The organism is Geodermatophilus sp. SYSU D00758 (genome assembly GCF_054049955.1).
The window spans coordinates 112211-223648 of record NZ_JBJGYK010000001.1; the positions used below are offsets into that span (position 1 = coordinate 112211).

The 111438-nt window shown below is 73.6% G+C and carries 118 protein-coding genes and 4 tRNA genes (2 of these 122 only partly in view); 92 read left to right on the top strand and 30 right to left on the bottom strand.

Going from position 1 to position 111438, the window contains the following annotated elements; translation table 11 throughout:
- On the top strand, positions 1-31 hold the final stretch of the coding sequence (locus ACI8AC_RS00585) for a polyprenyl synthetase family protein (protein ID WP_456894227.1). 1028 nt of this gene lie to the left of the window's left edge; only the last 31 of its 1059 coding nucleotides appear in the window; its start codon lies off the left edge, out of view; its stop codon occupies positions 29-31.
- Positions 32-136: 105 nt separating this feature from the next.
- Complete coding sequence (locus tag ACI8AC_RS00590; protein ID WP_456894229.1) at positions 137-1348, top strand: PQQ-dependent sugar dehydrogenase; 1212 nt, start codon at positions 137-139, stop codon at positions 1346-1348.
- Here ACI8AC_RS00590 and ACI8AC_RS00595 read toward each other — a convergent pair.
- Complete coding sequence (locus ACI8AC_RS00595; RefSeq protein WP_456894231.1) at positions 1332-2030, bottom strand: pyridoxamine 5'-phosphate oxidase family protein; 699 nt, start codon at positions 2028-2030, stop codon at positions 1332-1334. The genes ACI8AC_RS00590 and ACI8AC_RS00595 overlap by 17 nt on opposite strands.
- An 80-nt stretch (positions 2031-2110) precedes the next feature.
- Here ACI8AC_RS00595 and pdxR point away from each other — a divergent pair, with 80 nt between their 5' ends.
- The gene (gene pdxR, locus ACI8AC_RS00600; RefSeq protein ID WP_456894233.1) at positions 2111-3499 is read left to right on the top strand and encodes a MocR-like pyridoxine biosynthesis transcription factor PdxR; all 1389 of its coding nucleotides are present in this window, start codon (positions 2111-2113) and stop codon (positions 3497-3499) included.
- Between the two features lie 63 nt (positions 3500-3562).
- Here the strand turns inward: pdxR and ACI8AC_RS00605 are convergent, their stop codons facing one another.
- Together ACI8AC_RS00605 and ACI8AC_RS00610 are read right to left on the bottom strand one after the other, a co-directional pair.
- The gene (locus ACI8AC_RS00605; protein ID WP_456894235.1) at positions 3563-4669 is read right to left on the bottom strand and encodes a 2-oxoacid:ferredoxin oxidoreductase subunit beta; all 1107 of its coding nucleotides are present in this window, start codon (positions 4667-4669) and stop codon (positions 3563-3565) included.
- Positions 4666-6585, bottom strand: coding sequence for a 2-oxoacid:acceptor oxidoreductase subunit alpha (locus ACI8AC_RS00610; RefSeq protein ID WP_456894237.1), 1920 nt, complete (start codon positions 6583-6585; stop codon positions 4666-4668). Before ACI8AC_RS00610 ends, ACI8AC_RS00605 begins: the two co-directional genes overlap by 4 nt.
- A 206-nt stretch (positions 6586-6791) precedes the next feature.
- Here ACI8AC_RS00610 and htpX point away from each other — a divergent pair, with 206 nt between their 5' ends.
- The 3 genes from htpX to ACI8AC_RS00625 all read left to right on the top strand — a co-directional run bounded on the left by htpX (position 6792) and on the right by ACI8AC_RS00625 (position 8792).
- Positions 6792-7667: a zinc metalloprotease HtpX gene (htpX, locus tag ACI8AC_RS00615; protein WP_456894239.1), complete on the top strand. Its 876-nt coding sequence runs from the start codon at positions 6792-6794 to the stop codon at positions 7665-7667.
- Positions 7668-7773: 106 nt separating this feature from the next.
- A complete protein-coding gene (locus ACI8AC_RS00620; protein ID WP_456894241.1) occupies positions 7774-8565 on the top strand; it encodes an MBL fold metallo-hydrolase in 792 nt (263 codons plus the stop codon).
- Complete coding sequence (locus ACI8AC_RS00625) at positions 8562-8792, top strand: hypothetical protein (RefSeq protein WP_456894243.1); 231 nt, start codon at positions 8562-8564, stop codon at positions 8790-8792. Before ACI8AC_RS00620 ends, ACI8AC_RS00625 begins: the two co-directional genes overlap by 4 nt.
- 180 nt (positions 8793-8972) lie before the next feature.
- Here ACI8AC_RS00625 and ACI8AC_RS00630 read toward each other — a convergent pair whose 3' ends face one another.
- Entirely contained in the window at positions 8973-9464 is a 492-nt protein-coding gene (locus tag ACI8AC_RS00630) for a YajQ family cyclic di-GMP-binding protein (RefSeq protein ID WP_456894245.1), read from the bottom strand.
- 103 nt (positions 9465-9567) lie between these two features.
- Here ACI8AC_RS00630 and ACI8AC_RS00635 point away from each other — a divergent pair.
- Positions 9568-9649, top strand: a tRNA-Tyr gene (locus ACI8AC_RS00635).
- 63 nt (positions 9650-9712) lie between these two features.
- On the opposite strand, the gene ACI8AC_RS00640 is transcribed toward ACI8AC_RS00635, so the two are convergent.
- Positions 9713-10135, bottom strand: a complete 423-nt coding sequence (locus tag ACI8AC_RS00640; RefSeq protein ID WP_456894247.1) for a pilus assembly protein TadG-related protein — start codon at positions 10133-10135, stop codon at positions 9713-9715.
- A 712-nt stretch (positions 10136-10847) separates the two neighbouring features.
- Between ACI8AC_RS00640 and ACI8AC_RS00645 the strand changes: the two genes are divergently transcribed.
- The 6 genes from ACI8AC_RS00645 (at position 10848) to ACI8AC_RS00670 (ending at position 14704) form a co-directional block, all read left to right on the top strand.
- A complete protein-coding gene (locus ACI8AC_RS00645; protein WP_456894249.1) occupies positions 10848-13259 on the top strand; it encodes a putative bifunctional diguanylate cyclase/phosphodiesterase in 2412 nt (803 codons plus the stop codon).
- A 70-nt stretch (positions 13260-13329) separates the two neighbouring features.
- Positions 13330-13402 (top strand) — tRNA-Thr (locus ACI8AC_RS00650).
- 59 nt (positions 13403-13461) lie between these two features.
- Positions 13462-13535, top strand: a tRNA-Met gene (locus ACI8AC_RS00655).
- 98 nt (positions 13536-13633) lie between these two features.
- Positions 13634-13798 carry a 50S ribosomal protein L33 gene (gene rpmG / locus ACI8AC_RS00660; protein ID WP_117375603.1) on the top strand — a complete coding sequence of 55 codons (165 nt, stop codon included), beginning with the start codon at positions 13634-13636 and terminating at the stop codon, positions 13796-13798.
- A gap of 34 nt (positions 13799-13832) precedes the next feature.
- Positions 13833-14279, top strand: coding sequence for an FAS1-like dehydratase domain-containing protein (locus ACI8AC_RS00665; RefSeq protein ID WP_456894252.1), 447 nt, complete (start codon positions 13833-13835; stop codon positions 14277-14279).
- On the top strand, positions 14276-14704 hold the full coding sequence (locus ACI8AC_RS00670; protein WP_456894254.1) for a MaoC/PaaZ C-terminal domain-containing protein: 429 nt from the start codon (positions 14276-14278) through the stop codon (positions 14702-14704). The genes ACI8AC_RS00665 and ACI8AC_RS00670 overlap by 4 nt, the downstream gene beginning before the upstream one ends.
- Positions 14705-14762: 58 nt before the next feature.
- Here the strand turns inward: ACI8AC_RS00670 and ACI8AC_RS00675 are convergent, their stop codons facing one another.
- Positions 14763-16016, bottom strand: coding sequence for a pyridoxal phosphate-dependent aminotransferase (locus ACI8AC_RS00675; RefSeq protein ID WP_456894256.1), 1254 nt, complete (start codon positions 16014-16016; stop codon positions 14763-14765).
- Positions 16017-16227: 211 nt separating this feature from the next.
- Between ACI8AC_RS00675 and ACI8AC_RS00680 the strand changes: the two genes are divergently transcribed.
- The 9 genes from ACI8AC_RS00680 to ACI8AC_RS00720 all read left to right on the top strand — a co-directional run bounded on the left by ACI8AC_RS00680 (position 16228) and on the right by ACI8AC_RS00720 (position 28530).
- Positions 16228-16300: transfer RNA gene (locus ACI8AC_RS00680), tRNA-Trp, on the top strand.
- A 112-nt stretch (positions 16301-16412) separates the two neighbouring features.
- Positions 16413-16952, top strand: coding sequence for a preprotein translocase subunit SecE (gene secE / locus ACI8AC_RS00685; protein ID WP_456894258.1), 540 nt, complete (start codon positions 16413-16415; stop codon positions 16950-16952).
- Positions 16953-16992: 40 nt separating this feature from the next.
- Positions 16993-17877: a transcription termination/antitermination protein NusG gene (nusG, locus tag ACI8AC_RS00690; RefSeq protein ID WP_456894260.1), complete on the top strand. Its 885-nt coding sequence runs from the start codon at positions 16993-16995 to the stop codon at positions 17875-17877.
- 87 nt (positions 17878-17964) lie between these two features.
- Positions 17965-18396, top strand: a complete 432-nt coding sequence (rplK, locus tag ACI8AC_RS00695; RefSeq protein WP_456894262.1) for a 50S ribosomal protein L11 — start codon at positions 17965-17967, stop codon at positions 18394-18396.
- Between the two features lie 114 nt (positions 18397-18510).
- Positions 18511-19230 carry a 50S ribosomal protein L1 gene (rplA, locus tag ACI8AC_RS00700; RefSeq protein WP_456894264.1) on the top strand — a complete coding sequence of 240 codons (720 nt, stop codon included), beginning with the start codon at positions 18511-18513 and terminating at the stop codon, positions 19228-19230.
- A 331-nt stretch (positions 19231-19561) separates the two neighbouring features.
- Positions 19562-20140 carry a 50S ribosomal protein L10 gene (rplJ, locus tag ACI8AC_RS00705; RefSeq protein ID WP_456894266.1) on the top strand — a complete coding sequence of 193 codons (579 nt, stop codon included), beginning with the start codon at positions 19562-19564 and terminating at the stop codon, positions 20138-20140.
- Positions 20141-20157: 17 nt separating this feature from the next.
- Positions 20158-20556, top strand: coding sequence for a 50S ribosomal protein L7/L12 (gene rplL, locus ACI8AC_RS00710; protein ID WP_117375612.1), 399 nt, complete (start codon positions 20158-20160; stop codon positions 20554-20556).
- A gap of 465 nt (positions 20557-21021) precedes the next feature.
- Positions 21022-24531, top strand: coding sequence for a DNA-directed RNA polymerase subunit beta (gene rpoB, locus ACI8AC_RS00715; RefSeq protein WP_456894268.1), 3510 nt, complete (start codon positions 21022-21024; stop codon positions 24529-24531).
- Positions 24532-24624: 93 nt separating this feature from the next.
- On the top strand, positions 24625-28530 hold the full coding sequence (locus ACI8AC_RS00720) for a DNA-directed RNA polymerase subunit beta' (RefSeq protein WP_456894270.1): 3906 nt from the start codon (positions 24625-24627) through the stop codon (positions 28528-28530).
- A gap of 165 nt (positions 28531-28695) precedes the next feature.
- On the opposite strand, the gene ACI8AC_RS00725 is transcribed toward ACI8AC_RS00720, so the two are convergent.
- The 3 genes from ACI8AC_RS00725 to ACI8AC_RS00735 form a co-directional block, all read right to left on the bottom strand.
- Positions 28696-29739: an LLM class F420-dependent oxidoreductase gene (locus ACI8AC_RS00725; RefSeq protein WP_456894272.1), complete on the bottom strand. Its 1044-nt coding sequence runs from the start codon at positions 29737-29739 to the stop codon at positions 28696-28698.
- A gap of 78 nt (positions 29740-29817) precedes the next feature.
- Complete coding sequence (locus tag ACI8AC_RS00730; RefSeq protein ID WP_456894274.1) at positions 29818-30048, bottom strand: hypothetical protein; 231 nt, start codon at positions 30046-30048, stop codon at positions 29818-29820.
- 241 nt (positions 30049-30289) lie between these two features.
- Complete coding sequence (locus ACI8AC_RS00735) at positions 30290-31276, bottom strand: hypothetical protein (protein WP_456894276.1); 987 nt, start codon at positions 31274-31276, stop codon at positions 30290-30292.
- Positions 31277-31820: 544 nt separating this feature from the next.
- Between ACI8AC_RS00735 and rpsL the strand changes: the two genes are divergently transcribed.
- From rpsL to truA, 37 genes are all read left to right on the top strand, one after another.
- Positions 31821-32195 (top strand): 30S ribosomal protein S12, encoded by a 375-nt coding sequence (rpsL, locus tag ACI8AC_RS00740; protein ID WP_012950487.1) that lies wholly within the window; start codon positions 31821-31823, stop codon positions 32193-32195.
- Between the two features lies 1 nt (position 32196).
- A complete protein-coding gene (rpsG, locus tag ACI8AC_RS00745; RefSeq protein ID WP_117375616.1) occupies positions 32197-32667 on the top strand; it encodes a 30S ribosomal protein S7 in 471 nt (156 codons plus the stop codon).
- Between the two features lie 100 nt (positions 32668-32767).
- The gene (gene fusA / locus ACI8AC_RS00750) at positions 32768-34867 is read left to right on the top strand and encodes an elongation factor G (protein WP_456894279.1); all 2100 of its coding nucleotides are present in this window, start codon (positions 32768-32770) and stop codon (positions 34865-34867) included.
- A 173-nt stretch (positions 34868-35040) separates the two neighbouring features.
- On the top strand, positions 35041-36234 hold the full coding sequence (gene tuf, locus ACI8AC_RS00755) for an elongation factor Tu (protein ID WP_117375618.1): 1194 nt from the start codon (positions 35041-35043) through the stop codon (positions 36232-36234).
- Positions 36235-36404: 170 nt separating this feature from the next.
- Positions 36405-36710: a 30S ribosomal protein S10 gene (rpsJ, locus tag ACI8AC_RS00760; RefSeq protein WP_014742859.1), complete on the top strand. Its 306-nt coding sequence runs from the start codon at positions 36405-36407 to the stop codon at positions 36708-36710.
- Positions 36711-36719: 9 nt separating this feature from the next.
- Positions 36720-37385: a 50S ribosomal protein L3 gene (rplC, locus tag ACI8AC_RS00765; RefSeq protein WP_456894282.1), complete on the top strand. Its 666-nt coding sequence runs from the start codon at positions 36720-36722 to the stop codon at positions 37383-37385.
- A complete protein-coding gene (gene rplD / locus ACI8AC_RS00770) occupies positions 37382-38284 on the top strand; it encodes a 50S ribosomal protein L4 (protein ID WP_456894284.1) in 903 nt (300 codons plus the stop codon). The genes rplC and rplD overlap by 4 nt, the downstream gene beginning before the upstream one ends.
- The gene (gene rplW, locus ACI8AC_RS00775) at positions 38281-38583 is read left to right on the top strand and encodes a 50S ribosomal protein L23 (RefSeq protein ID WP_117375621.1); all 303 of its coding nucleotides are present in this window, start codon (positions 38281-38283) and stop codon (positions 38581-38583) included. Before rplD ends, rplW begins: the two co-directional genes overlap by 4 nt.
- A 54-nt stretch (positions 38584-38637) precedes the next feature.
- Positions 38638-39471, top strand: a complete 834-nt coding sequence (rplB, locus tag ACI8AC_RS00780; RefSeq protein WP_117375622.1) for a 50S ribosomal protein L2 — start codon at positions 38638-38640, stop codon at positions 39469-39471.
- A 26-nt stretch (positions 39472-39497) separates the two neighbouring features.
- Complete coding sequence (gene rpsS / locus ACI8AC_RS00785; protein ID WP_089402109.1) at positions 39498-39779, top strand: 30S ribosomal protein S19; 282 nt, start codon at positions 39498-39500, stop codon at positions 39777-39779.
- Between the two features lie 34 nt (positions 39780-39813).
- The gene (gene rplV, locus ACI8AC_RS00790) at positions 39814-40269 is read left to right on the top strand and encodes a 50S ribosomal protein L22 (RefSeq protein ID WP_456894287.1); all 456 of its coding nucleotides are present in this window, start codon (positions 39814-39816) and stop codon (positions 40267-40269) included.
- Entirely contained in the window at positions 40269-41174 is a 906-nt protein-coding gene (gene rpsC, locus ACI8AC_RS00795; protein ID WP_456894289.1) for a 30S ribosomal protein S3, read from the top strand. Before rplV ends, rpsC begins: the two co-directional genes overlap by 1 nt.
- A 3-nt stretch (positions 41175-41177) precedes the next feature.
- The gene (gene rplP, locus ACI8AC_RS00800; RefSeq protein WP_117375625.1) at positions 41178-41594 is read left to right on the top strand and encodes a 50S ribosomal protein L16; all 417 of its coding nucleotides are present in this window, start codon (positions 41178-41180) and stop codon (positions 41592-41594) included.
- Positions 41594-41827 (top strand): 50S ribosomal protein L29, encoded by a 234-nt coding sequence (gene rpmC, locus ACI8AC_RS00805; RefSeq protein WP_091213403.1) that lies wholly within the window; start codon positions 41594-41596, stop codon positions 41825-41827. Before rplP ends, rpmC begins: the two co-directional genes overlap by 1 nt.
- Positions 41824-42123 (top strand): 30S ribosomal protein S17, encoded by a 300-nt coding sequence (rpsQ, locus tag ACI8AC_RS00810; RefSeq protein ID WP_456894291.1) that lies wholly within the window; start codon positions 41824-41826, stop codon positions 42121-42123. The genes rpmC and rpsQ overlap by 4 nt, the downstream gene beginning before the upstream one ends.
- Positions 42124-42346: 223 nt before the next feature.
- Positions 42347-42715 carry a 50S ribosomal protein L14 gene (gene rplN / locus ACI8AC_RS00815; protein ID WP_117375628.1) on the top strand — a complete coding sequence of 123 codons (369 nt, stop codon included), beginning with the start codon at positions 42347-42349 and terminating at the stop codon, positions 42713-42715.
- Between the two features lie 2 nt (positions 42716-42717).
- Positions 42718-43065, top strand: coding sequence for a 50S ribosomal protein L24 (rplX, locus tag ACI8AC_RS00820; protein ID WP_456894293.1), 348 nt, complete (start codon positions 42718-42720; stop codon positions 43063-43065).
- Between the two features lie 3 nt (positions 43066-43068).
- Positions 43069-43653 carry a 50S ribosomal protein L5 gene (gene rplE, locus ACI8AC_RS00825; RefSeq protein WP_456894295.1) on the top strand — a complete coding sequence of 195 codons (585 nt, stop codon included), beginning with the start codon at positions 43069-43071 and terminating at the stop codon, positions 43651-43653.
- Between the two features lie 37 nt (positions 43654-43690).
- Complete coding sequence (locus tag ACI8AC_RS00830; protein ID WP_012950469.1) at positions 43691-43876, top strand: type Z 30S ribosomal protein S14; 186 nt, start codon at positions 43691-43693, stop codon at positions 43874-43876.
- A gap of 208 nt (positions 43877-44084) precedes the next feature.
- The gene (gene rpsH / locus ACI8AC_RS00835) at positions 44085-44489 is read left to right on the top strand and encodes a 30S ribosomal protein S8 (RefSeq protein WP_456894297.1); all 405 of its coding nucleotides are present in this window, start codon (positions 44085-44087) and stop codon (positions 44487-44489) included.
- Positions 44490-44501: 12 nt separating this feature from the next.
- Positions 44502-45041, top strand: coding sequence for a 50S ribosomal protein L6 (rplF, locus tag ACI8AC_RS00840; RefSeq protein WP_456894299.1), 540 nt, complete (start codon positions 44502-44504; stop codon positions 45039-45041).
- Positions 45041-45451, top strand: a complete 411-nt coding sequence (gene rplR, locus ACI8AC_RS00845; protein ID WP_456894301.1) for a 50S ribosomal protein L18 — start codon at positions 45041-45043, stop codon at positions 45449-45451. Before rplF ends, rplR begins: the two co-directional genes overlap by 1 nt.
- Positions 45452-45500: 49 nt before the next feature.
- Positions 45501-46115, top strand: a complete 615-nt coding sequence (gene rpsE, locus ACI8AC_RS00850) for a 30S ribosomal protein S5 (RefSeq protein WP_117375633.1) — start codon at positions 45501-45503, stop codon at positions 46113-46115.
- 1 nt (position 46116) lies between these two features.
- A complete protein-coding gene (gene rpmD, locus ACI8AC_RS00855) occupies positions 46117-46299 on the top strand; it encodes a 50S ribosomal protein L30 (RefSeq protein ID WP_091380987.1) in 183 nt (60 codons plus the stop codon).
- A 13-nt stretch (positions 46300-46312) separates the two neighbouring features.
- The gene (rplO, locus tag ACI8AC_RS00860; RefSeq protein ID WP_456894304.1) at positions 46313-46756 is read left to right on the top strand and encodes a 50S ribosomal protein L15; all 444 of its coding nucleotides are present in this window, start codon (positions 46313-46315) and stop codon (positions 46754-46756) included.
- A 333-nt stretch (positions 46757-47089) separates the two neighbouring features.
- On the top strand, positions 47090-48400 hold the full coding sequence (gene secY / locus ACI8AC_RS00865) for a preprotein translocase subunit SecY (RefSeq protein ID WP_456894306.1): 1311 nt from the start codon (positions 47090-47092) through the stop codon (positions 48398-48400).
- A complete protein-coding gene (locus ACI8AC_RS00870) occupies positions 48400-49008 on the top strand; it encodes an adenylate kinase (RefSeq protein ID WP_456894308.1) in 609 nt (202 codons plus the stop codon). The genes secY and ACI8AC_RS00870 overlap by 1 nt, the downstream gene beginning before the upstream one ends.
- A gap of 71 nt (positions 49009-49079) precedes the next feature.
- Entirely contained in the window at positions 49080-49883 is an 804-nt protein-coding gene (map, locus tag ACI8AC_RS00875) for a type I methionyl aminopeptidase (protein ID WP_456894310.1), read from the top strand.
- 368 nt (positions 49884-50251) lie between these two features.
- Positions 50252-50473, top strand: a complete 222-nt coding sequence (gene infA / locus ACI8AC_RS00880; protein WP_012950459.1) for a translation initiation factor IF-1 — start codon at positions 50252-50254, stop codon at positions 50471-50473.
- A gap of 67 nt (positions 50474-50540) precedes the next feature.
- On the top strand, positions 50541-50654 hold the full coding sequence (rpmJ, locus tag ACI8AC_RS00885; RefSeq protein ID WP_012950458.1) for a 50S ribosomal protein L36: 114 nt from the start codon (positions 50541-50543) through the stop codon (positions 50652-50654).
- Positions 50655-50669: 15 nt separating this feature from the next.
- A complete protein-coding gene (gene rpsM, locus ACI8AC_RS00890) occupies positions 50670-51050 on the top strand; it encodes a 30S ribosomal protein S13 (RefSeq protein ID WP_089303741.1) in 381 nt (126 codons plus the stop codon).
- Between the two features lie 100 nt (positions 51051-51150).
- The gene (rpsK, locus tag ACI8AC_RS00895) at positions 51151-51558 is read left to right on the top strand and encodes a 30S ribosomal protein S11 (protein ID WP_014377968.1); all 408 of its coding nucleotides are present in this window, start codon (positions 51151-51153) and stop codon (positions 51556-51558) included.
- A 35-nt stretch (positions 51559-51593) separates the two neighbouring features.
- Positions 51594-52220, top strand: a complete 627-nt coding sequence (rpsD, locus tag ACI8AC_RS00900; RefSeq protein ID WP_456894313.1) for a 30S ribosomal protein S4 — start codon at positions 51594-51596, stop codon at positions 52218-52220.
- Positions 52221-52331: 111 nt separating this feature from the next.
- Positions 52332-53408 carry a DNA-directed RNA polymerase subunit alpha gene (locus ACI8AC_RS00905; RefSeq protein WP_456894315.1) on the top strand — a complete coding sequence of 359 codons (1077 nt, stop codon included), beginning with the start codon at positions 52332-52334 and terminating at the stop codon, positions 53406-53408.
- Positions 53409-53590: 182 nt separating this feature from the next.
- Positions 53591-54238: a 50S ribosomal protein L17 gene (gene rplQ, locus ACI8AC_RS00910; protein WP_456894317.1), complete on the top strand. Its 648-nt coding sequence runs from the start codon at positions 53591-53593 to the stop codon at positions 54236-54238.
- Entirely contained in the window at positions 54235-54618 is a 384-nt protein-coding gene (locus ACI8AC_RS00915) for a hypothetical protein (RefSeq protein WP_456894319.1), read from the top strand. Before rplQ ends, ACI8AC_RS00915 begins: the two co-directional genes overlap by 4 nt.
- A gap of 79 nt (positions 54619-54697) precedes the next feature.
- Positions 54698-55474 (top strand): tRNA pseudouridine(38-40) synthase TruA, encoded by a 777-nt coding sequence (truA, locus tag ACI8AC_RS00920; protein WP_456894663.1) that lies wholly within the window; start codon positions 54698-54700, stop codon positions 55472-55474.
- Positions 55475-55576: 102 nt separating this feature from the next.
- Here truA and ACI8AC_RS00925 read toward each other — a convergent pair whose 3' ends face one another.
- Positions 55577-56242 (bottom strand): NAD(P)-binding oxidoreductase, encoded by a 666-nt coding sequence (locus ACI8AC_RS00925; RefSeq protein WP_456894321.1) that lies wholly within the window; start codon positions 56240-56242, stop codon positions 55577-55579.
- A 10-nt stretch (positions 56243-56252) separates the two neighbouring features.
- Positions 56253-56858, bottom strand: coding sequence for a molybdenum cofactor guanylyltransferase (mobA, locus tag ACI8AC_RS00930; RefSeq protein WP_456894323.1), 606 nt, complete (start codon positions 56856-56858; stop codon positions 56253-56255).
- A 41-nt stretch (positions 56859-56899) separates the two neighbouring features.
- On the opposite strand from mobA, the gene fdhD reads away from it, so the two are divergent.
- Positions 56900-57736 (top strand): formate dehydrogenase accessory sulfurtransferase FdhD, encoded by an 837-nt coding sequence (fdhD, locus tag ACI8AC_RS00935; RefSeq protein ID WP_456894325.1) that lies wholly within the window; start codon positions 56900-56902, stop codon positions 57734-57736.
- A 141-nt stretch (positions 57737-57877) separates the two neighbouring features.
- On the opposite strand, the gene ACI8AC_RS00940 is transcribed toward fdhD, so the two are convergent.
- Genes ACI8AC_RS00940 through moeA form a run of 3 tightly spaced genes read right to left on the bottom strand, consistent with a single transcriptional unit; the run spans position 57878 to position 60029 of the window.
- Positions 57878-58369 (bottom strand): MogA/MoaB family molybdenum cofactor biosynthesis protein, encoded by a 492-nt coding sequence (locus tag ACI8AC_RS00940; RefSeq protein WP_456894327.1) that lies wholly within the window; start codon positions 58367-58369, stop codon positions 57878-57880.
- The gene (gene moaC / locus ACI8AC_RS00945; RefSeq protein ID WP_456894329.1) at positions 58366-58839 is read right to left on the bottom strand and encodes a cyclic pyranopterin monophosphate synthase MoaC; all 474 of its coding nucleotides are present in this window, start codon (positions 58837-58839) and stop codon (positions 58366-58368) included. Before moaC ends, ACI8AC_RS00940 begins: the two co-directional genes overlap by 4 nt.
- Positions 58836-60029 (bottom strand): molybdopterin molybdotransferase MoeA, encoded by a 1194-nt coding sequence (gene moeA / locus ACI8AC_RS00950; protein ID WP_456894331.1) that lies wholly within the window; start codon positions 60027-60029, stop codon positions 58836-58838. The genes moaC and moeA overlap by 4 nt, the downstream gene beginning before the upstream one ends.
- 53 nt (positions 60030-60082) lie before the next feature.
- On the opposite strand from moeA, the gene ACI8AC_RS00955 reads away from it, so the two are divergent.
- The 12 genes from ACI8AC_RS00955 (at position 60083) to tsaE (ending at position 71384) form a co-directional block, all read left to right on the top strand.
- Entirely contained in the window at positions 60083-61060 is a 978-nt protein-coding gene (locus tag ACI8AC_RS00955; protein ID WP_456894332.1) for a PfkB family carbohydrate kinase, read from the top strand.
- A 41-nt stretch (positions 61061-61101) separates the two neighbouring features.
- Positions 61102-61596, top strand: coding sequence for a beta-class carbonic anhydrase (locus ACI8AC_RS00960; RefSeq protein WP_456894334.1), 495 nt, complete (start codon positions 61102-61104; stop codon positions 61594-61596).
- 181 nt (positions 61597-61777) lie between these two features.
- Complete coding sequence (gene rplM, locus ACI8AC_RS00965) at positions 61778-62221, top strand: 50S ribosomal protein L13 (protein ID WP_456894336.1); 444 nt, start codon at positions 61778-61780, stop codon at positions 62219-62221.
- A complete protein-coding gene (rpsI, locus tag ACI8AC_RS00970; protein ID WP_117375652.1) occupies positions 62218-62637 on the top strand; it encodes a 30S ribosomal protein S9 in 420 nt (139 codons plus the stop codon). Before rplM ends, rpsI begins: the two co-directional genes overlap by 4 nt.
- An 11-nt stretch (positions 62638-62648) precedes the next feature.
- Positions 62649-63992 carry a phosphoglucosamine mutase gene (gene glmM / locus ACI8AC_RS00975; RefSeq protein ID WP_456894339.1) on the top strand — a complete coding sequence of 448 codons (1344 nt, stop codon included), beginning with the start codon at positions 62649-62651 and terminating at the stop codon, positions 63990-63992.
- 132 nt (positions 63993-64124) lie between these two features.
- Positions 64125-65981 (top strand): glutamine--fructose-6-phosphate transaminase (isomerizing), encoded by a 1857-nt coding sequence (glmS, locus tag ACI8AC_RS00980; protein ID WP_456894341.1) that lies wholly within the window; start codon positions 64125-64127, stop codon positions 65979-65981.
- A 114-nt stretch (positions 65982-66095) separates the two neighbouring features.
- A complete protein-coding gene (locus ACI8AC_RS00985) occupies positions 66096-66482 on the top strand; it encodes a holo-ACP synthase (protein WP_456894343.1) in 387 nt (128 codons plus the stop codon).
- The gene (locus ACI8AC_RS00990; RefSeq protein WP_456894345.1) at positions 66479-67903 is read left to right on the top strand and encodes an NAD(P)H-hydrate dehydratase; all 1425 of its coding nucleotides are present in this window, start codon (positions 66479-66481) and stop codon (positions 67901-67903) included. The genes ACI8AC_RS00985 and ACI8AC_RS00990 overlap by 4 nt, the downstream gene beginning before the upstream one ends.
- A 28-nt stretch (positions 67904-67931) precedes the next feature.
- The gene (gene alr / locus ACI8AC_RS00995) at positions 67932-69068 is read left to right on the top strand and encodes an alanine racemase (protein WP_456894347.1); all 1137 of its coding nucleotides are present in this window, start codon (positions 67932-67934) and stop codon (positions 69066-69068) included.
- Positions 69068-70261, top strand: coding sequence for an alpha/beta fold hydrolase (locus ACI8AC_RS01000; protein WP_456894349.1), 1194 nt, complete (start codon positions 69068-69070; stop codon positions 70259-70261). Before alr ends, ACI8AC_RS01000 begins: the two co-directional genes overlap by 1 nt.
- Positions 70262-70305: 44 nt before the next feature.
- Complete coding sequence (locus ACI8AC_RS01005) at positions 70306-70935, top strand: uracil-DNA glycosylase (protein ID WP_456894351.1); 630 nt, start codon at positions 70306-70308, stop codon at positions 70933-70935.
- A complete protein-coding gene (gene tsaE / locus ACI8AC_RS01010; RefSeq protein WP_456894353.1) occupies positions 70932-71384 on the top strand; it encodes a tRNA (adenosine(37)-N6)-threonylcarbamoyltransferase complex ATPase subunit type 1 TsaE in 453 nt (150 codons plus the stop codon). Before ACI8AC_RS01005 ends, tsaE begins: the two co-directional genes overlap by 4 nt.
- A gap of 10 nt (positions 71385-71394) precedes the next feature.
- Here the strand turns inward: tsaE and ACI8AC_RS01015 are convergent, their stop codons facing one another.
- The gene (locus ACI8AC_RS01015) at positions 71395-71523 is read right to left on the bottom strand and encodes a hypothetical protein (protein WP_456894355.1); all 129 of its coding nucleotides are present in this window, start codon (positions 71521-71523) and stop codon (positions 71395-71397) included.
- A gap of 452 nt (positions 71524-71975) precedes the next feature.
- Between ACI8AC_RS01015 and tsaB the strand changes: the two genes are divergently transcribed.
- The 3 genes from tsaB (at position 71976) to tsaD (ending at position 74244) form a co-directional block, all read left to right on the top strand.
- Positions 71976-72611 carry a tRNA (adenosine(37)-N6)-threonylcarbamoyltransferase complex dimerization subunit type 1 TsaB gene (gene tsaB, locus ACI8AC_RS01020; RefSeq protein ID WP_456894357.1) on the top strand — a complete coding sequence of 212 codons (636 nt, stop codon included), beginning with the start codon at positions 71976-71978 and terminating at the stop codon, positions 72609-72611.
- Positions 72608-73060: a ribosomal protein S18-alanine N-acetyltransferase gene (rimI, locus tag ACI8AC_RS01025; RefSeq protein WP_456894359.1), complete on the top strand. Its 453-nt coding sequence runs from the start codon at positions 72608-72610 to the stop codon at positions 73058-73060. The genes tsaB and rimI overlap by 4 nt, the downstream gene beginning before the upstream one ends.
- A 146-nt stretch (positions 73061-73206) precedes the next feature.
- Positions 73207-74244 (top strand): tRNA (adenosine(37)-N6)-threonylcarbamoyltransferase complex transferase subunit TsaD, encoded by a 1038-nt coding sequence (tsaD, locus tag ACI8AC_RS01030; protein ID WP_456894361.1) that lies wholly within the window; start codon positions 73207-73209, stop codon positions 74242-74244.
- Between the two features lie 21 nt (positions 74245-74265).
- Here tsaD and ACI8AC_RS01035 read toward each other — a convergent pair whose 3' ends face one another.
- Positions 74266-75501: a THUMP-like domain-containing protein gene (locus ACI8AC_RS01035; RefSeq protein WP_456894363.1), complete on the bottom strand. Its 1236-nt coding sequence runs from the start codon at positions 75499-75501 to the stop codon at positions 74266-74268.
- Positions 75502-75672: 171 nt separating this feature from the next.
- On the opposite strand from ACI8AC_RS01035, the gene groES reads away from it, so the two are divergent.
- Positions 75673-75981, top strand: a complete 309-nt coding sequence (gene groES, locus ACI8AC_RS01040) for a co-chaperone GroES (RefSeq protein WP_097205740.1) — start codon at positions 75673-75675, stop codon at positions 75979-75981.
- 179 nt (positions 75982-76160) lie between these two features.
- Positions 76161-77798: a chaperonin GroEL gene (gene groL, locus ACI8AC_RS01045; RefSeq protein WP_456894366.1), complete on the top strand. Its 1638-nt coding sequence runs from the start codon at positions 76161-76163 to the stop codon at positions 77796-77798.
- A 150-nt stretch (positions 77799-77948) separates the two neighbouring features.
- Here groL and ACI8AC_RS01050 read toward each other — a convergent pair whose 3' ends face one another.
- Complete coding sequence (locus tag ACI8AC_RS01050; RefSeq protein WP_456894368.1) at positions 77949-78407, bottom strand: MarR family winged helix-turn-helix transcriptional regulator; 459 nt, start codon at positions 78405-78407, stop codon at positions 77949-77951.
- Positions 78408-78456: 49 nt separating this feature from the next.
- On the opposite strand from ACI8AC_RS01050, the gene ACI8AC_RS01055 reads away from it, so the two are divergent.
- A complete protein-coding gene (locus ACI8AC_RS01055; protein ID WP_456894370.1) occupies positions 78457-78966 on the top strand; it encodes a hypothetical protein in 510 nt (169 codons plus the stop codon).
- Between the two features lie 60 nt (positions 78967-79026).
- Here the strand turns inward: ACI8AC_RS01055 and ACI8AC_RS01060 are convergent, their stop codons facing one another.
- On the bottom strand, positions 79027-79326 hold the full coding sequence (locus ACI8AC_RS01060) for a WhiB family transcriptional regulator (RefSeq protein ID WP_117375669.1): 300 nt from the start codon (positions 79324-79326) through the stop codon (positions 79027-79029).
- Between the two features lie 260 nt (positions 79327-79586).
- On the opposite strand from ACI8AC_RS01060, the gene ACI8AC_RS01065 reads away from it, so the two are divergent.
- Entirely contained in the window at positions 79587-80336 is a 750-nt protein-coding gene (locus ACI8AC_RS01065; RefSeq protein WP_456894372.1) for a response regulator transcription factor, read from the top strand.
- A 93-nt stretch (positions 80337-80429) separates the two neighbouring features.
- Here ACI8AC_RS01065 and ACI8AC_RS01070 read toward each other — a convergent pair whose 3' ends face one another.
- Positions 80430-80822 carry a DUF5319 family protein gene (locus ACI8AC_RS01070; RefSeq protein WP_456894374.1) on the bottom strand — a complete coding sequence of 131 codons (393 nt, stop codon included), beginning with the start codon at positions 80820-80822 and terminating at the stop codon, positions 80430-80432.
- Between the two features lie 121 nt (positions 80823-80943).
- On the opposite strand from ACI8AC_RS01070, the gene guaB reads away from it, so the two are divergent.
- From guaB to guaA, 3 genes are read left to right on the top strand one after another with little or no spacing between them, the layout of a single operon-like run.
- Positions 80944-82461, top strand: coding sequence for an IMP dehydrogenase (guaB, locus tag ACI8AC_RS01075; protein ID WP_117375677.1), 1518 nt, complete (start codon positions 80944-80946; stop codon positions 82459-82461).
- A gap of 7 nt (positions 82462-82468) precedes the next feature.
- Complete coding sequence (locus ACI8AC_RS01080; protein WP_456894377.1) at positions 82469-83599, top strand: GuaB3 family IMP dehydrogenase-related protein; 1131 nt, start codon at positions 82469-82471, stop codon at positions 83597-83599.
- A complete protein-coding gene (guaA, locus tag ACI8AC_RS01085; protein ID WP_456894379.1) occupies positions 83599-85161 on the top strand; it encodes a glutamine-hydrolyzing GMP synthase in 1563 nt (520 codons plus the stop codon). The genes ACI8AC_RS01080 and guaA overlap by 1 nt, the downstream gene beginning before the upstream one ends.
- Before the next feature lie 165 nt (positions 85162-85326).
- On the opposite strand, the gene ACI8AC_RS01090 is transcribed toward guaA, so the two are convergent.
- Positions 85327-86013, bottom strand: a complete 687-nt coding sequence (locus ACI8AC_RS01090) for a helix-turn-helix transcriptional regulator (protein ID WP_456894381.1) — start codon at positions 86011-86013, stop codon at positions 85327-85329.
- Between the two features lie 63 nt (positions 86014-86076).
- On the opposite strand from ACI8AC_RS01090, the gene ACI8AC_RS01095 reads away from it, so the two are divergent.
- Together ACI8AC_RS01095 and ACI8AC_RS01100 are read left to right on the top strand one after the other, a co-directional pair.
- A complete protein-coding gene (locus ACI8AC_RS01095) occupies positions 86077-86661 on the top strand; it encodes a dienelactone hydrolase family protein (protein ID WP_456894383.1) in 585 nt (194 codons plus the stop codon).
- A gap of 80 nt (positions 86662-86741) precedes the next feature.
- Positions 86742-87761 (top strand): sodium:calcium antiporter, encoded by a 1020-nt coding sequence (locus ACI8AC_RS01100; protein WP_456894384.1) that lies wholly within the window; start codon positions 86742-86744, stop codon positions 87759-87761.
- Positions 87762-87833: 72 nt separating this feature from the next.
- Here ACI8AC_RS01100 and ACI8AC_RS01105 read toward each other — a convergent pair whose 3' ends face one another.
- Positions 87834-88127: a hypothetical protein gene (locus ACI8AC_RS01105; RefSeq protein WP_456894386.1), complete on the bottom strand. Its 294-nt coding sequence runs from the start codon at positions 88125-88127 to the stop codon at positions 87834-87836.
- Positions 88120-89025, bottom strand: coding sequence for a PspC domain-containing protein (locus tag ACI8AC_RS01110; RefSeq protein ID WP_456894387.1), 906 nt, complete (start codon positions 89023-89025; stop codon positions 88120-88122). Before ACI8AC_RS01110 ends, ACI8AC_RS01105 begins: the two co-directional genes overlap by 8 nt.
- A gap of 189 nt (positions 89026-89214) precedes the next feature.
- On the opposite strand from ACI8AC_RS01110, the gene ACI8AC_RS01115 reads away from it, so the two are divergent.
- The 7 genes from ACI8AC_RS01115 to ACI8AC_RS01145 all read left to right on the top strand — a co-directional run bounded on the left by ACI8AC_RS01115 (position 89215) and on the right by ACI8AC_RS01145 (position 98500).
- Complete coding sequence (locus ACI8AC_RS01115; protein ID WP_456894388.1) at positions 89215-90375, top strand: ATP-binding protein; 1161 nt, start codon at positions 89215-89217, stop codon at positions 90373-90375.
- Positions 90372-91043: a response regulator gene (locus tag ACI8AC_RS01120; protein ID WP_456894389.1), complete on the top strand. Its 672-nt coding sequence runs from the start codon at positions 90372-90374 to the stop codon at positions 91041-91043. Before ACI8AC_RS01115 ends, ACI8AC_RS01120 begins: the two co-directional genes overlap by 4 nt.
- A 153-nt stretch (positions 91044-91196) precedes the next feature.
- Positions 91197-92345 carry a glycosyltransferase family 2 protein gene (locus ACI8AC_RS01125; RefSeq protein ID WP_456894390.1) on the top strand — a complete coding sequence of 383 codons (1149 nt, stop codon included), beginning with the start codon at positions 91197-91199 and terminating at the stop codon, positions 92343-92345.
- Entirely contained in the window at positions 92342-93193 is an 852-nt protein-coding gene (locus tag ACI8AC_RS01130) for an ABC transporter permease (RefSeq protein WP_456894391.1), read from the top strand. The genes ACI8AC_RS01125 and ACI8AC_RS01130 overlap by 4 nt, the downstream gene beginning before the upstream one ends.
- Positions 93194-93196: 3 nt before the next feature.
- Positions 93197-93943 carry an ABC transporter ATP-binding protein gene (locus ACI8AC_RS01135; protein WP_456894393.1) on the top strand — a complete coding sequence of 249 codons (747 nt, stop codon included), beginning with the start codon at positions 93197-93199 and terminating at the stop codon, positions 93941-93943.
- 8 nt (positions 93944-93951) lie between these two features.
- On the top strand, positions 93952-95670 hold the full coding sequence (locus ACI8AC_RS01140; protein WP_456894394.1) for a stealth family protein: 1719 nt from the start codon (positions 93952-93954) through the stop codon (positions 95668-95670).
- A 49-nt stretch (positions 95671-95719) separates the two neighbouring features.
- Positions 95720-98500, top strand: a complete 2781-nt coding sequence (locus tag ACI8AC_RS01145) for a CDP-glycerol glycerophosphotransferase family protein (protein ID WP_456894395.1) — start codon at positions 95720-95722, stop codon at positions 98498-98500.
- A 1512-nt stretch (positions 98501-100012) separates the two neighbouring features.
- Here ACI8AC_RS01145 and ACI8AC_RS01150 read toward each other — a convergent pair.
- The 7 genes from ACI8AC_RS01150 to ACI8AC_RS01180 form a co-directional block, all read right to left on the bottom strand.
- Complete coding sequence (locus tag ACI8AC_RS01150) at positions 100013-102037, bottom strand: acyltransferase family protein (RefSeq protein ID WP_456894396.1); 2025 nt, start codon at positions 102035-102037, stop codon at positions 100013-100015.
- 268 nt (positions 102038-102305) lie between these two features.
- On the bottom strand, positions 102306-103151 hold the full coding sequence (locus tag ACI8AC_RS01155; protein WP_456894398.1) for a CDP-alcohol phosphatidyltransferase family protein: 846 nt from the start codon (positions 103149-103151) through the stop codon (positions 102306-102308).
- Complete coding sequence (locus ACI8AC_RS01160; RefSeq protein ID WP_456894400.1) at positions 103148-104407, bottom strand: CDP-glycerol glycerophosphotransferase family protein; 1260 nt, start codon at positions 104405-104407, stop codon at positions 103148-103150. Before ACI8AC_RS01160 ends, ACI8AC_RS01155 begins: the two co-directional genes overlap by 4 nt.
- Positions 104408-104440: 33 nt before the next feature.
- A complete protein-coding gene (locus ACI8AC_RS01165) occupies positions 104441-105313 on the bottom strand; it encodes a glycosyltransferase family 2 protein (RefSeq protein WP_456894401.1) in 873 nt (290 codons plus the stop codon).
- Positions 105306-106835: an SDR family NAD(P)-dependent oxidoreductase gene (locus ACI8AC_RS01170; RefSeq protein ID WP_456894402.1), complete on the bottom strand. Its 1530-nt coding sequence runs from the start codon at positions 106833-106835 to the stop codon at positions 105306-105308. The genes ACI8AC_RS01165 and ACI8AC_RS01170 overlap by 8 nt, the downstream gene beginning before the upstream one ends.
- A gap of 98 nt (positions 106836-106933) precedes the next feature.
- Positions 106934-107674, bottom strand: a complete 741-nt coding sequence (locus ACI8AC_RS01175) for a PIG-L deacetylase family protein (RefSeq protein ID WP_456894403.1) — start codon at positions 107672-107674, stop codon at positions 106934-106936.
- Positions 107675-107727: 53 nt separating this feature from the next.
- On the bottom strand, positions 107728-108060 hold the full coding sequence (locus ACI8AC_RS01180; protein WP_456894404.1) for a chorismate mutase: 333 nt from the start codon (positions 108058-108060) through the stop codon (positions 107728-107730).
- A gap of 268 nt (positions 108061-108328) precedes the next feature.
- On the opposite strand from ACI8AC_RS01180, the gene pcrA reads away from it, so the two are divergent.
- Positions 108329-110626 (top strand): DNA helicase PcrA, encoded by a 2298-nt coding sequence (gene pcrA / locus ACI8AC_RS01185; protein WP_456894405.1) that lies wholly within the window; start codon positions 108329-108331, stop codon positions 110624-110626.
- 82 nt (positions 110627-110708) lie between these two features.
- Here the strand turns inward: pcrA and ACI8AC_RS01190 are convergent, their stop codons facing one another.
- Positions 110709-111438: the 3' portion of a M23 family metallopeptidase gene (locus tag ACI8AC_RS01190; protein WP_456894406.1), read on the bottom strand. Its footprint extends 65 nt past the window's final position; only the last 730 of its 795 coding nucleotides appear in the window; its start codon lies off the right edge, out of view — the gene reads right to left on this strand; its stop codon occupies positions 110709-110711.

The following is a 111438-nucleotide window of genomic DNA, read 5'->3' on the forward strand; positions in this document are numbered from 1 at the left end:
CTGCGACTACGTGGTGACCCGCACCAGCTGAGCAAGGACCCCCATGCCCCCCGTGAAGGACCCCCTCCTTCCCACCCCCTCGCGAGCTCCGGGCGGGGCCCGGAAGGGGGCCTCGAGGCTCGCGGCGGGCCCCTGCATGGGGGCCGTCCTGCTCGTCGCGGCCTGCTCGGCCTCGACCGAGCGGGGCGCCCCGCCGGCGGGGACGTCGGCGCCGGCAGGGACCGCCCCGTCGACGTCCGGCAGCGCGCCCGCCACCGCGCCTCCGACGACGCCCGCCCTGGACGTCACCGTCGTCGCCGAGGGGCTCGACCACCCGTGGGACGTCGTCCGTGCCCCCGACGGCACGCTGCTGCTCGACGAGCGCGCCGGCGGGCTCACCGCGGTCCGGCCCGACGGCACGGTCCAGCAGGTGCAGGCCGACTTCGGCGACCTCTTCGTCGACGGGGAGACCGGGCTCATGGGGCTCGCCCTCGACCCGTCCTTCGCGGAGAACCGGCGCTTCTACACCTGCCAGGGGGTCACCGACGGCGGCCCGGACGGCGGGCCGTCGATCGAGGTCATCGCCTGGACGGCGGCAAGGGACTGGAGCTCGGCGACCCGGGTGGACGATCCGCTCATCGGCGGCATCCCGGTCAACGAGCGCACCGGCCGGCACGGCGGCTGCCGGGTGGAGTTCGGCCCGGACGGCGCGCTGCTCGTCGGGACCGGGGACAACGCGGTGGGCACCTACCCGCAGGACCTCGGCACGCTGGCGGGGAAGGTGCTGCGCGCGGACCCCGCCACCGGGGACGCGCTCCCGGACAACCCCTTCGCCGGCCCGGGTGACGGGGCCGACGACCTGATCTGGACCTACGGGCACCGCAACGTGCAGGGGCTGGCGGTCCGGCCGGGCACCGGGCAGGTGTACTCGGTGGAGCACGGCCCCGACCGGGACGACGAGGTCAACCTGCTGCGGCCCGGCGGCAACCACGGCTGGGACCCCGACGGGCCGGGCGGGGCCTACGACGAGAGCGTGCCGATGACCGATCCGGCGATCGAGGGCGCCGTCCCGGCCGTGTGGGCCTCGGGCGCCCCACCCATCGCTCCCAGCGGCGGCACCTTCCTCGAGGGGGAGGAGTGGGGGACCTACGACGGCCTGCTGCTCATCGGTGCCCTGCGGGGGGAGCACGTGCACGCCCTGCGGCTCGACGACGCCGGCCGGCTGGTCGAGGGCTTCCGGCTGCCCGAGCTCGACGGCAGCTACGGCCGCATCCGCGCGCTGGAGACGGGTGCGGACGGGGCGCTGTACGTCACCACCGACAACGGCGGCGGGGACGACGTCGTCCTGCGGGTCACGCCCCGGGGCTGACCACCCCGACCGGGGCCCGGTCCCGCACCCGGTCGGGCACCGGCGTCCCGGGCGGCAGCAGGGGGCAGGGCTCGGGGGTGCCCAGCACGGTGCGCACCGGCAGCACGCCCGCCCACACCGGATCGGGCTCGCCGGCGGCGGGCAGGTCGCGCTCGTCGTCCCCCGGCGGGCCGGTGCGCACCTTGACGCTGGCCTCGGCGAGGTCGAGCGCCAGGACCGCGGTGGCGGCCAGCTCCTTGCGGTCGGGCCGGCGCGTGGCCGACCAGGACCCGGGGGCCAGGTGCTCGGTGAGCACCGCCAGCCCGTGGCGCCGCTCGTCGGGGTCGGTCAGCAGCCGGGCCGTGCCGTGCACCACGGCGCAGCGGTAGTTGACCGAGTGGTGGAACGCCGAGCGGGCGTAGACGACGCCGTCCAGGTGGGTGACGGTGAAGCACACCGGCGCACCGGCGGCGGCCGCCCGCAGCGTCGCGGCCCCGGTCGAGCCGTGCAGGTAGAGGGTGTCCCCGTCGCGGCCGTAGCCGGTGGGCAGCACCACGGGAGCGCCGTCCAGCACCACCGCCAGGTGGCCGATCAGCCCCGCGTCCAGCACCGCGTGCAGGTCCCGCCGGTCGGTGCGGGCGCGCGAGGCGCCCCGGCGGACGGTGCTGCGGGCGGTGGGGGAGAGGGGCGGTGCGGCATCCACGGGCCCAGCCTCTCCCCGCCCGTGGCATCCTCCAACGGCCAATCCGGGAGATTCCCGGGAGGCCACACCGGGAGGTCGCCGTGGTCGAGGTGCCGCCGGTCCTGCTCGACCGGGCCTCCCGCACACCGCTGGCGGTGCAGCTCGCCGACGCGCTGCGCGAGGCGGCCGCGGGCGCGGTGCTGCGCCCCGGTGACCGGCTGCCGTCCACCCGGGCCCTCGCGGCCGCGCTGCGGGTCAGCCGGACCGTCACCGCCGCCGCCTACGACCAGCTGCTCGCCGAGGGGTGGGCCGCCGGGCGGCGCGGCGTCGGGACCTTCGTGGTCGGCTCGGTGGCGACCGCCCCGGCCGCCGTCCGGGCCGGGGCGCCGGTGCCCGTCCACCGGCCGGCGCCGGCCGACCTGCGCGCGGGGTCGCCGTGCCGGGAGGTGCTCGACCGGGCGGCCTGGCGGCGGGCCTGGCGGGCCGCCGGCGACCTCCCCCCGGACGCGGCGCCCGAGCCCGCCGGGGACCCCGCCTTCCGCGCCGCGGTCGCCGAGCACCTGCTGCGCCACCGCGGGCTGGCCGCCGGTCCGGACGACGTGCTGGCGACGGCCGGCACGTCGGCGGCCGTCGCCGAGGTCGCGCGCACCCTGCCCCCGGGCAGCCGGGTGGCCGTGGAGGACCCCGGCTACGGCCGGGTGGTCGCCGCGCTCGCCGACGCAGGCCTGCAGCCGGTGGCCGTCCCGGTGGACGACGACGGGCTGGTCGTCGACGCGGTGCCCCGCGGGGTGGCCGCCGTCTACTGCACGCCCGCGCACCAGTACCCGCTGGGACGCCGCATGGCCGCGGCCCGCCGGGCGGCGCTGGTCGCCCGCGCCCGGGTGGAGGGGTGGTGGGTGCTCGAGGACGACTACGACGGCGAGCTCCGCTACGACGTGGCGCCCCTGCCGCTGCTCGGTGCGCTCGCCCCCGACGTCGTCGTCCACCTGGGCACCACGAGCAAGATCCTCAGCCCCACCCTCGGTGTCGGCTGGCTGGTCGCCCCCGCCCCGCTGCGCCGCCGGCTGGTGGCCCGGCGCACGGCGACCGGGACCCGACCGGCCCGGGCCGGGCAGCGGGTGTTCGCCGCGTTCGCCGCCTCCGGCGACCTCGCCCGGCACCTGCGGCGGCTGCGCCGGGAGCTGGCCGGCCGGCGGGCGGAGGTGGTCGCCGCGGTCGCCGCGGCCGGCTGCCGCGCGGAGGGGGACCCCGCCGGGGCGCACGTGCTGGTGCCCCTGCCCGACCCCGCCGCCGAGGAGGCCGTGCTGGCGGCGGCCGCGGGCCGCGGGGTGGCCCTCGACGGGCTCGGCCGGCACCGGCCGGCCGGGCCGGGGGCCGGCGCCGGTCCCGGGGCCGGCCTGGTGCTCGGCTTCGCGGCACCGGACCGGGCGGCGCTCGGAGGCGCCCTCGGCGTCCTCACCGCCGTGCTCCGCGACCTCCCCCGGCCCTGAACCGGCCCCTCTGCAGGGCCCCGCGCCGAGCCTGTCAGGCGTGGGGGGCAGAGGGGGCCTCTTTCAGGCCTCGACGGTCCAGGTGTCGTTGCCGCTCAGCAGCGCGTCGAGGTCGCCCGAGCCCTGGGTGCGGGCCTCCTCCACCTGGTCGGCCATCATGCGGTCGTAGGTCGGCTTCCGCACCGAGCGGAACACGCCCATCGGGGTGTAGCGGAGGTCCTGGCTGGACAGCCGCGACAGCGCGAAGGCGTAGGAGGGGTCCTCGCGGGTGGCGTCGTGCACCACGACGTCCTCGGCCGCGACCTGGTTGGTCTCGGCGATGCGCAGCCCGCCGGCGTCGTCCCGGACGACGCAGGAGGCACCCTCGGGACCGAACACCAGCGGCTTGCCGTGCTCGAGGGGGATCGACCACTGGACGCCGGTGGTCGGGTCCTTGAGCAGGTCGAAGGCGCCGTCGTTGAAGATGTTGCAGTTCTGGTAGATCTCCACCAGCGCCGTGCCCTGGTGCTCGGCGGCCTGCCGGAGCACGTCGGTGAGGCCCTTGCGGTCGGAGTCCATCGCCCGGCCGACGAAGGTCGCGTCGGCGCCGAGGGCCAGCGAGACCGGGTTGAACGGGTGGTCCAGCGAGCCCATCGGCGTGGACTTGGTGACCTTCCCGACCTCGGAGGTGGGGGAGTACTGGCCCTTGGTGAGCCCGTAGATCCGGTTGTTGAACAGCAGGATCTTCAGGTTCACGTTGCGGCGCAGCGTGTGGATGAGGTGGTTGCCGCCGATGGAGAGGGCGTCGCCGTCCCCGGTGACGACCCACACCGACAGGTCGGGCCGCGAGGCGGCCAGCCCGGTGGCGATCGCCGGCGCGCGGCCGTGGATCGAGTGCATCCCGTAGGTGTTCATGTAGTACGGGAAGCGGGACGAGCAGCCGATGCCCGAGACGATGACCATGTCCTCGCGGGCGATGCCGAGCGAGGGCAGGAAGCTCTGGACGGCGTTGAGGATGACGTAGTCACCGCAGCCGGGGCACCAGCGGACCTCCTGGTCGGTCTTGAGGTCCTTGGCCTTGAGCTGGGTCTGCTTCTCGCCCTGGCTCTCGACGGAGCGGGCGATGGCGTCGGCGACGGGGCCGTGCGGGGGGACCGACGCAGCCGGCATGCCGAGGTCGAAGGTGGTCACTGGGTGCCTCCGGTGGTGGCGTCGATGACGTCCTGGACGACCGCGGCGAGCTCGGCCGCCCGGAAGGGCAGGCCGCGCACCTGGGTGTGGCTCTGGACGTCGACGAGGTACTTGGCGCGGAGCAGCAGTGCGAGCTGCCCCATGTTCATCTCGGGGCAGACGACCCGGTCGTAGCGCCGCAGCACCTCGCCGAGGTCCGCGGGGAACGGGTTGAGGTGCCGCAGGTGGATCTGGGCGACCTTGCGGCCCGAGCGCCGGATCCGCCGGCAGGCGGCGCCGATCGGCCCGTAGGTCGAGCCCCAGCCGATCACGGCGACCTCGGCGTCGCCGTCGGGGTCGTCGACCTCGGTGGGCGGGATGGTCGCGGCGATCCCGTCGACCTTGGCCTGCCGCAGCCGGGTCATCAGGTCGTGGTTGGCCGGGTCGTAGGAGATGTTGCCGGTCCGGTCCGCCTTCTCCAGGCCGCCGATGCGGTGCTGCATGCCGGCGGTACCCGGGACGGCCCAGGGGCGGGCCAGGGTCTCCGGGTCGCGCAGGTAGGGCAGGAACTCGCCGTCCGCACCGTTGGGCTCGGTGGCGAACTCGACGGTCAGGTCGGGCAGCTGCGCGGCCTCGGGGATCTGCCACGGCTCGGCGCCGTTGGCCAGGTAGCCGTCGGAGAGCAGGACCACCGGCGTCCGGTAGGTCAGCGCGATCCGCGCCGCCTCCAGCGCCGCGTCGAAGCAGTCGCCGGGGGAGCGGGGGGCGACGACCGGCAGCGGCGCCTCGCCGTTGCGGCCGAACATCGCCTGCAGCAGGTCCGACTGCTCGGTCTTGGTCGGCAGGCCGGTCGAGGGCCCGCCGCGCTGCACGTCGACGATCACCAGCGGCAGCTCGGTCATGACGGCCAGGCCCATGGCCTCGGACTTCAGCGAGACCCCGGGCCCCGAGGTGGTGGTCACCCCGAGCGCCCCGCCGAACGAGGCGCCGATCGCGGCGGAGATCCCGGCGATCTCGTCCTCGGCCTGGAAGGTGCGCACGCCGAAGGCCTTGTGCCGGGACAGCTCGTGCAGGATGTCCGACGCCGGGGTGATCGGGTACGCGCCCAGGAAGAGCGGCAGGCCCGAGCGCTGCCCGGCCGCCACGAGGCCGAGGGCCAGCGCCTGGTTGCCGGAGATGTTGCGGTACCGGCCCGGCGCCATCGGCGCGGGCTTGATCTCGTACGAGACGGCGAAGGCCTCGGTGGTCTCGCCGTAGTTGTAGCCGGCGCGGAAGGCGGCGATGTTCGCCGCCGCGATCTCCGGCTTGCGGCGGAACTGGCGCTCGAGGAACCGCACGGTGCCCTCGGTGGGCCGGTGGTACATCCAGCTGAGCAGGCCGAGGGTGAACATGTTCTTGCTCCGCTCGGCCTCCTTCTTGCCGAGGCCGGAGTCGGCGAGCGCCTCGAGCGTCATCGAGGTCAGCGGGACGGCGACGGTCTGCCAGCCGTCCAGCGAGCCGTCCTCGAGCGGGCTGGTCGCGTAGCCGACCTTCGCCAGGTTGCGCGGCGTGAACTCGTCGGAGTCGACGATCAGCAACCCGCCGCCGGGCAGGTCGGAGAGGTTGGCCTTGAGCGCGGCCGGGTTCATCGCCACCAGGACGTCCGGGGCGTCGCCGGGGGTCATGATGTCGTGGTCGGCGAAGTGCAGCTGGAACGAGCTGACACCGGGCAGGGTCCCCGTCGGGGCGCGGATCTCGGCGGGGAAGTTCGGCAGCGTCGAGAGGTCGTTGCCGAAGGACGCCGTCTCGCTGGTGAACCGGTTCCCGGTCAGCTGCATGCCGTCACCGGAGTCGCCGGCCAGCCGGATGACCACCCGGTCCAGCTCCACCACGCTCTTGACGAAGGGCGCCGAGCCGCCCGCCGCGCCGTCGGTGCGGGGCGCGTTGGTCGCAGTCATCAGTCCTCTACCTCCACCGGCCGAGATTACGTGGCGGGACCGGTCCCGAAAGCCGTGAGCCGCACCACTTCCAGCCCGGCAGTCGATCCGGGCGCTGACCCGGTGCAACCCCGGCTGCGGGCGGCGGCATTCCGTGAGGGACGTCGCAGCCCGGCCCGCGGCCCGGGACGGGGAACGGCACCGTCCGGAGGGCCGTTGGACGGGTCGTGCAGCGCTGGAACAACGGACTGAAGACCGCCGTGCTCCTCGGTCTCATGGGCGGGCTCATCCTCGCTGCCGGCGCGCTGATCGGCGGGCGGAGCGGCCTGCTGATCGCCCTGGTGATCGCCCTCGCGGTCAACGGCTACGCCTACTTCAACAGCGACAAGCTGGCCCTGCGGGCGATGCGGGCCTTCCCGGTGACCGAGACGCAGGCCCCGGCGCTCTACGCGATGGTGCGGGAGCTGGCCACCGAGGCCCGCCAGCCGATGCCGCGGCTCTACGTCAGTCCCACCGACCAGCCCAACGCGTTCGCCACGGGCCGCAACCCGCGCAACGCCGCGGTGTGCGTCACCCAGGGCATCCTCGAGCTGCTCGACCGGCGGGAGCTGCGCGGCGTGCTCGCCCACGAGCTGTCGCACGTCTACAACCGCGACATCCTCATCAGCTCGGTCGCCGGCGCCATGGCCACGGTGATCACCTACCTGGCGCACATGGCGATGTTCGCCTCGCTGTTCGGTGGCCGCTCCGACGACCGCGGCGGCGGCAACGCGCTCGGCAGCCTGCTGCTGGTGTTCCTCGGCCCGCTCGCGGCGGGGCTGGTGCAGATGGCCGTCAGCCGCAGCCGGGAATACCAGGCCGATGCCTCGGGCGCCCAGCTGTCGCAGGACCCGCTGGCCCTGGCGAGCGCGCTGCGCAAGATCTCCGCCGGGGCGTCGGCCCGCCCGCTGCCGCAGGAGGACCGGCTGATCACCCAGAGCCACCTGATGATCGCCAACCCGTTCCGCGGGCAGGGGCTGGCCTCACTCTTCTCCACCCACCCGCCGATGCCCGAGCGGGTCGCCCGGCTGGAGGGGATGGCGCGGGAGCTCGGCCAGCGCTAGGAGGGCCTACGACGTGCCGGCCCGGGGGACGCGGGACGTGCCGGGCCGCCGTCCTCCCGCGCTCGGGGGCGAACGGGAGAGGGCCGGACGGCGCTACCGTCCCGGCATGTGCGCAGATCTCGGCGCCGGCGCCGGCGCCGGCGCCGTCGCGTCGGCGGTGCCGCGCCCGGCCGAGGGGCCGGCGGTCGACCCGGTCCGCCTCGAACCGGTCGACGAGGTGTCGGTCACCACCCTCGTCGACAACAGCTTCGACGCGCTCCTGCCCGGCGGTGAGGGCGTCGCCCGCGCCCCGCTCGAGGCCGGGCGGGTCGCCGCGCCGCAGTTCCAGGGTGGCGTCACCTCGACCGGGATGCGGGCGGAGCACGGTTTCGCCGCGCTGGTCACGGTCCGCCGAGGGGGGACGACGACCACCCTGCTCTTCGACACCGGCCTCTCGCCCGACGGGATGACCGAGAACGCCGGTCGGCTCGGCGTCGACCTCGGCGCCGTGCAGGGGGTCGTCCTCAGCCACGGGCACCTCGACCACGCCGGCGGGCTGGCCGGGTTGAGCGAGCGGCGGCGTGGTCAGCTCCCGATGACGGTCCACCCGCTGGTGTGGACCCGTCGCCGGGTGGCTGCGCCGGGGGCCGAGGCGGTGGAGCTGCCGACCCTGAGCCGACGGGCCCTGGAGGCCGAGGGCTTCGCGGTGGTCGAGCGGCGGCAGCCGTCCCTCCTCGTCGACGGGTGCGTCCTGGTGACCGGGGAGATCGACCGCACCACCGAGTACGAGCGGGGCATGCCGCCGGCGCACCAGACGACCAGGCCCTCGTCGTCTCGGTGCGCGGCCGCGGGCTGCTGGTGCTCACCGGGTGCGGCCACGGCGGGGCGGTCAACATCGTGCGGCACGCCCTGCGGTTGACCGGTGCGGACCGGCTCTGCGCGCTCATCGGTGGCCTCCACCTCGGCGGCCCGTGGTTCGAGCCGGTCAACCCCCCGACGGTGGCCGCGCTGGCCGAGCTGGCCCCCGAGATGCTGGTCCCGGGCCACTGCTCGGGGTGGCGGGCCCAACAGGCGTTGGCGGTCGCCCTGCCCGGGGCGCTGGTACCGAGCAGTTCGGGAACCCGTTGCACGCTGACCGCCGCCTGACGGGCCCGTGGGATCGACCGCCCGCCACCCCGCCGCCCCGCGAGGTGGCGCTGGCGGTGACGGTCCACGCGGTCGCCTGGATCGACCGCGACGACACCGGGGTGAGCACCCCGCTGCGGGCCTGGGACGACCAGAGCCCGCTCTGGCAGGAGGGGTGAGCCGCCCCGGTGCCGTGCCGGTTCAGCGGTAGTTGTCGAACTGCAGGGCGACGTCGAGGTCCTTGCCCCGCAGCAGCTGCTGGACGGCCTGCAGGTCGTCCCGCTTCTTGCCGCTGACGCGGAGCTGGTCGCCCTGGATCTGCGCCTGCACGCCCTTGGGTCCCTCGTCCCTGATGATCTTGGCGATCTTCTTGGCGGTGTCGGACTCGATGCCCTGCTTGATCCGCGCGGAGATCTTGTAGGTCTTGCCGGAGGACTGCGGGTCCCCGGCGTCGAGCGCCTTCAGCGAGATCTTCCGCTTGACGAGCTTGTCCTTGAAGACGTCGAGGGCGGCGTTGACCCGCTCCTCGGTGTCGGCCTGCAGGGTGACGCCGTCCTCGCCGGCCCACGCGATGCCGGCGTTGGTGCCCCGGAAGTCGAAGCGCTGCGACAGCTCCTTGGCGGCCTGGTTGAGGGCGTTGTCGATCTCCTGGCGGTCGACCTTGCTCACCACGTCGAAGGACGAATCGGCCATCGGTCGCATCTCCTCTGCTCGTCGTCCGGAGCGGCGCGGGCGCTGGGTCCCTCGCGCGGACCGGGGTCCGGTGTCTTGTAGGCTCTCTCCCGGTACCAACCGAGGCGGGTTGCCCGAGTGGCCAATGGGAGCGGACTGTAAATCCGTCGGCTTAGCCTACGAAGGTTCGAATCCTTCACCCGCCACACCCGGTACCCGACGGCCCCCGACCCCAGGTCGGGGGCCGTCGGCGTTCCCGGGGCCCTCGGTCAGGCCGCCGGGGCGCGGGCGCCGGCGACGGCGGTGCGCTCGAGCGGGCGGTTGCCGAGGAACAGCCAGCCGAAGGCGATCTCCACCGACCGCGTGCAGCGCACGGTGACCTCTGCCCCGTCGGTCTCGGTCGACCAGGAGTCCAGGACGACGCCGGCGTCGGCGAGCTGGTCGGCCACGGCCGTCCGTGTGCTCGCAGGGGTCAGCGGCAGCGTCGTCCCCACGCCCGCGGCGTAGACCACCGCCTCGTCGGTCGCGTTGGCCGCGGCCAGCGCCGCGCCGTCGCAGTCGGACTGCAGCGCCAGTTGCTCGAGGAAGGCGTCGGAGGCGGCGACCGCCCCGAACGCCATCAGCGCGGCGACCAGCCAGCACACGAGCACGAGCGGCAGTGCCGACCCGCGTTCGGCCTCGTCGTTGCGCACGGCGGGGAGGCTAGGGCGCGTCCACGTCCCGTGGCCGCCGCCGGAGGTCGCTGTGGACCCGATCAGGCGACAGCGGTTCGGTCGCGGGGTGACCCTGTGGTCGTGATCGAGGGGTTCGTGGTGCACGGCGGCCCCCGATCACCCACCCAGGTGACGCAGCGCCTATCTACTGTGACTCTTGGTCACAGAATCACGGTTCGTCACCCGATCGTGATTCTCGGTGCTTGCCTCGGAAGGGTGACGGGCAGCAAGGTCTCGGGCGCGGTCCGTACCGAACGACGCTCTGCCCCCGCGCCTGGGTGACTGCCGCAGTCGAAAGCAGTCCTTCATGCCTGAGGAGGCGTCATGACCAGCACTGCCATGTCCATCACCAGCCGTGGCCAGAAGTGGGGTCGGGGTCAGAAGTGGGGTCGGGGTCAGAAGTGGGGCCGCCAGGCCGCCTGAACCCCTCGGGGAGCTGATCGGCCCGGTCCGCGCGTGTCCCTCTACCCCCGTGGGGGGAGGGGGGCCGCGTGTGTCCGGAGCCGCCGACTTCGCGCTGTTAGCCTCACCACCGCCCATTCCCCAGGCGAAGCAGGTGTCAGTGGCCGAGCAGGATGCCCCAGTATCTCGCTGGCCAGCAGCTTCTCTGGGGCCGGGGACGGTTGCCGCCGCGAGTGCCCTGCTGGCGGTGCTCATCGCCGTGCTCGTCCTTCCACGGGACGTTCCGGACGTGCATCCGTTGATGGTCCTCGCTCTTCTCTTCGGCCTCGTCGTGGCCGAGAGCTACAACATCAACGTCGAGTTCCGACGCCAGAGCGTGTGCATCTCCGCCTCGGAACTTGCCTTCGTAGTGGCGCTCATCGAGGTCGGTCCTGTGTGGACCGTCCTGCTACGGACCCTGGCGGTCGCGGGCACCTGCTTGGTCCAGCGATTCAGCGGCGCGAAGATCATCGCCAACGCAGCCATCGCTGTCATCGAGGTGGGCGTGGCCGTTGCGGCACTTCGGGTCCTGCCACTAGGGGACGTTGCAGACCCAGCGACGTGGCTCGCCTACGTCGTCGCCATCACCCTCGCTTCCATGGCCGGTGGCGCAGTGATCCGACTGGCCATCATCGCCACCCAGGGGTACCCCGGCCCTGCCCTTTGGACCAGCATGGTCGTCGCAGCGGTCACGGTCAGCCCCATGGCCGTCCTGGTGGGGCTCTCCGTACTGCTGATGGTGCGTGCGACGCCCTGGTCCCTGCTGCTCGTCGCTCCATTGCTGGCCGGCCTGGTGCTGCTCTACCGGCGCTTCGCGGCGGTGGCCCGGGAGGGGCAGGACCTCGAGAAGGTCTACGACTTCGCCCGCCAGGTCGAGCAGATCGGCCCCGACGAGGACGGACCGCGGCTGCTGGTCGAGGCGATCCGCGAGCTGCTCAACGCCGAGCGGGTGGCGCTGTGGCTGCCGCCCTACCTCGACGAGGGCCCGCAGCTGGTCGTCGCCTCGGACGACGGGTGCGCGTGGTACGACGGCCCGGGGGACCCCGACGACCTGCTGCGCCGGCGGGCCACCGACGGGTCGGCGGACGGCCCGCTGCTGGTGTCCCTCTCCCGCGCGACCGAGGCCGAGGCCGCGGCCCTGGCCCGGCGCGGCGTCCAGGACCTGCTCGCCGCCCCGGTCATCACCGCCGCCGGCGAGCCCGGCTACCTCGAGGTCTGCGACCGGCGCAGCGACATCGTCACCTTCGCCGACGGCGACCGGGCGGCCCTGGACTCCATGCTCACCCACGTCAACGCGGCCATCCGCCAGCAGCAGCTGCTCGCGCAGATCCGCTACGACGCCGACCACGACCGGCTGACCGGCCTGCCGAACCGGCAGCGGCTGGCCGCCGACATCGACGCGCTGCTGGCCGAGGACCCGGTCGGCGGCCGGGCCGGCCTGGTCCTCGCCGTGCTCGACAACTACACCGAGGTCACCGACACGCTCGGGCACGCCGCCAGCGACGAGCTGCTCCTGGTCACCGCCGGGCTGCTGCGCGAGCACGCCCCGCCCGCGGCCCTCGTGGCCCGCATGGAGGGCGCCCAGTTCGCCGTCCTGCTGCCGGGGGTGTCCCTGACCGCGACCGAGCGGGCGGCCCGCCGCCTCCGGGAGGCCACCTCCACCCGCGTGCTCGTCGCGGGGCTGGAGCTGGAGGTGACGCTGACCATCGGCGTCGCGGCCGCCCCGGTGCACGGCACCGACGCCGGCACGCTCATGCAGCGCGCCGACGTCGCCCTACTCGCGGCTCCCGACTCCGGCGGCGTGGCGAGCTACCACCCGGTGCTCGACCAGCAGAGCCTGCGCCGCCTCCAGCTGGGCACCGAGATCGAGCAGGCCATGGCCGACGGGCAGATCAGCGTCGTCTTCCAGCCGATCATCGACGCCCGGACCTCCGACATCGTGTCGGTCGAGACCCTCGTGCGCTGGGCGCACCCCCGCTACGGCGCGGTCTCGCCGGACGACTTCATCCACCTGGCCGAGCAGATCGGCCGCATCGGCGCGCTGACCGACCACGTGCTCGACCTCGCGCTGGCCCGCTGCCGACGCTGGCTGGACCAGGACATCGCGCTGTCGGTCGCGGTCAACCTCTCCGCCCACTGCCTGGCCGAGCCCGACCTCGTCGAGCGGGTGCGGCGGGCGCTGCGCCGGCACGGGGTGCCGGGGGAGCTGCTCACCCTCGAGCTGACCGAGGGCAGCGTGGTCGACGACTCGGTCCGCAACGGCACCGTGCTGGCCGACCTGCACGCCCTCGGCCTGCGGCTGTCGATGGACGACTTCGGCACCGGCTACTCGTCGCTGTCCCAGCTCCGGCAGCTGCCCATCGACGAGGTCAAGATCGACAAGTCCTTCGTGCTGAGCATGTCCACCAGCCAGGGGGAGTCCTTCATCGCCCGCTCGATCATCGAGCTGGCCCACAACCTCGGCCTGCGCGTGGTGGCCGAGGGCGTGGAGGACGAGCTCACCCGCAACGCCCTGGCCGACATGGGCTGCGACAAGCTGCAGGGCTTCCTCATCAGCCGGCCGCTGCCGGACGACAAGCTGGAGAGCTGGCTGCTGGCGCGGACCGGCGTGCGCTCGGCCGTGCCCGGGACCCAGCACCGGCGGCTGTTCGTCCGGGCCTGACCCCCCGCGGCGGACCCCCCGCGACACCCCTCGGCCGTGGTCGGGTACAGTTCTCCACGGCTTCGCGCCCGCCCCTTTAGCTCAGTCGGCAGAGCGTCTCCATGGTAAGGAGAAGGTCTACGGTTCGATTCCGTAAAGGGGCTCTGGAACAACACAGCGGCCGCGCGGTCCGGTCGTCGCGACCGGGCCGCAGGCCGCCCCCGGCGGTGTAGCTCAGCCAGGCAGAGCAAGCGGCTCATAATCGCTGTGTCACCGGTTCAAATCCGGTCACCGCTACCCCCGACGGACCCCGCCAGGCGGGGTCCGTCCGCGCGTGGGCACCCGCCCGCGCGCCGGGCCGACCGGTCCGTACCGACAAGGCGAGGAGCGCTCCCGTGGCAGCCACCGACATCCGTCCGAAGATCACCCTGGCCTGCCAGGAGTGCAAGAACCGGAACTACATCACCCGCAAGAACCGGCGCAACGACCCCGACCGGCTCGAGCTGAAGAAGTACTGCCCGGTCGACCGCAAGCACACCGTCCACCGCGAGACCCGCTGACCGCAGCGGCTCGAACGGACGGGAGGGCGGGAGCATGGCACTCGACGCGGGACTGGTCGGGCGCAGCTACCCGCCCTCTGCCGTCTACGAGGTCGGTCGCGAGAAGATCGCCGAGTTCGCCGCCGCGGTCGGCGCGACCGATGCGGTCCACACGGACGCCGCGGCCGCCCGGGCGGCCGGCCACCCCGACGTCGTGGCCCCGCCCACCTTCGCCATCGTGGTGACCCTCGCCGCGGCCGGTGCGGTCGTCCGCGACCCCGACGTCGCCCTGGACTACAGCCGGGTCGTGCACGGGGAGCAGCGCTTCACCCACCACCGGCCCATCCGCGCCGGTGACCGGCTGCTGGCCACCCCCGTGGTGGAGGCCGTCCGCAGCGTCGGCGGCAACGACCTGCTCACCACCCGCGTGGACGTCGCCACCGAGGACGGCGAGCCGGTCTGCTCGGCGACGTCCATGCTGGTCGTCCGGGGGGACGCATGAGCGCCACCGTGCGTGCGGCCGACGTCGAGGTCGGCACCGAGCTGCCCGAGCAGGTCTACCCGGTCACCCGGGCCGACCTCGTGCGCTACGCCGGGGCCTCGGGTGACCTCAACCCCATCCACTGGAGCGACCGGGTGGCCACCGCGGTCGGCCTGCCCGGGGTCATCGCCCACGGCATGCTGACGATGGCGCTCGCCGCGCGGGCGGTCACCACCTGGGCCGGTGACCCCGCGGCGCTCCTCGAGTACCAGGTGCGCTTCGGCCGGCCCGTGGTCGTCCCCGACGACGACGAGGGGACGACGGTCGGCGTCCGGGGGCGGGTCGCCGCCCTGGGCGAGGACGGCCGGGCCCGCGTCGACCTCACCGTCACCTGCGGCGGGGAGAAGGTGCTCTCCCTGGCCCGCGCCACCGTCCAGCTGGCGTGACCGGGTGCGGCCGCCGCCGAGCGGATCGCCGGCGACGTCCGCGCCCGGGCGGCCGCGGTCAGGCGGCCTGGCCGAGCAGGCGCTGCATCCGCGACACGCCCTCCACGAGGTCGTCGTCCCCGAGCGCGTAGGACATCCGCAGGTAGCCGGGGGTCCCGAACGCCTCCCCGGGGACGACGGCCACCTCGGCCTCCTCCAGGACCAGCTCGGCAAGCTCCACGCTGGTCGTGGCGGTGCGCCCGCCGATCGACCGGCCGAGCAGGGCCTTGACCGACGGGTACACGTAGAAGGCGCCCCGGGGCTCGGGGCAGGCGACCCCGGGGATCTCCCGGAGCATCGACACGATGGTCCGGCGTCGCCGGTCGAAGGCGGTGCGCATCACGTCGACGGCGGACAGGTCCCCGGTGAGCGCGGCGACCGCGGCCGCCTGGGAGACGTTGGCCACGTTGGAGGTGGCGTGCGACTGCAGGTTGGTCGCCGCCTTCACGACGTCGGCCGGGCCGAGCACCCAGCCGACCCGCCACCCGGTCATCGCGTAGGTCTTCGCCACCCCGTTCACCACGACGCAGCGGTCGGCCAGCTCGGGCACGAGGACCGGCATCGAGGGGGCGCTGGCCCCGTCGTAGGTGAGGTGCTCGTAGATCTCGTCCGTGAGCACCCACAGGCCGTTGTCGGCCGCCCAGCGGCCGATCTCCTCGACCACCTCCGGCGGGTACACCGCACCGGTCGGGTTCGACGGGGAGCAGAACAGCAGCACCTTCGTCCGCGGTGTGCGGGCGGCCTCCAGCTGGGCCACCGACACCAGGTAGCCGCTCTGCTCGTCGGCCACCACCGGCACCGGCACACCCCCGGCCAGCGAGATCGCCTCGGGGTAGGTCGTCCAGTAGGGGGCGGGCAGGAGCACCTCGTCGCCCGGGTCGAGCATCGTGGCGAAGGCCTCGTAGACGGCCTGCTTGCCGCCGTTGGTGACCAGGACGTTGGCCGGGGTCAGCTGCAGCCCCGAGTCCCGGGCGGTCTTGGCGACGATCGCCTCCTTGAGCGCCGGCAGCCCGCCGGCCGGGGTGTACCGGTGCATCGCCGGCTGCCGGCAGGCGGCGACCGCGGCCTCGACGATGTACTCCGGCGTCGGGAAGTCCGGCTCCCCCGCGCCGAAGCCGATCACCGGGCGGCCCGCGGCCTTGAGCGCCTTGGCCTTGGCGTCCACGGCCAGGGTGGCCGACTCGGCGATCGCGGCGATCCGGCGTGAGATGCGCCGCTCGGCCGGGGGTGCGGCGGTCGTGGTGGCGGCGGGCTCCGAGGGGGAGGCGGTCATGGGGTCATCGTGTCAAAGCCGGGCGCGTCCGGCGCCCGGCGTCCGGCCGGGCCCCGGGCCCCGTCGGGAGCGCGTTGGCTGCCGGCCCCCGCGGTCCCGTACACTCCTTGTCCTGGGGCAGGTTGACCCCGCCACCGGCGTGCCCCGGATCCCCTCGGGGGTGGGCGCTGTCCGGAGCGGGTCAGACGGTCCCAGGCCCGGCTCGGGGCATAGGGGTGTAGCTCAACTGGCAGAGCAGCGGTCTCCAAAACCGCAGGCTGCAGGTTCAAGTCCTGTCACCCCTGCCCGTGCCGCCGGCCCGGTGCCGGCGACCAGCACGACCGCACGAGACCACGACAGCACCAGATCGACCGGGGCCGCCCCCGGCCGGCACCACCACGAGGCGAGCGAGGCGCAGTGAGCGACGACAAGCCGGGACGCGAGGACGACGCCCGCACCGCCGCCGACGCCGAGCTCACCGACGAGCAGATCGACCGGGAGACCCCGGGCGTGGACGACGCCGCCGCGCTGGAGGCCGCCGAGGACGACGTCGTGGCCGACGCCGAGACGGCCGAGGAGAAGGTGGTCGCCGGGCGCACCGGCGGGCGGCGTGGTGGCCGGATCACCGCCGGGGACGAGGACGACGAGGCCGCGCCGTCCCCGGGGCGCCGGGCGGCACGCGAGCGGTCCACCCGGCCGGCGGGGCGGACCTCGACCGGTGGCACCCGGTCGCGGGCGGCCGCCGAGCGGGCGCGCGCCGACGAGGTGCGGCAGCGCCGCAGCCTGCGCCGGTTCCTCCGCGAGGTCGTCGCCGAGCTGCGCAAGGTCATCTGGCCGGGGCGCCGGGAGCTGATCACCTACACGACCGTGGTGATCATCTTCGTGGCCTTCGTGGTCGCCCTCGTGGCCGGCCTCGACCTGCTCTTCGCCCAGGGCGTGCTCGCCGTCTTCGGCTGAGTCCCCCCGCACGCCCGTCCCCGACCGAGGAAGAGACACCGTGACCGACCCCCGCGAGCCCTTCGACACCGACAGCGCCGTCGAGGCCACCGACCTCGACGACGCCCGCTTCGACCTCCGCGGCACCGCCGACGTGGAGACCGGCGTCGGCGAGGCCGGGGCCGCCGAGGGCTCCACGGAGACCGCCGGCCTGGACGCCGACACCGGGGTCGCCGACGTCGCCCCCGAGGTGGAGGCCGGCGACCCGGACAGCCTGGTCACCGACCCGCTGGCCGCGCCGGCCCCCGCCTCCGATCTGCCGGAGCCGGCCGAGGACGAGGACCCGGTCGAGGAGCTGCGCAAGGCGCTGCGGATCGCACCCGGCGACTGGTACGTCGTCCACTCCTACGCGGGCTACGAGAACAAGGTGAAGACCAACCTCGAGTCCCGCATCCAGTCCCTGGACATGGAGGACTACATCTTCCAGATCGAGGTGCCCACCGAGGAGGTCACCGAGATCAAGAACGGCAAGCGGACGCAGGTCAACCGGAAGGTCTTCCCCGGCTACCTGCTGGTGCGCATGGAGCTCAACGACGAGTCCTGGGGTGCGGTGCGCAACACCCCCGGCGTCACCGGCTTCGTGGGCGCCACCTCCCGGCCCTCCCCGCTGACCCTCGACGAGGTCGTGAAGATCCTCGCGCCGACCGTCACCCCGCAGGTGACCAAGGCGGCCGAGACCACCACGACGGCCGCCGCCGCGCCGACCACCGCCGTGGTCGACTTCGAGGTGGGCGAGTCGGTGACCGTGATGGACGGGCCCTTCGCGACCCTGCCGGCCACCATCAACGAGATCAACGCCGAGCAGCAGAAGCTCCAGGTGCTGGTCTCGATCTTCGGCCGGGAGACGCCGGTCGAGCTGTCGTTCAACCAGGTCCAGAAGTTGTAGGAGGACCTCGGTGCCCCCCGGCCCTCGCTCCGCTCGGGCCGGGGCCCTGCACCGAGGCCGTTCCACCCCGTCACGAAGAAGGAAGTCATGCCCCCCAGGAAGCGGTTGACCGCGGTCATCAAGCTCCAGATCAACGCCGGTGCGGCCACCCCCGCCCCGCCCGTGGGTCCGGCGCTCGGCCAGCACGGCGTCAACATCATGGAGTTCTGCAAGGCGTACAACGCCGCCACGGAGTCGCAGCGCGGCAACGTGATCCCGGTCGAGATCTCGGTCTTCGAGGACCGCTCGTTCACCTTCGTCACCAAGACCCCGCCGGCGGCGCGCATGCTGCTCAAGGCGGCCGGCGTGGAGAAGGGGTCCGGCGAGCCGCACAAGACCAAGGTCGCCACCGTGACCCGCGACCAGGTCCGCGAGATCGCGCAGACCAAGATGGCCGACCTCAACGCCAACTCGCTCGAGCAGGCCGAGAAGATCATCGAGGGCACCGCCCGCTCGATGGGCATCACGGTCAACGGCTGAGCGGAGGAACCACCCGGAGCCCGTGGGGCTCCGGTCCCGTAGTCGTGGGAGGGCCTCTCGCCGGGCCCGTTCACCACAGGACTCCCGGCCCGGCGCCGGGGGAGAGGAACCACCATGGCGAAGCACGGCAAGAAGTTCCGCGAGGCGGCCGCGAAGGTCGACCGCGAGAACCTGTACACCCCGCTGCAGGCCGCCGGCCTGGCCAAGGAGACGTCGCCGACCAGCTACGACGCCACCGTCGAGGTCGCGATGCGACTGGGCGTCGACCCGCGCAAGGCGGACCAGATGGTCCGCGGCACGGTCAACCTGCCGCACGGCACCGGCAAGACCGCCCGCGTCATCGTCTTCGCGACCGGTGACAAGGCCGCCGAGGCCGAGGCCGCCGGCGCCGATGTCGTGGGCTCCGAGGACCTCATCGAGCGCATCCAGGGCGGCTTCCTGGACTTCGACGCCGCGATCGCGACCCCCGACCAGATGGCCAAGGTCGGCCGGATCGCCCGCATCCTCGGGCCGCGCGGCCTGATGCCGAACCCGAAGACCGGCACCGTGACCCCCGACGTCACCAAGGCGGTCAACGACATCAAGGGCGGGAAGATCAACTTCCGCGTCGACAAGCAGGCCAACCTGCACCTGGTGATCGGCAAGACCTCGTTCGACGAGGCCAAGCTCGTGGAGAACTACGCCGCCGCCCTCGACGAGGTCCTGCGCGCCAAGCCGGCCGCGGCCAAGGGGCGGTACCTGAAGAAGGTCACCATCTCCACGACGATGGGCCCGGGCATCCCGGTCGACCCGAACCGGACCCGCAACCTGACGGTGGACGAGCCGACCTCCTGAGCCGGCTCCTCCCGCGGCGATCATGGCGCCGTGACCACTCGGTTCCCCCGGACCGTGGTCACGGCGCCATGATCGTCTTCGGGGTCGCGCGCGGCGTGTATGCTGGCTGCCGTTCCCCCCAAGACCGCTGGTCGTCGCACGTCCGCATGCGATCGAAGGTCCCGCTCCGGCGGGCGGCCCGCGCAGGAGGACGGTCCGATCGGCGGCGCACGAGCGCGCCCGCCCCTCGCCCCGTGCGCCCTGCGCCGGGGCGTTCGTCGTCTGCGGGCCCTCCCGATCGCCCGCCCCCGTGCACCGGCCGGTGGTCCGCCCGACAGACGAGAGGAGGCCCATGCCCACGCAGGCGAAGGCCGCGGTGATCGACGAGATCACCCAGCGGTTCCAGTCGTCCAGCGCGGCGGTGCTCACCGAGTACCGCGGGCTGACCGTGGCGCAGCTGACCCAGCTGCGCCGTTCCCTCGGTGAGGGCAGCAGCTACGCCGTCGTCAAGAACACCCTGACGAAGCGTGCCGCGGAGCAGGTGGGCTTCGCCGACCTCGCGCCGCTGCTCAACGGTCCGACCGCGATCGCCTTCATCGAGGGCGACCCGGTCGACGCGGCCAAGGCCATCCGTGACTTCGCGCGCGCCAACCCGCTGCTCGTCGTCAAGGGCGGCGTGGTCGAGGGCCGCACGGTCGACGCCGCCGAGGTCACCCGCCTCGCCGACGTCGAGAGCCGTGACGTGCTCCTGGCCAAGCTCGCCGGCGCCATGAAGGGCAACCTCACCAAGGCCGCGGGTCTGTTCCAGGCCCCGGTCGCGCAGGTCGCCCGCCTCGCCGCCGCCCTGCAGGAGAAGAAGTCCGCGGACGCTCCTGCTGCTGCTGCCGACACCACCCCCGACACCGACGCCGCCCCCGCCGCGGCCGACTGACCCCAGAAGGAGAGATCATGGCCAAGCTGTCCAACGACGAGCTGCTCGACGCGTTCAAGGAGATGACCCTCCTCGAGCTGTCGGACTTCGTGAAGCTGTTCGAGGAGACCTTCGACGTCACCGCGGCCGCCCCCGTCGCCGTCGCCGCGGCCCCGGCCGCCGGTGGTGCCGGTGGCGACGGCGGCGCTGCCGCCGCCGAGGAGCAGGACGAGTTCGACGTCATCCTCGAGAACGCCGGTGACAAGAAGATCCAGGTCATCAAGGAGGTGCGCGGTCTGACCTCGCTCGGCCTCAAGGAGGCCAAGGACCTGGTCGACGGCGCGCCGAAGCCGGTCCTGGAGAAGGTCGCCAAGGATGCCGCGGAGAAGGCCAAGGCCGCCCTCGAGGGCGCCGGGGCCACCGTCACCGTCAAGTGACCTCCCGCCCGGCCTGACCGCCGGGACGCCGGTGGCCGGACCACCGGATCAGCACGCAGGGGCCGCCTCCCAGCCGGGAGGTGGCCCCTGCCGCGTCTCCACAACCCGCGGCGTGGCGGTCCCGCTCCCGCCGGGTGGCTGGCATCATGGGTCCGCGCCGCGCGGCGGCGCGCCGACCCGGCCCCGCCGGCCGGCTGCCCCTCCCGGGTGCGGTCCCCTCGTGCGGACCCCCGGCGTGGACAGCCCGCCGAGAACGGGGTAGGGTTCCCTGTTGCGCTGCCCCCTGACTGCATGCCCGCCGAGACGGGTCACCAGGGGTGCCCGGGGGACCGTACCCGGACGCCCTGCGGAGACCGCCCGGACGGGTGATCCAGCAGACCGGTCGGCAGTGCCGCCACTACCGACGACGACCCAGGACGACCCCGCACCCGCCCGCACGTCGTGAGGTCCTTGGAAGGACGCATCTTGGCAGGCTCTCGCCCCACCAGCATCTCCGCCAGCACCACCGAGTCCGGCACCACCCAGCACACCCCGCAGGCCCCCCAGACCGGCCCCCGCACCGGTGAGGCCGACCAGCAGAAGATCCCGGGCGCTCCCCTCCGCGTCTCGTTCGCCAAGATCTCGGAGCCCCTCGAGGTCCCGGACCTGCTGGCCCTGCAGACCGCCTCCTTCGACTGGCTCATCGGCAGCCCCGAGTGGCGGGCCACCCTCTCGCCCGAAGAGCAGGCCGACGCCGTCGGCGGCCTGGCCGAGATCCTCGAGGAGATCTCCCCGATCGAGGACTTCAGCGGCTCGATGTCGCTGTCCTTCTCCAACCCGCGCTTCGAGGACGTCAAGGCGTCCCTCGAGGAGTGCAAGGACAAGGACATGACCTACGCGGCGCCGCTGTTCGTCACCGCCGAGTTCATGAACAACACCACCGGCGAGATCAAGAGCCAGACGGTGTTCATGGGCGACTTCCCGATCATGACGAGCAAGGGCACGTTCGTCATCAACGGGACCGAGCGGGTCGTCGTCTCGCAGCTGGTCCGCAGCCCCGGCGTCTACTTCGACAAGACCCTGGACAAGACGTCGGACAAGGACGTCTTCAGCGCCAAGGTCATCCCCAGCCGTGGTGCGTGGCTGGAGTTCGACGTCGACAAGCGGGACACCGTCGGCGTCCGGATCGACCGCAAGCGGCGGCAGCCGGTCACCGTGCTGCTCAAGGCCCTCGGCTGGACCGAGGACCGGATCCGCGAGCACTTCCAGTGGTCGCCGACCGTCCTCGCCACCCTGGAGAAGGACCACATCGCCGGGCAGGACGAGGCCCTGCTCGACATCTACCGCAAGCTGCGCCCGGGTGAGCCGCCGACGCGGGAGAGCGCCCAGGCGCTGCTGGAGAACCTCTTCTTCAACCCCAAGCGCTACGACCTGGCGAAGGTTGGCCGCTACAAGGTGAACAAGAAGCTCGGCCTCGAGGTCGGCCAGCAGACGCTGACCCTCACCGAGGACGACATCGTCGCCACCATCGAGTACGTCGTCCGGCTGCACGCCGGCGAGGCCGACCACGGCGTCGACGACATCGACCACTTCGGCAACCGCCGGCTCCGCACGGTGGGCGAGCTGATCCAGAACCAGATCCGGGTCGGCCTCTCCCGCATGGAGCGCGTCGTCCGCGAGCGGATGACCACCCAGGACGTCGAGGCCATCACGCCGCAGACCCTGATCAACATCCGGCCGGTCGTCGCCTCCATCAAGGAGTTCTTCGGCACCAGCCAGCTGTCCCAGTTCATGGACCAGACCAACCCGCTCGCGGGCCTGACCCACAAGCGCCGCCTGTCGGCGCTGGGCCCGGGTGGTCTGTCGCGGGAACGGGCCGGCATGGAGGTCCGCGACGTGCACCCCAGCCACTACGGCCGGATGTGCCCGATCGAGACCCCCGAGGGCCCGAACATCGGCCTGATCGGCTCGCTCTCGGCCTACGGGCGGGTGAACGCCTTCGGCTTCATCGAGACCCCGTACCGCCGGGTCGAGAACGGCGTGGTCACCGACCGGATCGACTACCTGACCGCCGACGAGGAGGACCGCTTCGTCGTCGCCCAGGCGAACTCGCCCCTGGACGCCCAGGGCCGGTTCGCCGAGGACCGCGTCCTGGTCCGCACCAAGGGCGGCGAGGTCGACTACCTGGCGCCGGAGAACGTCGACTACATGGACGTCTCCCCGCGGCAGATGACCTCGGTCGCGACGGCGATGATCCCGTTCCTCGAGCACGACGACGCCAACCGAGCGCTCATGGGCGCCAACATGCAGCGCCAGGCCGTGCCGCTGCTGCGCAGCGAGGCCCCGCTGGTCGGGACCGGCATGGAGCTGCGCGCCGCGGTCGACGCCGGCGACGTCGTGGTGGCCGAGAAGGCCGGTGTGGTCGAGGACTCCACCGCCGACTACGTCACGGTCATGGCCGACGACGGCACCCGGCAGACCTACCGGCTGCTGAAGTTCCGCCGATCGAACCAGGGCACCTCGATCAACCAGACCCCGATCGTGGACGAGGGGCAGCGGGTCGAGGTCGGCCAGGTCATCGCCGACGGGCCGTGCACCGACCAGGGCGAGATGGCGCTGGGCAAGAACCTGCTCGTCGCCTTCATGCCGTGGGAGGGCCACAACTACGAGGACGCGATCATCCTGTCGCAGCGCCTCGTGCAGGACGACGTCCTGTCCTCGATCCACATCGAGGAGTTCGAGGTCGACGCCCGCGACACCAAGCTCGGTGCCGAGGAGATCACCCGGGACATCCCGAACGTCTCCGAGGAGGTCCTCGCCGACCTCGACGAGCGCGGCATCATCCGCATCGGTGCCGAGGTCGTCCCGGGGGACATCCTGGTCGGGAAGGTCACGCCGAAGGGCGAGACCGAGCTGACCCCGGAGGAGCGGCTGCTGCGCGCGATCTTCGGCGAGAAGGCCCGCGAGGTCCGCGACACGTCGCTGAAGGTCAAGCACGGTGAGTCCGGCAAGGTCATCGGCGTCCGGGTGTTCTCCCGTGAGGACGGCGACGAGCTGCCCGCCGGCGTCAACGAGCTGATCCGGGTCTACGTCGCCCAGATGCGCAAGATCTCCGACGGCGACAAGCTCGCCGGGCGCCACGGCAACAAGGGCGTCATCGCGAAGATCCTGCCGCAGGAGGACATGCCGTTCCTCGAGGACGGCACCCCGGTCGACATCGTGCTCAACCCGCTCGGCGTGCCGGGCCGGATGAACGTCGGCCAGGTCCTCGAGACCCACCTCGGGTGGGTGGCCAAGCAGGGCTGGGACGTCGAGGGCGACCCGGAGTGGGCGCGCAACCTGCCCGAGGCGGCCCGCTCCGCGGCCCCCGGCACCCGCGCGGCGACGCCGGTGTTCGACGGCGCCAAGGAGGACGAGATCATCGGCCTCCTGGGCTCGACGACCCCCAACCGCGACGGGCAGCGCATGGTGCAGCCGACCGGCAAGGCCCGGCTCTTCGACGGCCGCTCCGGCGAGCCGTTCCCCGAGCCGATCTCGGTGGGCTACGTCTACATCCTCAAGCTGCTGCACCTGGTCGACGACAAGATCCACGCCCGCTCGACCGGCCCCTACTCGATGATCACGCAGCAGCCGCTGGGTGGTAAGGCGCAGTTCGGTGGCCAGCGGTTCGGCGAGATGGAGTGCTGGGCCATGCAGGCCTACGGTGCGGCCTACGCGCTGCAGGAGCTGCTGACCATCAAGTCCGACGACATCCTCGGCCGCGTGAAGGTCTACGAGGCCATCGTCAAGGGCGAGAACATCCCCGAGCCGGGCATCCCGGAGTCGTTCAAGGTGTTGCTCAAGGAGCTCCAGTCGCTCTGCCTCAACGTCGAGGTGCTCTCCGGCGACGGGCAGGCGATCGAGCTGCGCGACACCGACGACGAGGTCTTCCGGGCCGCGGAGGAGCTGGGCATCGACCTGTCCCGCCGCGAGCCGTCGTCCGTCGAGGACGTCTAGGCCGACGTCGCCGGCCGGCCCCGAGCAGCGGGGCCGGCCGGCCACCCCACTTGGTCAGAGAAGAGAACTAGCCCCGGGAAAGGGGTCCACTCAGTGCTCGACGTCAACTTCTTCGACGAGCTCCGCATCGGCCTGGCCACCGGCGACGACATCCGCCAGTGGTCGCACGGTGAGGTGAAGAAGCCCGAGACCATCAACTACCGCACGCTCCGTCCGGAGAAGGACGGCCTCTTCTGCGAGAAGATCTTCGGTCCCACCCGGGACTGGGAGTGCTACTGCGGCAAGTACAAGCGGGTCCGCTTCAAGGGGATCATCTGCGAGCGCTGCGGCGTCGAGGTGACCCGGGCCAAGGTCCGCCGCGAGCGGATGGGCCACATCGAACTGGCCGCGCCGGTCACCCACATCTGGTTCTTCAAGGGCGTCCCCTCGCGCCTGGGCTACCTGCTCGACCTGGCGCCCAAGGACCTCGAGAAGATCATCTACTTCGCCGCCTACCTGATCACCTCAGTCGACGACGAGGGCCGGCACCGCGACCTGCCGACCATCGAGGCCGAGATCAGCGCGGAGAAGCACAACCTGGAGTCCCGCCGGGACGCCGACGTGGAGGCCCGCCAGCAGAAGCTGGAGGCCGACCTCGCCGAGCTCGAGGCCGAGGGCGCCAAGTCCGACGTCCGCCGCAAGGTGCGGGAGGGCGGCGAGCGCGAGATGCGCCAGCTGCGCGACCGCGCCCAGCGGGAGATCGACCGCCTCGAGGAGGTGCTCGACACCTTCCGCAAGCTCGAGGTCAAGCAGCTCATCGCCGACGAGGGCCTCTACCGGGAGCTGCGCGACCGGTTCGGGGAGTACTTCGAGGGCGGGATGGGTGCCGCGGCGCTGCAGAAGCTGCTCGCCGACTTCGACCTCGACGCCGAGGCGGCCTCGCTGCGCGAGACCATCCGCACCGGCAAGGGCCAGCGCAAGCTGCGCGCGCTCAAGCGGCTGAAGGTCGTCGCGGCGTTCCAGCAGACCCGCAACTCGCCCATGGGCATGGTGCTGGACTGCGTCCCGGTCATCCCGCCGGACCTGCGCCCCATGGTGCAGCTCGACGGTGGCCGCTTCGCCACCAGCGACATGAACGACCTGTACCGCCGGGTCATCAACCGGAACAACCGGCTCAAGCGGCTGCTCGACCTCGGCGCGCCCGAGATCATCGTGAACAACGAGAAGCGGATGCTGCAGGAGTCCGTGGACGCGCTGTTCGACAACGGCCGCCGCGGCCGGCCGGTCACCGGCCCGGGCAACCGCCCGCTGAAGTCCCTGAGCGACCTGCTCAAGGGCAAGCAGGGCCGGTTCCGCCAGAACCTGCTCGGCAAGCGCGTCGACTACTCGGGCCGGTCGGTCATCGTCGTCGGCCCGCAGCTGAAGCTGCACCAGTGCGGCCTGCCCAAGCAGATGGCGCTGGAGCTGTTCAAGCCCTTCGTCATGAAGCGGCTGGTCGACCTCAACCACGCGCAGAACATCAAGTCCGCCAAGCGGATGGTCGAGCGCGCGCGGCCGGTCGTGTGGGACGTGCTCGAGGAGGTCATCACCGAGCACCCGGTGCTGCTGAACCGGGCGCCGACGCTGCACCGGCTGGGCATCCAGGCCTTCGAGCCGCAGCTGGTCGAGGGCAAGGCCATCCAGATCCACCCGCTGGTCTGCACCGCGTTCAACGCGGACTTCGACGGTGACCAGATGGCCGTGCACCTGCCGCTGTCGGCGGAGGCGCAGGCCGAGGCCCGCATCCTCATGCTGTCCTCGAACAACATCCTGTCGCCGGCCGACGGCCGCCCGATCACGGCGCCGACCCAGGACATGGTCCTGGGCCTGTACCACCTCACGACCGTGGTGCCGAGCCGGCACGAGGCCGACGGCGGCCAGCCGGCTGCCTTCTCCTCGGCGGCCGAGGCGGTCATGGCCTACGACAAGGGCTCCCTGGGCCTGCAGGAGCGGGCCTGGATCCGCCTCGACGAGGTGTACGGGGTCGACAACGGCACGGTGAACCCGCCGTGGGAGCAGCCGGAGGACTGGACGCCGGGCGCCCCCGTGCGCGTGCTGACCAGCCTCGGCCGGGTGCTGTTCAACGAGGCCCTGCCCGAGGACTACCGCTTCGTCAACTACCAGGTGCCGAAGAAGGAGCTCGGGGCGATCGTCAACGACCTCGCCGAGCGCTACCCCAAGGTGCAGGTCGCGGCGACGCTGGACGCCCTCAAGTCGGCCGGGTTCCACTGGGCCACCCGCGCCGGTGTCACGATCGCCATCGACGACGTCGTCACCCCGCCGGCCAAGCAGGAGATCCTGGACCGGCACGAGGACGAGGCGCGGCGGATCGAGAAGCAGTACGAGCGCGGTGTCATCACCGACACCGAGCGGCGCTCCGAGCTGGTCGAGATCTGGACCCGCGCGCGGGCCGAGGTCAGCCAGGCGATGGTGGACAACTTCCCCACCACCAACCCGGTCTGGGTCATGGTCAACTCGGGAGCCCGAGGCAACATGATGCAGATCAGCCAGATCGCCGGCATGCGTGGCCTGGTGTCCAACCCGAAGGGCGAGATCATCCCGCGGCCGATCAAGGCCAACTTCCGGGAGGGTCTGTCCGTGCTGGAGTACTTCATCTCCACGCACGGTGCGCGCAAGGGTCTGGCCGACACGGCGCTCCGTACCGCCGACTCCGGGTACCTCACCCGCCGGCTGGTCGACGTCTCGCAGGACGTCATCATCCGCGAGGAGGACTGCGGCACCGACCGCGGCGTGCTCATGCCGATCGGCACCGTCGTCGACGGCACGCTGACCCGCGACCCGCACGTGGAGACCAGCGTCTACGCGCGGGCGCTGGCCGCCGACGTCACCGCCGAGGACGGCACGGTCGTCGCGCAGGCCGGTGAGGACCTGGGCGACGTGCTCATCCAGCAGCTCATCGACGCCGGCGTCGCCGAGGTCAAGGTCCGGTGCGTCCTGACCTGCGAGTCGCTGCTCGGCACCTGCGCCACCTGCTACGGCCGGTCGCTGGCGACCGGCAAGCTGGTGGACGTCGGCGAGGCGGTCGGCATCATCGCCGCCCAGTCGATCGGTGAGCCCGGCACCCAGCTGACGATGCGCACCTTCCACACCGGTGGTGTCGCGGGTGAGGACATCACCCACGGCCTGCCGCGCGTGGTGGAGCTCTTCGAGGCCCGCGTGCCCAAGGGCAAGGCGCCCATCGCCGAGCTGGCCGGCACGGTCCGGATCGAGGACGGCGAGCAGTTCCGGAAGCTCACCATCACCCCGGACGACGGCTCCGACGACGTGGTGTACGACAAGCTGTCGCGCCGGTCGCGGCTGCGGGTCGAGGACGGCTCGCACGTCGAGGTCGGCGAGCAGCTCACCGAGGGTGCGGTGGACCCGCACGAGGTGCTGCGGATCATGGGCCCGCGCGAGGTGCAGCTGCACCTGGTCCGCGAGGTCCAGGAGGTCTACCGCAGCCAGGGCGTGTCGATCCACGACAAGCACATCGAGGTGATCATCCGGCAGATGCTCAAGCGGGTGACCATCATCGACTCGGGTGCGACGGAGTTCCTGCCCGGTGCGCTGGTCGAGCGGACGCTGTTCGAGACCGAGAACCGCCGCGTCGTCGCCGAGGGCGGCGAGCCGGCCTCGGCCCGTCCGGTCCTCATGGGGATCACCAAGGCCTCGCTCGCGACCGAGTCGTGGCTGTCGGCGGCCTCCTTCCAGGAGACGACGAAGGTCCTCACCGACGCCGCGATCCAGGGCAAGAGCGACAGCCTGCTCGGCCTCAAGGAGAACGTGATCATCGGGAAGCTGATCCCGGCCGGTACCGGCATCAGCCGCTACCGCAACATCACGGTCGAGCCGACCGAGGAGGCCCGCGCCGCCGTCTACACGATGGCCGGGTACGACGACGGGCAGTACTACAGCCCCGACGTCTTCGGTGCGGGCTCCGGGGAGGCCGTGCGCCTCGAGGAGTACGACTGGCGGGGCTGAGGCCCTAGCAGCAGGTCACCAGCAGAGGGCCCCGCAGACCGTCCGGTCTGCGGGGCCCTCTCGCGTTCCCGGCGTGACGAAACCTGCGGGTGATCAGGGGGTTGTCGCCGGTCGGCACGCCGCGGGCGGTGTGCCGTCGAGCAAGAACTCCATGATCACGGGAGGTCAGGCGTCGGCGATCCGGCGCATGGTCTCGACCGTGCGCAGCCGGCCCTCGGCGCTGTCGTCGAGGGGCTGCAGCATGAGGGTCCCCACCCCGGCCTCCCGGAACGCTGCCACCCGCTCCGCGACGTGGGACTCAGGGCCGATCAGCGAGGTGGCCTGCACCAGCTCGTCGGGCACCGCGGCGGCCGCCTCGTCCTTCCGGCCCTCCAGGTAGAGGTCCTGGACCGTGCGGGCCTCGTCCTCGTACCCGTAGCGCCGAGCCAGGTCGTTGTAGAAGTTCTTGCCCCGGGCGCCCATGCCACCGATGTAGAGGGCCAGCGAGGGGCGCACCCGGTCCAGCAGCGACCCGGCGTCCTCGCCGATCGCCACCGGGACACCCGTCACCACCTGCAGCTCCCCGAGGGACGGGTCCCGCTTCGCCCGGCCGGCCGCCAGCGCCTCGCCCCACACCGCCCCGGCCTTCTCCGGCACGAAGAAGATGGGCTCCCACGCCTCGGCGATCTCGGCGGCCAGCTCGGCGTTCTTGGGGCCGATGGCGGCCAGCAGCACCGGGATGCGGTCGCGCACCGGGGTGTTGATCAGCTTCAGCGGCTTGCCGAGACCCGTCCCCTGCTCGGCCGGGAGCGGGATCCGGTACTTCGGCCCGTCGTGGACCAGGCGCTCGCGCCGCCACACCTGCCGGCAGATCTCCACGACCTCCCGGGTGCGCTGCAGCGGGGCGTCGTAGGGGACGCCGTGCCAGCCCTCGATGACCTGCGGCCCGGAGGCCCCCAGGCCCAGGGTGAACCGGCCGTCCGACACGAAGTCCAGCCCCGCGGCGGTCATCGCGGTCAGGGCCGGCGTCCGGCTGTAGATGGGGAAGATGCCGCTCATCAGCTCGACGCGCTCGGTGACCGCGGCCAGGTAGCCCAGCTGGCTCACCGCGTCGAAGGTGTAGACCTCCGCCACCATCGCGAGGTCGAGCCCGGCGGACTCGAGGTCACGGATCTCCGCGGCGGTCTGGCGGAAACCGCCGCTGTAGCTGGCCTGGATGCCGATGCGCACGTCCACTCCCGGGGTCGACGGCGCCACCGTTGGCGCCGGGCCGACCGTAGCGGCCGGTCGGGCGCCGGGTGCGCGGGCTCAGGCGGTGCGGGGCCCGAGCGCGCGGACCACGCCCACGACCTCGGTGACGACGCGGACCCCGTCCACGTCACCGGGCACGCGGCTGGCCGCGCGCGGGTCCGCGAGGTCGACCTTCACGACGTAGCCGGAGTCGCGGCGGGCCAAGCCCACGCCGACCACCTCGGGATCCGCACCGAGCCGCGCGGCGAGGACGCTCTTGGCGGCACGGGCGGCGGCTCGGTCGGTCATGTCGACCATGGTGCCCTGTCGAACGGTCGGAGGACAGTAGAAGGACCCCCTCGCCCCCCCCCGCCTCGCTGCGCTCGCCGCGGGCCCCTGCGAGGGGGCCGCCCCCGCCCCCCGCCTCGCTGCGCTCGCCGCGCGCCCCTGCGAGGGGGCCGCCCCCGCCCCCCGCCTCGCTGCGCTCGCCGCGGGCCCCCGCGAGGGGGCCGCCCGGCCTCCTGCCCTCGGCGGAAAGGGACTCCCCCCGTCAGGAGCCGATCCACTCCAGGCCCAGCACGTCCAGGACGGTCACCAGCGGGTTGGCGTAGGTGACCCCGCCGCCGTTGCTGCCCCCGAACTCGCTGCCGGCGAAGAGCAGCCCCAGCGGTGCGCGGTCGCTGCTCCGCCAGATCACCGACCCGCTGTCCCCGCCGCCGCTGAAGCCCCCGGCGAGGCCCTCGACCTCCACCTGGTCGTCGAAGGTGTGCACCACCCCGTCGTACTGGACCGCGACGCCGTCGACCTCCACCGCGGTGACCCGGCCCCGGGTGTGGCCGGTGGTCCGCCCGACCTTCTCCACGACCTCGTCCGGGTCGATCTCCTCCACCGGCACGGCGAGGGCCCCGAGCGGACCGCCGGGCAGCCGCCCGGGCTCGGCGGGCACCTCGGGGTCCAGGACGGCGACGGCGGCGTCGACCAGGTTCACCCCGCCGTGGGCGTGGAACCGCTCGAAGGCGGCCAGGGCCCCGACGCGGTCGGCGTCCACGCCGCGGTCGGCCGGCCCCGGCTGCAGCACCGGGTCGCCGGCCCGGCCGGTGTCGGTGGCGGCGAGCACGTGGTTGTTCGACAGCATCGCCAGCCGGCCCGCGGCGTGCACGAACCCGCCCAGCGTTCCCGCGCTGACCGCCGCGTGGGCCACGGACACCCCCGGGTGCAGCGGCCGGACCCGGCGCTGCAGGTCCCCCGGCGTGGGGGAGGGGATGGTGGGGGAGGGCAGCGCGCGGACCGTGCCGATCACCCGGACGTCGACCTCGCCGAGGACGGCGTCGTCCAGGCCGGCCAGCAGGATGTCGGCGTCCTCCTTGCTGGCCAGCCGGATGGCCAGGTGGGCCTGCTGCGGCCCGGTGGGGGCCAGGCCGAGCGCCGGCCGCGCCCAGCGGGGCCCACCGAGGCCGCTGGCCGTGACCGGGCCGACCGACTCGGCCAACCGCGTCTCCAGGTGGGTCTTGAGCTCGCGGGCGAGGTCGACGTGCACGGGTGCCTCCGGTGGCGGTGGGTGGGCGTCCTGCCACCGACCGTAGGGCGAGGTACCGACAGTCGCGCGACGGCCGCCGGGCCCGCCCGGGGTCCCGGCCCGGCGAGGGCGGGGCGGGTATGGTCGCCGCACCCGCCCGGCCACCTCGCCGGGTCGGCCGCCGCACCCGGGAACAACCTGCGGGCGGGACCGGTTGACCCGGACGTGCCCGCGCGGACACGGCTGACCAGTGCCCGCCGGGTGTGCCGGACCCCGCTTTGACCGTGTTCCGGCACGCGGGTATCGTGGTCAGCCGTGCCCAGGGTGCCCTGGGCCTGCTCCCGTTCGCGGTGCGCCTGCCGGCAGGTGGTGGCGCCGAGTCGCGGGGGGCGACCGATCCGGTTCGAATCGCCGGCCGGTCCTGGGGAAGGCGACACGCCCGACCGCGGGGACCGGTGGTGGACCACGGCCGGGAGCGGGTACGGCCCCGGGCAGGACCGGCACCCGGCACGACAGAGCACCGTCCACAGCACGACCCAGCGCAGGTAGGAGATCCAGGCCACCCATGCCCACGATCAACCAGCTGGTCCGCAAGGGCCGCGAGGACAAGGTCGAGAAGACCAAGACCCCGGCGCTGAAGGGCTCCCCTCAGCGTCGTGGGGTGTGCACCCGCGTGTACACGACGACGCCGAAGAAGCCGAACTCGGCGCTGCGCAAGGTCGCTCGCGTCCGCCTCACCAGTGGCATCGAGGTGACCGCCTACATCCCGGGCGTCGGCCACAACCTGCAGGAGCACTCGATGGTGCTCGTGCGCGGCGGCCGCGTGAAGGACCTCCCGGGCGTGCGCTACAAGATCATCCGCGGCTCGCTGGACACCCAGGGCGTCCGCAACCGCAAGCAGGCTCGCAGCCGGTACGGCGCGAAGAAGGAGAAGAGCTGACATGCCGCGCAAGGGCCCCGCGCCGCGCCGTCCGCTGGTCGCCGACCCGGTCTACCAGTCGCCGCTGGTCACCCAGCTGGTGAACAAGGTCCTGGTCGACGGCAAGCGCTCGGTCGCCGAGTCGATCGTCTACGGCGCCCTCGAGGGCTGCCGCGCCAAGACCGACACCGACCCGGTGGTCACGCTCAAGCGCGCGCTGGACAACGTCAAGCCGGCCCTCGAGGTCCGCAGCCGCCGCGTCGGTGGCGCGACCTACCAGGTGCCGGTCGAGGTCCGCGCCTCTCGCAGCACCACGCTGGGCCTGCGGTGGCTGATCCAGTACAGCCGCGCCCGCCGCGAGAAGACGATGACCGAGCGCCTGATGAACGAGCTGCTCGACGCGAGCAACGGTCTGGGAGCCGCGGTCAAGCGCCGCGAGGACACCCACAAGATGGCCGAGTCGAACAAGGCCTTCGCGCACTACCGCTGGTAACGCACCTCGACCAGCGCCCGCCGTCGGCGGGAACCCCGGGGCGCTTCTGGATGTCGCAGCCCCGGCGCCCGCACACGGACAACCCGCACGAGGAGAAGTAATGGCCAGCAACGAGGCCCAGCTCGCCAAGACCCGCAACATCGGGATCATGGCGCACATCGACGCCGGCAAGACCACGACGACCGAGCGCATCCTCTTCTACACCGGGATCAACTACAAGATCGGTGAGGTCCACGACGGCGCGGCCACGATGGACTGGATGGAGCAGGAGCAGGAGCGCGGCATCACCATCACGTCCGCCGCGACGAAGTGCTCCTGGAACGGCCACGACATCAACATCATCGACACCCCGGGGCACGTCGACTTCACCGTCGAGGTCGAGCGTTCCCTGCGGGTCCTCGACGGTGCGATCGCGGTCTACGACGGCGTCGCCGGTGTCGAGCCGCAGACCGAGCAGGTCTGGCGGCAGGCCGAGAAGTACGGCGTCCCGCGGATGTGCTTCGTCAACAAGCTCGACCGCACCGGTGCCGACTTCTTCCGCTGCGTCGACATGATGGTCGAGCGGCTCGGCGCCAACCCGCTGGTGCTGCAGCTGCCGATCGGTGCCGAGTCCGACTTCGTCGGCGTCGTCGACCTGGTCTACATGCGCGCGCTCACGTGGCGCGGTGAGACCCAGATGGGCGAGGACTACTCCATCGAGGAGATCCCGGCCGAGCTCGTCGACCAGGCCGCCGAGTACCGGGAGAAGCTGCTCGAGGGCGTCGCCGAGACCGACGACGCGATCATGGAGGCGTACCTCGGCGGGGAGGAGATCTCCCCCGAGACGCTGAAGGCCGCCATCCGCAAGGCCACGATCGCCGCGCAGGTCAACCCGGTGCTCACCGGGACGGCGTTCAAGAACAAGGGCGTGCAGCCCCTGCTCGACGCCGTCGTCGACTACCTGCCCAGCCCGCTGGACGTCGGCGCCATCACCGGCACCGCCCTGGACGGCGAGACCGAGGTCGTGCGGCACGCCGACGAGGACGAGCCGTTCTCGGCCCTGGCCTTCAAGATCCAGACCGACCAGCACCTCGGCAAGCTGACCTACGTGCGCGTCTACTCCGGGCGGCTGGACTCCGGGTCCCCGGTGCTCAACAGCACCAAGGACCGCAAGGAGCGGATCGGCAAGATCTACCAGATGCACGCCAACAAGCGCGAGGAGCGCCAGGGCGTGGGCGCCGGCCAGATCGTGGCCGTCGTCGGGCTGAAGCAGACGACCACGGGTGACACCCTCTGCGACCCGCAGAAGCCGGTGATCCTCGAGTCGATGAGCTTCCCCAACCCGGTCATCGACGTCGCGATCGAGCCGAAGACCAAGAGCGACCAGGAGAAGCTCTCCACCGCCATCCAGAAGCTGGCCGAGGAGGACCCGACCTTCCGCGTCAAGCTCGACGAGGAGACCGGCCAGACGGTCATCTCGGGCATGGGCGAACTCCACCTGGAGATCCTCGTCGACCGCATGCGGCGCGAGTTCAAGGTCGAGGCCAACGTCGGCAAGCCGCAGGTGGCCTACCGCGAGACGATCCGCAAGGCCGTCGAGAAGTACGACTACACGCACAAGAAGCAGACCGGTGGCTCCGGCCAGTTCGCGAAGGTCCAGGTCACCCTGGAGCCGCTGGAGATCAGCGGTGACTCGGCGACCTACGAGTTCGAGAACAAGGTCACCGGTGGGCGGGTGCCCAAGGAGTACATCCCCTCGGTCGACCAGGGCATCCAGGACGCCATGCAGTACGGCATCCTCGCCGGCTACCCGGTCGTGGGCGTCAAGGCCTCGCTCATCGACGGCCAGTACCACGAGGTCGACTCGTCCGAGATGGCCTTCAAGATCGCCGGCTCGATGGTCTTCAAGGAGGCCGCCCGCAAGGCCAGCCCGGCCCTGCTCGAGCCGCTCATGGCCGTCGAGGTCGTCACCCCCGAGGACTACATGGGTGACGTCATCGGCGACCTGAACTCCCGGCGCGGGACGATCCAGGCGATGGAGGAGCGCTCCGGCGCCCGCGTCGTCCGGGCCCTGGTCCCGCTCTCGGAGATGTTCGGCTACGTGGGCGACCTGCGCAGCCGCACCCAGGGGCGGGCGAGCTACACCATGGTGTTCGACTCGTACGCCGAGGTCCCGCAGAACGTGGCCAAGGAGATCATCGCGAAGGCGACGGGAGAGTGAGCATCGCAGGGCCGTCCCCGGCCCGAGGAGCGGAGCGATCCCGGAGCCGAGCCTTGGACTCCGCCAAGGCCACCGGCGAGTGACCTGCCGGGCGGGGTGACCCCGCCCGGCCCCACCCAGCAAGCCCACCCCAGAGTTCGCGCTCACTGCGACACCACGAGGAGAGGAACCCAGTGGCCAAGGCCAAGTTCGAGCGGACCAAGCCGCACGTCAACATCGGCACCATCGGGCACATCGACCACGGGAAGACCACCCTGACCGCGGCGATCACCAAGGTGCTGCACGACAAGTACCCGGACCTCAACGAGGCGTCGGCCTTCGACCAGATCGACAAGGCGCCCGAGGAGAAGGCCCGCGGGATCACGATCTCGATCGCGCACGTCGAGTACCAGACCGAGAACCGCCACTACGCGCACGTCGACTGCCCGGGGCACGCCGACTACATCAAGAACATGATCACCGGTGCGGCGCAGATGGACGGCGCCATCCTGGTGGTCGCCGCGACCGACGGCCCGATGCCGCAGACCAAGGAGCACGTGCTCCTGGCCCGCCAGGTCGGCGTCCCCTACATCGTCGTGGCGCTCAACAAGGCCGACATGGTCGACGACGAGGAGATCCTCGAGCTCGTCGAGCTGGAGGTCCGCGAGCTGCTCTCCGAGTACGAGTTCCCGGGCGACGACGTCCCGGTGGTCCGCGTCTCCGCGCTCAAGGCCCTCGAGGGCGACGCCGAGTGGGGCGACAAGCTGATGGAGCTCATGAACGCGGTCGACACCGCGATCCCCGAGCCGCAGCGCGAGGTCGACAAGCCCTTCCTCATGCCGGTCGAGGACGTCTTCACCATCACCGGCCGCGGCACCGTCGTGACCGGTCGCGTGGAGCGCGGCGTCGTCAAGGTGAACGAGGAGGTCGAGATCGTCGGCATCCGCCCCTCGTCGACCAAGACCACCGTCACCGGCGTCGAGATGTTCCGCAAGCTGCTCGACCAGGGCCAGGCCGGTGACAACGTCGGTCTGCTGCTGCGCGGCATCAAGCGCGAGGACGTCGAGCGCGGCCAGGTCGTCGTGAAGCCGGGTTCGATCACCCCGCACACGAACTTCGAGGGTTCGGTCTACATCCTCTCGAAGGACGAGGGTGGCCGTCACACGCCCTTCTTCAACAACTACCGTCCGCAGTTCTACTTCCGGACCACGGACGTGACGGGCGTCGTGACCCTGCCCGCCGGCACCGAGATGGTCATGCCCGGCGACAACACCGAGATGACGGTCGAGCTCATCCAGCCGATCGCCATGGAGGAGGGCCTGCGCTTCGCCATCCGCGAGGGTGGCCGCACCGTCGGCGCCGGCCGCGTCACGAAGATCATCAAGTAACACCCCGCGACGGGCGGTGGTCGTGACCACGACCACCGCCCGTCCCCGGGTGGCCGTGCGCATGTGCGCACGGACACCCTCCCCGCTGGGGCCAGACCGGATGAGGTCTGCGACCACCCGGCGTTCCCCAGCTACGAACGAACACCGATCGGCAGGAGCAGAGAACAGCGATGGCGGGACAGAAGATCCGCATCCGGCTGAAGGCCTACGACCACGAGGCGATCGACGCCTCGGCGCGGCGCATCGTCGACACGGTGACCAAGACCGGTGCGCGCGTCGTCGGCCCGGTGCCGCTGCCGACGGAGAAGAACGTCTACTGCGTCATCCGGTCCCCGCACAAGTACAAGGACTCGCGGGAGCACTTCGAGATGCGCACCCACAAGCGGCTCATCGACATCCTCGACCCGACGCCCAAGACGGTCGACGCGCTCATGCGCATCGACCTGCCGGCCTCGGTCGACGTCAACATCCAGTAAGGGGGAGTCATGGCGAACTCGTTCCGTGGTCTCCTCGGCGAGAAGCTGGGGATGACCCAGGTCTTCGACGAGAACAACCGCATCGTGCCGGTGACGGTCGTCAAGGCGGGCCCCTGCGTGGTGACCCAGGTCCGGACCCCCGAGGTCGACGGCTACTCCGCCGTGCAGCTCGGCTTCGGTGAGATCGACCCGCGCAAGGTCAACAAGCCCGAGGGCGGCCACTTCGCCAAGGCCGGGGTCACGCCGCGCCGCCACGTGGTGGAGCTGCGCACCCAGGACGCCTCGGACTACACGGTCGGCCAGGAGCTGACCGCGGAGGTCTTCGACGGCGTCGCCAAGGTCGACGTGATCGGCACCAGCAAGGGCAAGGGCACCGCCGGTGTCATGAAGCGCCACGGCTTCCGGGGCCTGGGTGCCGCGCACGGCACCCAGCGCAAGCACCGGTCGCCCGGCTCCATCGGCGGGGCCTCGACCCCCGGTCGCGTCTTCAAGGGCCTGCGCATGGCCGGCCGCATGGGCGCGGTCAAGACGACGACCCTCTCGCTGAACGTGCACAAGGTGGACGCCGAGCGCGGTCTGCTGCTCATCAAGGGCGCCATCCCCGGCCCCAAGGGCGGCCTCGTGCTCGTGCGCTCGGCCGTCAAGGGCGGCCCCGTGGGGAGTGACAACCAGTGACCCAGTCGACAGCCACCCAGACGACGGGGGCCCGGGCCGACCGGCAGGTCGACGTCCGCACCCCGGCCGGGGAGACCACCGGCAGCGTCACGCTGCCCGGCGAGCTCTTCGACGCGTCGGCCAACGTCTCGCTCATGCACCAGGTCGTGGTGGCCCAGCTGGCCGCCGCGCGCCAGGGCACGCACGCGACCAAGACCCGCGGTCAGGTCAGCGGTGGCGGCGCCAAGCCCTACCGGCAGAAGGGCACCGGCCGGGCCCGCCAGGGCTCGACCCGCGCCCCGCAGTTCGAGGGCGGTGGCACCGTCCACGGCCCGCAGCCGCGGGACTACTCGCAGCGGACCCCGAAGAAGATGAAGGCCGCCGCCCTGCGCGGCGCCCTCTCCGACCGGGCCCGCGAGGACCGCGTGCACGTGGTGAGCACCTTCGTCGACGGCGACGCGCCGAAGACCAAGGCCGCGCTGGCCACGCTGCAGTCGGTCACCCAGGCCAAGCGGGTGCTCGTGGTCCTCGACCGCGACGACGTCCTCAACTGGGTCAGCCTGCGCAACCTGCCGCAGGTCCACCTGCTCGAGGCCGGCCAGCTGAACACCTACGACGTGCTCGTGGCCGACGAGGTGGTCTTCACCGAGGCGGCGCTGGCCGAGTTCGTGTCCGGCCCGTCCCGGGACCGCGGCCGCGACCTGCCCGACGTGGCGACCTCCCTCACCAAGGGCGGCGTCCCGTCGATCGCCCCGGCCGAGGGCGAGGGCACCGTCGAGACCACCGAGGCGCCCGACCCGCAGGCCACCCCCCGGACCCCGGGCCGCGCCGTGCCGGCGGAGGACGTGACCACCGCGTCCGAGGCCGCCCGCGCCGAGGTGCCCGCTGACGACACCGACGACGCGGAGGAGACCAAGTGAGCGTCCGCGACCCCCGGGACGTGCTGCTGTCCCCGGTCATCTCGGAGAAGAGCTACGGGCTGCTCGACGAGAACCAGTACACGTTCCTGGTGCTGCCCGAGGCCAACAAGACCCAGATCAAGATCGCGGTCGAGCAGGTCTTCGACGTGAAGGTCCTCGGCGTGAACACGATCAACCGCCAGGGCAAGCGCAAGCGCAGCCGGGGCAACCGGATGGGCCGGCGGAAGGACACCAAGCGGGCGATCGTGTCGCTCGCCCCCGGCGACCGCATCGAGATCTTCGGCGGGCCGGGCGCCTGAGGCGCCCGCGCCCAGTGACCGGACCAGAGAGAACAGACAGGGACTGAGTCAGAAATGGCTATCCGCAAGTACAAGCCGACGACGCCGGGCCGCCGCGGTTCGTCCGTCGCCGACTTCGCCGAGGTCACCCGCGACCATCCCGAGAAGTCGCTGGTCCGGCCGCTGCACGGTCGCGGCGGGCGCAACGTGCACGGGAAGGTGACCGCGCGCCACCAGGGCGGCGGGCACAAGCGGGCCTACCGGCTGATCGACTTCCGCCGGGCGGACAAGGACGGCGTGCCGGCCAAGGTGGCGCACATCGAGTACGACCCGAACCGCACCTCGCGGATCGCGCTGCTGCACTACGCCGACGGGGAGAAGCGCTACATCCTCGCCCCGGCGCGGCTCAAGCAGGGCGACACCGTCGAGTGCGGGCCCGCGGCCGACATCAAGCCGGGCAACAACCTGCCGCTGCGCAACATCCCGGTCGGCACCGTGGTCCACGCCATCGAGCTGCGGCCCGGTGGCGGGGCGAAGATCGCCCGCTCGGCCGGCACCAGCGTCCAGCTGGTGGCCCGCGAGGGGCGGCTGGCGCAGCTGCGCATGCCGTCGGGCGAGATCCGCAACGTCGACGTGCGCTGCCGCGCGACCGTCGGCGAGGTGGGCAACGCCGAGCAGTCGAACATCAACTGGGGCAAGGCCGGCCGCATGCGGTGGAAGGGCAAGCGCCCGACCGTCCGCGGTGTCGCCATGAACCCGGTCGACCACCCGCACGGTGGTGGTGAGGGCAAGACCTCCGGCGGCCGGCACCCGGTCAACCCGAAGGGCAAGCCGGAGGGCCGCACGCGCAAGCGCAAGGCCAGTGACGCCCTGATCGTGCGCCGCCGGCGCACCAACAAGAAGCGCTGAGCGGGCCAGAGGGAGCACGAGAAGACATGCCACGCAGCCTGAAGAAGGGCCCGTTCGTCGACGACCACCTGCTCAAGAAGGTGGACGCGCAGAACGAGAAGGGCACCAAGACCGTCATCCGGACCTGGTCGCGCCGCTCGACGATCATCCCCGACATGCTCGGGCACACGATCGCCGTGCACGACGGCCGCAAGCACGTCCCGGTCTTCGTGACCGAGGCGATGGTCGGGCACAAGCTCGGCGAGTTCGCACCCACGCGCACCTTCCGTGGGCACGTCAAGGACGACCGCCGGTCGCGCCGCGGCTGACCAGGTAGAGAGAGTTCAGACAATGACTTCCCAGGTGGGACAGGAGGCGCCGGTCGCCCGGGCAACCGCCCGGTTCGTCCGCGTCACCCCGATGAAGGCACGGCGGGTGGTGGACCTCGTCCGCTACCTGCCGACCGACGAGGCCCTGGCCCTGCTGCGCTTCGCGCCGCAGTCGGCCAGCGAGCCCGTGGCCAAGGTCGTCGCCAGCGCCGTCGCCAACGCCGAGCACAACCTGCGGCTGGACCCGGCCGCGCTGGTCGTGAGCGCGGCGTACGTCGACGAGGGCCCGACCCTCAAGCGCATCCGCCCGCGGGCCCAGGGCCGCGCGTACCGGATCAACAAGCGGACCTGCCACATCACGGTCGAGGTCAGCGAGGTGACCGCCAGCGAGGAGCTCGCCGGCAAGTCGCGCACGGCCCGCCGTCGCACCGGGCAGTCCGGCCCGGCCACCCAGCAGTCGAAGGGCAACACGAGGGGAGGGACCCGATAGTGGGTCAGAAGGTCAACCCGCACGGGTTCCGACTGGGCATCACCACCGACTACAAGTCCCGGTGGTACGCCGACAAGCTGTACAAGGACTACGTCAAGGAAGACGTGGCCATCCGCAAGCTCATGAGCAAGGGCATGGAGCGGGCGGGCATCTCCAAGGTGGAGATCGAGCGCACGCGGGACCGCGTCCGCGTCGACATCCACACCGCCCGGCCGGGCATCGTCATCGGCCGGCGCGGCGCGGAGGCCGACCGCATCCGCGGCGAGCTGGAGAAGCTCACCGGCAAGCAGGTGCAACTCAACATCCTCGAGGTCAAGAACCCCGAGGCCGACGCCCAGCTCGTCGCCCAGGCCGTCGCCGAGCAGCTGTCCAGCCGCGTCAGCTTCCGGCGGGCCATGCGCAAGGCCATGCAGTCGGCCCAGCGCAGCCCGCAGGTCAAGGGCATCCGGGTGCAGTGCTCGGGCCGCCTCGGCGGCACCGAGATGAGCCGCTCGGAGTTCTACCGCGAGGGCCGCGTGCCGCTGCACACCCTGCGCGCGAACATCGACTACGGCATCTACGAGGCCCGCACGACCTTCGGCCGCATCGGCGTGAAGGTCTGGATCTACAAGGGTGACGTCAGCGGCTCGCGCGCCGAGCGCGAGGCGCTGGAGGCCCTGGCCGCCCGTCAGCAGCGTCGCGAGCGCTCGCAGCGGCCGCGCCGGTCGGGCTCCTCGGGCACCACCGCCGGGGGCACCGAGGCCGGCCGCGCCGCGGCCGAGACCTCCACCGGTCCGGCGACCGCCGAGAGCGCGGTGGCGACGACGTCCGGCGACGCCACCGCTCAGCAGACCGTCGCCGAGTCCGCGGGTGCCCAGGGTGCCGCCGCGGCCGAGAGCGCGGCCACCGAGAACACGGAGGGCTGACACGTGCTGATCCCACGGCGCGTCAAGCACCGCAAGCAGCACCACCCGAGCCGCTCGGGCCGTGCCAAGGGCGGGACGCAGATCAACTTCGGCGAGTACGCCATCCAGGCGCTCGAGCCGGCCTACGTCACCAACCGGCAGATCGAGTCGGCGCGTATCGCGATGACCCGGCACATCCGCCGTGGCGGGAAGGTCTGGATCTCCATCTACCCGGACCGCCCGCTCACCAAGAAGCCCGCCGAGACCCGCATGGGTTCCGGTAAGGGCTCGCCCGAGTGGTGGGTCGCCAACGTCAAGCCGGGGCGGGTCATGTTCGAGCTGTCCGGCGTCCCGGAGTCCGTGGCTCGCGAGGCCATGCGCCGCGCGATCCACAAGCTGCCGATGAAGTGCCGCTTCATCACGCGTGAAGGAGAGGTGTGATGGCCGCCGGTCTGACCGCTCCCGAGCTGCGCGAGCTCTCCGCTGAGGAGCTCGCCACGCGGCTGCGCGAGTCGAAGGAAGAACTGTTCAACCTGCGGTTCCAGGTGGCCACCGGCCAGCTGGACAACAACCGGCGGCTGCAGACCGTCCGCCGCGACATCGCCCGGATCTACACGATCATGCGCGAGCGCGAGCTGGGCCTCTCGGTCGCCCCGAGCGAGGGTGTGGCATGAGCGAGTCCGACAACACCGCTGTCGCCAGCGGTCCCGGCCTGGCCGGCCGCGGCTACCGCAAGGTCCGCGAGGGCTACGTGGTCAGCGACAAGATGGAGAAGACCATCGTCGTCGAGGTCGAGGACCGCGTGAAGCACGGCCTCTACGGCAAGGTCCTCCGGCGCACGAGCAAGCTGAAGGCCCACGACGAGCAGGGGGTCGCCGGCATCGGTGACCGCGTGCAGATCATGGAGACCCGGCCGCTGTCGGCCACCAAGCGGTGGCGGCTGGTCGAGGTCCTCGAGAAGGCCAAGTGAGCCGTGGCCTCGGCGGTGCGCCCGCTGTGACGGACGCACCGGCAGAGGCCGCCCAGGACCAGGTACCCTGGACGACTGGCGCCGCCCGCGGGTGGGCGCCGCATCCCGGTACCCGTGTCGGACGCACCGGCGGTCGCCCCCGCCGGTGCGTCCGCACGTGGGTACCGGACAGCCGGTTCACCGTTCCGGCCCGGCTGTCACCGAGAGAGATCAGGAGTAGCACGTGATCCAGCAGGAGTCGCGACTGCGTGTCGCCGACAACACCGGTGCGAAGGAGATCCTCTGCATCCGCGTGCTCGGCGGCTCGGGGCGACGCTACGCGGGCATCGGCGACGTCATCGTCGCCACCGTGAAGGACGCGCTGCCCGGTGCCGGGGTGAAGAAGGGTGACGTCGTGAAGGCGGTCGTCGTCCGCACGGCGAAGGAGCGGCGGCGTCCCGACGGCTCCTACATCCGCTTCGACGAGAACGCCGCGGTGATCATCCGCGACAGCGGGGACCCGCGCGGCACCCGCATCTTCGGCCCCGTCGGGCGCGAGCTGCGCGACAAGCGGTTCATGCGGATCATCTCGCTCGCTCCGGAGGTGTTGTGACCATGGCTCAGGCAGCCAGCGGGAAGACCCCGTCGATGAAGGTGAAGAAGGGCGACACGGTCGTCGTGCTGTCCGGCAAGGACAAGGGCGCGAAGGGCCGCGTGATCGCCGCCTACCCCAAGCAGCAGAAGGTGCTGGTCGAGGGCGTGGGCCGGGTGAAGAAGCACACCCGCATCAGCTCGAACCAGCGCGGTGCGCAGCAGGGCGGGATCGTCACGCAGGAGGCGCCCATCCACGTCAGCAACGTGATGGTGATCGACTCCGAGGACAAGCCGACCCGGGTCGGTTACCGCAAGGACGAGGAAGGCCGCAGCATCCGGGTCTCGCGGCGCACCGGTAAGGACCTCTGACCCATGAGTGCACCCACCCGTGAGCTGCCCCGCATGCTGGCCCACTACCGCGACTCGATCGCGCCGGCCCTGCAGTCGGAGTTCGGCTACGAGAACGTCATGCAGATCCCGCGGCTGACCAAGATCGTCGTGAACATGGGCGTCGGCGAGGCCACCCGCGACGCGAAGCTGATGGACGGCGCCGTCCGGGACCTCACCGCGATCACCGGCCAGAAGCCGGCCGTCGTCCGCGCCCGCAAGTCCATCGCCCAGTTCAAGCTGCGCGAGGGCATGCCGATCGGGGCCAAGGTGACCCTGCGCGGCGACCGCATGTGGGAGTTCCTGGACCGGCTGCTGTCGCTGGCCCTGCCCCGCATCCGCGACTTCCGCGGCCTGAACGCCAAGCAGTTCGACGGCCACGGCAACTACACCTTCGGGCTGACCGAGCAGTCGATGTTCCGCGAGATCGACGTCGACAAGATCGACCGTCCCCGCGGTATGGACATCACGCTGGTCACCACCGCCACCACGGACGAGGAGGGTCGCGAGCTCCTGCGCCTGCTGGGCTTCCCGTTCGCCGGCCAGCCCGTCGTCACGACCATCCGCTGAGCCGGGATCGAGTCGGCGGGAACGAGGAGATACAGACATGGCCAAGAAGGCGCTGATCAACAAGGCGGCCCGCAAGCCGAAGTTCGCCGTCCGCGGCTACACCCGGTGCCAGCGGTGCGGTCGTCCGCACTCGGTCTTCCGCAAGTTCGGCCTCTGCCGGATCTGCCTCCGGGAGATGGCGCACGCCGGCGAGCTGCCCGGCGTGAGCAAGTCCAGCTGGTAAGAGGACCCCGTCCTCCCCACCCTTCGCACGCTCAGGGTGGGACCCGGGACGGGGCCGCACGGTGGCCCTGCAGCCGGGCCGCACGGTGGCCCTGCAGCCGGGCCGCTCCATCCACTCACCTGCACCACCGATCGCCGAGAGGCCCGCGCGCAGTCCTCGGGACCACGCGCAGAGGAACCGCGGCGAGAGAGGCACCACACCCATGACGATGACCGACCCGATCGCGGACATGTTGACGCGGATCCGGAACGCCAACCAGGCGTACCACGACTCCGCGGTCATGCCGTCCTCGAAGCTCAAGACGCACATCGCCGAGATCCTCCAGCAGGAGGGCTACATCGCCGGCTGGACCGTCAACGACGTCGAGAAGGACGGCACCACCCGCAAGGAGCTGGTGGTCGACCTCAAGTACGGCCCGAACCGCGAGCGGAGCATCGCCGGCGTCCGGCGGGTCTCCAAGCCCGGCCTGCGCGTGTACGCGAAGTCGAACGCGCTGCCGAAGGTGCTCGGCGGCCTGGGGGTGGCGATCATCTCCACCTCGACCGGGCTGCTCACCGACCGTCAGGCGAACAAGAAGGGCGTGGGCGGGGAAGTCCTCGCCTACGTCTGGTAAGGGAGCGAGCAGATGTCACGGATCGGACGACTGCCGATTCCGGTGCCCAGCGGTGTGGACGTCACGATCGACGGCCGGACGGTCAGCGTGAAGGGCCCCAAGGGCGAGTTGACCCACACGGTCGCGGCCCCCATCACCGTGGAGCGCACCGAGGACGGCACGCTCGCAGTGCACCGGCCGAACGACGAGCGCGAGAGCCGGGCGCTGCACGGCCTGTCGCGCACGCTGATCGCCAACATGATCACCGGCGTCACCGACGGGTACACCAAGACGCTGGAGATCGTCGGCGTCGGGTACCGCGTCCAGGCCCGGGGCTCGGACCTCGAGTTCGCGCTGGGCTACAGCCACCCGGTGCCGGTGCGGGCCCCGGACGGGATCACCTTCACCGTCGAGTCCCCGACCCGCCTGCGGGTCGCCGGGATCGACAAGCAGCAGGTGGGTCAGGTCGCGGCCAACATCCGCGGGCTGCGCCGCCCCGACCCCTACAAGGGCAAGGGCGTGCGGTACCAGGGTGAGGTCATCAAGCGCAAGGTCGGGAAGACGGGTAAGTGATGGCACAGACCGAGAAGAGTGCCGCTCGGGTGCACAAGCCCGTCGGCACCGACGTGAGCACCGCGCGGCGGGTCTCCCGCCTGCGCCGGCACAGCCGCCTGCGCAAGCGGGTGGCGGGCACGCCGGAGCGTCCGCGCCTGGTGGTCAACCGCAGCTCGCGGCACATCCACGTCCAGGTCGTCGACGACACCGTCGGCCGCACCCTGGTCAGCGCCTCGACGCTGGACCCCGGCCTGCGCGGCGCCGAGGGCGACAAGTCCGCCCTGGCCCGCCGGGTCGGTGCGCTGGTGGCCGAGCGCGCCAGGGCCGCCGGCATCACCGCGGTCGTGTTCGACCGCGGCGGGAACCGCTACCAGGGCCGGATCGCCGCGCTCGCGGACGCGGCCCGCGAGGGTGGGCTGGACTTCTGATGAGCACCACGTCGACGAGCACGCCGAAGAAGATCGAGAGGGACGTCTGATGCCAGGACCACAGCGACGCGGCGGCGGCGCCGGCGGCGGCAACGACCGCCGCGACCGCCGTGACGGCGGGCGGGGGCCCGGCGGCGCGCCTGCCGAGAAGAGCAACTACATCGAGCGCGTGGTCGCCATCAACCGCGTGTCCAAGGTCGTCAAGGGTGGTCGACGCTTCAGCTTCACCGCCCTGGTGATCGTGGGCGACGGTGACGGCACCGTGGGCGTCGGGTACGGCAAGGCCAAGGAGGTGCCCGCGGCCATCGCCAAGGGCGTCGAGGAGGCGAAGAAGCACTTCTACCGGGTGCCGCGGATCGCCAGCACCATCCCGCACCCGGTGCAGGGTGAGGCCGCGGCCGGCGTCGTGCTCCTGAAGCCGGCCAGCCCCGGTACCGGTGTGATCGCCGGTGGACCGGTGCGTGCCGTGCTCGAGTGCGCCGGCATCCACGACGTGCTCTCCAAGAGCCTCGGCTCGTCGAACCCCATCAACATCGTGCACGCCACCATGCAGGCGCTGAAGGACCTCGTCCGTCCCGAGGAGATCGCGGCCCGCCGCGGTCTGCCGCTGGAGGACGTCGCCCCGGCCGCCATGCTGCGGGCGCGTGCGGGCCAGGGGGTCTGACATGGCGCAGCTGAAGGTCACCCAGATCCGGTCGGCGATCGGCACCAAGCCCAACCAGCGGCAGACGCTGCGCTCGCTGGGCCTGAAGCGGATCAACGACTCGGTCGTCCAGGAGGACCGTCCCGAGATCCGCGGGATGGTCGCGACGGTGCCCCACCTGGTCACCGTCGAAGAGATCAGCTGAGCAGGGACGAGTCATGACTCTCAAGGTCCACCACCTGCGCCCGGCGCCGGGTGCCCACACCCCCAAGACCCGTGTGGGTCGCGGTGAGGGTTCCAAGGGCAAGACCGCCGGCCGGGGTACCAAGGGCACCGGCGCGCGGGGCAACACGTCCGCGCGGTTCGAGGGCGGGCAGACCCCGCTGCACATGCGGCTGCCGAAGCTCTCGGGCTTCAAGAACCCGAACAAGGTCGTGTTCCAGGTCGTCAACCTCGACCGGATCGCGGCGCTGTTCCCCCAGGGCGGGTCGGTCGACCCCGACTCGCTCGCCGAGGCCGGCGCGGTCCGCCGCGGTCAGCCGGTCAAGGTGCTCGGCACCGGCGACCTGGGCGGGGTCGAGGTCCACGTGCACGCGCACGCGTTCTCGGCGTCCGCCGCGGACAAGATCGCCGCGGCCGGGGGCAGCACCACCCGCATCTGACGGAGGCCCCCTCTGCCCCCCGTGGGAGGCACGTCCTGCCCCCCGTCGAGCGGACACCCGTCCACCCCACCCCCTACGCCGGGGGTGGGGCCCTGGACGGGGCCGGGGCGGGACCCGGCAGGAGGGCCGTCCGCGGCGGGACCGCGCAGAGGGGCCTGACCCCCGGGGCGCATCTCCGCGCGAGATGACCGCCCCGGGGGTCGTCTGCTACCGGGCCCGGCGCACCACCGCGCCGGCCGGGTCCCTCCCCCCGGGAGGCTCCACCGCGAGTGGCGGGGCGCAGGGGGGCCTCATCCCGTTGATAACCTCATCCGACCGACCAGGGGAGGGCACGTGCTGCAGGCGTTCGCCGCGGCGTTCCGGACGCCAGACCTCCGGCGCAAGCTGCTGTTCTCCCTGGCGATCATCGCCGTGTACCGGCTGGGCGCCGCGATCCCGGGGCCCGGCGTCTCGGTGGAGGCCATCAACAGCTGCCTCGAGCAGGCGCAGGCCTCCGACCAGCGGGACGTCTACTCGCTGGTCAACCTCTTCTCCGGCGGCGCGCTGCTGCGGCTCTCGGTGTTCGCGCTCGGGATCATGCCCTACATCACCGCGAGCATCATCGTGCAGCTGCTCGTCGTGGTCATCCCGCGGTTCGAGCAGCTCAAGAAGGAAGGGCAGTCGGGCCAGCAGAAGCTGACCCAGTACACCCGCTACCTCACGATCGCGCTCGCCGTGCTGCAGAGCACCGGCATCATCGCCCTCGCCCGCAGCGGTCAGCTCTTCCCCGGCTGCGCGCAGGACATCATCCCGTCGGACTCCATCTGGTCGACGATCATCCTGGTCATCACCCTGACGGCCGGAACAGCGCTGATCATGTGGCTCGGGGAGCTGCTCACCGAGAAGGGGATCGGCAACGGCATGTCCGTGCTGATCTTCACCTCGATCGCGGCCCGCATCCCCGCCGAGGGCGGCGCGATCCTGCAGACCCGCGGAGCGTTCGTCTTCGCCTTCGTCTGCTTCCTCGCGCTGCTCATCATCGGCGCGGTCGTCTACGTCGAGCAGGCCCAGCGGCGCATCCCCGTGCAGTACGCCAAGCGCATGGTCGGCCGCCGCATGTACGGGGGCACCTCGACCTACCTGCCGCTGAAGGTCAACCAGGCCGGCGTCATCCCGGTCATCTTCGCCTCGTCGCTGCTCTACCTGCCGCAGCTGATCACCCAGCTGCAGGGGGACGAGACCGGCCCCGTGCGGCAGTTCTTCGAGAACTACGTGATCGACCAGAGCAGCCCGGTCCACGTGGCGATCTACTTCGGGATGATCATCTTCTTCACGTACTTCTACGTGTCGATCACGTTCAACCCGGAGGAGCGCGCCGAGGACATGAAGCGCTACGGCGGCTTCATCCCCGGCATCCGCCCCGGCCGGCCGACCGCGGAGTACCTGCAGTACGTGCTGTCCCGGATCACCCTGCCCGGGTCGATCTACCTGGGGCTGGTGGCAGTGTTGCCGAACCTGTTCCTCTCGATCACCCAGCCGGGAGCGAACCAGAACTTCCCGTTCGGGGGGACCGCAGTGCTGATCATGGTGGGAGTGGGGTTGGAGACCGTGAAGCAGATCGAGACGCAACTCAACCAGCGCAACTACGAAGGGTTCCTGAAGTAGTGCGCGTCGTGCTGCTCGGCCCCCCGGGGGCGGGCAAGGGGACCCAGGCCCAGATCATCGCCGGCACGCTGGGCGTCCCGGCCATCTCGACCGGCGACATCTTCCGCGCCAACGTCAGCGGCCGCACGCCGCTGGGGCTGGAGGCCAAGGTGTTCATGGACGCCGGTGACCTCGTGCCCGACGCGATCACCGTGGCCATGGTCAAGGACCGCCTGGCCGAGGCCGACGCCGCGGGCGGGTTCCTGCTCGACGGCTTCCCGCGCACCATCGCCCAGGCCGAGCAGCTGGCAGCCTCCCTCGGTGAGCTGGGGCACGGGCTCGACCGCGTGCTCGAGTTCGTCGTCGACGAGGAGGAGCTGGTCAAGCGGCTCTCCACCCGGTTCGTCGAGATCGACGGCAAGCGGGTGCAGCGCGACGACGACAAGCCCGAGACGGTCCGGCGCCGGCTGGAGGTCTACCGGGAACAGACGGCACCGCTCTCGGGGTTCTACGAGTCCGAGGGGCTGCTCGCCCGGGTGGACGCCATGGGGTCGGTCGAGGAGGTCACCGCGCGCGCGATGGCCGCGCTCGGTCAGCCGCAGACGGCCGGGCAGCCGGGCACGGTCTGAGGCGGGCGGCGACCATGGCCGCCGGAGGGCTCCTCGGCAGGCTGCCGCTGCTGGCGAAGTGGAGTGGACGCATGATCCAGATCAAGACACCGCACGAGCTGGAGCTCATGCGCGGGGCGGGCCTGGTGGTGGCCGGTGCCATCGCGGCGGTCCGCGCCGCCATCCGCCCCGGCGTGACCACCGGTGAGCTGGACGCCATCGCCGAGGACCACATCCGCACCGCCGGCGCCGTCCCGTCGTTCCTCGGCTACCACGGCTTCACCGGCAGCATCTGCGCCTCGATCAACGACGAGATCGTCCACGGCATCCCGCGCCCGGACCGGGTGCTCGCGCAGGGGGACAACGTCTCGATCGACTGCGGCGCCATCCTGCACGGCTGGCACGGCGACTCCGCCGTCACCGTCACCGTGGGGGAGCCGTCGGCCGAGGACGCCGCCCTCATGGACGTCACCGAGCGGTCGATGTGGGCCGGCCTGGCCAAGGCCGTCGCCGGCGGCCGGCTGACCGACATCAGCCACGCCGTCGAAGAGGTCATCGTGGCCGAACGGCACCCCTACGGGATCGTCGACCACTACGGCGGGCACGGCATCGGCACCGAGATGCACCAGGACCCGCACGTGCTGAACTACGGCCGTCCCGGTCGGGGGCCGCGCCTGGTCCCCGGTCTGGCCCTGGCCATCGAGCCCATGGTGACCGTGGGCGACCCGGCCACCGAGGAGCTCGACGACGGCTGGACCGTCGTCACCAAGGACGGGTCGCGGGCGGCCCACTTCGAGCACACCGTCGCCGTCACGCCCGAGGGGCCCTGGGTCCTCACGGCCGAGGACGGCGGCGTCGCGGGGTTGGCCCCCTTCGGGATCACGCCCCGCACCTGAAAGGACCCCGCTGCCCCCACCGCTCGCACGCTCGCGGCGGGTCCCTGCAGCGGGGCCGTCGCAGCACCTCACCGGCTCGGCGCGGGTCCCCGCGACGCGCCGTCCCGGTCGGCACCGGGCTCTCGGCGGGCCGGCGTTCCACCCTGGTGGATCACAGCCGCCCGGGTTGGAGAGGCGCGCCGGAGCGGGGTACAGTGGCCGACGGCGCTAACGCCGTCCTGTTGTCGTGCTGTGGCCGCGCGGCACGGGGCGCCCTCTGCGGGAGCGCCTTGCACCACCCGTTCGAACACACCTCCGCGCACCCGCCGGCCCCGGCGTGGGCGCAGGGGTCCCACCAGCACCACCGAGACAGGGAGGCCGTGTCGGGCATGGCGAAGAAGGACGGGGCCATCGAGGTCGAGGGTCGCGTCGTCGAGCCGCTGCCCAACGCGATGTTCCGGGTCGAGCTGCAGAACGGGCACCGGGTGCTCGCCCACATCAGCGGCAAGATGCGCCAGCACTACATCCGCATCCTGCCCGAGGACCGCGTGGTCGTGGAGCTCTCGCCCTACGACCTGACCCGCGGTCGCATCGTCTACCGCTACAAGTAACCGCTGCGGCGCGTCCTCCGACGACGACGCGCTCGGCGCACGAGCACAGGAATGAGGGGCGGCACCGGTGAAGGTCCAGCCGTCGGTGAAGAAGATCTGCGACAAGTGCAAGGTGATCCGCCGGCACGGCCGGGTCATGGTCATCTGCGACAACGCCCGCCACAAGCAGCGGCAGGGCTGAGGGAGTACCTGAGACATGGCACGACTGGCCGGCGTCGACCTGCCCCGCGAGAAGCGGATGGAGATCGCGCTCACCTACATCTACGGCATCGGCAAGGCCCACGCCAAGGAGACCCTGGCCGCGACGGGCGTCAGCCCCGACCTGCGCGCCCGGGACCTCAGCGACGAGGACCTGCTGAAGCTGCGCGACTACATCGACGAGCACTTCCGCGTCGAGGGTGACCTGCGCCGCGAGGTGGCCGCCGACATCCGCCGCAAGGTGGAGATCGGCTGCTACCAGGGCCTGCGGCACCGCCGCGGCCTCCCGGTGCACGGGCAGCGCACCCGCACGAACGCGCGCTCCAGCAAGGGCCCGCGCAAGACCATCGCCGGCAAGAAGAAGGCCGGCAAGAAGTAGGCGCCGATCGCGCGCCGTCGCAGCGACCCGGGAGGGCGGGGGCGACGGCGCGCGACGTGCGTGCAGCATCTGGCCACTGACAGAAGGAAACCGGAGAGACATGCCTCCCAGGGCTCGTGCCGCGGCCGGCGCCAAGAAGGTCCGCCGCAAGGAGAAGAAGAACGTCGCCCACGGCGCCGCGCACATCAAGAGCACGTTCAACAACACGATCGTGTCGATCACCGACCCCAACGGGAACGTGATCAGCTGGGCCTCCGCCGGCCACGTCGGCTTCAAGGGCTCCCGCAAGTCCACGCCGTTCGCCGCGCAGATGGCCGCCGAGAACGCCGCGCGCAAGGCGCAGGAGCACGGCATGCGCAAGGTCGACGTCTTCGTGAAGGGCCCCGGCTCGGGCCGGGAGACCGCGATCCGCTCCCTGCAGGCCACCGGCCTCGAGGTGGGTCAGATCCAGGACGTGACGCCGCAGCCGCACAACGGCTGCCGCCCCAAGAAGCGCCGCCGGGTCTGACCGGCCACTGACGAGACGAACGAGGAGTACCTGACGTGGCCCGTTACACCGGAGCCGACTGCCGCATGTGCCGGCGCGAGAAGATGAAGCTGTTCCTCAAGGGCAGCAAGTGCGAGTCCCCGAAGTGCCCGATCGAGATCCGGCCCTACCCGCCGGGCGAGCACGGCCGGGGCCGCAGCAAGGACAGCGAGTACCTGCTGCAGCTGCGCGAGAAGCAGAAGGCCCGCCGGATCTACGGCGTGCTGGAGAAGCAGTTCCGCGGCTACTACGAAGAGGCCAACAAGAAGTCCGGCAAGACCGGTGAGGTCCTGCTGCAGATCCTCGAGTCGCGGCTGGACAACGTCGTCTACCGGGCCGGCTTCGCCGAGTCCCGCGACATGGCCCGCCAGCTGGTGCGCCACGGCCACATCCGGGTCAACGGCCGCAAGGTCGACATCCCGTCCTACCGGGTCGTCGCGAACGACATCATCGAGGTCGCGGAGAAGTCGCGCCGGATGATGCCCTTCGAGGTCGCCCAGGCCCGCGCCGGTGAGCGGCCGGTCCCGCCGTGGCTGGAGGTCATCAGCTCCCAGCTGCGCGTGCTGGTCCACAGCGTCCCGGCCCGCCAGGTGATCGACACCCCGGTCCAGGAGCAGCTGATCGTCGAGCTCTACTCCAAGTAAGGGCTCGCTGCACCACCGGCCCCGGCGGGCGGACCGATGTCCGCCGGGGCCTGCACCACCCCCCTCACGGCGTCATATGGCGGGCGCCGGAGGACCCCGAGGAGAACACCCATGCTCATCGCACAGCGCCCCACGCTGACCGAGGAGACCATCTCCGAGCACCGCTCGCGGTTCGTCATCGAGCCGCTCGAGCCCGGTTTCGGCTACACGCTCGGCAACTCGCTGCGGCGCACGCTGCTGTCGTCCATCCCCGGTGCGGCGGTCACCAGCATCCGCATCGAGGGCACCCTGCACGAGTTCACCACCGTGCCGGGGGTCAAGGAGGACGTCACCGAGATCATCCTCAACCTCAAGGGCCTGGTCGTCAGCTCCGACTCCGACGAGCCGGTGACCATGTACCTGCGCAAGCAGGGCCCCGGTGAGGTGACGGCGGCGGACATCGCCCCGCCGGCCGGTGTCGAGGTGCACAACCCGGAGCTGCACATCGCGACCCTCAACGGGAAGGGCCGCCTGGAGATCGAGCTGGTCGTCGAGCGGGGCCGCGGCTACGTGCCGGCGCCGCAGAACAAGCAGCCCGGCCAGGAGATCGGCCGCATCCCGGTCGACTCGATCTACTCGCCGGTCCTCAAGGTGACCTACGCCGTCGAGGCCACCCGTGTCGAGCAGCGCACCGACTTCGACCGCCTGGTCGTCGACGTCGAGACCAAGCCGTCGATCGCCCCGCGCGACGCGATCGCCTCCGCCGGCTCCACCCTGGTCGAGCTGTTCGGCCTGCTGCGGGAGCTCAACGTGGACGCCGAGGGCATCGAGGTCGGGCCCAGCCCGGCCGAGGCAGCCGACATCGCCAACTTCTCGATGCCGATCGAGGACATGGACCTCACCGTCCGGTCCTACAACTGCCTCAAGCGCGAGGGCGTGCACACCGTCGGCGAGCTGGTCACCCGCTCGGAGGCCGACCTGCTCGACATCCGCAACTTCGGGGCCAAGTCGATCGACGAGGTCAAGATGAAGCTCGCGGCGATGGGCCTGGCGCTCAAGGACAGCCCGCCCGGGTTCATCCCGACCTCGGTCGAGAGCTACGACGAGGGCTACGAGACCGACGCGTACCACGGTGCCGCCGAGTACGGCGGCCAGTACGGCGGGGGCGAGTACGGCGAGGGCTCCTACCAGGAGACCGAGCAGCTCTGATCCACCGGTGCTGTCCGGGGCCGGGCGGCGGGGAGACCCGCCGTCCGGCACCGTCGTCCGGACAGCCACACTTGGGGGCCGCAGCACGACCGGCACCCGCGCTCGACGGACGACCACCCCGCACGACCGCTTGCACGATGCAGCCCGGCACCCACCGCCCGGCCGCCTGAGGAAGGACCGACATGCCCACCCCCACCAAGGGCCCCCGTCTCGGCGGGTCCCCCTCGCACGAGCGGCTGATGCTGGCCAACCTGGCCACCTCGCTGTTCGAGCACGGGCGGATCACCACCACCGAGGCCAAGGCGAAGCGGCTGCGCCCCTTCGCCGAGAAGCTGGTGACCTTCGCCAAGCGCGGTGACCTGCACGCCCGGCGGCAGGTCATGGCGGTCATCCGCGACAAGGACGTCGTCCACACGCTGTTCGCCGAGATCGGGCCGCGCTACGAGACCCGTCCCGGCGGCTACACGCGCATCACCAAGGTCGGGCCGCGCAAGGGCGACAACGCCCCCATGGCGGTGATCGAGCTCGTCGAGGCGCTGACCGTGGCGCAGCAGGCCGTCGGTGAGGCCGAGCGTGCCCGGGGCACCCGGTTCGCCTCCGGCGCCGGTTCCGCCGCGGCCGCGGGCGAGGTCACCGCCGACGCGCTCGAGTCGGCCGAGAGCGCCGACTCCGCCGACAGCGCCGAGTCGGCGGATTCCGCCGACTCCGTCGACAGCCCGGACGAGACGGCCGAGGCCGGCAGCAACGCCAGCCCCGCCACCCCGGACGACGTCGACGCGACGGACGCCGCGGCGCCGGCCGACGCCGCGGACCAGGGGGACGCGCGGTGAGTGGCCCGGAGACCCCCGGCACGGGCGGCAACGCCGGCGCCGCGGGCGTCCCCGCGAGCGGCGGGGACCAGGGCGCGACCTTCGAGGGCGAGACCACCGGCCCTGGCGGCGACACCTCCCCGGCCGTCACCGCAGGCGACGTCGACCCCGAGGCCCAGGAGACCGTCACCGACGTCTTCAACCCCGACGACGAGCGCCAGGACGACGGCGACGTCACGCCGGAGCCGCAGCGCGAGAACGCCGCGGTCGTCGACGACCCGGCGCTCTCGCCCGAGGTGGCCCGGGCCGCCGCGGCCGAGGTCGAGGCCGCCGAGCTCTCGGACGCCGCCACCTCCGGCACCCTCTACGAGGGCGGCGACGCCGCGCCCGACCCCCGGTGAGCGGTCGCTGACCGCCGCACAGCACGCCGACGAGCCCGCCCCCGACCCCGGGGGCGGGCTCGTCCGTCTCCGCCTCTCGATCGCCTACGACGGGACGGCGCTGCACGGTTGGGCCCGCCAGCCCGGCCAGCGCACCGTGCAGGCGGATCTCGAGGGGGCGCTGTCCACCGTGCTGCGTCGCCCGGTGGAGCTCACCGTGGCCGGGCGCACGGACGCCGGCGTGCACGCCACCGGTCAGGTGGCGCACTGCGACGTCCCCCGCGACGTGTGGGAGCAGCAGCGGGACAGGCTGCTGCGGCGGCTGCGCGGCGTGCTCGCCCCCGACGTCGCCGTGACCGCGGTCGGTGCGGCGCCGCCCGACTTCGACGCGCGCTTCGGGGCGCTCGCCCGCCACTACGTGTACCGGCTCACCGACGCCCTCTGGGGGGCGCCCCCGCTGCGCCGGGCGGACACCACCCCGTGGCCGCGCCCCGTCGACACCGCTGCCATGGCGTCCGCGGCGCGGCTGCTGCTGGGCGAGCACGACTTCGCCGCGTTCTGCCGACGCCGCGAGGGCGCCACCACCGTGCGCGCCCTCCAGGCGCTCGACGTGGCCCGCGACGGGGACCTGGTCACCGTCTCGGCATCGGCGGACGCGTTCTGCCACTCGATGGTGCGCAGCCTGGTCGGCGCCCTGCTGGTCGTGGGTGAGGGGCGTCGGCCGGTCGGGTGGCCCGCGGCGCTGCTCGGCCGCACCGAGCGCTCCGGGGAGGTGCCCGTCGCGCCCGCGCGCGGGCTGACGCTGGTGCGGGTCGACTACCCGGCGGACGACGCGCTCGCCGCCCGGGCACAGGTCACGCGCGCCCGCCGCTGCTGACCGGGCGGTCGAGCCGGTGGGCGAGGCCGGCGAGGCGTCGTCGGCTGCCCGGTGGCTGCCCGGCTCGCTGTCGGTGCGGCCGGCGCGCGCGACCTCGAGCGGCTACGGCGTCGCCGCGACCGCCTCGGCGACCGGGGTGTCGCCGCCGACCAGCTCCACGACCGCGCCGTCCCGCGGGGCGTCCAGCAGGGCGAGCAGCACCGCGGCCACGTCGTCCCGCGGCACCTGGCCGAAGTCGATGCCGTGGCCGAGCCGCACCCTCCCGGTGCCCGGGTCGTCGGTGAGCCCGCCCGGGCGGACGACGGTGACGGCCAGGGCGGGCCGGGCCAGCAGATCGGTCTCGGCGGCCAGCTTGGCCCGCAGGTAGGCGGTGAAGACCTCGTCGGCGTCCGCGGGTGCCCCGCCCCCGGCCACGCGCTCCACGCCCATGGAGCTCACCAGCAGGTAGGTGCGGACGCCGGCCCGTTCGGCGGCGTCGGCGAGGAGGACGGCGGCGCCGCGGTCGACGGTGTCCTTGCGCGGTGCCCCGCTGCCGGGCCCAGCGCCGGCGGCGAACACCACCGCATCCGCGCCGCGCACCACCTCGGCGACCTCCTCGGCGGAGACCTGCTCGAGGTCGAGCACCACCGGCTGCACGCCGTCGGACTCCAGGTCGGCCCGGTGGTCGGGGTTGCGGACGATGCCGAGGACGGTGTCCCCGCGGGCGGAGAGCAGGCGGCCGAGGCGGCGGGCGACCTGGCCGTGGGCCCCGGCGATCACGATGCGCATGCGCGGGGGCCTACCCGCGGCGGCGCCGCCCCACCCGGGCGCGCTCGGCGGCCGCGCGGGCCCGCTCGAGCTCGGCCGGGGTGTCGCAGTCGGTCCACGGCGGCGGCTGGCCCTCGGGCACCTGCGGGCGCAGCCGCCGGACGGCCAGCTCGGCGAGCACCCGGCGGACCGACGTCGGGCCGCTGACCCCGGCCAGCGCCGCCCTCAGCGCCGCGGTGCGCCAGACCCCGAGGAGCAGCTGGTCGCGGCCGGTGTCGTCGACGACGAGGACGCCGTCGCCGGTCAGCCGCTCGCGCAGCGCGCGCACCAGCCCGGCCGTGACGAAGGGGAGGTCACCGGCGAGCAGCGCCACCACCTCGGTGTCCACGACGGCCAGCCCGGCCCGCATCGCGGCCACCGGCCCGCCGCGGGGCGGGTCCTCCCGGACCACCACCACGCCGGGGGGCACGGGCTGGGGCGGTCCGACGACCACCCGCGGGTCGGCGTCCGCGACGGCGGCCAGCACGGTGGCGAGCATGGGCCGGCCGCCGACCTCCAGCTGCGGCTTCGCCCGGCCCCCCATCCGCGCCGCGCGTCCGCCGGCCAGCACGACCGCGGCGTAGGGCGGCAGGACCATGCGAGGACCGTAGGCCGCCGGCGTGGGTACCGTCGCCTCCCGTGGGACGAGTCACCAGCCGGACACCCGTGCTCCGCATCCGCGGCGGGTCGCACACCACCCGACCGGACACGGTGGCCGCCGAGGAGCCGCTGGAGATCCGGCTGGCCGGGACGCCGCTCGCGGTGACCATGCGCACGCCCGGGGACGACTTCGACCTCGTGCACGGCTTCCTCGCCACCGAGGGCGTCATCGGGTCGGCGGACGACGTCGCCGCGCTGCGCTACTGCGACTCGGTGGACGCCGACGGGCGCAACACCTACAACGTCGTCGACGTGGACCTCGCCCCCGGCGTGGAGGCCCCGGACACCGCGCTGGACCGGAACTTCTACACGTCGAGCTCGTGCGGGGTCTGCGGCAAGGCCTCCATCGACGCCATCCGCACCCGCACCCGCCACGACGTGGCCGGCGACGCGGTCGCGGTGCCCCTCGACACGCTGCTGGCCCTGCCGGACCGGCTGCGCGCGGCCCAGCAGGTGTTCGCCAAGACCGGGGGCCTGCACGCGGCGGGGCTGTTCACGGCGGACGGGGAGCTGGTGGCGCTGCGCGAGGACGTCGGCCGGCACAACGCCGTGGACAAGGTCGTCGGTGACGCGGTCCGCGGCGGGCGGGTGCCGCTGGTCGGGCACGTGCTCATGGTCAGCGGGCGGGCGAGCTTCGAGCTGACGCAGAAGGCTGCGATGGCCGGCATCCCGGTGCTGGCGGCCGTCTCGGCGCCGTCGTCCCTCGCCGTGGAGCTGGCCGCCGACGTCGGGATCACCCTGGTCGGCTTCCTCCGGGGCGACGGCTGCAACGTCTACACCCGCACCGACCGCATCCTGCTGCCCGACGGGGCATAGCAAGCTCCCACCCACCCGTGGCCGCGGTCGGGGTGAGGAGCGGGGGCCGGAAGGCTCCCCGACGAGGCTCGGGGTCCGGGGCTCAGCTCAGGTGGGGACGCTGCCTGGCCGCGGTCGGAGGCCGGCAGGCCGACAGTGTGCTCAGTGGTCGCCGCCGCGGAGCTGGCTGACCACGTGCGGCAGCAGGGGGCCGAGCACCGCCAGCCCGTCGCGCACCCCGCCCGTCGAGCCGGGCAGGTTGACCACCAGGGTGCGTCCGGCGGTCCCGGCGGTGCCACGGGAGAGCACCGAGGTCGGCACCTTCCCCTCGCCGTACCGGCGGACGGCCTCGGCGATCCCCGGTGCCTCCCGCTCGAGGACGGCGCGGGTGGCCTCCGGCGTCACGTCGGTGGGGGAGAGCCCGGTGCCGCCGGTGGTGAGGACGACGTCCGCCCCGGAGCCGACCGCTTCGCGCAGCACCGCGGTGAGCGCCGCGACGTCGTCCGGGCGCACGTGCGGGCCCTCCACGGTGAAGCCGAGCTCCCGCAGGCCCTCGGCGAGCGCACGGCCGCTGCGGTCCTCGTAGACGCCGGCCGAGGCCCGGTTGGAGGCGGTGACCACGACCGCCCGGGCGTCGGGGGGGAGCTCGCTCACCGCCGCCACTCCCCGCTCTTGCCGCCGGACTTGGCCAGCAACCGGACGTCGGTGACCGAGGCCCGCGGGTCCACCGCCTTCACCATGTCGATCATCGTCAGCCCGGCCACGGCGACCGAGGTCAGCGCCTCCATCTCCACCCCGGTGCGGTCCGCGGTCCGGGCGGTGGCGGTGATCTCGACCCCCTCGTCGGTCACCTCGAGGTCCACGGTGACCCCGTGCAGGGCGATGGGGTGGCACAGGGGCACCAGGTCCGGCGTCCGCTTGGCCCCGGCGATGCCGGCGATGCGGGCGACTGCGACCGCATCGCCCTTCGGGACGCCCTCGCCGCGCAGCAGGGCGACCACCTCGGGGCTGCACAGCACCCGGCCGGCGGCGGTCGCCTCGCGGGCGGTGACGGCCTTGGCGCTGACGTCGACCATGCGGGCGGCGCCGGCCTCGTCGACGTGGGTCAGCCGGGGTCCGGTCACTGGAGGGCTCCTTCGATCAGGACGACGTCGACCGAGGCGCCGGCCGGCAGCTCGGTGACGTCCTCGGGGACGACGACCAGGCAGTTGGCGCGCGCGAGGTGCGCCACCAGGTGCGAGCCGGGGCCGCCCACCTGCGAGACGTCCCCGGCCTCGTAGCGGCCGCGGAGGAACTGCCGCCGCCCGGCGGGGGAGCGCAGCGGCGCGGTGAGCCGCGCCGGTGCGCGCAGCCGGCCGGGGGAGCTGTGCCCGAGCGCCCGGCGCAGGGCCGGCCGGACGAACACCTCGAAGGACACGAAGGAGCTCACCGGGTTGCCGGGGAGGGTGACCACGGGGACGCCGTCCACCGTGCCCGCCCCCTGCGGCCCGCCGGGCTGCATGGCCACCTTGCCGAACTCCACGGTGCCCAGGGTCGCGAAGGCGTCCTTGACCACCTCGTAGGCCCCGGCGCTCACCCCCCCGCTGGTGACCAGCAGGTCGGCCCAGCCCAGCTCGGCGCGCACGGTGGTGAGGAACTCCTCGACGTCGTCGGGCACGAAGTGCAGCCGCCGGGCCTCCCCGCCGGCCTCGGTGACGGCCGCGGCGAGCAGCGTGGAGTTCGACTCGTAGACCTGGCCGGGCAGCAGCGGCTCGCCGGGCTCCACGAGCTCGCTCCCGGTCGAGAGCACGAGCACCCGCGGCCGGCGCCGGACCACGAGGGTGCGCACCCCCACGGCGGCGGCCAGGCCGAGCTGGGCGGCGCCGAGGGCGGTGCCCGCGGTGAGCGCCACGGCGCCGGCGGTGATGTCCTCCCCGGCGTGCCGCAGGTGGGTGCCGGCGGCGGGGGCGTCGCGGACCTCCACCACGTCGGTGCCGCCGTCGGTCAGCTCCACCGGCACCACCACGTCGGCGCCCTCGGGCAGCAGCGCACCGGTCATGATCCGCTGCACGGTGCCCGGCGCGAGCGGGCGGACGTCGGTGCGCCCGGCCGGCACGTCGTCGGCGACCGGGAGCCGGACCGGGCAGGAGGAGACGTCCGACCAGCGCGCGGCGTAGCCGTCCATCGCCGAGTTGTCGAAGCCCGGCAGGGGGACGCGGGCGACGACGTCGCGCGCGAGGACGCGGTGGCGGGCCGCGGCGAGCGGGACCTCCTCCCCGGGCAGCGGGGGCAGCAGCGCCGCCACGGCGGCCTGGTGTTCCTCGACGGTGCGCACGGGGCACATCCTGTCCGATCGCGAGCGGGGTCACCGCGGGACGGGGAGGTCGCGTGCCGGACGTCGTGGTGCTGGGCCAGGTCGGTCGCGACCTGGTGCTGCGGGTGGGCGAGCTGCCCGCGGCCGGGGGAGCGGTACCGGTGGCCGAGCGGCGGGAGCTGCTCGGCGGCAAGGGTGCCAACCAGGCGGTGGCGCTGGCGCAGCTCGGTGTCCCGGTGGCGCTCGTCGGGGTGGTCGGCGACGACCGGCCGGGGGCCGAGGTGCTGGCGCAGGCCGCGGCCGACGGCCTCGACGTCACCTCGGTGGTGCGGCGGCCGGGGGCGACGACGGCGCTCCTGGTGGACGTGGTGGAGGACGGCGGCCGGCGCCGGCTGCTCGAGGACGTGCCCGACGGGGTGCTGCTCACCCCGGCCGACGTGCGCGCGGTCGCCGACCGGCTGGCCGCGGCCCCGGCGGTCAGCCTGCAGCTGCAGCAGCCGGGGGCGGCGGTGCGCGCCGCGCTGGCGGCCGTCCCCGACGGCACGCTGGTCGTCGCCGACGGGGCGCCCGCCGACGGGGAGACCCGCGCGGCCGTGCTGGCCCGCGCCGACGTGCTGCGGGCCGACGCGGACGAGGCCGCCCTGCTGGCGCAGCGGCCGCTGGAGCGCCCCGCCGACGTGCGGGACCTGGCCGCCGACCTGCTGACGGCCGGGCCACGGCTGGTGGCCTTCGGTGCCGGCGCGGACGGTGACCTGGTGGCCTGGCGGGCGGGGCCCCGTCCGGGGCGGGCGGCCGGGGAGATCGAGGTCGACCCCGGCTGGGCCGACGGCGAGGTGTTGGTCCCGCGGCTGGACGAGGACCCGGTCGACCCGACGGGGGGCGGGGACTCGTACGTGGCCGCGCTCACCGCCGCCGTGCTCGGTGGCGCCGCCCCCGTGGACGCCGCCTGGGCGGCTTCCGCGGCCGCGACCAGCACGGTCCGCCGGCTCGGCGGGCGCCCGGGGCTGTCACCGGAGGGCCTCGCCGAGGTGGTCCGCGCCCACCGCCGCTAGTGTCCGGGCCAGCGTCGGGGGTGACGGAGGGAGATCCGGGCATGGCCGAGTACGACCGGATGCTGGCGGCCAACGAGGCGTGGGCGCAGCAGTTCCCCGGGGAGCTGCCGGTGCGCCCGGCCCGCCGGGTGGCCGTGGTGGCCTGCATGGACTCCCGCATGCCGCTGTTCCCCCTGCTCGGCCTCGCGGTCGGCGACGCGCACGTCATCCGCAACGCCGGGGGCGTGGTCACCGACGACACCGTCAGGTCGCTGACCATCTCCCAGCACCTGCTCGGCACGCGGGAGATCGTGCTGGTCCACCACACGGACTGCGGCCTGCAGAAGACCGACGACGCGTCCTTCGCCGACCTGGTCGAGCAGGCCACCGGGCACCGCCCGCCGTGGCCGGCGCGGGCGTTCACCGACGTGGACGAGGACGTGCGCACCTCGATCCGGCTGCTGCGCGAGAGCCCGTTCCTGCTCTCCCGCGACATCTGCGGCACCGTCTACGACGTGTCCACCGGCCGCCTGCGCCAGGTCGCGGCGGACGGCTGAGCCGCGGCCGCGCGCCGGGTCGCGGCCGGCGGCCGGAGCGGTCCGTCGGGGCGCCGGCCGGGCGCTGGTATCGTCGTCAGCTGGCGCGCGGGCCGGCTGGTGCCCGCGTGGCCGCACCACGTCTCCCGTGCTCGGTGAGGCGATCCCACCAGCCGCTCCCGACGACGACGGAGGACGCGCCGTGCGCACGTACTCGCCCAAGCCCGGTGAGGTCACCCGGGCCTGGCACGTCATCGACGCCACCGACGTGGTGCTCGGTCGACTCGCCAGCCAGACCGCTGTCCTGCTCCGCGGCAAGCACAAGCCGCAGTACGCCCCGCACGTGGACGTCGGCGACTTCGTCGTCATCGTCAACGCCGGCAAGGTCGCCCTGACCGGGTCCAAGCGGGACGAGAAGGTCGCCTACCGCCACTCCGGCTACCCGGGCGGTCTCAAGACCATCCCCGTCGGCGACCAGCTGCGGACCCACCCCGACCGCGTCATCGAGCGCGCCGTCAAGGGGATGCTGCCGCACAACAGCCTGGGCCGGCAGATGCTCAAGAAGCTGAAGGTGTACGCGGGGCCCGAGCACCCGCACGCCGCTCAGCAGCCCCAGCCCTTCGAGATCAAGCAGGTGGCCCAGTGACGACCGCCCTCAACGTGACCGACGCCGAGGGGCGTCCGGTGCAGACCGTCGGCCGCCGCAAGGAGGCCGTCGTGCGCGTCCGGCTGCTGCCGGGCACCGGCCAGTTCCGCCTCAACGGCCGCACCATCGAGCAGTACTTCCCGAACAAGGTGCACCAGCAGCTCATCCGCGAGCCGCTGGTCACCGTCGAGCGGGCCGAGCAGTACGACGTCGTCGGCATCCTCCGGGGCGGCGGCGTCAGCGGGCAGGCCGGCGCGCTGCGCCTGGCCATCGCCCGGGCGCTCGTCGAGGTCGACGCCGAGGACCGCCCGGCCCTGAAGAAGGCCGGCTTCCTCACCCGCGACGCCCGCGTCACCGAGCGCAAGAAGTACGGCCTGAAGAAGGCCCGCAAGGCGCCTCAGTACTCGAAGCGCTGACCGGTACGCCCGTGGGTCGCCTCTTCGGGACCGACGGCGTCCGGGGTCGGGCCAACGCCGACCTCACGCCGGAGTTGGCCCTCGCGGTGGCACGTGCCGCCGCAGGCGTGCTCGCCGACCGCGGCGGGACCCAGCGTCCCGTCGCGGTCGTCGGCCGCGACCCCCGCGCCAGCGGGGAGATGCTCGAGGCCGCCGTCGTGGCCGGCCTCGCCAGCGCCGGTGCCGAGGTGCTGCGCGCCGGGGTGCTGCCCACCCCGGCGATCGCGCACCTGACCGCGCACACCGGCGCCGACCTCGGCGTGATGATCTCCGCCAGTCACAACCCGATGCCCGACAACGGCATCAAGCTGTTCAGCCGCGGCGGGCACAAGCTGCCCGACGCCGTCGAGGCCGCCGTCGAGGAGGCCGTCACCGGCGGGGACGCCGCGGGACCCCGCCCGACCGGTGCCGGGGTGGGCCGCGTCCGGGACCTCCCCGACGCCACCGCGGCCTACGTCGAGCACCTGCTCGCGACCGTCCCCCGGCCGCTCACCGGGCTCACAATGGTCGTCGACTGCGCCCACGGCGCGGCGGCGGCCTGCGCCCCGGAGGTCTACCGCCGCGCCGGCGCCACGGTGCACGTCGTCGGCGGCGAGCCCGACGGCTGGAACATCAACGACGGCATCGGCTCCACGCACCTCGGCCCCCTCACCGAGGCGGTGCGCGCGCACGGCGCCGACCTCGGCATCGCGCACGACGGCGACGCCGACCGCTGCCTGGCGGTGACGGCCACCGGGGAGCAGGTGGACGGCGACGCCATCCTCGCCGTGTGCGCCCTCGACCTGAAGGAGCGGGGCTCGCTCGCGGAGGACACCGTGGTCGCCACGGTGATGAGCAACCTCGGGTTCCACCACACGATGCGCGACGCCGGGATCGCGGTGCACACCACCGCCGTCGGTGACCGGTACGTGCTGGAGGCGCTGCGCACCCGCGGGCTGTCCCTGGGGGGCGAGCAGAGCGGCCACCTGGTCTTCCTCGAGCACGCCACGACCGGTGACGGCCTCCTCACCGGGCTGGCCCTGCTCGCGCGGATGGCCGGCACCGGTGCCTCGCTGGCCGAGCTGGCCTCGGTCGTGCAGCGCCTGCCGCAGACCCTCGTCAACGTCCCGGTGACCGACCGCATGGCGGTCGTGGAGAGCGAGGAGGTCGCCGCCGCCGTGAACGCCGTGGAGGCCGAGCTGGGGGACGACGGCCGGGTCCTGCTGCGGCCCTCGGGCACCGAGCAGCTGGTCCGGGTCATGGTGGAGGCGCCCACCCAGGAGACGGCCGACGCGGTGGCCGCCCGGCTGGCCGAGGTCGTCGCCCGCTGCTCCTGACCCCGGGCCCGCGGCCGACCCCCGGTCGTGACCGGTGGGACGGCTGCGGGCCGAGGGGGCCGAGTGCCCCGACGGGGGGTGCTGCGGCCGTGTCGGACGGATCGGTCCGCCACCGCCGGTACCGTGGGCCCAATGTGCGGCATCGTGGGGTACGTCGGTCCTCGGGACGCGCGGGACGTCGTCCTGGAAGGTCTGCGGCGGCTGGAGTACCGCGGCTACGACTCGGCGGGGATCGCCGTCCTCGCCGACGGTGGGCTGAGCGCGGCGAAGAAGTCCGGCAAGCTGGCCAACCTGGAGAAGGTGCTCGCCGAGCACCCGCTGCCCGAGGCGGGCACGGGCATCGGGCACACCCGGTGGGCCACCCACGGCGGGCCGACCGACCGCAACGCGCACCCCCACCTGTCCGCCGACGGGTCGGTCGCGGTGATCCACAACGGGATCATCGAGAACTTCGCCCCGCTGCGGTCCGAGTGCGAGGCGACGGGCGTCGAGTTCCGCTCCGAGACCGACACCGAGGTGGCCGCGCACCTGCTGGCCGCCACCTACCGCGAGACCCCGGAGGGCCCGGGCCGGCTGGCCGAGGCGATGCGCCGGGTGTGCCGCCGGCTCGAGGGCGCCTTCACCCTGGTCGCCTCGCACGCCGACGAGCCCGACACGCTGGTCGCGGCCCGGCGCAGCAGCCCGCTCGTGGTCGGCGTCGGGGACGGCGAGTACTTCCTCGGCTCCGACGTCGCGGCGTTCATCGCGCACACCCGCGAGGCCCGCGAGCTCGGCCAGGACCAGGTCGTCGAGATCGACCGCACCCGGGGGCTCACGGTCACCACCTTCGACGGCGCGCCGGTCGAGCCGGTCGCCTACACCGTCGACTGGGACGCCGCGGCCGCCGAGAAGGGCGGCTACGACTGGTTCATGCTCAAGGAGATCGCCGAGCAGCCCCGGGCGATCGCCGACACCCTGCTGGGCCGGCTGGGCGAGCAGGGGCAGCTCGTCCTCGACGAGGTCCGCCTCTCCGACCAGGACCTCCGCGACGTCGACAAGGTCTTCGTCGTGGCGTGCGGCACCGCCTACCACGCCGGCCTGATCGCCAAGTACGCCATCGAGCACTGGACGCGGATCCCGGTCGAGGTCGAGCTGGCCAGCGAGTTCCGCTACCGGGACCCGGTCCTCGACCGGTCGACCCTCGTCGTGGTCATCAGCCAGTCCGGCGAGACCATGGACACCCTGATGGCGCTGCGGCACGCCAAGGACCAGAAGGCCCGCGTGCTGGCCATCTGCAACGCCAACGGGTCGACCATCCCGCGGGAGTCCGACGCGGTGCTCTACACGCACGCCGGGCCGGAGGTCGCCGTCGCCTCCACCAAGGGCTTCCTGACCCAGCTGGTCGCCTGCTACCTGGTGGGCCTCTTCCTCGCCCAGGTGCGCGGCATCAAGTACGCCGACGAGGTCGGCTCGGTGGTCGACCAGCTGCGCCGGCTGCCCGACGCCGTCGAGCACGTGCTCGGCGGGATGGACGCCGTGCGCGAGCTGGCGCGCTCCCTGGCCGGCGAGGGGACGATCCTGTTCCTGGGCCGGCACGTCGGCTTCCCGGTCGCCCTGGAGGGTGCGCTCAAGCTCAAGGAGCTGGCCTACATCCACGCCGAGGGGTTCGCCGCCGGCGAGCTCAAGCACGGCTCGATCGCGGTCATCGACCAGGGCACGCCGGTCATCTGCATCGCCCCGGCACGGCTGAGCCCGCTGCACGGCAAGGTGGTCAGCAACATCCAGGAGGTGCGGGCCCGCGGGGCGCGGACCATCGTGATCGCCGAGGAGGGCGACGAGGACGTCGTCCCCTACGCCGACCACCTGGTCCGGGTGCCGGCCACGCCGACCCTGCTCTCGCCGGTGGTGACCACCGTGCCCCTGCAGGTGTTCGCGTGCGAGATCGCCGACACCCGCGGCTACGACGTCGACCAGCCCCGCAACCTGGCCAAGAGCGTCACCGTCGAGTAGGAGGACCCCTCTGCCCCCCACCGCCCGCACGCTCGCGGCGGGACCCTGCAGAGGGGCCGTTCCAGTCGGTCACCACGCTGCGCGGGTGGGGCGGCGGCACGGCAGACTGGCGGCGTGGTCATCGGGGTGGGCATCGACGTCGTCCCCGTGGCCCGCTTCGCCGAGTCGCTGGCCCGCACCCCCGCGCTGCGCGACCGGCTGTTCACGCCCGCCGAGCAGCACACCCCCGCCGGGTCGGCCCGCACCGGCGAGTCGCTGGCCGCCCGGTTCGCGGCCAAGGAGGCGCTGGCCAAGGCGCTCGGCGCCCCCGGCGGCCTGCAGTGGCACGACGCGGAGGTGACCGTCGGCGAGCGCGGCCGCCCGCACCTGGTGGTGCGCGGCACCGTCGCGGCGCGGGCCGCGGAGCTGGGCGTGACCGACTGGCACCTGTCGCTGAGCCACGACGGCGGGATCGCCTCGGCCGTGGTCGTCGCCGAGCGCCGCACCGGGGAGGTCGGGTGAGGGGCCTGCACACGGCCGCGGAGGTCCGCGCCGCGGAGGAGCCCGTGCTGGCCGCCACCCCCGAGGGCGCGCTCATGCAGCGCGCGGCCACGGGGCTGGCGACCGTCTGCCTGGAGCTGCTGGGCCGGTGCTACGGCGTCCGGGTCACCGCGCTGGTCGGGGCCGGCAACAACGGCGGCGACGCGCTGTTCGCGGGCGCGCAGCTGGCCCGCCGGGGGGCCCGGGTCACCGCCGTCCTCCTCGACGCCGACCGCGCGCACCCCGCCGGGCTGGCCGCGCTGCGCGCCGCCGGCGGTCGGGTGACCGGTCCGGGCGGGCCGACCGGCCTGGAGCGCGCCGACCTCGTCCTCGACGGGATCGTCGGCATCGGCGGCACCGGCGGGCTGCGCGAGCCCGCGACGGCGCTGGTGGCCGCCGCGGCCGCCGGCCCCGGTCTCATGGTCGCCGTCGACGTCCCCAGCGGGGTCGACGCCACCACGGGGGCCGTGCCCGGGGCGGCGTTCCCCGCCCAGCACACGGTGACCTTCGGCGCCGTGAAGGCGGGCCTGGCCGTGGGGGAGGGGCGCGGGTACGCCGGCACCGTCCACCTCGTCGACCTCGGCCTGGAGCTGCCGGCGGCCGGCCTCGCCCAGCTCGCCGACGCCGACGTCGCCGACCGGCTGCCGCCGCCGGCCCCGGACGACGACAAGTACTCGCAGGGCGTGGTCGGCATCGTGGCCGGCTCGGCCGCCTACCCGGGCGCCGCCGTCCTGTGCACCGGCGCGGCGCTGCGGACCCGGCCCGGCCTGGTCCGGTACGCGGGCACCGCGGCCGACGGCGTCCGTGCGGCGTGGCCGGAGACGATCGTGACCGAGGGCCGCCCCGGGGACGCCGGCCGCGTGCAGGCCTGGGTGGTCGGCCCGGGCATGGGCACCGACGAGGACGCGCGCAGCGTCCTGATCGACGTGCTGGCCACCGACCTGCCGGTGCTGCTGGACGCCGACGCCCTCACGATGGCCGCGCAGGAGCCCGACCTGGTGCGGGGCCGGGCGGCGCCGACGGTGCTCACCCCGCACGACCGCGAGTTCGCCCGCTTCGGCCGGGAGCCCGGGCCCGACCGCGTCGGCGCGGCGCGGGCCCTGGCGGCCGACCTGGGCGCCGTCGTCCTGCTCAAGGGGGACGCGACCGTGGTCGCCGACCCCGACGGCCGGGCGTTCGTCAACGGGACGGGCACCTCGTGGCTGGCCACCGCCGGCACCGGCGACGTGCTCTCCGGCATCGCCGGGGCGGTGCTCGCCACGGGGCTGGACCCCGCCGAGGCGGCGGCGACCGCCGCCCACCTGCACGGGCGGGCCGGCCAGGTGGCCGCCGAGCGCGGGCCGCTGCTCGCCGGGGACCTGGTGCGCCGGCTCCCGGAGACCCTGGCCCGCCTGCGCCGGTGACCCGGGCGGGCCTGGGAGGATCGACCCCGTGACCCACCCCGCCCGCGCCGAGGTGGTCGTCGACCTCGACGCCATCGCCGCCAACACCGCCGTGCTCCGCGAGCGGGTCGGCCGGCCGCTCATGGCGGTGGTCAAGGCCGACGGGTACGGCCACGGCATGGTGCCCGCCGCCCGCGCCGCGCTCGCCGGTGGCGCCGACGCCCTCGGCGTCGCGGTCGTCGAGGAGGCCCTGGCGCTGCGCGCGGCCGGGATCACCGCGCCGGTGCTGGCCTGGCTCAACGGGCCGGGGGAGGACCTCGCGGCGGCGCTCGCCGCCGACGTCGAGGTCTCGGTCAACGCGGTGTGGGGGCTGGAGGAGGTCGCCGCCGCCGCCCGGGCCACCGGCCGCACCGCCCGGCTGCACCTCAAGGTCGACACCGGGCTCTCCCGCGGTGGCGCGACACCCGACCGGTGGCCGGCCCTCGTGGCCGCCGCCGCCCGCGCCCAGGGCGACGGTGAGGTCGAGGTGGTCGGGCTGTGGAGCCACCTGGCCTACGCCGACGCGCCCACGCACCCGACGATCGGGCTGCAGGTGGGCGTGTTCGAGGAGGCGGTGGCGATCGCGCGGGACGCCGGTCTGACCGGCGCGCGCCGGCACCTGGCCAACTCGGCGGCCACGGTGGCGCTGCCGCACACCTGGTTCGACATGGTGCGGCCCGGGGTGGCGGTCTACGGGCTGGACCCGCTCGGCGGGGACCCCGCCGTCCACGGCCTGCGCCCGGCCATGACGGTCCAGGCGCGCGTCATGCTCACCAAGCGGGTGCCGGCCGGCGCCGGGGTCTCCTACGGGCACACCTACGCCCCGGAGCGGGAGACGACGCTGGCCGTCGTCCCCGTGGGCTACGCCGACGGCGTCCCGCGGGCGGCCGGGAACCGGGCCCCGGTGCTCGCCGCCGGGGCGCACCGGACGATCGCCGGCCGGGTGTGCATGGACCAGTTCGTGCTCGACGTCGGCGACGACGCGGTCGCGCCCGGTGACCGGGTGGTGCTGTGGGGGCCGGGCACCGGCGGGGAGCCCACCGCGCAGCAGTGGGCGGATGCCGTCGACACCATCCACTACGAGCTGGTCGCCCGCATCGGCGGGCGGTTCGTGCGCCGGCACGTCGGCTCGGCCGGTGCCGTCTGATGGCCGCCCGCCCCCCGGCCCGCCGCCACCAGCCCCACCTCCCGCACACCCGCGCCGGGGTCGTCGGCGCCCTGCTCGGCCTGGCCGCCGCCGGGACCGCGGTCGGGGTCGCGGTCAGCCGGGCCGCCGCACGGCGGGTCGGCGCCGAGCGGATCGGGTCCGCGGCCGGCCTGCCGCCCGGCGCCTCGGACGCCGAGCTGCGCGAGGACGACCCGCTCGGCCCCGGCTCCCGGCGGGCGGACCGCACCGCGCTGGTCCAGGCCGACGACGGCGTGCTGCTGCACGTGGAGGAGATCGGGCCGACCGACGCCCCCCTGACCGTCGTCTTCGTGCACGGCTACTCGCTGTCCCTGGCGTCCTGGACCTTCCAGCGCCGCACGCTCGCCGCCGAGCTCGCCACCGCCAACGGCTCCCGGCCGGGCGCCCGCCTCGTCTTCTACGACCAGCGCGGCCACGGCGCCTCCGGCCGCGGTCCGGCCGAGCACGCCACCATGGCCCAGCTGGGCCGTGACCTCGCGCGGGTCCTGGACACGCGGGCGCCGCGCGGGCCGGTCGTCCTCGTCGGGCACTCGATGGGCGGGATGACGGTGATGGCGCTGGCCGCCGTCCGGCCCGACCTGTTCGGCGACCGGGTGGTGGGCGCGGCGCTGCTGAGCACCTCGAGCGGCAACCTGGCCGATCTCAGCTTCGGGATGCCCGAGCTGCTCACCCGCGTGCGGGCGGCGGTGATCCCGGTCGCCGCGTACACCATGCGCCGCCGGCCGGCGCTCGCCGAGCGCACCCGCCGGCTGGCCGCCGACCTGATCTCGCACCTGACGTGGGGGCTGTCGTTCGCCTCGGACGACGTCGACCCGGAGCTCGGCCGGTACGTCGACGCCATGATCGCCGGCACGCCGGTCGAGGTGATCGCGGAGTTCTACCCGGCCATCGCCGGCCTCGACGAGACGGCCTCCCTCCGCCCGCTGCGCACCGTGCCGACCCTGGTGCTCACCGGCGACTCCGACCGGCTCATCCCGCCCGGGCACAGCGAGGCGATCGTCGAGCTCCTCACGCGGGAGGGACCGGCCGACGTGGAGCACGTCGTCGTCCCCCGGGCCGGGCACATGGTGCCGCTGGAGCGGCCCGACGAGGTCACCGGCGCCCTGTCAGCGCTGCTGCGCCGCGCCGGCGCCGGGACACCCGCCCGCGGGTGACGTCCGCACGGTGCCGGTGAGGTGCCCGCCGTTAGGGTGCCTGCGTGGCCGCACCCCGACCGCCCCGGCTCGACGCCGCCGCCGAGGAGGTGGCGGCCACCGCCCGGGCGGCGCCGGACTGGGCCGCGCTGGCCGGAGCCGCCCGCGGCTGCCTGGCCTGCCCCGAGCTCGCCGGCGCCCGGCAGCACGTCGTCGTCGGTGACGTCCCCGTGTCGGGCCGGCCGCTGTTCGCCCTGGTCGGCGAGGCACCCGGGGCGACCGAGGACGAGACCGGCCGCCCGTTCGTCGGCCGGTCGGGAGCACTGCTGGACCAGTTGCTCGCCGAGGCCGGGCTGGACCGCGCCCGGGCCGCGGTGCTCAACGTGGTGAAGTGCCGGCCGCCCGGCAACCGCACCCCGAAGGCGCCCGAGGTCACCCGGTGCAGCGGGTGGCTGCGCCGCCAGCTGGAGCTGCTCGACCCGCCGGCGGTCGTGGCGCTCGGCCTCTCCGCGGCCAAGTGGTTCCTCGGTCCGCGCACGGTGCTGGCCGCCGCGCGCGGCCGCGCGCACGACGTGGACGGGCGGGCCGTCTGGGCCACGTACCACCCGTCTGCGGCGATCCGGTTCGGCCCGAACGGCGCGCCCCGGGCCGGGCTGCTCGAGGACCTGCGGGCCGTGGCCGGGACCCTGCGGTGAGGCGGGAGCACCTGCTGCCGGCGGTCGAGGACACCCGCGCCCTCGGGGCCGAGCTGGCCGGGCTCGTGCGGGCCGGGGACCTCGTCGTCCTGGTCGGGCCGCTCGGGGCGGGCAAGACCGCCTTCACGCAGGGGCTCGGTGCCGCGCTCGGCGTGGGGGAGCCGGTGACCTCGCCGACCTTCGTCATCGCCCGGGTGCACCGGGGCGGCCGGCTGCCGCTGGTGCACGTGGACGCCTACCGGCTCGGCGGGGCGGCCGACGTCGACGACCTCGACCTCGACGCGTCCGCGGAGGAGTCGGTGACCGTGGTCGAGTGGGGTCAGGGTCTGGTCGAGCAGCTCGCCGACGAGCACCTGGAGGTGCGGCTGGACCGCCGGGACGACGACGTCCGGACGGCGGTGCTGGTGCCGCACGGTCCCGGGTGGGAGGGGCGGCTGGCCGGCGGCTGAACCGCCCGGATCAGGTGCCGTCCGGCCCCAGCGCCGTCAGCAGCTCGACGTCCCGGTGGCCGGCCAGCGCGGTCAGCCCCGCGTCGAACGTGACCACCCGGGACACCTCGCCGGCGGGCCAGGGCCGGCAGGTGCGCACCGGTCACCTTGCGGTGCCCTGCGGTGGCGGGGACGTCCGGGTCGACCACCCAGACGTCGTCCACGAGGAACCGGTGGGCGCCGACGCGGCGCCGGCGGGCGAGGACCTCCCGTGCGGCGGCGGCACCGATCGGGCTGGGCAGGACCGCACGGTTCGAGGAGACGCGGACCCTCGTCGAGGGCCCGGTCGACCATCGACGGCGTGATGGGCGGGGTGCCGCTCGGGACGCGGATGACCGGGAGCTCCCCGTCGCTCTCCACCCGGGCCGGGGTCAGCCCGCGGCGGGCGAGCTCCGAGATCACGGAGCCGATCGAGCGGCGCGCTCACAGCCGGCTCGCGGGCGGCGGCGAGCACGTCCTCGTCCAGGTCGAGGGTCGTCCGCATCACCGCATCACCGCATCACCTGCCGCGTCCCGCGGGTACGCGGCGCCGCGGCACTACGCTGGTCGGTCGTGCTCGTCCTCGCCCTCGACACCGCCACCCCGACCCTGGTCGCCGGGGTCGCCCGCTGGGCCGACGGGCGGGCCGACGTCCTCGCCGAGCGCGCCCTGCCGTCGGGCACCCGGCACGCCGAGCTGCTCACCGGGGCGGTCACCGAGGTCCTCGTCGAGGCCGGGCTCCGCGTCGCCGACCTCGGTGCGGTCGTCACCGGCCTGGGGCCGGGGCCGTTCACCGGTCTGCGGGTCGGGGTGGTGACCGCCGCGGCGATCGGCGACGCGCGCGGGCTGCCGGTGGTCGGCGTCTGCTCGCTGGACGCCGTGGGCGCCGGCGCCCGCGCCGTGGTCACCGACGCCCGGCGCAAGGAGGTCTACTGGGCCGTCTACGGCGCCGACGGCGGGCGTCTCGACGGGCCGGGGGTCGCCCGGCCCGAGGAGCTCGCCGTCCCCGGCCCGGTGGTGGGGGACCCGCGCTTCGCCGACCGGCTCGGCGTCGACGTCACCCCGGCCGACGTGACCACCGCCGGGCTGCTGCGCGCGGCCGGCCCGCAGCTGGCCGACCCGTCCTCCGCCGGCCCGCTGGTGCCGCTCTACCTGCGCCGCCCGGACGCCGTCCCGCCCACCTCCTACAAGCCGGTGAGCTCGGCGTGAGCGCCCGGCTGCGGCCGATGCGGCTGGCCGACCTCGACGCCGTCCTCGCGCTGGAGGAGGAGCTGTTCGCCCCCGACACCTGGACGCGGGCGATGTACCGGGACGAGCTCTCCCGGACCGACACGCGGCACTACCTGGTGGCCGAGGACGGCGACCGGGTCGTGGGCTACGCCGGGTTGATCGCCTACGACGACGAGGCGCACGTGGCCACCATCGGGGTGACGACCGGCCGCCAGGGCGAGGGCATCGGCGCGCAGCTGCTCGACGCGCTGCTGGCCGAGGCCGACCGGCGCAGCCCGGTGGTGCTGCTGGAGGTGCGCGCCGACAACGAGGCGGCGCAGGCGCTGTACCGGCGGCGGGGGTTCGTCGAGATCGGCCGCCGCCCGCGCTACTACCAGCCGAGCGGCACGGACGCCGTCGTGATGAAGAGGGAGCGGACAGGGGTGTGAGCATCGCAGCGAGGGACGAGCGCGGAGCGGAGCGCTCCGCGGGAGCGACCGGAGGCAGGGAGCGGACAGGGGTGTGAGCATCGCAGCGAGGGACGAGCGAGGAGCGGAGCGCTCCGCGGGAGCGACCGGAGACAGGGAGCTCCCGCGTGACTGACGGACCGCTGGTGCTGGGGTTCGAGACCTCGTGCGACGAGACCGGCGTGGGGCTGGTGCGGGGGCGCACGCTGCTGTCCGACGCGCTGGCCACCTCGGTGGCCGAGCACGAGCGCTTCGGCGGGGTCGTGCCGGAGATCGCCTCGCGGGCGCACCTGGAGGCGATGGTGCCGACGGTGCACCGGGCGCTGGCCGAGGCCGGCGTACAGGCCTCGGACGTCGACGCGGTCGCGGTGACGGCCGGCCCCGGGCTCACCGGCGCGCTGCTGGTGGGGCTGGCCGCCGCGAAGGCGTACGCGCTGGCCCTGGACAAGCCGCTGTACGGCGTCAACCACCTGGCCGCGCACGTGGCGGTCGACGAGCTGCAGCACGGGCGGCTGGCCGAGCCCTCGCTCGCGCTGCTGGTCTCCGGCGGGCACAGCTCGCTGCTGCTGGTGCCCGACCTGTCCCAGGAGGTGCGCTCGCTCGGCCGCACGATCGACGACGCGGCCGGGGAGGCGTTCGACAAGGTCGCCCGCGTGCTCGGCCTGCCCTTCCCGGGTGGCCCGCCGATCGACCGGGCCGCGCGCGAGGGGGACCCGGCCGCGATCGACTTCCCGCGCGGGCTCACCGGCCCCCGCGACGCGCCCTACGACTTCTCCTTCTCGGGCCTGAAGACCGCCGTCGCCCGCTGGGTGGAGGCCCGGCAGCGGGCCGGCGAGCCGGTGCCGGTGGCCGACGTCGCGGCGTCGTTCCAGGAGGCGGTCGCCGACGTGCTGACCGCCAAGGCGGTGCGGGCCTGCCGCGAGCACGGCGTGGACCACCTCGTGCTGGGTGGCGGGGTGGCGGCCAACTCCCGGCTGCGGGCGCTGGCCGAGGAGCGCTGCGCGGCGGCCGGCATCGTGCTGCGGGTGCCCAGCCCCCGGCTGTGCACCGACAACGGCGCGATGGTGGCGGCGCTGGGCTCCCGGCTGGTCGCGGCGGGGGTGGCGCCGTCGGCACCGGACGTCGGCGCCGACAGCTCGCTGCCGATCGACGTCGTCACGCGCTGATGCGGTGGAGGTCCGTCGGGGTCACGCCGGCGGATCCGCTCCGCAGACGAGGGCGGTGGGCCGCCCGGCGACCCGGGTGACGACGACGGTCGCCGAGCCGTCGCCCGGCCCGCGCAGCTGCCGGGCGAGCTGCTCGGGCTCGATCGCCGACCCGCGCTTCTTCACCACGACCCGGCCGACACCGCGGCTCCGCAGCAGCGCCCGCAGCCGCTTGAGGTGGAACGGCAGCACCGCGTCGACCCGGTACGAGGACACCCACGGCAGGTCGGCGGGGGCTCCCGAGGTCAGGTAGGCGATCGTCGGGTCGACGAGCGTCGCGCCGAGCTCGGCGGCGACGAGCGCGACCAGTCCCGAGCGGATCACCGCCGGGTCGGGCTCGTGCAGCCAGGCGCCCACAGGCCCGGTGGGCGCGGAGCCGGGGTCCTCGTCGGCGGTCAGCTCCAGCACCGCGTCCCCGTGCACCAGGGACGCCCGGCGCCAGGCCGTCGACACCCCGCGCCCCCACAGCAGCGCCTCCGCGATCGAGCCGCCGGCCGACACCCACTCCGCCTCGACGCCCTCGGGCACCCGCGCGTGGTCCAGCCCGGGCGCCACCTTCACCACCGCCCGCGGCACCCGGTCGAGCAGCGCGATTACCGTCGGCCAGGGCGGCGACCAGCGGTCGGGGTCGAGCCGGCGCCGGCCGCCGGCGCGCCGGGCCGGGTCCAGGACGGCGGCGCGGCACCCGGCCACCGTCCCCCCGTCGGCGGCGGCGACCAGGTCGACGACGTCGGCGTCCACCACGGTGACCCGGTCGGCCAGACCCAGGGCCCCGGCGTTCGCGGCGGTCAGCTCCCGGGCAACGGGGTCGCGGTCGACCGCGACCACCGCCGCGCCGGCCCGGGCGAGGGCGATCGCGTCGGTGCCCGAGGCGCACCCGAGATCGGCGGCCGGGTCGGTGCCGTCGGCGAGCAGCCGCGCCGCCCGGCGGGCGGCCAGCGCCGGGCGGCCGGCCTGCTCGAGGGTGTCGGCGGTCAGCAGCAGGACGTCGGCGTCCGCGCCGAACACCGGCCGGGCGCGGGCCCGCAGCCGGGCGAGCTCCCATGCCGGGCCGGCCAGCTCGGTCCCCACCTCGGCGCGCAGCCGGGTCAGGCCGGCCAGCACCTCGGCGCCCCCGGCGAGCAGGTCGGCGGCCCGGGCGGTCGCCCGTTCCCCGGCGGGGGTGCGCAGCGCGCGCAGCGCGGTGAGGTCGTCGGGCACGCCGTCAGGGTCGCGCACGCCCGCTGCTCCCGGGGCCGGGGGACCCGGTTGAGTGGCTGGCACTCTCCTGGGTAGAGTGCCAACCGACACGGGCAGGTGCCTGACCCCCGCGACGGCAGGCCCGGCCTCCGTGCCACAGCATCAGCTACACCTACCCAGCCGTCCGAGCCAGAAGGGGGCGTCACCGACGTGACGACCGCTACCAAGGTCACCATCAAGCCGCTGGAGGACCGCGTCGTGGTCCAGGCCAACGAGGCCGAGACCACCACCGCCTCGGGTCTGGTCATCCCGGACACCGCCAAGGAGAAGCCGCAGGAGGGCACGGTCGTGGCCGTGGGCCCCGGCCGCGTCGACGACAACGGCAACCGCGTCCCGCTCGACGTCAAGGTCGGCGACGTCGTCATCTACTCGAAGTACGGCGGCACCGAGGTCAAGTACGCCGGCGAGGAGTACCTGGTGCTCTCCGCCCGCGACCTGCTCGCCGTCGTGGAGAAGTGACGGCGCTCCTCTAGCAGGAGACCCTCGTCCTCTCCGGCCTCGTCCGGAGGCTCGCGCCGAGCGTGCGAGGCGTGAGAGGGACGAGGTCCTCCCTCCGACCGCCCCGGCGACCCGACTGTGACCGGGTCCCGGGGCGGTCGTCGTCCCACCCCCCCTGCACCCTTGATCGGAAGGGCCCCATGGCCAAGATCATCAAGTTCAACGAGGACGCCCGCCGCGCGCTCGAGCGCGGCGTGGACAAGCTGGCCGACGCGGTCAAGGTGACCCTCGGCCCGCGCGGCCGCAACGTCGTCCTCGACAAGAAGTTCGGCGCCCCGACCATCACCAACGACGGGGTCACCATCGCCCGCGAGGTGGAGCTCGAGGACCCGTACGAGAACCTCGGCGCCCAGCTGGCCAAGAACGTCGCCACCAAGACCAACGACGTCGCCGGTGACGGCACCACCACGGCCACCGTGCTGGCCCAGGCGCTGGTCCACCAGGGCATGCGGACCGTCGCCGCCGGCGCCAACCCCATGGGCCTCGGCCGGGGCATGCGCGCCGCCGCCGAGGCGGTCACCGCGCAGCTGGACTCGGTCGCCATCCCGGTCGACGACCAGCGCTCGGTCGCCGAGGTCGCCACCATCTCCGCGCAGGACGCCGAGGTCGGCCGGCTCATCGGCGAGGCGATGGAGAAGGTCGGCAAGGACGGCGTCATCACCGTCGAGGAGAGCAACACCCTCTCCACCGAGCTGGAGGTCACCGAGGGCGTCCAGTTCGACAAGGGCTACCTCTCGCCGTACTTCGTCACCGACCCCGAGGCGATGGAGGCCGTCCTCGACGACGCCCTCGTCCTGCTGGTCAGCGGCAAGATCAGCGCGCTGGCCGACCTGCTCCCGCTGCTGGAGAAGGTGCTCTCCACCGGCAGCCGGCCGCTGCTGATCGTCGCCGAGGACGTCGAGGGCGAGGCGCTGTCCACCCTGGTCGTCAACTCCATCCGCAAGACCGTCAAGGTCGTCGCGGTGAAGTCGCCGTACTTCGGTGACCGCCGCAAGGCCTTCATGACCGACCTCGCCGTCGTCACCGGCGGTCAGGTGGTCAGCGAGGACGTCGGCCTCAAGCTCGACTCCGTGGGCCTCGAGGTCCTCGGCACCGCGCGCCGGGTGACCGTCACCAAGGACGCCACCACCGTCGTCGACGGCGGCGGGACGACGCAGGCCATCGGCGACCGCGTCGCGCAGATCCGCCGCGAGATCGAGGCGACCGACTCCGACTGGGACCGCGAGAAGCTGCAGGAGCGGCTGGCCAAGCTGGCCGGCGGCATCGGGGTCATCCGCGTCGGCGCGGCCACCGAGGTCGAGATGAAGGAGAAGAAGCACCGGATCGAGGACGCCATCGCCGCCACCCGCGCGGCGGTGGAGGAGGGCGTCGTCCCCGGTGGCGGTTCCGCGCTGGTGCACGCGGTCGCCGCGATCGACGCCCTCGACCTCGACGGTGACGAGCTGATCGGCGCCCGCGCCGTGAAGGCCGCCCTCGACGAGCCGCTGGTGCGGATCGCCGAGAACGCCGGTTTCGAGGGCCGCGTCGTGGTCGCCAAGGTCCGCGAGGCCGGCAAGGGCTCGGGCTTCAACGCCGCGACCGGCGAGTACGGCGACCTGGCCGCCCAGGGCGTCATCGACCCGGTCAAGGTCACCAAGGCCGCGCTCTCGAACGCCGTCTCGATCGCCTCCATGGTGCTGACCACCGACTCCGCCGTCGTGGAGGCGCCGGAGGAGGAGCACGAGCACGCCGGGCACCACACCCACGGTCACTCGCACGGCCACGGGCACGCCCACTGAGCGAGGACCCCGGTCGGGGGGCGCGCCGCCCGGCGCGACCCCCGACCGGGGTCTGACGGGGTGGCGGGGGTCGGTCCGGTTCGCCGGGCCGGCCCCCGCCGCCGTTCTCCCGTCCGCCGTTCTCCCGTCCGTCGCCCGGGGCCCGGGCGCTCAGCCGGTGGGACGGCCGCCGTCGGCGGCCAGCGCGGCGACGAGCCGGCGGACGACGTCCCGGCACGCCGCCAGCTCCGCCGCCGTCAGGCCGGTGGCCGCCAGGACCCGTGCGCGCCGGTCGTCGCCCCGCCGGACCAGCTCCTCGAGCGTCCGGCGCCCCTCGGCCGTGACCGACAGCAGCGGGGCGGTCCGGTGGTCCGGGTTGGGGGTGCGCACGAGCAGCCCGGCGGCGACCAGGTCGTCGGCCACCCGCTGGACCGACTGCCGCGCCAGGCCGAGCCGGCGCGCGGCGTCGGCGACGGTGCGGGGCGCGTCGGACAGCACGCTGAGCACGTGCCACCGGGCCGCGGTCTGACCCGCGCCGGCGGCGATCGCCTCGCTCGTGCGGCGTGAGGCGCCGGCGAGCTCGTAGACGTCGGCGACGAGCAGGCGGTACGCGGCGAGAACGTCGTCCACATGTGACAGCGTACTGTCGTACCGACAGGATGCTGACGGAGGTGGCGACATGCTGGCCGACGCACTGCACGCACCCGGCGCGGCGCCCGGGGCCGACCTCGACGACTTCGGGCGGCTCGTGGGGGCCTGGGACCTCGACTGGACCGGGCTGGGCCCCGATGGCGCCTGGCACCGGGCCACCGGGGAGCTGCACGTGGGCTGGGTGCTGGGCGGCCGCGCGGTCCAGGACGTCTGGATCGTCCCCGGTCGCGGTGAGCCCGGCGAGGGCGTCCCGCCGCTGGCCTTCCACGGGACCACGGTCCGCTTCCCGCACCCGGCCGGGGGGCGGTGGCTGTCGACCTGGATGGACCCGGTCAACGGCCGGGTCCGGCGCTTCGTCGGTCACCGGCAGGGGGAGGACGTCGTCCTGCTCAGCGACGACGAGGAGCCCTGGCTGCGCTGGCGGTTCACCGACGTCACCCCCGACGCCTTCACCTGGTGGGCGGAGAGCTCCCGCGACCGGGGCGCCACGTGGGTGCACGACGAGCGCATGGCCGCCCGCCGCCACCCGGGTGGGTGAGCGACCGAGGGCCGGCCCAGCAGCTGCTGGACCGGCCCTCGGTGATGTCAGGGGGCGGGCTCACACGCCCGCGGCGACGGCGGCGGGCTCCGCGGCGATCAGCCGGGCCCGCTCCTCCTCGCTCATGCCGCCCCACACGCCGTAGGGCTCGCGGACGGCCAGGGCGTGCTTCAGGCAGGCGTCGACGACGGGGCAGCGGGCGCACACGGCCTTGGCGGCCTGCTGGCGCCGGGCCCGGGCCGGACCGCGCTCACCGTCCGGGTGGAAGAACAGGGCGGTGCTCTCGCCACGGCAGGCCCCGTGCAGCTGCCAGTCCCACACCTCGGCCACGGGTGTCGGGAGTCGGCGGATGTCGGCCATGTCGGTCCTCCTCGGCTCGGTGCCAGCCGGAGGGGACATCCCGGCCGCACGGGGCCGGTGCCCTTCGCCTCGACGGGTCAAACACACGTCGACCCCGCATTTTCCCGGTTCCGCCCTCCCCCCGCTGGGTGAGAGGCGCTGTCGCCCTCCCAGGCGCTCGATCAAGGTGATCCCAGGTCGTGCCGTATCCCGTGGGGAGCCCCCCGCGGGGCGGCCGTAATCCGGGGGCACGGACGTCGCCGGGGGGACGAGGAGCAACCGTGATCGACGACAGGATGCGCGGCCCGGGTCAGGGCACCACCACCGTCTGGGTCTACGACGAGCGCCGCCGGGTGCGCGACGACATCGCCGGCCGCCTGGTGGCGCTGCCGTTCGTCAGCCGGGTCGAGGTCGTGGGGGACGCCGCCGCGCTCATGGCCCGCCTGGCCACCCGGATGCCCGACGTCCTGCTGATCGGCACCCAGCGCGCCGTCGACTCCGGCCTGACGGTCGCCACCCAGGCCCTGCGCGCGCACCCCCGCCTGCGGGTGCTCGTGCTCGGCGCCCCGGACGACGCCGAGACCGTGCGGGCCGCCGTCGCCGCGGGGGCCCGCGGCTACCTGCGCTGGGACGCCAGCGCGCTGGAGATGGGCCTGGGGCTGTCCCGCGTGGGGCTGCGCGTCGACGGGCGGCCGCCGGTGCCGGGTGCCCCGCACGCCGGGGTCCCGCTGGCCTCGGTCGGTGCCTCGAACGGCGCGCCGTCCTGGAACGGGGCCACCCCGCTGGCGGGCTCCGCACCCACGACGGTGCGCTCCACGGTGCGCGAGGTCGCCCCGGTCGCGCTGTCCATGCGGGAGATGCAGGTGCTCACCGGCATGAGCCAGGGGAAGAGCAACGCGCAGATCGGCCGCGAGCTCTACCTCTCCGAGGACACGATCAAGACCCACGCCCGCCGGCTGTTCCGCAAGCTCGGCGCCAAGGACCGCGCCGAGGCGGTCGCCACCGGGTTCCGCCGGGGCATGATGCAGTGACACGGCGGTCCTCCGGGACGAGAACACGGTGAGCGCCCCCTCCCACCTCAGGAGGGGGCGCTCACCGTGTTCTCGCGGTCGGTGCCGAGCCGCTCAGTCGTCGCGGGCGTGCCGGCCGGTGCGCCCGGAGCCGGGCTCCTCGCGCTCGGCGCGGGCGGCCACCCCGTCGGCGTACCCGCTGGCGTAGTCCCAGCTGACGTAGTCGTCGGGATCGGGGTCGAACGGCGGCTCGTGCCGGCCGGTCTGCCCCTCCTCCAGCAACTGCCGCAGGTTGGCCTGCATGAGGGCCCAGTCGACGTGGTGCTCCTCGTCGCAGTCGGGGCAGTCCACGACGATCCCCTTGATCCCCGTGGGTTCCAGCAGCGTGCGGAACACCTCCAGCTCGGCGAGGTCGTCCAGGACGCCGGCCCGCTCCTCCATGGTCAGCGGCGGCGGACCCGGCTGGTCGGGGGCCCCGAAGTCGGGGCCGTCATCGAACGCACTCACGTGTCCACGGTAGTGGCCCGGCGGGCATCACACCGCCCCCCCGGGAGCCGCCGCCTACGATCGGACCCGGAACCCCGGGCGCCCACGAGGGTGCCGGCCCGATCCGGAGGTAGTGGCGCCCATGCAGCCCGACGACCGAGCACCCGAGCTGCCGGCGAAGTTCGCACCCCTCGGCCTCACCTACGACGACGTGCTCCTCATCCCGGGCGAGTCCGACGTCGTCCCGGCCGACGTCGACACCAGCAGCCGGCTGACCCGCGGGATCCGCCTGGCCGTCCCCCTGCTGTCCAGCGCCATGGACACGGTGACCGAGGCCCGCATGGCGATCGCCATGGCCCGCGTCGGCGGCGTCGGCGTCCTGCACCGCAACCTCGCCGCCGAGGAGCAGGCCGGCCAGGTCGACCTGGTCAAGCGCTCGGAGGCCGGGATGGTGACCAACCCGGTCACCTGCTCCCCGGACAACACCCTCGCCGAGGTGGACGCCCTGTCCGCCCGCTACCGGATCTCCGGTGCGCCGGTCGTGGACGCCGACGGCGTCCTGGTCGGCATCTGCACCAACCGCGACATGCGCTTCGAGACCGACCAGCACCGCCTGGTCCGCGACGTGATGACGCCGATGCCGCTGATCACCGCGCCCGTGGGCGTGGACGCCGACACCGCGCTGGCGCTGCTCGCCAAGAACAAGATCGAGAAGCTGCCGATCGTGGACGACGCCGGCCGGCTGCGCGGGCTGATCACCGTCAAGGACTTCGTCAAGCGCGACCAGTACCCGCACGCCACCAAGGACGCCGACGGCCGGCTCGTCGTGGGGGCGGCCCTCGGTGTGGGCGAGGACGCCTACAAGCGGGCCGGGCTGCTGGTCGACGCGGGGGTCGACGTGCTCGTCGTCGACACCGCGCACGGCCACCAGCGAGCCGTCCTCGACATGGTGGCCCGGGTGCGGGCGGACTTCGGCGGCGACGGCGGCGTGCAGGTGGTCGGCGGCAACGTCGCCACGCGGGCCGGCGCGCAGGCGCTGGTCGACGCGGGGGTGGACGCGGTGAAGGTCGGCGTCGGCCCCGGCTCGATCTGCACCACCCGCGTGGTGGCCGGGGTCGGCGTCCCCCAGGTCACCGCGATCCACGAGGCGAGCCTGGCCGCGAAGCCGGCCGGCGTGCCGGTCATCGCCGACGGCGGTCTGCAGTACTCCGGCGACATCGCCAAGGCCCTGGTCGCCGGCGCCGACACCGTGATGATCGGCGGGCTGTTCGCCGGCGTCGAGGAGGCGCCCGGCGAGCTGGTCTTCATGAACGGCAAGCAGTACAAGACCTACCGCGGCATGGGGTCGCTCGGTGCCATGCAGAAGCGCGGCAACCAGTCCTTCAGCCGGGACCGGTACTTCGCCGACGACGTCCTCTCCGACGACAAGCTCGTCCCCGAGGGCATCGAGGGGCAGGTGCCCTACCGCGGCGCCCTGGCCACCGTGGCCCACCAGCTCGTCGGCGGGCTGCGCGCCTCCATGGGCTACGCCGGGGCGGCCACCGTCGCGGAGCTCCAGGAGCGCGGCCGGCTCACCCGGATCACGTCGGCGGGCCTGGTGGAGAGCCACCCGCACGACATCCAGATGACCGTCGAGGCCCCCAACTACCGAGGCCGCTGAGGTGAACGTGCGCGACACCGTCGAGATCGGGCTCAACCGCTTCGCCCGCCGCGGCTACGACCTCGACGAGGTCTCGATCGTGCCCTCCCGGCGCACCCGGGACGTCGACGACGTCTCCACCGCCTGGCAGATCGACGCCTTCCGGTTCGAGATCCCGCTGGTCACCAGCCCGTCGGACGCCGTGGTGAGCCCGGCGACCGCCGTGGCCGTGGGCCGGGCCGGGGGCCTGGGCGTGCTCAACGCCGAGGGTCTGTGGACCCGCTACGACGACCCCGACCCCGTCTTCGCCCGGCTCCGGGACGCCGCCGACGGGGGCGCACCGCCCACGGCGCTGCTCCAGGAGGTCTACTCCGAGCCGGTCAAGCCGGACCTGCTCACCGCCCGGGTGAAGCAGATGCGCGACGCCGGCGTCACCACCGCCGTCCGGGTCTCCCCGCAGCACACCCTGCAGCTGGCGCCGACCGTGCTGGCCGCCGGCGTGGACCTGCTGGTCATCCAGGGCACGATCGTCTCCGCCGAGCACGTGACCACCCAGGGGGACGCGCTCAACCTCAAGGAGTTCATCGCCGACCTCGACGTCCCGGTCATCGTGGGCGGGGCGGCGAACTACCAGACCGCGCTGCACCTCATGCGCACCGGGGCGGCCGGCGTCATCGTCGGCGTCGGCGCCGACAGCTTCAGCACCAGCGACGCCGTCATGGGCATCCGGGTGCCGCTGGCCAGCGCCATCGCCGACGCCGCGGCCGCCCGCCGCGACTACCTCGACGAGACCGGCGGGCGCTACGTGCACGTCATCGCCAACGGGCGCATCGAGACCAGCGGGGCGATCGCCCGGGCGCTGGCCTGCGGCGCCGACGCCGTCCAGATCGGTGAGCCGCTGCGGATCGCCGAGGAGGCTCCCGGCGGCGGCATCTGGTGGGACTCGGTGGCCGCGCACCCCCGGCTGCCGCGCGGCTCCACCTCCGCGCCGCTGCCCCCGGCCGGCCCGCTCGAGCAGGTCCTGCTCGGCCCGGCGGAGGCCGCCGACGGCCGCACCAACCTCTTCGGCGCGCTGGCCCGCACGATGGCCAAGACGGGCTACCGCGACCTGAAGGAGTTCCAGCGGGTCGACCTGGTGATCGGGGGCCGGGAGGCCTGATGGAGTTCCCCACCGTCCTGGTCGTCGACTTCGGCGCCCAGTACGCGCAGCTGATCGCCCGGCGGATCCGGGAGGCGGGCGTCTACTCCGAGATCGTGCCCTCCGACGTGCCGGCCGAGGAGGTCGTCGCCCGCAAGCCCGCGGCGATCGTGCTCTCCGGCGGCCCGTCCAGCGTGTACGCCGAGGGGGCCCCGCAGGTCGACCCGACGCTGTTCGAGTCCGGCGTCCCGGCCTTCGGCATCTGCTACGGCTTCCAGGCGATGGCCGCGTCCCTGGGCGGCACGGTGGCCCGCACCGGCGACCGGGAGTACGGCGGGACGCCGCTGACGGTGACCACCCAGGGCCGGCTGTTCGGCTCGCTGCCGGTCGAGCAGAACGTGTGGATGAGCCACGGCGACGCGGTGTCGCAGGCCCCGCCCGGGTTCACGGTCACCGCCACCTCCACCGGTGCGCCGGTCGCGGCCTTCGAGGACGTCGACCGCCGGCTGGCCGGCGTGCAGTTCCACCCCGAGGTCCGGCACACCGCGCACGGGCAGACGGTGCTCGAGCACTTCCTCTTCGACATCGCCGGACTGGAGCCGACCTGGACGACGGCCAACGTCGTCGAGGAGCAGGTCGAGCGGATCCGCGCCCAGGTCGGGGACCGGCGGGCGCTGTGCGCGCTGTCCGGCGGGGTGGACTCGGCCGTCGCCGCCGCCCTCGTGCAGCGGGCGATCGGGGACCGGCTGACCTGCGTCTACGTCGACCACGGGCTGATGCGCGAGGAGGAGACCGAGCAGATCGAGCGCGACTTCGTCGCCGTCACCGGCGCCGACCTGCGCGTGGTCGACGCGCGCGAGCAGTTCCTCGGCGCGCTGGCCGGGGTCGCCGACCCCGAGGAGAAGCGCAAGACCATCGGCCGCGAGTTCATCCGGGTCTTCGAGCAGGCCGCGCTCGACGTCGTCGCCGACGCGAAGGCCCACGGCGAGACCGTGGACTTCCTCGTGCAGGGGACGCTCTACCCGGACGTCGTGGAGTCCGGCGGCGGCACCGGGACGGCGAACATCAAGAGCCACCACAACGTCGGCGGGCTCCCCGAGGACCTCACCTTCACCCTGGTCGAGCCCCTGCGGACCCTCTTCAAGGACGAGGTGCGCGCGGTCGGCCTCCGGCTGGGCCTGCCCGAGTCACTGGTCTGGCGGCAGCCCTTCCCGGGCCCCGGTCTGGGCATCCGCATCGTGGGCGAGGTGACCGCCGAGCGGCTCGACGTGCTGCGCCGCGCCGACGCGATCGCCCGGGCGGAGCTCACCGCGGCCGGCCTGGACCGCGAGATCTGGCAGTGCCCGGTGGTCCTGCTGGCCGACGTCCGCTCGGTGGGCGTCCAGGGCGACGGGCGGACCTACGGCCACCCGGTCGTGCTGCGCCCCGTCTCCAGCGAGGACGCGATGACCGCCGACTGGACCCGGCTGCCCTACGACGTGCTGGCCCGCATCTCCACCCGGATCACCAACGAGGTGCACGAGGTCAACCGCGTCGTGCTCGACGTGACGAGCAAGCCCCCGGGCACCATCGAGTGGGAGTAGCAGGACCCCGTCCTCCCCTCGAAGGACCCCGTCCCCCTCACCCCGCGCACGCTCGGGGCGAGCCTCCGGACGGGGCCATCAGAGCTCAGGGCGGGACCCGGGACGGGGCCGTCCCAGCACCTCACCGGGCTCGCGCGGCCCCTGCAGCGGGGCCGTTCCAGCACGTCACCGGACCGGGTGCGCGTCCGGCGGTGGGGTCCCGTAGACCGCGGGATCGCGCTGCGGTGCCGTCTCGGACGTCAGGTCCGCCCGCTCGATCCGCTCCCAGCGGAACCAGCGCGGCGCGTCCCGCTCGCGGCACCAGCCCACGAGGTACCAGCGGCCGCCGGTGCCGGCGAGCAGGTGCGGCTCGACCCGGCGCCGGGACGCCGTCCCGTGCCGGTCGCGGTAGCTGATCGCCACGACCCGACGCCGCGCCACCGCCTCCTCCAGCACCGCGGCGGTGTCCGGGCGGCGCGCCGGGCCGCCCCGCACCCACACCCGGCCGCCGAGTCGCTCCACCTCCGCCCGCGCCGACGGACCGAGCGCGTCGAGCACCTTCTCGAGGGCCGCGCGGCCGTCGGCCGCGAACGGTGCGTCGGTCGCGCCGGCGAGCGCGACCGCCACCGCGATCGCCTGGGCCGGGGTGAGGTTGACCGGTGGCAGGGTGGCGACGGCGTCCAGCACGTACCCGCCGCCCGGCCCGGCCGTCGCCCAGATCGGCACCCCGCCCTGCTGCAGCGCGGCGACGTCCCGCTTGACCGTGCGGGGGGAGACCTCGAGGAGATCGGCCAGCCGCTGCGCGGTCCGGCCGCGCGGGCCCGCCCGGCGCAGCTCCTCGGTCAGCGCGTGCAACCGGTCGGTGCGGTTCACGCCGGAGATCGTGGCAGGGACGGTGACAGGACGGTGTCACCAGGAGCGCGGGAGGGTCCTCGCATGACCACCGTCGCGCTCTTCCACTCCGCACTCGGCGTCCGCCCCGGCGTCACCGACGCCGCCGAGCGCCTCCGCGCCGCCGGCCACGACGTGGTCGTGGTCGACCAGTACGGCGGGCGGTGCTTCGACGACTACGCCGAGGCCGGCGCCCACGTCGAGGCGCTCGGCTTCCCCGCGCTCATGGCCACCGCCCTCGACGGCGTCGCTGAGCTGCGCGACGGCTTCGTCGCCGCCGGCTTCTCCAACGGGGCGGGCATGGCCGAGCACGTCGCCACCCGGCGGCGGTGCGCCGGCCTGCTGCTGCTCTCCGGAGCCCTCCCGCTCGCCCTCCTGGGGGACGGCGTCCGCTGGCCGGCCGGGATGCCGGCCCAGCTGCACCACACCGAGGGCGACCCGTTCGGCCGTCCGGAGTGGGCCGACCGGCTGCTCGCCGACGCCCGGGCCGGCGGGGGCGCCGTGGAGGTCTTCGAGTACCCCGGGTCCGGGCACCTGTTCACCGACCCGGGGCTGCCGGCCGAGTACGACCCGGAGGCGACGGCCCTGCTCTGGGAGCGGGCCCTGGCGTTCTGCGCACGGGTGGGCTGAACCGGCCGCCCGCGCGCCGTACCGCCCGCGGTGTGATGAGCTGGGGCGGACGGGGGACGGACGGCGGACGGGAGCGAGCGGTGGGTACGTGGCCGCTGCTCCCGAGCCTCCTGGCGCTGGCCGCCGCCGGAGCGGCCATCGTCGTCGCGGGCGTGCGGCTCACCCGGGTGGCCGACGAGCTGGCCGAGCGGACCGGGCTCGGGGACGCCGTCGGCGGGGCCCTGCTGCTCGGCGCCGTCACCTCGCTCCCCGGCATCGTCACCACGATCACCGGTTCCCTGGAGGGCGACCCGGCGTTCGGCCTGGCCAACCCCATCGGCGGGGTGGCGATCCAGACGGTGTGGCTGGCGATCGCCGACCTCGTGTACCGGCGGGCCAACCTGGAGCACGCGGCCGCGTCGCTGGAGAACGTCATGCAGGCGCTCATCCTGGTGGCGCTGCTGGCGGTCCCGGTGATGGCCTACGCGACACCGGCCCTCCGGTGGGGGTGGATCCACCCGCTCACCCTGCTCATCCCGGTGCTGTACGGCTACGGGCTGGTGCTGCTCCGGCGGATGCACGACCACCCGATGTGGTTACCCACCCACACCTCGAGCACCTCGACCGAGGAGGACCAGGAGGAGCCGGGCTCGGACGCCTCCACCGGTCGGCTCTGGGCCGGGCTGGCCGCCCTGGGCCTGGTCGTCGGCGCCGCCGGGTGGGCCATCGGGAAGGGCGGGCTCGGGGTGGTCGCGGCCACCGGGCTGCCCAGCGGGCTGGTCGGCTTCACGCTGACGACCGCGCTGACCTCGCTGCCCGAGCTCGTCGTGCTGCTCACCGCGGTCCGCATGGGCGCGCTGACGCTGGGGGTCGGGAACATCATCGGCGGCAACGTCTTCGACACCCTGATGATCGCCGTCGCCGACGTCTTCTACCTCGAGGGCCCCGTGTACCGGGACGCCGGCGACGTCAGCCTCGTGCTGCTCGGTGGCACGGTCCTGATGACCACCGTGCTCTGCGGTGGCCTGGTGATGCGCGACCGCAACGGGGTCGGGTTCGAGGGCTACGCGCTGCCGGCGATCTACCTGGGCACGGTCGGGCTCGCCGTCCTCAGCGGCTGAGCACCCCCGGGCAGCAGGAGGGGCCGGGGAGCGGTCCGCTCCCCGGCCCCTCCCGGACCCACCCCCCGCGGGTCAGCTCCGCCCGCGCCGCAGCCTGCGCACCTCGGTGACCAGCAGCGCGACCCCGCCACCGATCAGGAGGAGCCACAGCAGGCCGCCGTCGGCCACCAGGTCGAAGGGCAGGACCGCGCCGACCATCGCGGTGATCGCCACGACGACGAACACCAGGCCGGCGACGAAGGCGGTCAGGTCGATCCCGCGGCGCTGCGGGGGCGGCGGGGCCTCCAGCGGCAGGGGCGCCACGTCCCGCCAGGCCGCCTCCTGCCAGGCCGTCGGGGTCGTCGGGAACTCGCTGTAGTCAGGCACGGTCCACCTCCACGTCACCGATGCCGGCGTGGATGGTCAGCACGATCTCGGGGTCCCCGTCGCCGGCCCAGGACTCCGGACCCTCGCCGGCGGAGAAGCCTCCGCCGGAATCCCCGTCGAGCACCTCGACGCGGCCGATCCCGCTGTCGACCTCGACCCGGACGTCGGCCGACCGGGGCACGAGGACGTCGACGTCGCCGACACCGGCGTCCACCCGCGTCTCGATCGGGTCGTCGAGGTCGGACAGGTCGACCCGGGAGAGGTCGAGCAGGGTGTCGCCCACGCCCAGGTGGTAGACCGGGCGCACCGACTCCGCCGACAGCGGGCGGTAGGTGCGGTCGCCGATGCCGCCCTCGACGTCCTCCCACGGCTCCGCGGACGCCGCCGCGAGGGCGAACGACAGCAGCACACCGAGCGCGATCAGCCCGCCGCGGCCGCGCCGGACGCCGGTGACGGAGAGGGCGAGCAGGCCCAGGCCCACCACCAGCAGGGCCGTGCCGAGGAAGCCCCGGGGCCCGGGGTCCCAGTCGCCGAGCCGGCTGAGCAGCACCAGCACGCCGACCACGATGAGCAGCCCGGCGACGGTGATCCGGGGCACGGGTGAGCGCGGCGCCGGCGGGGCCGCGCTCCGCGGGGCCGGGGCACCGGGCACCGCGGGTGCGGCCGGGGTGAGCAGCCACAGCAGCGCGTACACCAGGACGCCGGTCCCGCCGGCGAGGGTGAGGGCCACGAACGCGACCCGCCACAGGAGCGCGTCGATGCCGGTGTAGTCGGCCAGGCCGCCGGCGACGCCGCCGAGGACGCGGTCGCTGCGGCTGCGCTGCAGCGGCGGTCGCGCCGGCGGGGCCGGTGGCGGTGGGTCGGGGAACGGGGGAGCGGGGGGGACGGAGGAGGTCATGGCCCCGAGCGTGCGCCAGCGGCGGCCGCCCCGACCATCAGGGAAGCTCCCCAATCGACCCGGGTCCTCTTCCCGGGTGGTTCCCCGTGTCGTCTGCACCCCCGGCGGTGCGACGATCGGTGCGTGACGACGACAACCCCGGCGTCGGCCCCGGCGGGCGGCCCGCCGAGCACCCCGACGAGCGCCCCGGTGCCCGCGCGCGCACCGCTGGCGCGCCCGCGGTCCGGGCGGATGCTCTCCGGGGTGGCCGCGGGGACGGCCGCGCACCTGCGGCTGGACCCGCTGGTCGTGCGGATCACCTTCGTCGTGCTGGCCGTGACCGGGATCGGCGTCATCACCTACGCGCTGCTGTGGTTCTTCATGCCGGTGGCCGACGTGGACGCGCCCGCCCCGGCCGCCGTGGTCGGCGACGAGCCCAGCAGCCGGCAGAAGCTCGGGCTCACCCTGCTCGGCGGCGGTGTCCTGGTGCTGGTCACCCAGGTCGCCAGCTGGGGCAACAGCGACCTGGTGCTGCCGCTGCTGCTGGTCTGCGGGGGCCTCGCGGTCATCTGGCGGCAGCTGGACACCGGCCGCACGCTCGCCGGCGCGCACGTGCGCTGGGCCCTGGCGGGGGGCGTGCTGCTCGGCGTGCTCGGGCTGGTCCTGCTGCTGGCCACGACCGGCCAGCTGGCCAACGCGCGCAACGGGTTCACCGCCACGCTGGTCATCCTGGTCGGCGTCGCGCTGGCCACCGCGCCGGTCTGGCGCCGGCTGCTGGCCTCCCGCGAGGCGGAGCGGACCGCGCGGGTCCGCTCGGAGGAGCGCGCCGCGGTGGCCGCCCACCTGCACGACTCGGTGCTGCAGACCCTCGCCCTCATCCAGCGGCACGCCGACGACCCCACCGCCGTCGCCCGGCTGGCGCGCGGCCAGGAGCGCGAGCTCCGCACCTGGCTCTACGAGCCGGCGAAGGCGGCCGGCGGGACGTGGGCGGCGCTGGTCTCCGGCATGGTCGCCGACGTGGAGGCCGACCACGACCTCACCGTCGAGTCGGTGGTGGTCGGCGACGCGCCGGTGGACGACGCGCTCGCCGCGCTGGGCGCGGCCACCCGCGAGGCCCTGGTCAACGCGGCCAAGCACGCCGGGGTGCCGACGGCCGACCTCTACACCGAGGTCACCCGAGGCAGCGTGGCCGTCTTCGTCCGCGACCGCGGCAAGGGCTTCGACCCCGAGACGGTGTCCGACGACCGGCGCGGGCTGCGGGACTCGGTGAGCGGCCGGCTGGCCCGGGTCGGCGGCACGGCGACGGTGCGCTCGGCGCCGGGCGAGGGGACCGAGGTGGAGCTGGTGCTGCCGCGGGAGGCGGCCGCGTGACGACGCCGGGTGCCGCCGTCCGCGTGTTCCTGGTCGACGACCACGCCATGGTGCGCTCGGGCGTGCGCGCCGAGCTGGGGGACGCCGTCGACGTGGTGGGCGAGGCCGCCGACGTCGCCGGCGCCGTCGAGGGCATCCGCGCCACCCGGCCGGACGTCGTGCTGCTCGACGTCCACCTGCCGGGGGGCGGTGGCCGGGCGGTGCTCGAGGAGCTGCGCGCCGAGCTGCCGGCGGTGCGCTGGCTGGCCCTGTCGGTCTCCGACGCCGCCGAGGACGTCATCGCGGTCATCCGGGCCGGCGCCCGCGGCTACGTCACCAAGACCATCTCCGGCCCCGACCTGCGCGACGCGGTGCAGCGGGTGGCCGACGGCGACGTCGTGTTCAGCCCGCGGCTGGCCGGGTTCGTGCTCGACGCCTTCGCCGCGACGCCGTCGTCCCCACCGCCGCCGGAGGACCCCGCGACCGACCCGGGGCTGGACCTGCTCAGCGCCCGGGAGCGCGAGGTGATGCAGCTGCTGGCCCGCGGCTACACCTACCGCGAGATCGGCTCGCGGCTGTTCATCTCGGTGAAGACGGTGGAGTCCCACGCCTCCAACGTGCTGCGCAAGCTCCAGCTGTCCAACCGCAACGAGCTCACCCGGTGGGCGGCCACCAACCGCCTGCTCTGACCGGCGGACGGGGTGGTTCGTCACTGCCGCCGCCCCGCCCGTGGGACCCCTGGGACGGGTGTGAACGGAGCAGCGTGTCGCCGGGGGCAGATGTCGACGAAACGTCGCGTACGACTCCACCCGGGGTATTCCGGAACTTAGAGTCACCGCGTCATGACAGAGACGTACGCACCGGTGCCGGATGGCCTCCCTGACGAGATCGCCGTCGCGCCCCAGCGGGCCTGGCCGGCCGTCTCGGTGGTCATGCCGGTGCTCAACGAGGCGCCGCACCTGGCGTCCAGCGTCACGCAGATCCTCGCCCAGGAGTACCCCGGCGAGGTCGAGCTCGTCATCGCGCTCGGGCCCTCCCGGGACGGCACCGACCGCATCGCCCGGGAGCTCGCCGCCACGGACCCCCGGGTCAAGCTGGTGCGCAACCCCAGCGGCCGGACCCCCTGCGGCCTCAACACCGCGGTGCAGGCGTCCAGCCACGGCATCGTCGCCCGCGTCGACGGGCACGGCATCCTGCTGCCCGGCTACCTGGAGCGCGCCGTGTCGCTGCTCGAGTCGACCGGTGCGGCCAACGTCGGCGGGCTGATGATGGCGGTCGGCGTCACCGGCTTCGAGCAGGCGGTCGCCCGGGCCTACTCGTCGAAGATCGGCCTCGGCGGGGGCAGCTTCCACGTGGGCGGCGCCGAGGGGCCGGCCGACTCGGTGTACCTCGGCGTCTTCCGCCGCGAGGTCCTCGACCTCCTCGGCGGCTTCGACGAGCACTACCACCGCGCCCAGGACTGGGAGCTCAACCACCGCATCCGGCAGGCCGGCGGCGTCGTCTGGTTCTCCCCGGAGCTCGCGGTCACCTACCGGCCGCGCTCGTCCTGGACCGAGCTGGTCCGGCAGTTCTTCCACACCGGCCGGTGGCGGCGGGAGGTCATCCGGCAGCACCCCGACTCGGTCCGGGCGCGCTACCTCGCGCCGCCGGCCGCCACGGCCGCCATCCTCGCCGGCACGGTGGCCGGCGTCGCGGGCGCGGTCGCCGACGCCCCGGTGCTGCACCTGGGCTGGCTGGCCCCCGTCGGCTACGGCATGGGCGCGGTCGTCGCCGCCCTGGCCGAGAGCCGCGACCTCCCCTGGCGGGCGCGGGCCTGGTTCCCGGCCGTGCTGGCCACCATCCACCTCAGCTGGGGCAGCGGCTTCCTGTTCGGCCGCCGCCCCGGGAGCCGGCCGGCCCCCGGCACGGTGCTGCGGGGCACCGCGGCGGTCGGGACGGCGGCACCCGCCACGGCGGCACCCGGGACGGCGGCGCGGAGGACGGCGGCGTGACCACCGACGCCGTCGGGACGCTGGCGCCGGCGGCCGCCCCGAGCCGCCCGGCCCGCCCGCTGCCCGCCGTCGTCGCCCGGCCCCGCGCGCTGTGGCTGCGGCGGCGCGCGGTCCTGCTGCTGGTCGCCCGCGACCTCAAGGTCCGGTACGCGTCCTCGGCCCTGGGCTACCTGTGGTCGGTGCTCGAGCCGCTGCTGCTGGCCGGCATCTACTGGTTCATCTTCACGCGGGTCTTCACCCGCACCGTCGGCGACGAGCCGTACATGGTCTTCCTGCTCGCCGGCCTGCTGCCCTGGACCTGGTTCAACGGGGCGGTCACCGACGCCGCGCGGGCGCTGCACACCGAGGCCAAGCTCGTGCGCTCGACCAACGTGCCGCGCGAGGTCTGGGTGGTGCGGGTCGTCCTCTCCAAGGGCGTCGAGTTCCTGCTCAGCCTCCCGGTCCTGCTCCTCTTCGCCCTGGTCTACCGCGCGGAGGTCGACTGGCACCTGCTGCTGCTGGTCCCCGCGGTCCTGCTCATGGCGGTCCTCGTCCTGGGGGTCGGCCTGCTGCTGGCGCCGCTGGTCGTGCTGGTCCGCGACCTGGAGCGGCTGGTCCGCATCGCGCTGCGCCTGGGCTTCTACGCCTCACCGGTCATCTTCGCCGTCCAGGACGTGCCCGAGCCGTTCGACGCGGTGTTCGCGGTCAACCCCCTCGCCGGGATCTTCGAGCTGTGCCGCGCCGGCTTCTTCCCCGGCACCGTGCACTGGGGGCACGTCGGGCTGTCCGCCGCGGTCTCGTTCGGGGCGCTCCTCGCCGGCTGGGGCGTCTTCGCGCGACTGGAACGCACCGTCCTCAAGGAGATCTGAGCCGTGACGGCCCCCGAGCCGGTGATCGCCGTCCGCGACGCCGGCGTCCGCTTCACCCGTGGCAAGCGGCACCGCAGCGCCCGGGACTTCCTCCTGCGCGGCCAGCGCGGCGCCCGGCCCGGCGAGTTCTGGGCCCTCGACGGGGTCACCTTCGACGTCCGCCCCGGCGAGGCCATCGGGGTCGTCGGCCGCAACGGCCAGGGCAAGTCGACGCTGCTCAAGCTCATCGCCGGCGTGCTGCTGCCCGACCGCGGCCGCGTCGAGGTGGCCGCCGGCGTCGCCCCGCTGATCGAGATCACCGGTGGCTTCGTCAACGACCTCACGGTGCGGGACAACATCGGCCTCACGGCCGGCCTGCACGGGATGTCGAGGGCCGACATCGATGCGCGCTTCGCCGAGATCGTGGAGTTCGCGGAGATCGAGGAGTTCCTCGACACCCCGTACAAGCACCTCTCCAGCGGGATGAAGGTGCGGGTGGCGTTCGCGGTGGTCTCCCGGCTCGAGGAGCCGGTGATCCTCGTCGACGAGGTCCTGGCCGTCGGCGACAAGGCGTTCCGCCGGAAGTGCTACGCGCGCATCGAGGAGCTGCTCGCCGCCGGGCGCACGCTGTTCCTCGTCTCGCACAGCGAGGGGGACCTGCGGCGGTTCTGCGACCGCGGGCTCTACCTGCGCCGGGGGCGACTGGTCGAGGACGGGCCGATGGACGACGTCCTGGCGGCCTACGAGCGGCAGGACGGGGGAGCACGGTGAGCAGGAGCGTGACCACGCTGGTCCCGCTGCGCGTGCAGCGGCGGGTCTACGAGTCGGTGCCCAAGCCCGTCTGGGACCTGGTGCGCGACGTGGGGACCGGCAGCACGCCGTGGCAGCGCCGGGCGCGCGCGGCGCGGCTGCGGCGGCTGGAGGAGCGGACGGCGGAGACCGTCGACGGCCCGGTGACCGCGGTGACCTACCGGGGTGAGCGCCTCCTGGCCCGCCCGGTCACCCGGTTCCGGGCCCGCGAGGTCCTCGCCGACAACGCCGCCTTCGTGGCGGACGCCCTCGAGGCCGCCGGCGTCCCCTACCTCGTCGTCGACGCCCCCGTGCAGGGCAGCCGCGTGCTCGCCGTCGCCGAGCCCGACCGGGCGGCCGCGAGGGCCGCGCTGGTGCGGCAGGGGGGGCGGCAGCCGGTCTACGTCCGCCAGCTGCACCCCGACCCCGACCGGCCGAGCGTCCGGCTCAGCGCCCCGGGGGCGCTCGACGGCGCCTCCTCCTTCAGCGTCTTCCAGGCCCTGGCGACCGAGGGCTCCGCCGAGGCGGTGTGCGGTCCGGAGCTGGGCTGCACCCTGGAGTTCTGGGCGACCCGGGAGGTCGACACCCCGGCCGACAACCACACCGGCGAGCCGCTGGCCGCCGGCTCGTGGGTGGCCCCGCGGCGCAACCGCTGGGCCGACGCCGTCCCGGCCGAGCTGGTGCGCCGCCCGGTGCTGCGGGTCGTGGACGGCAGCACCCGGCCCTGCCTGCCCACGCTCTCCGACCGGCACGTCTTCGACGTCGACTTCCCGATCGACGTCGTCTACACGTGGGTCGACGGCAGCGACCCGGCGTGGGCCGCGCGGAAGGCCGCGGCGCAGGGCGTGGTCGACAGTGCGTCGATCAACGAGTTCGCGCACAACGCCTCCCGGTTCCTGTCCCGGGACGAGCTGCGCTACTCCCTGCGCTCGCTGGACGTGTACGCCGGGTGGGTCCGGCACGTCTACCTGGTCACCGACCAGCAGGTGCCCGCGTGGCTCGACACGGGCAACCCGCGGATCACCGTCGTCGACCACCGCGACCTCTTCGGCGACCGCGGCCGGCTGCCGACCTTCAACTCCCACGCGATCGAGTCGCAGCTGCACCACATCCCCGGGCTCAGCGACCACTACCTCTACCTGAACGACGACGTGTTCTTCGGCCGGCCGGTCGGGCCGGAGCGGTTCTTCGCCGCCAACGGGCTGGCCTACGTCTTCCCCTCGACGGCGAAGATCGGCCTGGGCCCGACCGGGGCCTTCGACCGCCCGGTCATGAGCGGGGCCAAGAACAACCGGGACCTCGTCCTCAAGGCGTTCGACCGGGCCATCACCAGCAAGTTCAAGCACGTCCCGATCGCCCAGCGGCGCGACGTCCTGCTCGAGCTGGAGGAGCGGTTCGCCGAGTCCTTCGCCGAGACCGCCCGGCACCAGTTCCGCGACCCCACGGACCTCTCCATCGCGGCGTCGCTGCACCACTACCACGCCTTCCTCACCGGACGGGCGGTCGAGGGGCGCATCCGGTACTTCTACGCCGACATCGCGGCGCCGGAGACCGCCCGGCGGCTCGCCCGCCTGCTGCGCAGCCGCGACCACGACGTGTTCTGCCTCAACGACCATGACTCGTCCGGCCTCGACCCCGAGGTGCAGCACCGGATGCTGCAGGACTTCCTCAGCCGGTACTTCCCGCTGCCCAGCAGCTTCGAGAAGTAGCCCGCACACGACCGCCCCCGTCCGCCACGAAAGTCAGGAACTCACACCGATGAGACCGCAGTTCTCCGTCATCAGCGCGATCTACAACGTCGCGGAGTACATCGAGGAGTACCTGGCCTCCCTCGAGCGGCAGACGTACGGCCTAGAGAACCTCGAGATCATCCTTGTCGACGACGGGTCCACCGACGCGTCCGGGCAGATCGCCGAGCAGTGGGCGCACAGCTCGAAGGCGCGGGTCCGCTACCTCCGACAGGCGAACGCCGGCCAGGGGGCCGCGCGCAACGCGGGGATCGAGCTGGCGACAGGGGTATGGGTGAGTTTCGTCGACCCGGACGACGTCCTCTCCGACACCTACTTCGAGGAGGTCGCCGGCTTCCTCGCCGCACAACGCCAGGAACCGGACATGCTGGCCTCGCGACCGCTGACCTTCACCGATGACGTGGCGCGCCATGTCGATAGACACCCCCTGCGGGCCAACTTCAGGGGAAAGAACAAGGTGGTCGACCTCGTCCGTTTCCCCGATCGGATCCATCTGCACGGTCCGACCGCGTTCCTCCGCCTTGACCGGATCCGTAGCGGGGGCATTCGCTTCGACGCCCGTATCCGGCCGACGTTCGAGGACGCCCACATCGTCGGCGCCTACCTCCTGTCCACTTCTCAGCCAACGATCGGCTTCATCCGGACCGCGGAGTACTACTACCGCAAGCGGGTCGACGGCAGCTCTTCGGTTCAGGCCGGGTGGGTCAAGGACGAGAAGTACACTCTCGTGCTCCGACACGGTCACCTGGACCTGCTACAGCGCGCCGTCGAACAGTACGGGGCGGTTCCGGTCTGGTTGCAGAACACGGTGTTGTACGACCTCTTCTGGTACTTCAAGACTGACGTCCGGCTGACGTCGCCCATAGGGGCCATCGGTGAGGACGTTCTACGGGAGTTCCAGGATCTCTGCGACGAGATCTTCGCCCACATCGATGTGGAGACGATCCTCAGCTTCCGGATCCAGCCGGTGGCGAACTGGCTGCGGCTGGCAGTCATCGGCGGATACAAGAACAAGACCCTGCGCCCGGACTTCGTCGTCCTCGACAGGTTGGACGAGCGACAGCGGCTGGTGCGCGCACGGTACATGTTCAGCGGTGAACGGCCCGCGGAGTCCTTTTATTGGCGAGGGCTCCCGATCGAGCCCGCCCATCAGAAGTCTCGCTCCATCAAGCTGCTCGGCCGGACCCTGGCCTACGAGCGCATCGCGTGGCTGCCCGCCGACGGGACGCTGCGCGTAGAGCTCGAGGGACGACCGGTGCCGATGTCCACCAAGGGGCCGGTGGATCTGCCGTACACCCTGACGCCTGACCAGCTGTGGCGCGGGCTCGGTCACCGGGCCGCCGCGGACATGCCGCTGCCCCGGGGACGACGTGCCCGTCTGCGTCACCTGCTGGGTGCCCCGCTCCGGTTCTGGGTTCGAGTCGTCGCCAGGTTGGCCGGGCTGGTCGATCGGGAAGAGTGGACCGCGCGGATCTCCCGGCGACTCGCGAAGACACGGTGGGCGCGGAAGCGGTACGCCGATGCGTGGGTCCTTATGGATCGGCGGGGGCAGGCGCAGGACAACGCTGAACACCTCTACGCCTACATCAAGAACAAGCGACCTGCCATCAATTCCTGGTTCGTCCTCGAGCGAGGATCCCCCGACTGGTCGCGGCTCAGTCGCAGAGGATTCAAACTCATCCCCTACGGCTCGATGCGCTGGCGAGTGCTGCTGCTCAGCGCCAAGCATCTGATCTCTTCGCACTGCGACGTAGCGATCACCAACCCGCTGCCGGTGCGGCTCTACGGCAAGCCGAGTTTCGCCTTCACCTTCCTTCAGCACGGTGTCACCAAGGATGACATATCACGATGGCTCAACACCAAGAACATTGAATTGATGCTTACCGCGACGCGGGCAGAAACGCGGTCGATCAGCGGGGACGAAACGCCGTACATCCTGACGAGCAAGGAGGTCAGGCAGACCGGGTTCCCTCGACACGATCGTCTGATCAAGATGTCTGACAAGGTCAGCGGCTCGCATGTCGACCAAATCCTGGTGATGCCGACCTGGCGACATTCGCTCACCGAGTCGATGCCTGATGGACTGAGTGCCGAGCAGCGCCTCGAGGTCTTCCTTTCCTCCGACTACGCCCGGCACTGGCTCGCCTTCCTGCAGTCCGAGGAGCTGGCTGAGATCGCTCGGCGCCACGGCGCACGGATCGCCCTGCTGCCGCACCCGCACCCCGGAATGGCCGGTCTGCTGCGCGGCGCCGGCGTGCCGGAGTACGTCCAGTTGCTGGACTGGAAGGACATCGACTTCCAGGACGTCCTCGTGCGCAGCCTGGTGTTCATCACCGACTACACCTCGGCCGCCTTCGATGCCGCACTGCTGCGCAAGCCGGTCCTCTACTACCAATTCGACCGAACGCAGTTCTTCGGCGGCGGCCACCAGTGGCGGCGTGGCTACTTCGACTATGATCGTGACGGCTTCGGTCCCATCGCGCTGTCGCATGATGACGCGATCGCGGGAGTGGAGAAAATCGCCGCCAACGATTTCGGACTCGAAGCCGAATTTGCTCAACGAATGGACTCGACCTTCGATGAGGTCGATGGGAACGCCTGCTACAGGGTGTTCAAGGCGATAAGTCAGCTGGACCGGCCCGTGCGCGCGCGACCGGTGGGCGCGGCGGCCGAGCCGGCACCGTCGGGCCAGGGCGACCCGGTGTCGGAACTGGGCCTCGGAGCCGAGCCTGCCGACGACGGGATGGTGGACGACTCGATGGTGGGCAGCGGGACCTCGCTGCGGTACTGACCTCCAGTCGCGACCTGCTCCCCGTCGTGCGGCGAGGGGGGCCGCCGAGGCCGGAACCTCATCGAATGCTTGTGCGCCGTTCGACTCAATGCACGCGCGGGCTGAGCCGATCTGAGTTCGACGAATCCGGATGCAAGGCGTGCGTAGTGCCGTCGGCCAGGGACCGTTCCCGCTGACCTCGTATGCGGGGGATGCGCTGCTCGCGAGCATCGTGGCGGCGGTATCGGTCCTGGCCGGCGGCGCCAGCGCCTCGGCGGCGTCTTGGTCGTCCGCATCCTGGACGCCGAGTTCGGCGCGGCCCCTCGACCATCCCGAGTGATCCCCCTGCGGGACTCAGCCAGGGTCTCCCGCACGCACCGAAATGCCGGATGCGGGGGCTTTCACAGCTACTGGGCGCTTGACCTGCTCGGGGACAAGGGCGACCCGGTCTACGCCGCCGGGGCGAGGATCGTGCACGTCGGTTTGACCGAGCGGACGTGCAAGTCGTCGTCCGCGCCGGACGCTCCTGGTGTGCGGGTGTGGATCGACCACGGCGCCGGCGTCGTGTCGCCATACCGCACCTGGCCTCGACCACCGTGGCCGGCGGTGCCCCCGTCCACGCCGTCCACGCGCATCGGGACGATGGGCAGCAGCGGTGACTTCGCCCCCTGAACGACGAAGTACCTGCACTTCGAGGTGCGGGCCGGCGGCGAAGGGCACGCGGGTCAACCCGGGCCAGCTGCGGGGCTGCCTCGGGACGCGGCCGGGTCTCCTATCCCTCGGTCTGGGGCTACTCCGCTTGGGCCCAGGTGACCAAGGTCAGCCGGTGGACGCCGCAGCCCGGCAACGGCTGTTGCCCGCCTTCACGGGGACGACGACCGCACCCGCCTCCATCGCCATCACCCGCGGCAACACGTCGGCTCGGCTCACGTGGCGGACGCCCACGTCCGGCGCCGCCACCGCGCCCGGGCGACGTCATCTCGCAGGAGCTCTGGGCGCCGAGGGTGACGTCCCGCTGGCACGACCCGACCTACCGGATGATCCCGGCTACCCAGCTCGCCAGCGTCGTGACCGCCTCGAGAACGGGCGCCGGTACCGCTTCCGCGTCCAGGCTGGGAACGCGGTCGGCAACAGCGCCTCGATCCGCCACGTCGAGGTGGTGCCCGCGACCGTGCCGGCGATCCCGGCGATCCCGGCGAACGACCGGGGCCTGAGCGCCACGCCCGACCTGGTGTGCTTTGCGTGGTGGAGGAGCACCGCCCACGGCACACCGGTCACCTTGTGCACGGTCGCCATCCGGCGGCCGACGGTAACCGGCGGACGCCTGGATCTACCGGACCGTCCCCGCCGACACCTCAACTACAAGTTCACTGGGTTGCGCCGGGGGACGACGGACCATCTGACGGCGCGGGTGGACAGCAGCGCCGGGTGCAGCAGATGCGGCGCCTTCCGCAGCGTCACGACCTCCTGCGGAGCAGCCCTCCAGCCGAGCACCGGGCGTCCGGTCCGTCCGACCGGACGCCGAGGGCTCGCTCAGTTCCGGGGCGCCCCGACGCCGGCGGCGGCAAGCCGCTGTTCGAGGTACGGGGCCAGAGTCATGACGTAGGTCTTGGTGAGGTGGTGCTTGTCGCGGTAGACGAGCACGTCCCCTATCACGGGCGAGCAGGTCCCGTCGCCGCACAGCAGGTCGGTCATGTCGACGAGGGGCACTCGGCCGTCCATCGCTTGGGTGGCGACCACGGTGGGCGGGGTGTCGGTGAGGGCGTCGTCGCGGGGCCGGTCGCAGTCGGTGATCGTGGCGCGCGGGTCGGAGAGGCAGTCGGGAATGTTGACGCCCATCTCCGGGGTCTCGCGGATGGCCACGACCTGAGTGCCGAGGTCCTCCATGGCGCGCCAGTAGGTGACCATGCCGTCGGCGATGGCGGCGTGGGACTCGGCGTCGGCCTGGGGATGGCCGGGGATGCCCACCGACGGTCGGTCGGAGGTGATCAGCACGTCCGGCGGATCGGCCTGCAGCCGCTCGAGCACCTGCCCACCCCATGAATGGCAGAGGTCGTAGGGCGACGTGTCACCCTCGCCGACCACCGTCCGGGTGCCAGTCCAGGGACAGCGTGCGCGCATGTAGGTGACGATCCGCCAGTCGTGCTCCGCGGCCATCTCTTGGATCGCCGGGAACCACTGGCCGACCTTGGAGTCGCCGACGAGGGCGACGGTGATGGCCGGGGCCACGGTCTCCCCGAACTCGCACGACCGCACGGCCGGGTCGGTGATGTCGACGTGGCAGCCCCGCCCCTGGTAGTCGGGACTGTCCTCGGCGGCGCGTTCCGGCCTGGGGACCGTCGTGGTCGGATCGTCGTCAACCGGTTCGGCGTCGCCGGCGAGGACGGCGGCGCCGGGGTGGCCGGTGGTGTCGGTGGGAGAGCTGGGTTGGGGCAGTAGGTGCGTCAGGACCAGGGCGAGGGGAAGGGCGGCGGCGAGGGCGAGGGCCAGGCCGCGGCCACGGGAGGCGAAGGCGCGGCTGCGGCGGACGGGGTCCTCGACGAACCGCGTGAGGGCCCAGGCTGCGGCCAGGGAGCCGAGCAGGACCGCGGGGCCGTCGAGGGCGCCGAGGTCGCCGCCGGACCAGGCCTCGTAGAGGACGATCAGGGGCCAGTGCACCAGGTAGAGGGCGTAGGAGCGGTCGCCGATCCAGGTCATGGGGGCCGAGCCGAGCAGCCGGGTGTGCGACTCGGCGGCGCCGGCGGCCAGCACCAGGGCGGCGCCCAGCACTGGGACGAGGGCGGCCGTGCCGGGGAAGGCGGTGTCGTCGCTGTAGGTCAGGGCGGCGGCGAGCACTAGGGCCAGGCCGGTCCAGCGGGCCGGGCGCGCCAGCCGGCGTGGCAGCTCGGGGCGGCCGGCGAGGATGGCCAGCAAGGCGCCCAGGCCCAGCTCCCAGACGCGGGTCTGGGTAACGAAGTAGGCCGCGGCAGCGTTGCTGGCGGTGAGGGTGATCGAGGCGGCGAGGCTCAGTGCGCACCCGGCTGCGCCGAGCACCAGGGCGACCCGGCGCCAGCTGCGGCGCAGCCGACGGGCGAGCACGCCGGCGAGCACCAGCAACAGCGGCCAGCCCAGGTAGAACTGCTCCTCCACCGACAGCGACCAGTAGTGCTGCACCGGAGAGGCGGCGTCTTCGGCGGTAAGGTAGTCCACCGTGTCCCGGGCCAGCAGCCAGTTCTGCACGTAGACGGCGCTGGCGGCCACCTGCTGGGCGGTGGCGGCCAGCCGCGAGCCGGGCAGCACGAGCAGCGCGGCCAGCCAGGTCAGCAGCAGCACGACGGTGGCCGCAGGCACCAGCCGCCGGGCCCGGCGGGCGTAGAAGCCCAGCAGGTCGATCGCGCCGCGGGTGCGCATCTCGCGGACCATGTGGCCGGTGATCAGGTAGCCTGAGATGACGAAGAAGACGTCGACGCCGACGAACCCGCCGCGCAGCAGGCCGGGGAACAGGTGGTAGATGACCACCAGCCCCACTGCGACTGCGCGCAGGCCCTGGATGTCACGCCGGAACCCGGGCGCGGTCACCCCCGCCGGTTGCATCGATCCCTCGGGCCGGGTCAGCACTGAGCTCGACAGCGGAGAACTCCTTCGCACGGGGCCGAGGACCTGTCGCGGCATGGCACCGACGGCGGTTGTCGCTGTCATCCGTCGTGACAGGGCCTTCGACACTGTAGGAGCGTGACCGGCCCTTCACGTTGGGTCATGAGGTGTCCGGGGTCCGACGGGTTGGTGTGAACGATGGGATGCGGCGCCCGACGACTCCGAGCGGCGGCGCCGCCGTGCCCGTGCCGATTTAGGCGGCGGGGCCGGGCCGCAGCCGCGACGAGGACACGATGGCCACGAAGTGCCCGGCGACCGCGAGCAGCGACGCCGGGACGAGGACGGCGAGCAGCACACGGGTGCCGGTCAGGTCGCCGAGGACCGCGTCCGCGACGGCGACCACCAGCACCAGCAGGCTCAGCTCGATCGAGTGGTAGAGCCGGTGGAACGGCAGGAAGCGGGCCAGGCGCCGCAGCCGGGCCAGGCCCGAGGCGCGGGGCGCCGTCGTCGCCTCGTCGTCCGCGGCCCGCGGGAGGCCGGCCGACGCCCGGGCCACGTGGACCATGTCGTTGAGCGCCTTGTTCAGGACGATGACCACGGCCAGGAGCGCCCCGAGCGTCGTCCACCCGTACCCGCCGGGGAGGTCGTCGAGCCCGCCCGCCGCGCGCACCCCCAGGGCCAGCGGGATGAGCGACTCGGTGAGGTAGTGGCCCACCTTGTCCAGGAAGACGCCGAGCGGGCTCGACGTCCCCCGCCAGCGGGCGACCTCGCCGTCGCTGGCGTCCCAGAGCATCTGCAGCTGGGTCAGCAGCACGGCCAGGACCGCCCCGGCCAGGCCCGGGACGAGCAGCGCGAAGCCCGATGCGGCGCCGGTGACGATCATGAGCGCCGTGACCGCGTTCGCCGTCAGGCCGGCGCGGACGAGCAGGCGGGTCAGGTACGGCGAGATGCGCCGCATGTAGAGGTCGCCGGTCCAGTGCTCCGCGGTCCGGCGGCCGCGGATGGCCGGCGGCTGGGTCACCTCCCGCAGCTGCGCGATGGTCGGCCGGGCGGGCCGCTGCGGCGCGGTGCCGGTGGTGTCCGGTGCGGTGGTGCTCATCGGGCGCTCCCCGTGGTGCGTGCCGGCCGACGGGCGTCCCGGGCGGCGAGGACGTCGGCGCAGGCCGCCACGAACCGGGCTCCCGCCGGTCCGTCGGCGGGGTCGCCGAGGTAGTGCGTGCGGAGCCGGGCGCGGGCGTCCCGCTCGTCGTCGGTCTCCAGGCAGCGGCGCAGCAGGGCGCCGGCCGTGCCCGCCCCCGCGGCCGGCACCCGGGGGACGGCCTCCAGCAGGGCCGAGGGCCGGACCACCGCACCGGGCTCCTGCGGGACCGTGACGACGAGCGGCCGGCCGGTGGGCAGCCACTCGGTGGCCAGCGACGAGATGTCGGTGACCAGCGCGTCGGCGCCGGCGAACGCGTCGAGGAGCGCGGTGCTGCCGTCCACGGTGCCGCCGTCCACGGTGCTGCCCGTGGCCCGAGCGGCGGGCTCGTCGAGCACCCGGCGCAGCGCGACGTCGGCCGCGGCGACGTCCGGCCGGTTGGCGCCGGTGCGCGGGTGCGGCCGGTACACCACCCGGAACCCCTCGGCCAGCAGCGAGCGGACGAGCGCGGCGCCGTGAGTGGCCACCGAGCTGTAGGCCATGGCCGGCTGGGCGCCCTCCCACGTCGGTGCGTAGAGCACCGTGGGGGGCTCGCCCGCCGCGCGGGGCCGTCGGGGCGCCACCGCGGGCAGCTGGGGCCGGCCCACGACGACGAGCCGGTCCGGGTCGAACCACATGAGCTCGTCGCGCACCCGGTCGATCCCGGCCTGGCCGGCGACGAAGGTGAAGTCGTAGGCCTTGAGCTGGTTGGACGCCGACACGGCCTTGTCGCTCTCGCCGTGGCCGACGTAGACGTGCGCGAGGGAGGCGAAGCGCAGGAACTGGAAGTTGCGCGGGTGGTGGCTGACGTAGAGGGCCACGCCGAGGGCGCTGCGCTCCACCAGTCCCTCCAGGGTGGCGGTCCGGGCGACGCAGTGCACGGGCAGTCGGGTCAGCGTGCGCAGCCGGGCCGTGGTCCGGCTGTCCTGGGTGACCAGCACGACGCCGTGCTGCCGGTCGAGGTCGAGCAGCGGCTCCAGCCACTGCTCGACCTGGTAGCCGTTGCGCGGGGGCTCCGGGAAGAACACGGCCACCCGCTGCGCCAGGGCGACCTCGCCGAGGGCCGCGTCCTCGCCGATCCCGTCGGGTTCACCACCCGGCAGCAGGCCCAGCCGCCGGACCAGGCGTCCACCGGTGGCGCGCAGCCGGGGCATCAGGGCGGAGGGAACGGGTGGCACTGCGAGGACTCCTCTGGTGGTGCGGGTGCTGCGTCAGACGACGGGCGGCCGGCCGTGCCGCGCCATGCAAGCAACGGTCCGCCACCGCAGCGGTCGGCGGGGGCCGGGCGGCGTCCGCCACCCCTCCCACCACCCCCCGAACCAGGGCCGCAGGGTGCCGGGGGTGCGCGCGGACCGGACCACCTGGAGCGCCGTCCAGGTGAGCACGTAGGGGACGCCGAGGACCCAGGGGAGGTTGCGGCGGGCCAGCCAGACCCGGTTGCGCGCGTTGAGGCGGAAGAAGTCCGCGTGGCGCGTCGTCGCGGTGACCGGGTGCGTGGCCGCCAGGTCGCCGGCGTAGCGCACCCCGGCGCCGGCGTCCCACACCCGCCAGGCCAGCTCGATGCCCTCGTGGGCGTAGAAGAAGGGCGCCGGCCAGCCGCCGGCCCGCTCGAAGACCGCCCGCCGCACCACCACGGCGCCCTCCCAGACGGAGAACGCGGCGCTCGGGCGGTGCCGGTCGCCGACCCGCATGCGGGGTGTCCACCGGCGCGGTGGCGTCCCCCCGCCGGCGGGGTCCACCCGGGGCTGCAGGAGGCCCAGCCCGGCGTCGGCGGCGAACCGGCGGCACACCTCGGCCAGGAACCCCCGGTCCGGCAGGGTGGCGTCGTCGTCCAGGAACAGCAGCAGGTCGCCGCCGACGTGGGGTACGCCGGCGTTGCGCCCGGCGGGGATCCCGACGTTCTCGGGCAGGGCGACGGCGGCCACGCCGTCCGGCAGGCCTGCCGGCGTCCAGCCGTTGCCGACGACGACCACGTCGGTGCGCACGCCCTCCTGGGCGAGGACCGAGCGCACCGCCCGGTCGAGGTCCTCGGGGCGCCGTCCCTGGGTCAGGACGACGACGCCGACCAGCGGGCGGTCAGCCACCGGAGACGGCGAGGGAGGCCGCCCCTGCCGGGAGGACGTCGTCCACCGGGAGCAGGGCGCCGCCGGGCAGCTCCTCGGCGGCGCCCTCCCCGGGCAGGACCTCCGCGGCGACGGAGGCGTGCAGCCGGCCGGCGAACTCGTCCTCGCGCCGGACGTCGACGATGTGCCCGGTCCAGGACGAGATGAGGACGTCCAGGGACATCTCGGCGACGGCCTCGGAGGTGAGCAGGGTGCCCTCCGGTTCCTGGCCGAAGGCGCGGGTCCGCATCGGGGTGGCGGTCCGCTCCGGGTTGACGCAGTTGACGCGCACGCCGTCGGGGGCCCACTCGTCGGCCAGCGCCTGCGTCAGGTTGACCACGGCGGCCTTGGCGGAGGAGTAGAGGCTGTAGCCGCTGCGCCCGCGCGTGTAGGAGCTGGAGGTGAACAGCAGCAGCGAGCCGCCGGTGCGCCGCAGGTGCGGGTGGAAGACCTGGGCGATGTGGATCGGCGCCAGGTAGTTGACCTCGGTCGCCAGGTAGACGGTCTCCTCGCTGGTCGCCGCCAGCTCGCCGCGGGGGAGCACGCCGGCGGTGTTGACCACGAAGTCCACCCGGCCGGTTGCGGCGAGCACCTGCTCGCAGGCGGCCACGATGTCGGAGCGCCGCTCGACGTGGGTCCGGGTCTCCGAGCGGCTGAAGGTGAACGTCGCGGCCCCGTGGGCCTCCGCCAGCCGGACGATGTCGGCGCCGATGCCGTACGAGCCGCCGAACACCACCACGGTCCGGCCCTCGAGGGCCGCGCGGTACTCCGCCTCCGAGCGGGGGCGCGGGGCGTCGTGGCTGTCGAGCTGGAACAGCTTGTCGGCGAGGTAGACGTCGATCGGCTCGGTGACCTTCATGTTGCGGTCCTCGCCGCGGACCACCGCGATCGGCACCTCGGGCAGGTAGCGCAGGACGACGGTGCAGTCGTCGGTGGCCTGGAAGCCGGGGTCCCCGGCGGCGATGTCGTAGGCCCGCCGGATCACCGACAGCCGGAACGCCTGCGGGGTCTGCCCCCGGCGCAGCCGCCCGCGCTCGAGCACCTCGTCGATCGTCCGGCCGGTCGGGTCGACCTGGATGATCGTGTCCGCCGAGGGGATGGCCGTGTCCACGGCCTCGTACTCCTCCAGCGCGTCGATGCAGTCGGCGATGACCCGCTGGCTCAGCAGCGGCCGCACGGCGTCGTGGAGCAGGACGTTGCACTCACCGGCGCCGAGGGCGTCGATGGCGCGCCGGGTGGTCGCGTTGCGCGTCCCGGCGCCCTCCAGCACGCGGGTGACCTTGGGGTAGGCGCCCGACCGGAGGATGCCGTGGACGGCGTCCAGGTGACCCGGCGTCATCATGACGACGACCTCGTCGATGAGCGGGGAGGCGTTCAGCAGCCCGATCGTGTGCTCGATGATCGGCTTGCCGGCGACCTTGATGAGCTGCTTGGGGATCGACAGCCCCACTCGGGTCCCCGTCCCGCCGGCCAGGACGACGGCGACGCTCCGCAACCGAGTCATGACTCGAATGTAAGGGCACGCCCCTCGGGTGCGGACGGTCCGCGCGAGAGGTGGGGCGGCTGGGGCGGACGAGTCCGCCCGGGCCCGGGCCGTCCGGGTCAGGCGGTGTGGACGACGTGGAAGGCCTCCGCCATGCGACCGTGCGGCAGGCCGAAACGGGACGCCGTCTGCCGCATCCAGCCGCCGACGAACTCCTCGAGGTCGTCGCGGTGGGCGACCTGGGTGACGTGGCTCTTGAGCGCGGCGAACTTCAGCTCCACCACGTCGGTCACGTCCACCGCGTGGTCGGGTCGGGGGCTGGCGCCGAGCCACACCTCGGAGACCGTCCACGCCTCGAGGCCCTCGTCGGCGAGCAGCTCCGGGAAGGCGAAGGGGTTGCGGGCGTCGGGGTAGACGGCGCGCAGGGTGGACTCGCCGACGGTCATGTGGTCGGGGTGGCTGGCGCCGATGCGCTCGTAGAACCGCTCCGGGGAGCTGGTCAGCACCCGCTGCGGCCGGGTCTGGCGGATGACCCGGGTGATGTCGCGGCGCAGGTCCAGGGTGAGCTCGAGCCGGCCGTCGGGGTAGCCGAGGAAGCGGACGTCGCGGACGCCGACCGCCGCCGCGGCGGCCTCCTGCTCCGCGCGGCGCAGCGGGCCCATCCGCTCGCGGGGCGTCTCGTCGAACCCGCCGGCGTCCCCGTCGGTGACGATGCAGTAGGTGACCTCGGTGCCGGCCTTGGTCCAGGTGGCGACCGTCCCGGCGCTGCCGAAGTCGACGTCGTCGGGGTGGGCCAGGACGCAGAGTGCGCGCTCGACGTGCTCGGCCGGCCGGGGCGTGGGGGCGATCGGGGAGGTCACCCGCCGGAGCGTAGGTCGTCGCCGGCGACGTCGCGCAACCCGCGGGGACGGCCTCAGAGCCGGCCGCGGCCCTGGCGGAGCAGCATCATGCCGAGCGTGGCGCCGTCGCTGCCCAGCGCCTCCTGGAAGCGGGCCAGCACCTGCTGCTCGCGGGCGAGGGAGAGCCGGGTGCCGCCCGCGGCCCGGCGCAGCTCACCGATCTCCTGCGAGACGGCCAGCCGCTGCCGGACCAGGCGGATGATCTCGGCGTCGCAGGCGTCGATCTCCTGGCGCAGGTCGGAGATGCGGGCGTCTGCGTCGGGCGTGGTCGGGAGCGGCGTGGTCGGGAGCGGCGTGGTCGGGAGCGGCGTGGTCGGGAGCGGCGTGGTCGGGAGAGCGGCGGTCATCGGTTCCTCCGGGGCGGGGGACCGTCGGGCCCGGAGAACGAGAAACGCCCCGGGCTCCTCGGGCCCGGGGCGTCTGTTGCGGCGTGTGCTCAGCCAGCGGTGACGGACACCGGAACCCGGTGGCCGTAGTAAAAGCTGCGCGCGGTGAGCACGGCGTGGAGTCTGCCACACCGGCGGCGGGCGGCGCCAGCGCACTCCCGGGACGCGTGGGGGCGGCCGCGTCCGCGGCCCCGGGTCCGTCGCCCGTCCGAACTACAGTGGTGTCGTCATGAGCAGCGTCCAGCAGGCCCTCCCCGGCACCGCGTCCCTCCAGCGTTCCGCGTCCGGCTCGGTGGGCCGGGAGCTGGACCGCATGCTCGCCGGCCTCAACGGCCCGCAGCGCCAGGCCGTGGTGCACGAGGGCAGCCCGCTGCTCATCGTCGCCGGCGCGGGGTCGGGCAAGACCCGGGTGCTCACCCACCGGGTCGCCTACCTCCTCGGCGCCCGCGGGGTGCAGCCCGGCGAGGTCCTCGCGATCACCTTCACCAACAAGGCCGCGGGCGAGATGAAGGAACGGGTGGCCCAGCTGGTCGGCCCGCGCGCCCGGGCCATGTGGGTGTCGACCTTCCACTCCATGTGCGTGCGCATCCTGCGGGCGGAGGCCGCCAAGCTCGGGCTGAAGAGCTCGTTCACCATCTACGACCAGGGCGACTCCGTCCGGCTCATGACGATGGTCGCCCGCGACCTCGACCTCGACGCCAAGCGCTACCCCGGGCGCAGCCTCGCCGCCCAGGTGTCGAACCTGAAGAACGAGCTGGTCGACGAGGAGTCCTTCACCCCGGTCACCGCGCCGGAGAAGGTGCTCGCCGAGGCGTACACGCTGTACCAGCAGCGGCTGCGCCAGGCGCACGCGCTGGACTTCGACGACCTGATCATGACGACGGTGAACCTGCTGCAGGCGTTCCCCGACGTCGCCGAGCACTACCGGCGCCGGTTCCGGCACGTCCTGGTCGACGAGTACCAGGACACCAACCACGCCCAGTACGTGCTGGTGCGCGAGCTGGTCGGCACGGGCGCAGGCCCGGTCCCGCCGGCCGAGCTGTGCGTCGTCGGCGACGCCGACCAGTCGATCTACGCCTTCCGCGGCGCCACGATCCGCAACATCGACGAGTTCGAGCGCGACTACCCCGAGGCCACGACGATCCTGCTGGAGCAGAACTACCGCTCCACCCAGCGGATCCTCAAGGCGGCCAACCAGGTCATCGCGAAGAACACCGGTCGCCGGCCCAAGAACCTCTGGACCGACGCGGGCGACGGCGAGCTCATCGAGGGCTACGTCGCCGAGAACGAGCACGACGAGGCCGCCTGGGTGGCCGAGCAGATCGACGCGCTGGTCGACGAGGGCCAGGCCAGGCCCAAGGACATCGCGGTCTTCTACCGGACCAACAACGCCTCCCGCGTGTTCGAGGAGGTGTTCATCCGCGTCGGCATGCCCTACAAGGTCGTCGGCGGCGTGCGCTTCTACGAGCGCAAGGAGGTCCGCGACGCGCTGGCCTACCTCAAGGTGGTGGCCAACCCCGCGGACGTGGTGAGCCTGCGCCGGGTGCTCAACACCCCCAAGCGCGGCATCGGCGACAAGGCCGAGTCCTGCATCGAGACCTTCGCCGACCGCGAGCGGATCGCCTTCGCCAGCGCACTGCGCCGCTGCGCCGAGGTTCCCGACCTCGCCGCCCGCTCGCTCAAGGCGGTGCAGGAGTTCGTCGCGCTGCTCGAGGAGTTCGAGCAGCTGGTCGAGACCGGCTCGGGCCCGGCCGCGCTGCTGGAGAGCATCCTCGACCGCACCGGCTACCTGACCGAGCTGCAGGCCTCGACCGACCCGCAGGACGAGGGGCGCGTCGACAACCTCAACGAGCTCATCTCCGTCGCCGCGGAGTTCGAGGCGGCCAACCCCGGGGGCTCGGTCACCGACTTCCTGGAGCAGGTGTCGCTGGTCGCCGACGCCGACCAGATCCCGGTCGCGGGGGACGACAACGGCGTGGTCACGCTGATGACCCTCCACACCGCCAAGGGGCTGGAGTTCCCGGTCGTCTTCCTCACCGGCATGGAGGACGGCGTCTTCCCCCACCTGCGGGCCCTGGGCGACCCGCGGGAGCTGGAGGAGGAGCGCCGGCTGGCCTACGTCGGCATCACCCGGGCGCAGCAGCGGCTGTTCCTCTCCCGGGCCACGGTGCGCACCAGCTGGGGCCAGCCGGCCTACAACCCGCCGTCCCGCTTCCTCGACGAGCTGCCCGGCGACACCGTGCAGTGGGCGGGCAAGGAGCCGGTCCCCGCGCCGAGCACCGGGTACCGCTCGGCGCAGCAGCGGGTCGCGGCGACCGGGCTGTCGACCGGCGGGCTGCGCGGCGGCGCGGGCAACCGGGCGGTCATCTCGGTCGAGGTGGGTGACCGGGTCAGCCACGACGCCTTCGGGCTCGGGACCGTCGTCGAGGTGACCGGCGTCGGCGACAAGGCCCAGGCGACGGTGAACTTCGGCTCGGGCGGCACCAAGCGCCTCGTCCTCCGCTACGCCCCGCTCGTCAAGCTCTGACCCGCGGGCGGGCGGGCCCCGCCTGGTGGCGCCGGTGGGCTCGTGCCGCGGGCCGGTGCCTCGGCGTGGGTGGCCGCTCCGGTCAGGGGACCGAGACCCCGCGCTCGGCGAGGAAGGCCTCCGGGTCGATCGCTCGGCCGCTCTGCCCGCCGCGGTGGATCTGGTAGTGCAGGTGGGGGCCGGTCGACTGGCCCTCGTTGCCGATCTTCGCGATCTGGTCGCCGGCGTGCACGATGTCGCCGGCCTGCACCGAGTAGTAGCGCATGTGGCCGTAGACGTGCACGTTGCCGTCGGGGTCCTGGATGTAGACGGCGTTGCCGTACCCGGACGCCCGGCCGGCACGGATGACCACACCGTCGGTGGCGGCCAGGATGGGCGTGCCGAGCGGCGCCGCGAGGTCGACGCCCCAGTGCATGACGCCCCAACGCATGCAGAAGCAGGTGGTCAGGCGGGCACCCTCGACGGGCCGGGCCGTCGACGGGCGCCGGGCGGCGCGGGAGGCGGCGAGCTCGGTGAGCCGGGCCTGGGCCTCGGCCTCGGTGATGCCTCGGCGCACGAGGGCGTCGTCCAGCTCACCGGCCAGCCCGAGGTCGGAGACGCCGAGGCCGTAGTCGGCGGAGGTCATGCCGGTGGGGACGGGCTCGCCGCCGAGCAGGCTCGGCAGGCCGGCGAGGACGGCGCCCGCGACGAGGGCGGCCAGCCAGGCCGGGCCGCGCCGGCCGGGAGGCCGCGGGAGGCCGCGGCGGCGCACCGTGGGCGTCTCCTCGGCGGGGACCTCCTCCGCGGGCGCCTGCTCTGCGGGCGCCTTCCCC

What these genes read in the sequence shown, in the direction of transcription:
- ACI8AC_RS00590 (WP_456894229.1), top strand. Translation starts at nt 137, where the DNA reads ATGGGGGCCGTCCTGCTCGTCGCGGCCTGCTCGGCCTCGACCGAGCGG.
- ACI8AC_RS00610 (WP_456894237.1), bottom strand. Translation starts at nt 6,585, where the DNA reads ATGACTGCGACCAACGCGCCCCGCACCGACGGCGCGGCGGGCGGCTCG.
- ACI8AC_RS00620 (WP_456894241.1), top strand. Translation starts at nt 7,774, where the DNA reads ATGTGCGCAGATCTCGGCGCCGGCGCCGGCGCCGGCGCCGTCGCGTCG.
- ACI8AC_RS00630 (WP_456894245.1), bottom strand. Translation starts at nt 9,464, where the DNA reads ATGGCCGATTCGTCCTTCGACGTGGTGAGCAAGGTCGACCGCCAGGAG.
- ACI8AC_RS00665 (WP_456894252.1), top strand. Translation starts at nt 13,833, where the DNA reads ATGGCACTCGACGCGGGACTGGTCGGGCGCAGCTACCCGCCCTCTGCC.
- ACI8AC_RS00670 (WP_456894254.1), top strand. Translation starts at nt 14,276, where the DNA reads ATGAGCGCCACCGTGCGTGCGGCCGACGTCGAGGTCGGCACCGAGCTG.
- ACI8AC_RS00675 (WP_456894256.1), bottom strand. Translation starts at nt 16,016, where the DNA reads ATGACCGCCTCCCCCTCGGAGCCCGCCGCCACCACGACCGCCGCACCC.
- rplK (WP_456894262.1), top strand. Translation starts at nt 17,965, where the DNA reads ATGCCCCCCAGGAAGCGGTTGACCGCGGTCATCAAGCTCCAGATCAAC.
- rplA (WP_456894264.1), top strand. Translation starts at nt 18,511, where the DNA reads ATGGCGAAGCACGGCAAGAAGTTCCGCGAGGCGGCCGCGAAGGTCGAC.
- rplJ (WP_456894266.1), top strand. Translation starts at nt 19,562, where the DNA reads ATGCCCACGCAGGCGAAGGCCGCGGTGATCGACGAGATCACCCAGCGG.
- rplL (WP_117375612.1), top strand. Translation starts at nt 20,158, where the DNA reads ATGGCCAAGCTGTCCAACGACGAGCTGCTCGACGCGTTCAAGGAGATG.
- ACI8AC_RS00730 (WP_456894274.1), bottom strand. Translation starts at nt 30,048, where the DNA reads ATGACCGACCGAGCCGCCGCCCGTGCCGCCAAGAGCGTCCTCGCCGCG.
- rpsL (WP_012950487.1), top strand. Translation starts at nt 31,821, where the DNA reads ATGCCCACGATCAACCAGCTGGTCCGCAAGGGCCGCGAGGACAAGGTC.
- rpsG (WP_117375616.1), top strand. Translation starts at nt 32,197, where the DNA reads ATGCCGCGCAAGGGCCCCGCGCCGCGCCGTCCGCTGGTCGCCGACCCG.
- fusA (WP_456894279.1), top strand. Translation starts at nt 32,768, where the DNA reads ATGGCCAGCAACGAGGCCCAGCTCGCCAAGACCCGCAACATCGGGATC.
- rpsJ (WP_014742859.1), top strand. Translation starts at nt 36,405, where the DNA reads ATGGCGGGACAGAAGATCCGCATCCGGCTGAAGGCCTACGACCACGAG.
- rplC (WP_456894282.1), top strand. Translation starts at nt 36,720, where the DNA reads ATGGCGAACTCGTTCCGTGGTCTCCTCGGCGAGAAGCTGGGGATGACC.
- rplB (WP_117375622.1), top strand. Translation starts at nt 38,638, where the DNA reads ATGGCTATCCGCAAGTACAAGCCGACGACGCCGGGCCGCCGCGGTTCG.
- rpsS (WP_089402109.1), top strand. Translation starts at nt 39,498, where the DNA reads ATGCCACGCAGCCTGAAGAAGGGCCCGTTCGTCGACGACCACCTGCTC.
- rpmC (WP_091213403.1), top strand. Translation starts at nt 41,594, where the DNA reads ATGGCCGCCGGTCTGACCGCTCCCGAGCTGCGCGAGCTCTCCGCTGAG.
- rpsQ (WP_456894291.1), top strand. Translation starts at nt 41,824, where the DNA reads ATGAGCGAGTCCGACAACACCGCTGTCGCCAGCGGTCCCGGCCTGGCC.
- rplX (WP_456894293.1), top strand. Translation starts at nt 42,718, where the DNA reads ATGGCTCAGGCAGCCAGCGGGAAGACCCCGTCGATGAAGGTGAAGAAG.
- rplE (WP_456894295.1), top strand. Translation starts at nt 43,069, where the DNA reads ATGAGTGCACCCACCCGTGAGCTGCCCCGCATGCTGGCCCACTACCGC.
- ACI8AC_RS00830 (WP_012950469.1), top strand. Translation starts at nt 43,691, where the DNA reads ATGGCCAAGAAGGCGCTGATCAACAAGGCGGCCCGCAAGCCGAAGTTC.
- rpsH (WP_456894297.1), top strand. Translation starts at nt 44,085, where the DNA reads ATGACCGACCCGATCGCGGACATGTTGACGCGGATCCGGAACGCCAAC.
- rplF (WP_456894299.1), top strand. Translation starts at nt 44,502, where the DNA reads ATGTCACGGATCGGACGACTGCCGATTCCGGTGCCCAGCGGTGTGGAC.
- rplR (WP_456894301.1), top strand. Translation starts at nt 45,041, where the DNA reads ATGGCACAGACCGAGAAGAGTGCCGCTCGGGTGCACAAGCCCGTCGGC.
- rpsE (WP_117375633.1), top strand. Translation starts at nt 45,501, where the DNA reads ATGCCAGGACCACAGCGACGCGGCGGCGGCGCCGGCGGCGGCAACGAC.
- rpmD (WP_091380987.1), top strand. Translation starts at nt 46,117, where the DNA reads ATGGCGCAGCTGAAGGTCACCCAGATCCGGTCGGCGATCGGCACCAAG.
- rplO (WP_456894304.1), top strand. Translation starts at nt 46,313, where the DNA reads ATGACTCTCAAGGTCCACCACCTGCGCCCGGCGCCGGGTGCCCACACC.
- map (WP_456894310.1), top strand. Translation starts at nt 49,080, where the DNA reads ATGATCCAGATCAAGACACCGCACGAGCTGGAGCTCATGCGCGGGGCG.
- infA (WP_012950459.1), top strand. Translation starts at nt 50,252, where the DNA reads ATGGCGAAGAAGGACGGGGCCATCGAGGTCGAGGGTCGCGTCGTCGAG.
- rpsM (WP_089303741.1), top strand. Translation starts at nt 50,670, where the DNA reads ATGGCACGACTGGCCGGCGTCGACCTGCCCCGCGAGAAGCGGATGGAG.
- rpsK (WP_014377968.1), top strand. Translation starts at nt 51,151, where the DNA reads ATGCCTCCCAGGGCTCGTGCCGCGGCCGGCGCCAAGAAGGTCCGCCGC.
- ACI8AC_RS00905 (WP_456894315.1), top strand. Translation starts at nt 52,332, where the DNA reads ATGCTCATCGCACAGCGCCCCACGCTGACCGAGGAGACCATCTCCGAG.
- rplQ (WP_456894317.1), top strand. Translation starts at nt 53,591, where the DNA reads ATGCCCACCCCCACCAAGGGCCCCCGTCTCGGCGGGTCCCCCTCGCAC.
- ACI8AC_RS00925 (WP_456894321.1), bottom strand. Translation starts at nt 56,242, where the DNA reads ATGCGCATCGTGATCGCCGGGGCCCACGGCCAGGTCGCCCGCCGCCTC.
- mobA (WP_456894323.1), bottom strand. Translation starts at nt 56,858, where the DNA reads ATGGTCCTGCCGCCCTACGCCGCGGTCGTGCTGGCCGGCGGACGCGCG.
- ACI8AC_RS00960 (WP_456894334.1), top strand. Translation starts at nt 61,102, where the DNA reads ATGGCCGAGTACGACCGGATGCTGGCGGCCAACGAGGCGTGGGCGCAG.
- glmS (WP_456894341.1), top strand. Translation starts at nt 64,125, where the DNA reads ATGTGCGGCATCGTGGGGTACGTCGGTCCTCGGGACGCGCGGGACGTC.
- ACI8AC_RS01000 (WP_456894349.1), top strand. Translation starts at nt 69,068, where the DNA reads ATGGCCGCCCGCCCCCCGGCCCGCCGCCACCAGCCCCACCTCCCGCAC.
- groL (WP_456894366.1), top strand. Translation starts at nt 76,161, where the DNA reads ATGGCCAAGATCATCAAGTTCAACGAGGACGCCCGCCGCGCGCTCGAG.
- ACI8AC_RS01055 (WP_456894370.1), top strand. Translation starts at nt 78,457, where the DNA reads ATGCTGGCCGACGCACTGCACGCACCCGGCGCGGCGCCCGGGGCCGAC.
- ACI8AC_RS01060 (WP_117375669.1), bottom strand. Translation starts at nt 79,326, where the DNA reads ATGGCCGACATCCGCCGACTCCCGACACCCGTGGCCGAGGTGTGGGAC.
- guaB (WP_117375677.1), top strand. Translation starts at nt 80,944, where the DNA reads ATGCAGCCCGACGACCGAGCACCCGAGCTGCCGGCGAAGTTCGCACCC.
- guaA (WP_456894379.1), top strand. Translation starts at nt 83,599, where the DNA reads ATGGAGTTCCCCACCGTCCTGGTCGTCGACTTCGGCGCCCAGTACGCG.
- ACI8AC_RS01095 (WP_456894383.1), top strand. Translation starts at nt 86,077, where the DNA reads ATGACCACCGTCGCGCTCTTCCACTCCGCACTCGGCGTCCGCCCCGGC.
- ACI8AC_RS01110 (WP_456894387.1), bottom strand. Translation starts at nt 89,025, where the DNA reads ATGACCTCCTCCGTCCCCCCCGCTCCCCCGTTCCCCGACCCACCGCCA.
- ACI8AC_RS01125 (WP_456894390.1), top strand. Translation starts at nt 91,197, where the DNA reads ATGACAGAGACGTACGCACCGGTGCCGGATGGCCTCCCTGACGAGATC.
- ACI8AC_RS01145 (WP_456894395.1), top strand. Translation starts at nt 95,720, where the DNA reads ATGAGACCGCAGTTCTCCGTCATCAGCGCGATCTACAACGTCGCGGAG.
- ACI8AC_RS01155 (WP_456894398.1), bottom strand. Translation starts at nt 103,151, where the DNA reads ATGAGCACCACCGCACCGGACACCACCGGCACCGCGCCGCAGCGGCCC.
- ACI8AC_RS01170 (WP_456894402.1), bottom strand. Translation starts at nt 106,835, where the DNA reads ATGACTCGGTTGCGGAGCGTCGCCGTCGTCCTGGCCGGCGGGACGGGG.
- ACI8AC_RS01180 (WP_456894404.1), bottom strand. Translation starts at nt 108,060, where the DNA reads ATGACCGCCGCTCTCCCGACCACGCCGCTCCCGACCACGCCGCTCCCG.
- pcrA (WP_456894405.1), top strand. Translation starts at nt 108,329, where the DNA reads ATGAGCAGCGTCCAGCAGGCCCTCCCCGGCACCGCGTCCCTCCAGCGT.